Source organism: Paenibacillus sp. FSL L8-0641, from assembly GCF_038006265.1.
GTDB classification, from domain to species: Bacteria; Bacillota; Bacilli; order Paenibacillales; family Paenibacillaceae; genus Paenibacillus; species Paenibacillus polymyxa_D.
Genome location: NZ_JBBOUW010000001.1, coordinates 185,001 through 300,343, shown reverse-complemented (window position 1 = coordinate 300,343; position 115,343 = coordinate 185,001). Strand labels below are relative to the sequence as shown.

Below are 115,343 nucleotides of genomic sequence, written 5' to 3'. Positions count from 1 at the left end.
ATGTATGATCGTTCATATACCGTCTATTGGGATCTCTTTTCCCAGGAGGAATGGGCAGCAACCGAGGCAGAATATCGTACCGCGTTAGCGTATCAGCTAGAGCTGGAACGACTTACAGTGGACGTTGTGCAACCTGCCGAAATGCAGCCGGAACGGGATCATGCCTTTACTGGAGAGCATGTAGGTCTGGGGTCCATCTATAACCGCAAATATCGCGACACCTGGCCTAGGGGCTGGTTCTCTTTTGTCATGAAGGTGCTTCCGGATGAGCCTGTCCAATTGGCGGTTACTTATTTGAAGGACTTGAGCCGTCCTCATAGTGACTTTGACATCACTGCGGATGGTCAAATTTTAGGGGAAGGCAAGCTGGAGTCTGAGGAAATGAATAAATTCGAAACGTTCGTCTATGAGCTTCCTCTATCTGTGACGAACCACAAGAATGAAGTTACGATTCAATTCAAGGCCCATCCACAAGGCAAAGTGGCGAAAGTGGCCGGATTACGAGTGATTAGACACTCTATTGTATGATCAATTATCTATATAAATCTACTATTCCGCCTACTGCGTTTTGATGTTCGTTTTTTTAAAGGAAGTTTATAAAACAACAAGCAGACGCTTCTATAAGCTGTCTGCTTGTTCCACTTACTTCCTTATAACTTCGATTCCTCGTCATTGCTTCATGTTCACTTCACAGCATGTTCATTTCGCGGAAACTGTCTCTAATCTTGCGCAGCTCTTGCTGTGCCCTGCTGTATCGCGAGGCGTAGGTCCAAGCAAGCACTTGATGATAATGCGAAGGTGTTTCAATCGTGGTCACGTTATACATGGCCAAATTCCCATCTATTTTTCCTTTTAGGGTAAACTCAATGGCAGGATATCCGTTCACCACCATATCTGAAGCGGTCCCCAATTCAGGGTCCGTAATTCCTGACACCAAATGATCCTCAATGATTCCTTTATATTCTTGAAGAGTCATACTGCTGTCAAAATCGCTTTTCGGTTCAGACAATACAATCAGATATCTTTCGGTCAATTCATTTTTAATGGCGATGTCCGCATCCTCATTAATCCTATTATCTCGTGACCAATTCCAGGGAGCCGTAACCGCAAACTGGCTATCCTTACTGGTAAATACCTCAGGCTTCATGATTTGCGTAATGAGCATAGAAATTAAAGATACAGCAAAAACCATTGAAATGATCGTCGTCAGGATGATTGCTCCTGCAATAATCCCGGTTTTCTTTCTGCCCACCTTTCCCAAATCCCTTACCTTAACCACATATGTATTCGCAGCCATATCTCCAATCCGTTGTTTCCGAGGTGTCACCAGCACACATATACCGGCGGGCAGTCCCATGAAAAGCAGCGGATTCGTATCCACCAGATGTATGAGAGTGCGGATCAAGGATTTAACCATGCCTGGCGGCCTTCCTTCTCCATTCACAACCTGAATACGAAGTACAAACTTGCCCAGCGTATAGCCTGTAAGTCCTTCCAGTAACAGATAATAGCAGAAGGAACCGATCAGGAAGAGCATCACTACCATACCCATATTTGGGGTTTCCGCTTCAGCTACTTTTTCCGTTGTAAAATATACCAGCCCTCCGTACCCAAAGACGATAAGAATGAAGTCAATCATCCAAGCCGCCCATCTTCTGAAAAAAATAGAGGCACCGTATGTTTCTGATAATACTGCCATCTTATCCGGTTCTCGTCGCTGATAACCGCCATTCCTCACAAATTCTCCCGGAGCTACTGTAGATGGATTTTTCAATAAATTAGGTTCTTCCAAATGATACACCCCTGATGTCAATTTAATCCTAGTTAAGTATAGCATCCTTTTTCATCCAATGGAGCAAGCCTGACAGTGCACTGGAGTAAACCGAATCCCGCCGATGAACAAACCACACCTCTAATTTACGATATTCCTCAGGTAAACGATGAGAAGCAATACTTCCCGTCTCCTCTGCCTTTGCAATCGACGATTGTGGCAACATGGACACTCCCAAACCAGAGGCTACTCCACCCAAAATGACTTCCAAGGTTCCGAATTCCATAATCTGATACGCATCCACACCTGCATCGCTCAGAAAACTTTCCGCTCTTGCCCGATGTGTGCAGCCTACATCGAAGAACAGCATAGGCTTGGCAAGCAACTTGCTCATATCACTTTCTCCCGGTTCCGAAATAAGCACCAACTCCTCTTCAAACGCCGCAACATGCTCTATATGCGGATCATCGACGGGGCCATAGACGAACGCTCCATCTAATTCGTAATTTAATACCTTTTGTACGAGATCATGGGTGCTGCCTGTCATAAGCGATAGATGGACATCAGGATATTGAGCGTGATATTCCATCAATAAAGAGGTCAGATGCGTAACCGCCGCCGTCTCAATCGAGCCTAGTCGCAAAGGTCCCGCGGGCTGGTCTGAATATTGAGTGGACTTTACAGCCTCGTCCAGCAAGGTCAGTATGGTATCCGCATATTTCAGCAGATTCTCTCCTGCTGGCGTTAACGTCATTCCCCGGTTAGATCGGCGAAATAGCGGTACGTTCAATTGTGCCTCAAGCTGCTGAATCCGCGAAGTCACATTGGACTGTACATAATTCAAAACTTGCGCAGCCTTCGTGATACTGCCCTCGCGAGCGACGGCCCGAAAAATTTTCAAATCACTGCTTTCCATGTATACGTCACCTGCTTGGTATGATCATTTGTGATACTCACGTTCGATTTTGTTCATTTTACCGGATGCTTGCCGCTCTGTACAATTCAATATATATGCAATTGCATCTAAATTCGCACCACGGGAGGTTTTAAAATGAAAGCCGTGATACATGCCAGCAAAAACGGCCCTGAGGGTCTGATGTATACAGACGTTACGGACAGACAGCCAGGGAACGATGAGGTGAGGGTAAAACTCAAAGCCGCAGGCTTGAACCATCGGGACTTATTCCTCATGGCAGATCGAGCTGCCAACGATGCTCCACTCATTCTCGGATCCGATGGAGCAGGTGTGATCGAGGCTGTGGGTGCTGGCGTCCCAACCTCGCTGGTAGGCACCGATGTAATGATCAATCCATGTATCGGATGGGAGAATACGCATCATGTTCCCTTAGTTCCAGCCATTCTGGGCGGACCTTCGGACGGGACATTCGCTGAATCGGTTATCATCCCCGTCCAAAATGCCGTCAGCAAGCCAGCATACCTTTCATGGGAAGAAGCAGGGGTACTGCCTTTGTCTGCTTTGACCGCTTACCGCGCGCTCTTCACAAGAGGCCAATTGCAGGAGGGTGAGCACGTCCTCATTCCCGGTATTGGCGGTGGTGTAGCCACGTATGCCATGCTTATGGCTTTAGCGGCAGGTGCACGGGTCAGCGTCACATCACGCAGCGAAGCAAAGAGGCAGGCTGCCCTCGCCCATGGCGCTAATCATGCATTCGACAGCCATAGCGGATGGAAAGAAAATATGAACGGAGACACCGTAGATCTGGTCCTTGACAGTATCGGTCCTGCTACGTTCGATAAATATTTGGATGTCCTCAAGCCAAACGGTCGGATTGTTACATTTGGCGCAAGCTCAGGAGATCAAGTAGAGATTCCACTGCGGTCTATATTTTTTCCTCAAATCAGTATCATCGGCACCTCTATGGGCAGTGGCGAGGAATTCGCAGCTATGCTTCAGTTCATGGAGCGCCATGCACTCCATCCGATTATAGATAGCGTATTTCCTCTACAAGACACAGCAAAAGCCTTCCACCGTATGCAGCAGGGAGCGCAGTTAGGCAATATAGGAATCAGGATAGAGTAAGGAGTCTGAACGAAGTATAGGAATGGAAAAAAATCCACTACCGTAAAATGCCTTCATCCAGAAGTCAATTTTATGGTAGTGGACCTATTTAGTCGATCAAACGATGCTGGACCCATTTGTTGCCCCGGAAGCGCCAAAGGAAAACGAGTCCCCGCACGCCCCATTCAATATCCATAGCCAACCAGACACCAACAATCCCCAAGTTGAACACAATGCCCAAAATATACCCGAGCACCACCCGACACAACCACATGGACAGCATTGAGGTGAGGGACGTAAATTTTGAATCACCTGCTGCCCTTAGTGCAGAGGGTGTGATAAAGGCAATGGACCAGAGCGGAATCTGGGCCAACGTATTAATCAGTATGACAACAAATATGTCATCTACGATTTCGGCAGGCGGATGAAACAGCCCCACCATCGGCTCAAACAAAGGCATCAGGATTAATCCCATTACAATAAACGAACAAGACGACAGCCAAATAAACGATTTGGTAAACTTGCGGGCATCCTCGACATTTCGACGTCCCATGCATTGACCGACCACGGTTACAATCGTAAGAGCCAAAGCATTCGCAGGGATTTGGAACACGTTAGCTAGGGATGAGCAAATGGCATTCGTCGCCAACGCATTGGTTCCCAGACTCACAATGAAAATTTGGGTTAAAATTTTCCCCCCATTAAAAAACATCTGCTCCGCTGCAAAGGGAAGCCCGATAAACAAAATCTTTTTAAGCATGGCCAGATTAAAGTAAAGCATATCTCTAAGCTGAACACGCAAGTCATCATCTACCCTGACCAAATAGATCAGCGCGCACACTGCTCCTGCATATCTGGACACATTGACGGCAATCGTCATGCCCAGCACACCCATATCCAATACATTAATGAATACCACATTGAGGAGCACGTACGAGAGGTTCATGATGAGAGAAAGAGCCAGCGATGCCCTCGTCTTCCCGATCCCCCTCAGCGCTCCACACACCGCCTCAACGATTGCAATCCCCACAAAAGACATACAACTTCCCAGTAGATATACCTTACCGTTAGCTAATACATCAGGCGAGGCGGAACCAAACAGAACACTCAAAATCGGATTGTACAACACGATCATAAACAAACTGATACATAAGGCCAGCAAGGAAACGGAGGAAATGGTACCGGATGCGGCTTTAGAAACCATGAGGTCGTTACCGCTCCCCTTATACTGTGCCACGACAACCGTTCCCCCGGTAGACACTGCGACAAACACATTAATCAGAAAAATATTCAAAGAATCAATCATATTTACGGCACTGACTGCCGCCATCCCCGACGAGCTAATCATGGCCGTGTTCACCAAATTAAGACCCACGATAAAAGCCTGATCAATCAGCAGCGGGATAAACAGCGCAATCATCTGTCGATAATCAATAGACTCTCCTGAAAAATGCTTATTCAGAAAGCCATGTGTTCTCATCCTTACACTCAGTTGACTCATATCATCACATTCTTTTTCTCAAATTGAAAAAAACCCTTCAACAGAAGAGCCTTCATGGCAAAAAAATGTATAAAGTTGCAAGGCTAGATGTGTCTAGTTCTTGATTCTGTACACTTTTCTCTACATAGAAGTATTGCTCCAAAAGAAAATCCTGTCAATGGTCTTGCTCACATTTGAATAGAAAATAACAGAAAAACCTGCTCAGCTCAGTGAACAGGTTTTGCAGCAGTATTATAATGCCTTAATATGTCATTAAAACCTTGTTAAAAGAATGTCTATGATCTTCTCGCAATCAAATCTTGTTGAATAGAAGCTTCATTCTTTTCGAATTTTTTATAAAAAAACATAGGAATGATCCCGATCAAGAAGATGATAAATGGCAGCCAGATAAAGCTGAACTGAATGCCAGACAACGCCGTAGGGGTTTGAACTTGCCCAGCGATGTAACCGGTGCTGCCCATAATCCATGCTGGCAATAATCCGCCAATTCCGCTACCCGCTTTAATACAGAATGCGCTTCCAATAGAGGTCAGGAAGCCACTTGCCCGAATACCATTTTTCCATTCCCCATAATCGACTGTATCTGACAACATCGCAAACGGCATAGAACATGCAAAGCCTGATCCTAACGCACCAATAATCCAGCCGATAATAATGAGAGTTAAGTCTGTACTTCCCATTAAAATCACGACTTGACCCAGCGCAGCTAATATCAATCCGATAATCATAATCGCATTTTTACTTAATTTTCTGGCGAAAAACGGAATCAGAACCATCGAGATCAACTGTAAGGAGGTCAGTCCATTGATTAAAGGTACTAAATCCTTACTGTCCAGATTGTATTGCAGATAAAAGATTAGCGTAGCTGAACGAATATTCAAACCGATCCAGTAACACAAGTTGGCAGCTACAACGAGCATCCAGGGCCAGTTTCGTTTGATGGCTGTGAAGCTTTTGGCAATGGGAACGGATTTCGTTTTCACTGCTGCATTTTCTCGCAAATCGGCAAACGCTATGAAAAACATAATAATCGCCATGATTCCAAATAAAACGAGCGTTAAGGAAAATCCTTTTTGATCATTCCCTTGTCCAAAGAAAGCAACCAAAGGTAACGTAAACGTCGTGGCGATGAAGAAGCCCACATTCCCCCCGACCATGCGGAAGGAGTTCAAGACAACGCGTTCATTAGAATTGGTGCTCAGGTTAGGCAGAATAGACGTAATCGGCGTACTAATTCCTGTGTACAGGATGCCGGCTATGATATACGTAATGGCGGCATATGCAATTTTGCCCGACTCACTCCAATTGGGCGTCGTAAACGTAAGGACCATGAACACAGCGAACGGAATTGCTAACCATAGAAAATAGGGTCTGCTCTGGCCGTATTTTGACTTCGTTCGATCAATCAGGATGCCCCAAATCGGGGCATCAATAGCATCAATAAAACGGGTGATAAATAGTAATGTCCCGGCAATCCCGATAGAAAGACCGAATACATCTGTATAAAAATATAATAGATAACTGGAAATGACACAGTACAATAGATTGCCGGCCGTATCCGTTAATGAATAGCTGATTTTACGATGAAAAGGAACGGTACTGGTTGCCTTTTCCGGTGGTTCTGTACTCACAATTCTCGTACTCATGATCTTTCCTCTCCCCATGCGAATGAATTATGATTCATAAACCCATACACGCATTTCCCCTTTAGCCCGATTGCACCAGGCGTAGTAAGGAATGGCGGTAATTTGTTGAGGAACAAATTCAGGGGGCTCCGAGCTGTATAATGCATTCGAATTTTTTACCCGGTGTCCCTCTATGGTCAGCTTTACAATGCCACCCAGCAGGTTTCCGCTGAACTCTTCCGTAATAAGACTATCCTTCGTCAATCTTAATCCTGCCAAATTCGCTCCATTATCCACTTCTTCCAGGCAAAACACGACTGGTCCGCGTTGGAGAGCAATTTGCTGCTGGTTCATGGAGACCAGCGGATTGCTCCGAATGCGCTCAACTGGCATAGCCAAATGCAGAGTTACCACATCTCCGTCCTTCCAAGTACGCTGAATCTCGATATAGCCTTTTTCCAGACGATCTAATGATATGGTTTCCCCATTCACCTTTACCTCTGCCTGCTTGCACCACCCTGGAATTCGCAGTGCCCATTTAAAGGGAGTTGGCTCTGTTACATGGATCGAAAAGGTTAGATCCGCATCCCATGGATAATGATGAGTTTGTGTAATTTCAACCTCATGACCAGATAAAGTCATGTTCACCTTGCTGGCAATGTACAGATGCGTATACAACGTATCGTCCGTTTGGGTGTACATATTGTCCTCAACCGATGCAATCATTCGTGCCAAATTGGGCGGACAGCAGGCGCAGAAAAACCATTTTTGCCGTTCTGTTTTTACATGCTCTTGATCTTTTCTGGATTTTTGAAAGGGATTAACCTCCAACGGATTCACGTAGAAAAATCGTTTCCCGTCCAGGTCCATCCCACTAATCGTCCCGTTGTATAGCGCACGCTCCAGCACATCGGCATATTTCCGGTTCGGCGCTAAGCGCAACATACGATTGGCCCAAAAGGCCAGCCCTACAGAGGCGCAAGTCTCACAGTACATGCTGTCATTAGGAAGATCGTGATGGCAAGTGAACGCTTCCGCGTTTACAGTAGAACCGATCCCTGCGGTGATGTACATTTTGTGATTCGTGACATCATCCCACAGCGTTTCACAGGCTTGTAACAGGGAAGCATCCCCTGTTTTCGCGGCCAAGTCCGCCATCGCAATATACAGGTACACCGCTCTTACTGCATGGCCGACTGCCTCTTTTTGTTCCCGCACAGGTTGGTGTGCTTGCTGGTATTCGAAGCCTAAACCAAAATTAATGTTGTTCTCATCATTCCAGGTGGGCTCTGTTTGAATATGTTTTCTCTGTTCTTGTTCCTCTGCAAAGTAAATAGGATGCTGTCCCCGCTGTTCAATAAAATATTGCGCTAATTTGAGATATTGATCCTTTGCAGTTACGTCGTATAATTTGATCAAGGCCAACTCAATTTCTTCATGTCCCGGGTAGCCTTTCCGTTTCCCTTCTTCCGTACCAAAAACCTGCTGAATCAGGTCTACGTATTTCTCCATAATGTGAAGAAACTTCGTTTTGCCCGTCGTTTCATAATAAGCAACAGCCGCTTCTATAAAATGCCCTGCACAATACAGCTCATGATTGTCTCTTAGGTTCGTCCAGCGATTATTGGGTTCCTTAAGCAGATAGTACGTATTCAGATACCCATCCTCAGCTTGAGCTCTGCCCAACAATTCAATCACTTCATCAGCCCGCTCTTCAAGCGCAGGATTCGGATGATCCCTTAAGCTAAAGGCAACCGTCTCCAGCCACTTGGCAATATCACTGTCCTGAAAAACAGTTCCATAATACTCCCCACTGGATTCCCCGGCTGCAATCCTAAAGTTTTCAATCGCATGACTGGGTTCTGTATCTGGTAATTCATCATTTAATGCTTTCCACTGATAAGGAATAACCTCTTCCGCCACAACCTGCTTATACTTTTTCCAAAATAAATCGTCAACGATGACATGCTTAACTGGCTTTGCCGTTTTCATTGGATAAACATCCCTTCCTGTAAATAGAACGCTTTCATTTTTTGAAAAATAAGGATAAAGTATTGATAATATCGTACAAGCTAACCTGAGTTCCCCTTGCTACAGTCCTTATTTTATCAACCTGAATTTATAAAAAAAATCGCGATCTTTAACTAAAACTTATACGATTTCACACACAAAGGAGCTGGCTTCCATGAGCAAAACAGACTTTCTATCATTCCTTGTCCCTCCGCTGCCTTATTTCATTGAGGGGAATTTTACTACATATCAAAAAGGAGATTGGCATCCAAATAGGTATAATCTGGGTTATTTTGACGTAATAATCATTAAAGAAGGGTTGCTGCACATTGGCGAAGAGGACGAAGTGTGGAAGGTAACTGAAAATTACGCTCTCATTCTTGAACCGGATAAACATCATTTTCCCATTGAGGCATGTACAGAACAAACCTCCTTTTACTGGTTCCATTTTCAAACCAATAGCATGTGGTGCGCACAATCCTCGTCCAATCCTATTATACCCAGCACTCCCATTCCCGAGCTGCATTTTCATTCAGAACATACGACCATTCATTTGCCTAAAATTCAAAAAGTGGTGAATCCACATGAGCTATTTTCGAAATTAGACTATTTACTAGCCTCTACTTTAAAACCTAGAAAACTGGCACTATGGGAGGCCCAACAGACGTTTGTGAATGTTTTCCAGAGTTTGGAGTATGATCAGAATAATAAAGACAGCTCCTCTAAGTTGGCGGAACAGATCGAAATATACCTAAAACAGAATTACAAGAATACGATCACCAATAAGGATTTGGAAGCCCATTTTCACGTACATCAGAATTATCTTGCTAGATGTATGAAAGTCGCCTTCCAGCGCACACCGCTTGAGTATTTAATGGATTATCGCCTGGATCAAGGACGCAGTCTTTTGCTGCAAACTGACTGGTCTGTCCAACAAATTACGGAGGAAACGGGATTCTCCCAAGCAAGCTATTTCTCCAAATGCTTTAAAGAAAAATTCGGAATGTCTCCAAAGAATTATAGACAACAATACTGGAAACCAGTTCATTGAATGCTTACACCTCCTTTACACTCTCTTTACATTTTCATTGTATCCTTTTGATATTCTCGCTTTATACTGAGTCGGTTATATCATTTTCACTTCAGCAAAGGGGCATACATATGAAGTCAACTAAACTCGCATTATTAGCCATGTTAACAGGGGTTCTGGTATCACCAGAACTGACCCATGCGGCAGACATTCAGCCATCCGGGTATGCATCACTACGAACACAGGCAGATAAAATGGGGGCGACTATTACATGGGACAGTGATGACCAGTCTGTTTTGGTCAAGCTGAAAAATGGCATTGTCGGAACCTTTACAGTGGGTGAGAAGCAATATCGTCTAGCTGGACTAAGCGGAAAAGCGGACCGGGAAATTAAGATGATGAATGGAAATGTATATCTTCCTACAAAACTTCTTACAGCGCTTGAAGCAGAGAACAGCAAATATGCAGATCCTAAGGACGCAGTCCCCACCTATAAAGTGATCCCTTCTGCTGAAACAGAAGCTGTGGAGGATGGAGAAGACGCAGCCGACGACCCTGCAATCTGGCTCAACCCGGCCGATCCAGAGAAAAGTAGAATTTTAGCAACCAATAAAGGCGGCGGGATTTTAGTCTATGATCTGGAAGGCAAGCAACTGCAAAACATGAAGGTCGGAAAAATGAATAACGTGGATCTTCGTTACGGTTTCACCTTGGGCGGAAAAAAAATAGATATCGCAGGGGCGACCAATCGAACCAACAACACGATCGATATCTTTGCCATTGACGGTGCATCAGGAAAGCTGACCAACGTGGTTGGCAAACCTATTAAAGCATCTATGAAAGAAGTATACGGATTCAGCCTATACCATAGCCTCAAGACAGATAAATTTTACGCGCTCGTTTTGGGCAAAGAGGGTGAATTTGAACAATATGAGCTGACTGATGACGGAAGCGGCAAAATTGCAGGTAAGCTTGTCCGCCAGTTCAAGCTGAGTACGCAATCTGAAGGCATGGTTGCTGATGATGAATATGGCACGGTCTACATCGCTGAAGAGGATTACGCTATTTGGAAGTATAGTGCCGAGCCAGACGGTTCAACCGAGCCGCTGCGACGTGTGGATATTGCAGATGGGCGCAGACTTCACGATGACATAGAGGGACTTACATTGTATTACGGTAAAGATGGCAAAGGATATCTTATGGCCTCCAGCCAAGGAAACAGTAGCTATGCGATCTATGAACGACAAGGCGACAATGCATATATAAGCAACTTCACGATCAGCGCAAGCTCAATCGTTGACGGTACGTCTGTCACAGACGGTATTGATGTTCTTGGCTACGGGTTAGGTAGGAATTTCCCTCATGGTATCTTCGTTGCACAAGATGACGAAAATCTTCAAAATGGCAAAAAGTTAAATCAGAACTTTAAAATGGTGCCTTGGGAGCGAATCGCTACGGGAGCCCCTACCCCGCTAACGATAGACGATGGCATCAACCCGCGTGAATTGGTAAACAGAAGCACGCAGTAATGCCTGTCGGGGAAATCAACTCAACATTCCGACTCTATTCATAGAAAAAAAAAGAGGTGTTCCAAAAGCCATGAAAGGCTACTTGGGACACCCCTTTTTGTTTTTAAGCGGGAAAAGGTTTAAGATCCAGCACCAGCACATTTACCGAGTTGGCCGGTAAGTCTAAGAGAACAGAATCCCTATGAAGCGTGATCTGCTGTTCGGTAGGCACTACCTTCTCATCATTCTTTTTGTTCACGTTAGGTACATGAACAAGCGAGGAATCGCCAGTTAGTGTAATCAGCTTAGCGATGGACTCAACACTCAAATCTTGTAGATTCAGCTGTGTTGCCTTATCCACGTTGTCGGCATTCACCAGCTTCACGTATACATGCTCAGCATCTTGGGTTACCGAGTTGAACACGTCTCTGTTGTAAGCCTCCAGCTTGTAGTCCAGCACTTTGCTGGTTGTCTCGCCGTCGGTATATGAGCAAATCAGGTTGCTGCCTGTTTCACCGCCATAGTTCACTGTTATGGTGTAGTCCGTGTTGTCGGCCAACTCTTCATAGCTGGCCGCTCTCAAGTTACCTGCGGCTATACTGGAAGAGTAGTCACCCAATGTGTAGCCTTCTATGCCTTGCTTGTAAACCTTCACGCCGGTAGCCTTGCCGCCATAGCCGATCGCGTATTCGACAACGTCCTTTTTCTCCGCAGAAATATCCGTGAGACCCGCACCCACATAAAAACCGTCCGTGCCGGAAATGCGGGAGGCGATCACCTCTACCTTGTAATTGCTCCAGCTGTCGTTCAAGATGTACAGACCATTCAGACCGCTATCCTGAGCTTTGAGCACAAGCCCCTTGCCTTCCTCCACTGTGTAGCCCACGGAACCAGGAATGACCTGCCAGGCCGAATTTAATTCCTGGGCGAAATCTTGATCCAGCAGCACACTGCCGTCCTGGTTAGAGGTAACGGTGACACGCTTAATCATAACGTCGGCATTGCCTGTCGCGATTTCAATGCCACCCTGAGGAATGAGATCCGTTGGCTTGCCATGTTTGTAAGTAGAGAAAGAAGTGCGCAATACTTTATTTCCCAAATATTTAGCATACATTTGCTGTACATAGTAGTTCGGCGTAAACCACACCGTTTCGTCATCGAACCAGATGCAGTCTGGAGTCCATCTGTAGGTTCCATCTGTCAGCACCTTGTTAAACAGCGGTGCATAGGCAGCCAACCGAACGACATCGGCATTATTTTCGAAGCCCGTCATCACCGCTGCCTCTGCTACAGCGCCTGCCAATGTATTTTTATCGGTTGAGGCGTACTCCCCGACAAAAACCTTTGATGTCGCTTTCCAATTGATACTACCGTCCGCGTTATAAGCTCTGTAGTAGTAGTTATAGCGGTCCACGTTATTCAGCAGGTACTCGTTAGAACGATAGTAGTGCTCGTCTGCAATGGTGTCCATATAGTCCTTTTGCTTCTCATACCAGGTAACAGTCTCTTCCGTCACCTGGTTACCATCAGCAAAAGCAACCTTAGCCGAGCCCTTCATATTACCGCTCAGGAACTTCCAGCCCTGCTGATAGGCATCGTCGTCCGCTTGAGCGCCAACCGTAGAGATGATATGCAGCTCATAACCCGGATAGTTTTTCTCCATGTACTCATCAATCGATGTCTTGAACACTTCAAAGTTGGCAAAGAACTCTGTGCCCCAGTTCTCGTTACCCACACCCAAATAACGCAGATCGAACGGTGCTTCATGGCCCATTTTTTTACGCATAGCAGCCCATTCATTATGTTCAAAATCCACACTGATCGCAAAGTCGATCAGATCCGTAAAGTTCTTAATATAGTATTCTCTTAATGCGCCTCCAGCGGGATGAGCATAATCCGAGCGGGCTTGGCAGAGCACGCCGCAGGCCATAACCGGAAGCGGAGCTGCATTCAGGTCTTCTGCCAACTGGAAATATTCCATATAACCAAGTCCCATGGTCATCATATAGCCCCATACATTAAAGTTTTCCTTGCGTAGCTCGATATCCCCAATCGATTCCTTCCAATCGTATACGTTTTCCCATATAAACGAACCCTCGGAAATACAACCACCTGGAAAACGCAGAAACTTCGGATGCATGCCGACCAGTGCGTTCACCAAATCTTTTCTCAATCGGTAGTTAGGATTTCCCTGGAAGTTAGCATGTGCCGATGGGGATTGCTCTTCCTCTCCTGCGCCCCATACATCTTGTGGGAATAAAGAAACCATATCAACCGAAATGTCCCCTTCAAATGTAAGCGCCAGCTGCCCGAGAACCGTAGCTGAGCCTGTCAGCACAAGCTTGGAATCGATGCCGTACTTCTTCCACGTGTTACCGCCTTCCACCTGTATCGTAACCGAATCACTAATAGCCTTTTCATTCGAGTCTTGCAGTTGCAATGTGATTGTGCCCGCTGAATCGGCCTTCGCCCAGATGGTAAACTCATATTTATCACCCTCTTGGATGGACATGGCACAATTCTGATTAGAATCCGAAAAGCCCTTGTTCCGAATCGTTGCACCATCCGCTACCGTCACATAATAGGAGTTCACTTCTTTGTCTTTTGCACCTAAGAACTCATTTAATCCACCGCTATGTTGTGGAGTCATCTTGTCCGTATCACCAGACCAGGCGAACAACGGGTTGCGGTTCCGTCCTGTAGAGCAGCCGCATTCACCGGAAGCATGGGAATACGTATCAAACTCGAAAGATTCAAAAGAGCGATTCTGAACGAGTTCCGCATATATCCCGCCATCTGCTGCGTTATTGATATCTTCATAGAACAAGCCGTACATCACTTCGCTGACATCCAGCACTTCCTTATTTCCATGAATGGTCAGCGTGTACGGAGGCAGCTGTTCAGGAAGAATGGATACTTCAAAGCTTTCTTCAATCTGGCTTAGGCCCTTCGTCAATAAAGCTGTGACGGTAACCCCTTGTGCGGAGGTAATCGCCTGCACCTGACCATTGTCAGAGAGTATACCAGGTTGGCTGGATTTCCAGGTCACTTCTACTCTTCCACCCATCAGAACGGTTGGCAGAGATAAGTCCTTGGTCACAATCGTCGTCGGAAAGGACAAATATTTATCTCTGGCAAGCTTCACGATCTCTTCATCTGTCAACGAATCGCACATGACCTCAATGACTTCATCTGCCGACAAGCCTGCTTTATAAATTCGAAAGTCTGAAACGGAGCCGGCAAAGTCTACATCCGCCGCATGCTGAGAGCGACCAATAAAATTGTTGCTGTAGTTGGACGAGTCTGTAAACGTTTCGAACCATTTACGCAGCTTGGCATAGTTACCGCTGGAAGTTTGACTGATGGAACCGTCCGCTACCACCTCACCATTGACATATACCACCGGACCCGCACTGCTTAATGTGCCGCCTTCTGTACCGATTACGGACAAGGCTATGTGCATCCACTCATCCCTGACAAAACCTCTTCCCGGGTCTACGGACAAATCCGCCTCGGTGAAAAGGGTTCCGCGCAGATTCCGTGTCATGAACATATATGGCCCTGTATGGGCTTTACCAAAATCAAAAACACGTTCCCACATATCTGTGAATCTGCCGAAGTTGACCCAAGCAGTAACCGTCACACCGGTGTTATCGCTTACATCTTTGAATAGATCGGAAGGAAGCTGGATATACGAGGTACCGTTGGGGCCTCCCTCAAGCGTCAATGCCGCTCTACCGGTAGCATGGGAAATTGTGGGTGTTACTGTGCCTGAAGCAACCCCATCGTTACCTTGCCCTGAGCTATCTTTGCCGACGTTCTCTGCATCATCAAACTTGTAACGCGCAATGATTTGATCTTGGAATTTGGTCATCTTCGTTGCTCCTATACCTATAATTTATTAATGTAATAACTAATTAGTTAATATAAATACATACTATACAGCTATAGTACCTTATCCTGAGTACCTTTTTCAATCCAATAAATCAGATTTATAAAGAAAATACTTGAACGAACTACATAAAAAAGCAGCTATCACAGAAGATACTCTGCGATAACTGCCTTTTGACTTGTAAAGAAGCTTGGCCGTAGCTATGTTATCCGTTCAATTTTTGTCCACAATTCGGACAGAAGTTAGCTCCTTCGTTTTTTGTACCGCAATTCGGACAAAAATTGGGCTTATTCCCGTCTCCAGATGAAGGGGGATCAGCAGGTGTAGGCTGAGTCTCAGCCGAAGGCTTTGGGTTCGGGTTTAAATTTTTCATCATTTCATTTGCTATATTCATCCCCATCATCATACTCGCCATATCCGAAGCTGCACCGCCGCCTTTTACATTACCCGATGCAATCCCGTCCGTCATCGTCACTTGTTGGTACTTTTGCAGATTACCGATCATTTCATGTGAAGCGGTCTTCGTAATCATATCTTGGATTTCTTGAGGATAATTGAAGCTCATCACATGAAAGCCAGTAATCGTCATACCATTGTCCATCACTTGCATATCCAGATCTTCTTGAATACCTTTTGAAATGTCAGAAGCATTCGCCTGCAGATTGAACATGTCCTTTCCTTCTCTGCTGATCCACTTCATCAATAACTGATCCAACACCGAAGTAATCCGTATTTTCACATCCTCAACGAGATAACTGTCCTTCACTCCGGCAATCTTATCGATGAGCGTAACATAATCGTTCACTTTAAAATTAAATGTGCCATTGGCACGGATCGGCATACCGCCTGGCAGCTGGGGAGTCGGGATCAGCACCGGATTCTGCGTCCCCCATTTGACAGTAAACTCCTTCGTATTAACGAATAAGACCTCTACCCTCATACCACTGTTAAAACCAAATTTAAACCCTTTTAAGGTGGATAGAAATGGAATAATGTCAGAGTCCATGTTATATGACCCTTCATTCTCAAAAACACCCTCTATTTTGCCGTTATTTACAAAAATCGCGTCTTGACCGGAGCGGATAATTAACTTACTTCCTTTTTTAATTTCACAATTACTCCACTTCCAGAAAATCATATCATCTCTAAATTCTTCCCATTCTACAACATTTGCAAATTGATTTCTGAAGAATCCCATACTGTATCCATCCTTTCCGTTCAGGATTTTGCAAAATTCGATTCCAGTCGCTCCAAAGTGCAATATATAGACGAACTAGACCATTTCGATCTATATATTGTTCATTGAAAGTCGCTTATTGGATTTTTGCAAAATCCCCAGTTAAAATGATCCTCTGCTGCCGCTATGCGAATGACCGCCGCTGGTAGTTCCGCCACCACCGCCTGAGCTACTGCTACTGCTGCTCTTTTCAATCTTCCGTTTCGTTGTCGTTGTGTGAAGATACTGATCTCGATGCTCCAGAACTCCTGAAGCGTTCGCATCCTCGTAGGTCTGTCGATTTACCGTAACCCGACCGCCAGAATTGGAAACCATCTTGCCCACGATCATCGCCGCCAATCCCAGTGCAATCGCCAAATGAAGCCAGCCTTTAAAAAATATACTGTCTGGGTTCACCCCTGGACGGATCGCCAAATATTTGTGCGCGCCTAGAATATACTTTTGAAATGCCACCCCATAGTTGCCGTTCGTCAGATCCGGGCTAATCTCATGGCGTATTTTAGTAAGCCTGTCATCATCCAGATACCGTTCTGCCTTATAAAATCCAGCCAAGTATACCTCTCTATTTCTCATATCCATCGTTAAAATAACCGCGTTCCCATGAGCTCTGTCATACCCTGGGCCATGGTCATCATAAAAGTCCTGCGTCATTTTCATAACATCCATATTGTCGGGATTGGGGGTTGTATAAATAATAATGTCCGTTTCTCTTTCAGCCCCGTATTGATTAGCCATCGTGTTCAACACATCATACTCTTCCTGATTGAGCAAACCCGCTTCGTCATAAATCAATGGCTTCATTTCTGTCGTTGCTGGTTCGCCCTTCATTTCCATAGGAAGCGCCAGAAAAACAGCAAAGAACAACAAAACGGCTACAATGGCTCTATGTCTTTTCAATAGAATTCTCCTCCCATCATCAACCAAGTGATTAACCTTAATGAAAAGAGAGTAATTCCGAAAATGCCTGCAAACCAAGCCGTCACCTTGAACTTGCTAATCGGAGGCTTACCGACTACCTTGCCCGTCTGTCCGTTCATAGCAAACGTATGCTCCAATTGATTATAGTCATAGTGTATGACCCACACCGGGAGCAGGACATAATCCGCTTGTTTTAATGTAGTATCAACTTGCTTTTCCGTATAACTCACGGCCGTATACTCTGACACCGTAGAATGAATATAAGCATCAATATATTCCTTCACTTTTTCTTTAACTCGCGGGAAAAGCTCTTCTTCGTTATAACTGTACTTCTCCGCAATATAACCTGCTAGATATGGCGTTTTAAAGGGTTTTAGCTGATCGTATGGAAATGGCTCCAATTTATCCATCAACTCGTCGTTCATTTTCTCCGCAGCATCAATCGGAACCTTTACATAATTCAAACGGATTTTCCGATATACATCAAAATGCTTCGTTTCCGTATATTCGTAGTCTCCACTCGTATAGGTTCGCACTTGGGTACCTTCACCTTGAACCTCAATTTTATTATGTAATTCATATAACCAGAAAGGCACATACATCCCGGTTATTCCCTTGATTCGGTCTGCTATCATGAACCGATTCGGCGTCAGACGGCCATTCTTACACCATTTTTTGAAAGCAGCTATGGCTTCTTCCTTACTGATTGAAAAAGGAATAACCTGCGCTGGAGCCAGCTTCCCAGTCAGTCGATCCCCGAGAACCACGGCAGAACCACAAAAGCTGCACACCGTTGCACTCGTCTCCACTTCGGTCATAATCACCGCTCCGCAGTTATTACAATGATACTCATGAGCCTCATCTTCTGAAAAAATACGATTTATCAGAGGATCAGGAATAGATTCGATATTGTCCTCTCTTCCGCAACTATGACAGGATAACCTCCCTGTCTCACTGTCAAAGACCATACCGCTGCCGCAGTTGGGGCATTTGTATTCGATAACCGGCATCTGCTCACCTCTTCATGTAGATACTTGTTATTCATCTTCTGTATTCGTACTCTTCTTGTATTGTGCAAATAAAGCATCCAGGTCGTCCTTCGTTCCTGCCCGCAGCTCGGCTATAGCCATCGCCTCATCATACGCTCTGTTCACCTGCTCTTCCATAACCTCAAAAGCAGAATTCCCGTTGCCTATAGAATTCAAGGTTTGCTGTGCTTTGGCAACCGCCAGCTTCCCTTTAAGTTCAGCGCTACGCGCTTCTAGCTGCCCCATATCGGACACTAACTTCTCCTGCATTTGTTTCATATTCACGGCGTTTACTGAAGCTAAGTCATAGGACGTTTGTAATTGTTCCAATTTCTCCGTTTGCAAACCCTTCCTCTCCAGAAACTTTCGAGCTTCCTCTTCATTACCAGCTTCCACAGACTTACTGGCATAATACTGGAGCTTTTTGATCTCGGCTTTGCATTCATCCAGTGCTCTTTTCGCCCTTCTCTCATCAGCCAATACTGATACCGTCTCCGCTTTCACCTTGCCTAGATCACTGTTCAAATTTCGCATATAATCGTCAATGGTTTTCTCCGGATCTCCCACCTTATCCATTAAGGCGTTAACATTCATTTTCATAATATCCCTAAACCTCGACAAAATTCCCATGATGACCTCCTTCGAAAGGACTACATTCCACCATATCATACATCAAATCCGGTAAAAAATGTTCATTATAGCTCTATATACTGACCCACTGATCACTTTCGGATGTGTGTTCGTTTTATGATAAAAGCAAAGGGTCCAAAAACCCGCGACAGATTTTTGAACCCTTCTATTTTATTGTCTTGATTATAGTTCTTCATAGGACTTGGGGTCCTGCTCCCATATCCGTCCATCCTCACTGCTAAATGCCGAAATCATGTTCATTTCCTCTGGAGACAACTCAAAATCAAAAATATCCAAATTCTCCGTTTGGTGATTTAAAGAAGAGGCCTTCGGGATCGGGATTGCTCCAAGTTGGATATGCCAACGTAAAATCGCTTGTGTAGTCGTTTTACCATGAGCAGCAGCAATTTTCCCAATCTCTTCATTCTCCAGCATACTGTGACCACGACCCAAGGGGCTCCACGATTCCGTCACGATGCCCTGTTCAGCATCTTTTGCACGCTGATGTTCCTGATTAAATAATGGGTGCAATTCAACTTGATTTAAGCTCGGCGTGACACCTGTTTCCCGAATTAAACGTTCATTATGCTCGGGCAAGAAATTGCACACCCCAATGGAACGGATATAGCCCCTTTTCTTCGCCTCAATTAACGCCTGCCATGCTTCAACATATCGATCAATTTGGGGATTCGGCCAATGGATTAGGTACAGATCATAATAGTCCAGACCTCCTCTATATAATGACTCTTCGATCGTTACAATGGCTTCTTGGTAAGCATGTCGGCGACCTGGTAGTTTGGAGCAAATCAACAATTCTTCTCTGGGCACAGAGCTCTGCTGGACCGCTTTCCCGACAGCACCCTCATTTTCATAGTTGAACGCTGTGTCGATCAGACGGTAACCTGCATCAATCGCGCTGGTAATTGCCTTGACTCCATCTGCACCCTTCAATCCAGCAGTCCCAAATCCAATCACGGGCACCTTAGTGCCATCATTCAATACCTTCTCCGGAATTGGATCGTTCATATTAACAGCCTCCTTTACTATTCTCTTATACCGCAACACCTTTAATGCTCAGAAAAATACAGCAAATGACTCGGTTCCTCCTATACTTATTACCCACCAGTTCGTGACTTTCCTATTAAATTCTCTGTATGCTACATCAAAAAGTGCCTGATCCCCGTTGAAATCATACTTGAATTCAAGGAGTCAGGCACTCGTATACCGCTACCAAATCATATATTCCACTTCATGCTGAATTGCTTGGTTGTCCAACACAAAGTTGAAGCGTCTTAATTTTTATTTCAAGCCTTTCCATACCCAGTTCTCTACCTCTGGCAAGTCAATGCCCTCTTCGCGAATGAATTGATGATGTTTCTTAACCGTAGCATCCATTTCATCCACAATGTTGGTGTACTTCCCAGCGTCAGGTAAGTTGAGAACAGCTTCCTTCACTAAGTCAAAACGATCCATTTGATTCAATACACGCATATCAAATGGTGTCGTAATATCGCCGTTCTCACGGTAACCATGTACATGCAAGTTATGATTGTGACGATCAAAGAACAGATCTTTGATCAGACCTTCGTAACCATGGAAAGCGAAAACTACTGGTTTATCCTTTGTGAAAAAGTGATCAAACTCGGCGTCAGATAATCCACGCGGGTCTAGTTTTTGACTTCTCAGTTTCAGCAAATCTACCACGTTGATGTACCGAATCTTCAATTCAGGCAGTTTTTCATGCAAAATGGAAATCGCAGCTAAACTTTCAATCGTTGGCTCTGTACCAGCAGAAGCAATGACAAGATCAGGTTCTCCACCTTGATCTGTACTTGCCCAGTCAATGATCTTCAACCCTTTATCCACCAATTCCTTCGCTTCATCAGCAGTAAACCATTGTGGACGTGGGTGTTTGGACGAAACAATCAAATTGATCTTTTGACGGTCGTTTAAAATGGTGTCGAAAACAGCCAACAAGGAATTGGCATCCGCTGGCAGATACTCCCGAATAAATTCCGGTTTTTTATCAGCCAAATGACCCAACAAACCTGGATCTTGGTGTGTATACCCATTATGATCCTGTTGGAACACCGTTGAAGTTGCTACGACATTCAATGATGGGATATCTGCACGCCATCCTTGATCCGTTGCTTTACGCAGCCACTTAAAGTGTTGGGTGATCATTGAGTCAACCACACGCAGGAAAGCTTCGTAACTTGCAAAGAAACCATGACGACCAGTTAACACATAACCTTCCAGCAATCCTTCAGCCTGGTGTTCGGATAATTGGGAGTCAATTACGCGGCCATAGGACGACAAAAATTCATCATTAGGTTCAATAATTTGGTCCATCCATTGGCGTTTGGTTACTTCAAAAACAGGAGCCAAGCGATTAGACATTGTTTCATCCGGTCCGAAGATTCTGAAATTACGATTTTCTTCATTTAAGACAACCACATCTTTAACGTATTTCCCTAAAACCGACATATCTTGCGCAATCACTTTACCAGGTACGGAATTATCCAGCGCATAGTTACGGAAATCCGGTAACTTCAAGTCTTTAATGAGGTTACCCGCATTCGCAACAGGGTTCATTCCCATACGTTTATCGCCTGTAGGCAGAATTTCAGCAAGCTCAGAGTTTAAACGACCGTTTTCGTCGAACAATTCCTCTGGTCTGTAGCTATTCAACCATTCTAACAAAGCAGGTGCGTGCTGCATATTTTTTTGATCAACCGGAATTGGAACCTGATGGGCACGGAATGAATTTGTATTCGGCACGTTGTCCCATTCCTTTGGACCCGTCCAGCCTTTAGGTGAACGGAATACAATCATCGGCCACGCTGGACGAGTAAGATCATTATTTTCACGCGCATTCTTTTGAATAGCTTCAATTTTCTCGATGGCCGTATCCAATACTTTCGCCATTTCTGGATGCATGTGATCCGGATTTTCACCTTCAACAAAGAATGGCTCCCAGCCCAAACCTTTAAAGTATGAGGTCAATTCTTCTTTCGATTGACGAGACATAATCGTTGGGTTACTAATCTTAAAGCCATTCAAGTGCAAGATTGGCAGCACTGCACCATCCGTGATCGGGTTGATAAATCTGTTAGAGAACCACGAAGCGGCTAGTGGACCCGTTTCAGCTTCGCCATCACCAATAACAACAGCCGAAATCAGATCAGGATTATCCAGAATGGCACCTACACCATGAGAAAGGGAGTAGCCTAATTCTCCACCTTCATGGATAGATCCAGGTGTTTCAGGAGCAGCATGTGAAGCAATACCGCCAGGGAAAGAGAATTGTTTGAACAATTTCTTCATACCTGGGATATCTTGCGTAATTTGCGGATAGATTTCGGTGTAACTTCCATCCAGATATGAATTTGAAACCATAACCTGACCGCCGTGACCAGGGCCCTCAATGTAAAGCATGTTCAAATCATATTTATTAATAACACGATTTAGATGTGCATAAATAAAGTTTTGTCCTGGAATTGTGCCCCAGTGTCCAATAGGCTTAACCTTCACATCTGAATCTTTTAAAGGCTCTCTCAACAAAGGATTATCTTTTAAATAAAGCTGACCTACCGAAATGTAGTTCGTTGCACGCCAATATGCATCAAGTTTTTCTAAATATGTTTTAGATGAATAATCTGCTAACACGGGTGATAATGACATGGTGTCCACTCCCTAAGTAGTATTGTTTGTAATTTATTTCCGGAAATTTCATCTACATGTACATCATAACGCCGCGCCGATTAAATTCAACCTTTTTCACAAGTGATACGGTCCAATTTTGTGAAATTTTGAACATACTATGAAATATAAATTAAAAAGACAGTAAAAAAGCTCTTACATTAAAATATATAGAAGTATAAACCAATAAAATTTGTAATAAACGTTGCAATCGCAGGCTCCAATCCTTTTCTCAAAATTATAAAAAAAAGACCGGAGAATTCTCCAGTCTTATCATTAGTGAACCGATACAAAGGTATTAAATTTTAAATATTTGTAATGAAATCGCATATGAGAAAACTCAAATGGCGTACCGTTATCTAAAAAGAACACACCTTCCATAATACCTACAGGCTCATTTTCATTTAAATGTAGCAGCTTTTGATCATTCTCTTGGGACGGTTCTGCAAAAATGGATAAAAAAGATTTGGTGACGGCCAAGTTCCGCGAGTCTTCCAAATAATTAAAAATGGACCCCTCGATAATAGTCTGATTTAAATTCTGAACAATTTTAATAGGGATATAGCCTGTTTCAATCATAAAAGGATCATCATCAAACAAACGTAAGCGGACAATTTTGTATACAAAATCATGAGTCTCCAAGAACAAATCGCGCTGTAATTCTTCTGTTGGCGGAATGACCTCAAAACTCAGTACTTTGATTTTTGGCTTTTTACCATGCATTTGAAAATTATCAGTGACTCCTAGATTAGAGCCTTCGTAGTTAAAGATAGATTCATTTCTTATGTATAATGGATTAATAAATGTCCCGGAACCTTGTTTTTTAAAAATAATTCCGACATTCTCCATTTTAGTCAGAGCACGTTTAATTGAACTACGACTAACCTGGTAAGTCTCACTAAGACTACGTTCATCTGGCAATCTCATATCTGCAAACTTTCCAGCAAAGATTTTCATCTTGAGATCGTCAATAATTTGCTTATAGACAAATTGTGTCATATAGTACTCCTCTTTCAGGTCTTCTATAACTCCATATAGTTTACCATAACTTGCCCATTTCATCTCATGTTTGTTTCTGTATGCTGAGTGGGCTTTCAGCGGATAGGAAACGCCCGCGCTTTTACTTTACATCTCTATGCATAATACCATGATTATACATACATAACACCACTGAACGTACCTGCAAATTAGCAGAAAATACAGAACTCCCACCTTAACTTCCGCGATAAGACCAAGCCTGTTTCGAACCTTGAGGGATGTTTGACTAGACCAGGCTAAAATCCTTGAATACATTGTTATTATTTATCTTGTTCATACGTTCACTAATAAAAATGGTGGGGGGGAGATCATATTGGCTATCCGCTACAGCGTCATCATTCCAACCTATAATCGAGTCCAGCAATTGTTGCTTACACTCGCTTCATTTGAGACACAAACCTATCCAAAGCAACTATTCGAAGTCATTGTAGCTGATGACGGTTCTACAGACGGAACGAGAGAAATGGTCGAAGACTTCAAAGCATCCTATCCTCTTATCTATGTGTCACATCAGGAACAACGCGGTCGATCTGCCGTTCGAAATTTGGGACTGCGCCGTGCAAGAGGGCTATACATCATCTTCTGCGACGCTGACTTTGTAGTATTACCGGAATTTATTAGGATCGTGAGCCGTTATCACCGTAAATATCCCAAGTCCGTGCTTTCAGGCATTCCTCACTCGTGGGACGATGCTTTTACCCATTATTACCCTGACTTTTCTCCTGAAGAAAAAGAACAATGTCGCAACATACTTACGCAGTCCAACTTATGGAATGCTGACTATGAAGCAGCAAACGAAATTACTCCGATCATAACCCCAGAAGATATCCTTCACCAAACGGGTGCACTGTCTAAAGTAGTTAGTCCCACAAGGGTTCCTCCGAATACGCAGAAACAATTTGCCTCAACGGACGTAGCCCCCTGGATGCTGCTGGTTACTCGTTGTGTAGCCATCAGACGCAGTCACTTGATTCGTATTGGAGGTTTCAATGAACGGTTTGTGCTCTATGGACTCGAAGACTGGGACCTTGGCTATAGACTGCATCGCTTGAAGATCCCTTTTTATTGCATCAAAGAGGTGGTCGGGTATCATCAGGAACATCCAACCTATCTCAGAGGAAACGTCTTAAATACGGAAAATCTGAGGATCATGTATGAAACCTACGGTTTCAATGACTCCTCGTTAAATTTATTTGCCCTTATCCCTCCATCCGAGGATTTCGAGACCTACAAAAATACATTGCGGGTATTGCGCAGGGGATTCCGCTCTAGGTTAACACGCTCATCAGCACTGTTATTAAGAAGAACACTACACATTGCAGCCAAACAGTTCTACGATCAAAGCCATACTCATGCATACAAAAAGTCATTACACTTGATAAAAAAGAAAGCAGCGAACCGGAAAAGTCGAGTCGCTCACGTATTACGAGAAATGCTAGTGAAGTCTGAAAAGCTGGTGGAATAATTGCATCCTCCTTACGGGATAAAAAAACTCCTCCATAAAGGTGCGAGCCCAACTTGGCAAAGCAGCTTTATGGAGGAGTCAAGGCCCTATGCGGAGAAGACGACAAGAATTGTCGTTACTAGTTTTCTATTCCTCATGATAGTTCAGCATGCTTTCTGATTATTCATTACATATGAGTTTTTACCTACTGCTAAGAACTCAATATTTTAATGCTATCATCGCACCAACTAATTAAACTGCTAAACTGACTCTTACCATAGCTCATTGTGATCATCCAATATTTGTGGTTATGGTCTTTATGCTCTACGTTGATAAGCCAACGTTCAAGTTCTTCAAAAATATGCAAGCTTTCCACTAGCTTTTCTTTATACTCCTGTATGTGCTTTATAATCGTTTCAGGCGAAGAATTGCCGCCAAAAAACACCCTCAACAGCAGCTCATTTTTTTTAAGCATCACCACATGCTCCATTGGCTGAGAAAGCCAGTCTGACAGCGTGTGCCTTCCCTGATCGGTAATGCTGTAGAGTTTCTTGTCAGGCTTGCCTTTCTGTCGAATGACCTCGACTGCAATATCTTTTCGATCCAGTAGCTCTGCAAGGCTGGGATAGATCTGACCATAGTTCTCATTCCAAAAATAACTAGTGCTCTGCTCCATATGTTGCTTTATATCATAACCGGTATGAGGACCCAGACTCAGAATGCCTAATACCGCAAACATTGTATTGGTTTTTCCTGACTGTCTCGCCATTGTAAATTATGCCTCCTAGTACCTCTAGCAAATCTCTGTAGTATGTCATGCTTTCATTAGACTAGACATAATTATAGCCCATTTAAACTAGCTTCACATCTAATCAATATATTATATAAATATATATTATTATAATAATTAGTGTTGACAAGGGCTTATCACCATTTTATATTAACGATATCAACAAATATCAATGAGTTTGCCAAGATGAAGCCTTGGATACAGATATCATAAAGAATTCCAAGACATCGCTTAGTTAAACCTCAATAAGGAGATATCAGACCATGACCATGATCAATGTAAATTATCAAGCAGGCCGCATAACGCTTGAACAGCGTCGTCTTTTGGCAGAAGGTTTGACGGATGCAGTTCTCGTTCCAGAGGTAGGTCAATATTGTCCGCCAGCAAGAGAAGGGTTTCAGGTCCATTTCACTGAACGTCCAATAGATTACATGGCAATTGGCGGGCAATTGCTGTCGGATCAGCCAGAACCTGATGTAATTACTATCAATGTTCTGGTGATGGGTGGTGACTGGCCTAACGACGTTCGCAAAAAAGTGCTTGAAAATATTCTTGGCAGTTTGACTCAAGTACTTGGCGTACCGGAACCATCCCCGACTTGGTGGGTATCCTTCCAGGTCATTGAAGAAGGCAGCTGGGGTTCTCGCGGCGGCGTGCTCTCCATTCTGGACCTGCTGGATTCAGGAGTCTTTACTGAGGAGAAAATTAAGTCTATCAAGCAAAATATTACACGGGTAACACCGGGAAATCTAACGAAAAAACACCCATAAGGGTGTTCAGATTGTCGAGAAACCCCGTCATTTTGAGACGTGGGTTTCTTTTTCACATCATAATGCTCTGGTCTCTGGAGAAGCAGGGGGGGTTACCCCTGTTTCTCCAGGCGATCTAGGTGGATCGCCATCTTCTTCATGTTCTGCACGGCTGCCGTCATAAGGGCTTGTTCCCTGACGTTTGGAAGACCGCGCAAACGGCAATAGCGAAACCCATGGAGCTCTTTGGCATCCGCGAAGCTTCGCTCAATCGTCTCTTTTCGTTTGCGGTACAGCTTTTTACCAGATGGGCTCAGCCGGTTGCTCCGTACCCACTCTTTGCTGTCTTCCCAGACATGCCGAGTCACCACTTTGCGGTGGTTTCGAGACTGGGTACACTGACTTAGCAGTGGGCAATGCTGGCACTGAGCTGGGTCAGAGGCATACTGCCGGTATCCCTTACGGTCCGTCGTTCGGTAGGGCAGTTCCTGTTGGGCTGGGCATCTATACGCATTGCGTTTGGCATCGTATTCAAACTTCCATTTCGGAAACAGTCCTTGTCTGGGATGGAATCTTCGGTGAGCAATCACGGCAAAAATCTTTCGGTTCTGCAAACCTCGGCAAATCGGCGTTGTTAAATAACCTGAATCTAGTGCAACAGCTTCTACTTGAAAACCAAAACGTTCTCTTTGGCGATCCAAACGGGACAAATAGGGGACAGAATCATGTACATTCCCTGGTGTCACATGCACGTCCGTAATCAGATTGTACTTCATATCCACCGTGCGGTGGTCCAGATAGAAGAAGCCTTCGGGCTTGCCATCACGGATCATATAGCCGCTGTCCGGGTCTGTTTTGCTCACTTTAATTTCTTTTTCTTCGTTCACTTCCTCTCGGGATTTTAAGGCTTTTTTCCGTGGTTTCTCCGGTCATCCTTCACCGCTTCGTTCAGCTCGTCCATATAGTCTTTAGTATTCTGCAACACTTGTTCTTTGGTGTACTGGTGCCTGTTAGCATTGGCTTTGACGTGTGTGGAATCGGTGACGAGAACACGCCCACCCACCATTCGGTGAGAGATCGCCTGCAGCACAATTTCATCGAAGATATCTTGAAAGATCGTGGTGTCTTTAAAGCGAGTGCGACGATTCCAGCTAATCGTCGTATGGTCCGGAACTTTATCCGTTAAGCCCAACCCCAGAAACCAACGATAAGCTAGGTTCGTCTGAATTTCTCGCTCGAGTTGCCGTTCTGAGCGAATGCCATAGAAATAACCGAGAAAGATCATTTTAAACAATACGGTAGGATCAATGGCAGGACGCCCGTTGTCTGCACAATACAGTGGTCGAACTTTATCATCGATAAACGAAAAATCGATATACTTATCTACTTTGCGGAGCAAGTGATCTTGAGGAACCAGATCTTCGATGGAAACAAATTCGTAGGATTGTTGTTTTTCGCGGTTGGAGCGTAGCATATCAACACCATCCGTTCTACAATAGTTACCTATATTATACAACATTAACGCGGTGTCGTCTTAAACAAAATTAACATAAAATAGGCTGTCGAGACTTTCTCGACAGCCTGAACACCCATAAGGGTGTTCTTCATTTTTCCAAAGTAACACCCTTCAGTTTACATAATCTAATGGCTAGCCAAATCATGCTCCAAAGCTTGAAGAGAAAGGCTATCCCTCGTACTGCCCCCCTCTCCCGGTCTCATATCAAAAATACGATCGACAAATCGATTGACATCCAACAGCATTGCTTTTCGTTCCTCCAAGGTTACACGCGGCACCGAGTAAAGAAGCTTAATCTCAGCATCCGAAAACTTAGCGAACCCAAACAAATTATCGTTCGCCGCGTAGAGCATATCTTTCTGACGTGATATACGAATATAGTCTTCTGACGATCCTGTTGTAAAAATCGAGTAGGCCCTCTTGCCCTCAAGCCCATATACACCATCAGAAGAGCGTATGAGTCCTGTTGTGAACACTCTATCTATATATCCTTTAATAACAGCGGGAAATCCGCCCCACCATACCGGTGAAATAATAATCAAGGCATCTGCCCACAATAAATCCTCCTGTTCTTTTACTATCTCCTCTGGCAATACGTTTGTGACCTTAGCCTCTAAATCCTTTAAGCCTACCGTCGGATTAAATGACATTTGGATTAAGTCTTTTACCTTAACATTCGCCCCTCGTACGTTTAGATGAGCGATCACCTGCTCCAAAATCGCTTTGTTAAAGCTCTTAGGATAAGGGTGACCGTATAGAATATTAATGTTCATCTTCTTCGCCCCCAGAATATTTCCATATGGCTTGTCAAAGCCTTAATGCTAATGTAATGTTAAGCCAAAGGTATCGAAACAACAAGTAGGCATATTTATAGTAGATACTATCAAAAATCATACTAATTGATTTCATAGGGTTTTCTGGGATACAAACGAGGAGGAGATGGAATAAATGAGTGAGAATCTGAATCATTTTACAGATTGCCCCTTAACAAAGGTTCAGAAAATCATTGGAAGCAAATGGAAAATAGTGCTTTTATGGTTTCTGTCCCGTGGTACCAGAAGATTCGGTGAGATTAAACGCGCCTTTCCTGATATCACACAAGCGATGTTAACCAAGCAGCTAAGAGAATTAGAAGAAGACGGGTTTGTGCATCGGGAAGTATTCAAAGAAATCCCTCCCCGTGTTGAATACTCGCTAACAGCTCACGGAGCAAATTTCGTCCCCATATTGCGCAGTATGTATGATTGGGGGGAGGTTCATCTGGAGCACTCGAAAAAATGAAAACCCACTATGACCAATTTTGTCAAAGTAGGTTTAATCCTGTTTCCTCTGGGGGCGAAACAATAGCCGTTTCGTTTACTGTTGTTTTCCAGTTAATGTTCTCACTTTAATAGGATGCAGATTCGCCTCGATTTGAGCCTGTTGCGGTTCATACCACTCTGGTAGCATTAATTTCTGCCCCATAGATTCAGCAGGTTCATCGTTAGCAAATCCCGGTGGATCTGTAGCAATTTCAAATAGGATGCCGCCCGCTTCTCTGAAATATATAGCATTAAAATATTGGCGGTCTATGATTGGAGTCGGCTTATAGCCATAATGCTGGACTGCGCTTCTCCATTCTTCATGTTGTTCGAAGTCTTTTGCACGCCATGCAATGTGATGTACCGTGCCTGCTCCACCAAAGCCTAGACCTATTTTGGCGAGTGGGACATCCACGATGTTGCCGATTTCTCCTACAGACTGATAACGCGCATATTCGGCGTCTTCAGCGATTTTCGTAAATCCGAGTATGCTCTCCAATGCATCCATCGTTCTCTGTGGATTGACACTAAATAGCACGGCACCTCCAAACCCCTTAATTGCTTTATCGGCTGAAATGCCACCGTAAGACCAAGTACTATTCGCTCCCTCTTCACGTTCAACAAGCTCAAGACGTAAACCCTCATTATCCTCGAATTGAAGATATTGTTCAGAAAAACGGCTCGTTTTCGTAACTTGAATATCCAAGCTTTGCAAACGATGCTGCCAAAAATCAAGTGAACCTGGGGGTACTACATACGAGGTTATGCCCACCTGGCCTCCTCCGATTCGCCCTTTGGGAGTTCCTGGTGCAGGAAAAAAGGTAATGATCGTTCCAGGACTCCCTGCATCGTTGCCAAAGTACAAGTGGTAAACCTCAGGAGCATCGAAGTTGATCGTTTTCTTCACTAACCGAAGTCCCAGGACGCCGGCATAGAAGTCGACATTTTCCTGCGGATTACCGGCAAAAGCAGTAATATGATGGATACCTGTAGTTTGAAGTGACATATGAAACCCTCCTTTAATCGTAGGAACCTTTATTTTTTGTTGTTGATGACTTTTAATGACCTAAACATCATGTTTTATCTAAGTATTGCATCAATGGAATATGAACCTGCTCCTGTCAACGCAATACCGATTACAACTGCAATAAGAACTAGCGGATATTCATAGCCATTAGCCGTTGCCCAGATCCCGTTTTGGCCATGTACTTTGAAAATTGCTCCGAGCATAGTCGCCGTAATCAACAATGCAGCCAGTGGAGTGAGCAATCCTACAGCAAATAGAGCTCCTCCCAACAATTCCATCAACCCAGCAGCCACTGCCATGAATACTCCGGGCTTAATGCCAATCGATTCCATCCAACCGCCCGTACCCTTTGGACCATAGCCGCCAAACCACCCAAAAAGCTTCTGCGCTCCATGCCCCACCAATAATAATCCAACCACCAAACGTATCAATAACAATCCACTTGCCAACATAAGAATCACCCTCCATATTATATTATTTTAAGATTATTAAATTAGAGATATTAAATAAAATTAAATCTATTGCTTAGCGACTCGAGCCTGTTCTTTTCTAAGTTTTTCAGGAGTAACATCATCTCCATTCGGATCATAGATCGTAGCATTCAAGAGAATGCTTTGTACAGAGCCCCGAAAGATTTGAAGGTATTCTTTGCGAAGATCGGTTTGTTCCATTTTTTCAATTTCAGTCAACCCAACTTCTTTCGCTTTTTTTGCAAGCTGATTAATTCTTTCTAAAATGGTAATCATGTATATACCTCCCTATTCAAAATTTTATGATCACTTTTATCTTTAATTTATTTATCTTGATATAAAGATATAATACTTTTCTATCCGTGTCAATACTTTTTCGAAAAGAAAAGCAGCCAGAACACTTAGAGACACCTTTAAGCTACAAGTTGTGTAAAACCTTTCAACTCAATTACTAGAGCCATAATAAAAAGCCACCAACCAGAATCACGGGCTGATGGCTTTCTTGTCTTACTCAAATGGAGGCGAGGGGAGTCGAACCCCTGTCTCAGACTTTCTACCATACATTAAATAATATTGTTTAGTCTTATAAATCCTTATATAGCAAGGCTTTATAAGACTGAATTTATTATGCTGTATTATAGAGAGCCATCATAAATTACGATGTTTTACACCTCTTGTCTACAACTGGTCTACGGAATCGGACAGGATGTTTGATCAAAATATTGTACATTTTAGCCTATCCCAAGTAATACTTGATGTTATTCTACAACCACTATCTTTACTTAACAGGATTATAATACGCTGTTTCATACCTTGATAACGCATCAGTAAAATCCCTGTCGTTATTGCTAACCAAGGTCGCTTTCAAATGGATTGCTGTAGCCGCAATAAGCGCATCAGGCAGTTTAATCTTTTTCCCTAAATTTTGATGGAAGTATGCTCTAATCTCTCCAGCGGTATAAGCAATTTCCCGTGTAATTTCCTTCACCTCATCTGCGCTATTGATAAATGAGGATATTTCAGCCTTTAAAGAAGGATTATTATATACCTTTATGGATGAAAATAACTCTGCTTCAGTAATCACTGACAAAATCAGTTCATTATGAGGATTTCGGATGATATCACCCAAGTAGTTAATGATTTTTGGATTTCCGTCCAAACAATAAATACATACATTTGTATCAAGCAAAAACCTACTCAAAGTGACTACCGTCCCGATCATCCTCTTCATCACGTCTCGCAATCGCATGAAGCTCCTCAGAAGCACCCGGATAACGCTTTAATATTCCACCAGGCTGTTCAAGTGCCTTTAACAAACGTTCTCTTTTCTGCATTCTTTCTGACCCATCTTGTTTTCTCAAACGAATCACCATCTCATTTTCGTTTTCATTTATATCCATGAAATCAAATTTTTTCGATCCAATCAACCTTTGAAATTCAGGTAAAAACATTGATTGATCTCCAACTTGCTTCATTTGTATCACCTCACGGTTCATACTGCTACGTTCCTCCTAATTATAACAAATATGATATCCAAAATACATGAGAACTCTTGCCTCAGTTTGCTACTTTAACTCCCTCATGTAAATTCCCCTTTTAGAGCCTGACTCATTGCATTTATAGTATTTTTATGTGTCTTATCGAACCGATGCGTATAAATCTTATTTGTTGTTCCAATATCGGAATGCCCCAACGCCTCGGATATTGCCTTTAAATCCATTCCTTGGTTGTATAATACACTTGCAAACGAATGCCTTAGGTCGTGCAGTCTTATCTTCGGTAGCTGTTGCTTTTCAAGGAACGTTTTGAACTGTTCTGTAACAGAGTTAACTCTGTATGGTTTCCCGTTATCATGAGAATAGACATATCCGGCATTATCATAGGCAGAACCTAACATATTTCTGAGTTCCTCCTGTTTTACCTTATGCATCTTGAGCAGGCTATATAGTTCATCGTTGATGTGAAGGGATCGTCTGCTTTTTTCTGTTTTAGGCGCTTTGGTTATAATCGCTTTCCCTGCACTCGTTCTGACTTCATAAATGTGAAGAGTCTGACTTTCAAAATCCACATATTTCCATTTTAATCCAATGATCTCTTCACGTCTCAGTCCCAAATAAACAGCGAGATAAATAGGGACCTCCAATTTAGTACCTTTAACTTTTTTCAAAAGTTCAATTAACTGTTCTTTTGTGTATGATTTACCTTCATATCTTTTTCGTTTAGGAAGTGCTACCGCATCCGCTACATTTCTGTATACAAGTTGCTGTTTCAAACCGTAGTCCAACGCTTTACGTATAAGTGCATGGTGTTTATGAACAGTATTGGGCGATAGATTTTTCTCGTCCATAAGATGCTTATAATATTGCTGGATATGCCCCGATTGCAGTTTTTGAAGCTCTACCCCGCCGAAAAAATGAGAAATATGCTTGTTAAGGATATTTTTGTACCCGTATGTTGTAGTCTCTTCGCAATTGTACTTCACATAGTTGTCCATCCAAAGATTCAAAAATTCTATCAAGCTCATTGCATTTGACTGCACTAATAAATTCCGGTTTTGATTATATTCAAATTCGGCGAGCAACTTTTTGGCTTCCGCTTCGGAATTCACGGTAGCATAATCACGCTGTCGTTTACCGTTTAAATCTTTTCCCAGTTCAAAAGTTACTCTGTACTTAGTGCCTACCTTCTTAATGCTCCCTGCCATAAGTTCCACACCTCGTTGATAAAAGATATCATTGGCATAAACCATGCAAAATAGATTTCGATTCCATACAGGAGACGAGGGAGATATACTAACTATTTATCATTCGAAGTCTATAACCATTCCCCGACTTTGCATTATATTCATCCCCGAACCCCCACATAAAATCGCTCTATTAAGTAAGTAAATACCGCTTCTTTTCTATTGCAGTAAATCTCCCTGTTATTGAACTTGTTTTTCCAGCCACAGCTTAAGCCCTTTGGCAGGTATGATGATTTTCTTGCCTACCCTAATTTTGGGGAAGTCCTCCCTGTTCACCAACTTGTAAAGAGAATTCATCCCTAAAGGTAGAATGTCGTGCAATTCCGCAACTGTGTAGCAAAGCTTTTCAGTGTTAGACATTGTGTCCCTCCATCATGTGTATAATATATAAATGAAACTTTTAAAAAAACCTGAGTGTAGTTCTCTTGTAGCTATTCTGTAGCCGGACGCTTCTCCGATAATAAGTCTCCATAATTCCCATTACAACAAGGTTTATGGGTAGATCATTTCAGAATGTAGCCAATGTAGCCTGTTTTTATGACTGTTTATTCATGTATGTGTGTATTCATCTGGCGAAAGTAGACGTATGCCTCTATACCCCATTAATGGAGTAGATCCTTCTACTCTGATTTTTCCACTTCGCACTCTAAATTTCTCGATTTCACGCCAGAAATCCGTCTTCTTCACTGAAGTCAACCCATTTTCTTTGCAATAGATGATATAAGCGTCATACAACCTTGTTCTATGAACCCTTGATTTATCATTTTCTGGTTCCACAACACACATATCATTCACAAACTCTGTTACATTGTTTAGCTCAGCCATGTACTTCTTCTTGAACTGAATTGCTTCATCACATTCCGTAAATATAAAATTATTATCAATCAGTTGATACAAGCCCTCTAATGCCCACTTGATGATAATATGTCGTTCTTCTAAAAGTTTTTGCAGCAAAAAACGGTCACGTTGTTCCTCTGGTATCGAATTATTGAAGGTAATAAACAACAGTCTATCAATAAAGGCTGTGGTTCCATCGTGTTTGGCAAGCTTAGGCATATGGTTCCCTGCTGCCACCAGTTTGGTTCTGCCGTAAAAGTCGATTGCCGCTTCACCTTTACGGTCGCCTGTAATTAAATCTCCACCAGTAACAGCCTTAATGAACTCTACTCCCTTTAAATCACCATCATCACTCATCTCGGGTGATATATTAAGTTTAGAGTGAGCTAACCGCGTCTGCATAAACCTGTTAGCCCCTAGTTGCTTGAGCGTCATAGAAGTTGTATGCTCCTTACCAATCAATATCTGTAACAAACTCAACCACACACTTTTGCCTGTATGCGGTTCACCAATGAGTACAAACATCTTTTTGGCATTAAAATGATTCGATATGATGTAACCTACCATTTGCTGGAGGGAAGCCTGTTTAGCTTCATCCCCTTCAGTACAGTCTGTTAGAAAACGTTCAAAAACACTTGAGTATGAATAATTTCGATTGTTCGCCTTTTGTCTGGGTATAACTTTGCAATCTGCATCAATGAAACTGGTAAAGCAGTACTTTGGATCATGTGGAAGCACCCTCCGTTCTCTTAGGTCTAGCACTCCATCGCGAAAATTAATAAGATTTGTATCTGTATTTAAGTCATTGAATTTTCTCCACAAATCGGGATGAGTCTTCAAACGATAAGCAACTTCGTCCATTTTTCGTCTACTAACTTCACGATTTTGATCTTCTGTCAGGTTTTTTCGAATTAAGACTGCCAGTTCACTATCAGAGTGGTGCTTGTAATAACCCTGTTTAGTTTGGTAGATTGAAATCCCGTCAGCAGAACTGATCATTTCAAACGAATTAAGCATCAACCATTCAACCCGTGGGACAAAATTGCCCCGATCTGATGATGTTTTATAAAACCTTGTGTTGTTATCTTTCACCTTGAAATTTTCGACATTTTCTACTTCTACAGCCTTAGATATCTCTTCTACTTCATAAAAGATTGTCTCTTCTCTTAATGTAGAATGGTCATCATGCTCGTCGAATTGTTCTATCTCGTCCTCATAAGATAATTTTTCAGTACACAAGGTCAGGATATCAATATCTTCGCTGTACTGTAGTGTTTCTATATCTTCACAAGTTACTGAATCGCTATATTCCCCAAAAAACTCATAGTTAGTATCTGTTTGTTCTTCAGATAATTCCACTGATGCATTTGAACCCATCAGGTTTATACGAATCCTTTTATCGTTCGGCATTAGTTACGTTCCCCGTAAAAATAGCTGGTCTCCAATTCAGGGAATGTTCTTTTCAGAAAAGATAAAGCTACTGTTCGTATTGCCAGCTTTCCTTTCTCATCTTTAACATATAATTCAGTGACCTTATTCGGTAAAAATCCTTCATATAGGCAAAAATGAGCGTAATTTTTTGTTTCCACATATACCAGTAAACAGTTATCATTTTCCTCATCCTCATTACTGTATTCTGTGGTTTTTTCCTTAAAGTGAAGATATATCTTTTTGTTCGCCTTCCCTTTAGAATCAACAATCACTCTAACGAAATCCTTATTACTTATCTCTTCACCTATAGCAATAGGATTATTAGTGCCTAAGCTTGCAAAACAAGTCCGTTTATTTCCCATGATGGAGCATACCGCTGAAATGTACGGCTTAATATTAATACCAGCGACAGTAGAATGTGAGAATGAAGCACTTTGCACCAACAGACTAACACTGGTTTGTCCTTGAACTATTTCAGCTATTCCTTTGATTTCCTTTTTGCTCATATTTCTTAAAAAGTCATTAATTTGATAGTTATTATTATCATTACTCATGTTTCATCAAGCTCCTTTTGTTTTAGTAACATTCACAAGGGCAATCTTACCTTCAAACTAACAAAACAAAAATCACTTAAAATCAAGAAAAACAAATATTGCAATTCTGAAGAAATTGTGATACCAGAAAATAAAAAGACTATCCTTAAAGGACAGTCTAGAATTAGTACTTAATTTACTTTTCAGTGTTTAATAAGGCTTGCTCTATCTTCGCAATAAAATCATCCATATTACTATCAAGCTCATGAAACCTTTTAACCAGATCATAAGCTAGCTCAGAATCTATAACCCTTTTTTTAGATGGGTATTGTTTCACAAAATTCTTTAATAAATAGCTCTCATCTGAATCTATAGTACTTTTATATCCTTCTACAATCTTCATCGTTTCAAATATATTTTCTTGTTTGTCATACTCAGAACGTAAAGTCAGACTGAGACTTCTTTCGTAGCGATATATTAATTCATAATGATACAGCTCCATCAACGGAAGTGTGACTAAAGCAAACTGCAAGATAATTAGACGAACTTCATCAAACCAAATACTGGGATTATCTATCTTTTCATTATAACTATGCTCACCGTATTTTCCTGAACTGCTTTTGGTAAAAGAACCATTTAGTAGGGATTTGTTTATTACATCCAGATACTCAAGCCTAGAATCTACATTTGGCAGTACAGCAAAAAATCCAAATAGTTTTTTCAATTCTCTTATATCTTGGTCCCCATGTAACTCTACATTGTCATTTATCCTGTTTATTAAACGGACACTATACTCTCTTTCAAACAGATACCTGCTCACAATCTGTTGCTCTTCAGTGTAACTTTTAAGTATTTCCTCAAATAAGGCGCTTATTCCCCCAAATAATTCCCTGCTATATTCTTTTTTTTCTAATTTTTTATAGATACTATTAATGCAAGTTACAAAATAAATAAAAGGTTTAACCAAGTAAGGAACTTTAACATCGTCTTTGAATCCTCCTTTGGCCTTTGAACTTTCACGCTTATATGGCTCAAGATCAAAATATCTTTGTAATACACCTACAAGTTCTTCTTCCACGATATGCGCTACATAATTCCCGTTGTTCATATCAGGAAGCAATTCGTTACCTAAACGTTTAATTTCTTTTCCTATTCTAGCGATTCCCCTTGTATTTGAAGTGTCTTTTTCTTCTGGCCCTGTGAGTATATTTATATTAGAGACTATGTAGCTATTCATTATCAGATGTTCCTTTACACCCTTTTTAAAGCTTGCCAACTCATCTACATTTTCAAATAGTCTAATTAACCTATCAGGGATATACTTTTCACATTGTTTATATACAAACGCGAAAATATCATCTTCAGTAAGCTCATCAGCTTCTTCCTGAGAGTAACCCTGAAGTGGCTTACCAAGTGGTAACTTGAATTTCTTAAGAATCTTTAATCTTTGTGCTTCGTCCATTAAATGAATGTATTTCATTTTCTATTTCCCCTCTGCCGTTGTTTACTGGTATCTTTTTCATATCGGCAGAGGGGAATTGAATTTTTAGCTATAAATATCTAATTTTATGGTTTAATATCTCACCCTGTAATCTATAACCTGATAAGTATCCTTGCTTCCCACTTTAGCCTTTTTCACGATAGCTTCGGCAACTCCACGGGTGTCGAAGCCTACATCATTACCCCATGCCTGATCTTTGGGTTCATACAGAATGCTGTCTCCTTGACTTTCAAAGTCCGATGTGTAAATTTGGATTTTAGCTGTATATGTCCCATTCCCGTTATCGTAGAAATTCTCGACTTGGGAAAAGTCCATATACTGCTCTCCATCCGCTGTATCCCACTGATAACTGCTACCGACTAACGGATATGTTGATGTACTTTCCGGCTTTACATTAATATCAAAAAACCTTTTGATCGTTTGTACTACATACTTACTATTCAATTTATCTGTAAACTGCTGATTGTTTTCAACCGTGGTAATTCTTTTGCCGTAATTAATTTGATTGTGTTTAACAGCAAAATCAATTAAAATCTCTTTATCGTAATCGTTAATATTAAAATTCCCCATATACGCTTCGCTTAAATTACTAAAGAATAAATTGAGTTTCTTTTTTTGATCATAGTCAAATGTAGAGAATATGTCTTTACGAGACGTCGTCTTCTTATCCTCTGCTTTTGGTTGTTCTTTGCTCGGATCATTTTTATGGGCTGTTGATTTTTTCGGTGCTTGAGCTTTGTTTCCTTCAGTATTTCCGCCATCGTCGACCTCATTTTCTTCAAAAACGGTCTTCAAAACACTAGCCTTCATCAGTTCGTCTTGCGGAACATCATTGAATGACAAGGCAGAAGCTTCAAATTCGTCTTCTTTCCCGACAATAAATTGCAAGCGTGCTTTAACCTTCGTATCTCTGTACATCATATATCCAGTAAACTCGACTATGTCTTCTCCGGATTGCGCCTTGAAATACTTCCATGTATTATCACTGAAGAACTTTGAGAATGTTTCCCCAATAGGTTGATTCACGTAGGCTTTAAAATGGCCGTTCTTCACAGCCAATACATGCTCATTATCCTTATCACTCACATTGCTGACCTGATCTTCTACTTTGGATGTTACATCCTTCACCACCTGCTCCGATTCAGTGCTGCAAGCAGAAAGCAACAATAAAAGAATAAGTCCAACTGTATATTTAACTTTCATTATGATACCACCTTAAAAAGATTTATTTATATGAAACCTGTATAAAAAACAAGCCCAACGGGCTTGTAGAAAGCTTATAAACAGCTACATTAGCTTAGACTGAATGCAAGGGAAAATCCTCACCGTTTCACCTTTAAAGTAACCAATGCGTAACTAATTTTGTTCTGCACCTTCACCTTTTTGACTACAGCTTCAACTTCGCTCACCATCTCCGTCGAAGGACTGTCTGCATCATACAAAACTCCACTCACTCTCAATTTATTTTGTCCTAAATCAAATACATCATGAGCGCGAACGTAGTATACCGGCGCTCCATCCGCACCATCAAATAGGTAGCCTTTACCGTTAAATTTAAAGCCATTAACAGAACGGTGATTACGGAACTGGGTATTGAAATATTTCTGTATGGAAGCTTCCACGTGCGTCTTCGAAATAAATAGTTTACCGTTCGAAGTGCTAATTCTGGAATTAAAATTATTGATGTAATTATGCCATACACCAAAACGAATCAACTCTGCATTATTAACTCGCTTAGCATCAAATTCATCAAGATTCAATTCAGTGAAGTTACTAAGGAATGTCCCCAGCTTTTTCATTTCTGCAGCTCCGACATTTATTTTTTTGTACAGCTTAAAAGTACCTAGAGGAAACGAAAATTCAGAAACTTCTTTTCCTGTCCAAGTGATTTTGACACCGTCATTTTGCATTTGAATACTCATTTGACCGTTATTATACTCATCTTTATATTTGAAAGAAGCTTGTCCCTTGGAATTGAAAACTACGGTTCCATTGACCACACTGCTACGCATTCTTCCGACAGAACTTTTAAAGCTGCTCTCTCTGCTGTCTTCGAATGGAATAAAATAATCATTAGAAGCCTCAACAGTCACTTGGTTACCTTTGCTTTTCATGTCGAGCATCATCTGATCCATGCCGTATTGCCCAACACTGTTATGATCTTCCCAATGTCCGTTGTAGTTGCTTGCCGCTGTCACAACAGAAGTGAAATTGAATGACACTGCGAACACTATCAAACTGCACAACGAAAGTAGTGTCTTTTTCATTGCCATACGTCCCTTCAAATGAATTTATTATCCTACAGCAGACTCAGCTTCAAACGTATTGTTCAGCAGGTTCCCCCACTCTTTGGTAGCCTTATAATCTTCTGATGTCATATTTCGATTTAGTCTAATGCAAAAGACACCTACTTCGTCTTCTTTAAATATGACCAAATAGATATAAGAGTTCTCGCCGTCATTGATAAAGATATCATAGGCCTTATCAACAAAAGTACGCTTTTCTTTGATTTCTCCATCCAGAAAACCATGTCTGTCCAAATACTGCTCATAAGTTTCTTCCAACTTCAAACCTTCCTTTTCAGAATAAGAAGATAACATATGATCGGAGTAGGATGATATTTTTACAAATGGGCTTTCATAGAAAATCGTCTCAATAGTTTCATCATTTTTTTGAATGACTAACGGATCACCCCATGACAATGGATAATTTACTTTATAACCTATGGACTGATCCGTATACCTGCCATATTTATTCGAAACTTTGCTTGTATAATTGTCTTCGTACCAACGCTCTCCCATGCCCCCATGATACAATATCGCTCTTTGCTGGACTTTATCCCACTTCATTTTCACATCAAGATGGTCTGTTAACACACGCAAAGGAACAAGCAATGTACCTTGAATATTAACGGGAGCAATGCTTAGCATTCTAACCTGTCCATCAACAATCGCTTGCTTGCTGTCTGCACGCAATTGAACTGTTTTTCCGTCAAGTTGAATTTGGTATCTCTGAGCCAGTTTGCTGTATTCTAAAGAGCCTCCCAACAACCCAACCAAATTTTTAACTGGCAGAAATGTTGTACCCTTGTAGGAGATCGGCGCTGCACCTGTGGAAGGATCAAGCAGTTTTTCTTCTCCATTGACAAGAATGTTGGGATTAGCAACCTGCAAAATAATCTGCGTTCCAATTGCATCTATTTTCTCTTCGGCAAAAATAGTATCCGTATTCCAATTCATCAAACCTACAGCCAATAAAGCTGTAATAAGTAACTTTTTCAACTTTATGATTCCTCCCCATTTGATACACTCATACTAATCTCAATAGAGCCTCCACTAACCTGTGTTAGCAGAGACCCTTTATCGTTTTTTATCGGTATATATTATATTTTTTTGAAGTTTGGTACATTAATTATTTAGCGTTCCACAGTAAGTTCGCTCGCATTACTCCAACTGCTTGATTTATATTTGATCCCTGCCAGCATAGCCCAATAGTCCACATCAGCATTGGACACCCACATGTTGTCCTTACTATCCCAATAGACTAGAATCCGCCCACCGTCCACTTTTTTAACTTCGCCATAAAAGAAGCTGAACTTTACACGATCTCCTTTTTTAATGACAAGATTGTTTTTGGAAATGGGTTTATTGTTATTTTGATTAGGAGTTGGAGCAGGTGTTGTGTTGGACGCATCTTCGGTATTTGAGTCACCTGTCCCTGAATTAATAGGAATAAAATACTCGCTGTAATCTGTAGGAATTTCGCCAAACTGGCCTTGGTACAAGGCAATAGTCTGATTTTTTTGATCCCATATGAGCTGTAACCCTAAATGATCGCTCACAAACTTTAAAGGAACCATCGTCCGTCCTGATATTGTAGTTGGAGCAACATCAAGATTAGTCTGCGCTCCATTAACAAATGCCTTTTTATTATTTAAGTACAAGACAATTTTATTAGAATTTAGTGATAGCGTAAGCTTCTTTGGCGCTGCATCCCAACTTGTAGAACCCCCAAATTCCTTAATTATGTTGCCTATCGGAAGCAGTACACGATTATTTACCATTACCGGGGTAGCGTATGCTTCCGGGTCAATTAAAGTCGAATACTCCGCATCATCAACAAACATACCTGTTTCGTCTACTTTCAGTATAATCCTCTTCTGGCTGCTTTCAGCCGTTACTGTACTTGATGCTGTAACCGCAAATATAGCTAATGCTATTAAACTAACCCACTTGTATCTTTTCACTTTACTCTTTCCCTTCTCACTATGCTTAAGCAATTTCATATTCCCGTTTACGTATCCTTTTTGCCTGAACCTTTATCTGTATATTTGTCGTTTAGTTCTTTAGCGGTTTGAATAACATTGAACTTATTATCCAGAGTCATGGTAACCGCGTCCTTAGCCGCATTTTTCATTTGCTCCCATTTGTTATCCATCTGTTGTGCAACCTCCTTTTATCAACGATTTTTTTACCTAAGCCATTTCCAAGTAAAATTCCTGAACCAATACCGATTAAGTACCCGACTGCCGTTCCTACTCCAGGGAAAATCACTGTACCGATAGCCGCCCCTGCTCCCCCACTGCCAAGCGCCGTTCCTGCTGATAATGCAGTTTTTCCAATCCGCTCTAAATACTCATCCGACAATTTATTTCACCTCCTTCCTAAACGGATGAGATCGGACTACATTTTATCCAACAGTGCTTTCTTGGAAGTTTCAAATTCTTGGGGGCTTATCAACTCTTCATCAACCAGCTTTTTTAACGTCTTTAATTTCTCGCCTATTGCTTAATGACTTTCCTTGGTTATTGCTCCTCCATTCATATGCCGGAATACATGAGTTTCAAAGCTTTTATCAGGTAACAATCTGTAGAATGTATCGTAGTCCTCATATCCGAATTTTAAACTCCGCGTTTCCCCTGCATCGTTGTAAAATAACGTGGTTACCCTGGTATCATGTAGCACCATTTCGGATTTCACAGCATTGATCTTCTTCCTGCTCCCGATGACCGCTCCCGCTGCTCCCACGGTTTTACCGCCCATAGCGCTGCCAAGCACGCTACCCACAACTGCTCCTGTACCTGACACTCCTCCACTATCACCGCCGGATACTGTTGTTTCCGTATAGAAGTCTCCGTGAATAGTGTAGTATTCAATATCAACTAGCGGAACCCGCACCAGTTCCATTTTACTTACATCGCTCTTGTAGTAGCTTTTAGGGTATTCTCCCGGAAATATAAATAGAAATGCGTTATCACACCAAACATAGTGCTTCATGGAGCTGACCAGGGAACTGTGACCATCAACAAACGTAACCAGCTGCGCTTTTTGGGGGATTCGGGTTTGTACTACCATGTTGTGGTGTAAGACTCTGGCCTTTTCTTCTTTAGCAAATTTAAGAGTAGACCAAATTATAATAGGTATTAAAAAAGCTGTTATTAAAGGATGAATAAAGCCTGTTAGTAAAGCTAGCGTTATAAAGATAATGAAGACTACAAAGACACCAGCCCGATTATATTTTTCCTCATACATATTATAGAAAACCATTCCTCTCTTGAATTCATTGGACTCGTATAGCCTACTTATAAATTTTTCTTACCGTTTACTTCATTCAGGTTATTTCATATCCTCTCCTTTAGAAGCATGTCTTTTGTCCTAATAATATCCAGTATAGTTCAATTGAAACATACAGTAAATATTTTAATGCTTATAGTTAGTTAAATAATCCTCTTGAATTAACTACTGTTGAATGTGGAGGGGATTCAGGAATGAACTACGCCGATTTAGGTACACGTATTCGCCAAGAACGCCAGCGGCTAAATCTTACACAGGAAAAGCTTGCGGAGCGAGTTGATTTATCTCATGCCTATATTGGGCAAATAGAGCGAGGAGAACGTAGTCTTTCATTGGAGACACTTGTGAAGCTTGCAAATGAATTAGGGGCTACTGTGGATTACTTGCTTACAGAAGCAGTTGAGGTGAAAGATGAGGCTTTAATTAATAAAATCAAACAAACAATTATAAGCCGTCCTCTGGAAGAACAGCAAATGGCTTTGGAGATGATAGAACTAATGTTTTCGCATATTGATAGACTGCGACCTTTCAAAGATAAGGTTTAAGTATACTCATACACCGTTTAAAAATGTCCATGTTCTTTTATACTATAAAATGTACTCTCACCAATAATGACATGATCCAAAATATCTATCCCTATAATGTCCCCTGCCTTGGCCAATCGTTTGGTTGCCATAATATCTTCTTCAGAAGGCTTTGGGTCCCCACTAGGATGATTATGAACACATACAATGGACGCGCTACAATGTCGTATTGCCGCGCTGAAAACTTCTCTGGGATGAATCACTGTGCTGTTTAATGAACCGATTGAAACGATCTCTTTATAGATCACTCGATTTTTGGTATTTAACAGAAGGCATATGAAGTGCTCCTTGGTTGAAAATCTGAATTCCGGCCCCAACAGATTATATACATCCCTAGGGTGACTGATAAAATAGGGATTAGATTCCGGCAGTGTGAGAGTATTGGCTAGTTGGAGTAGGGCCATAATTTGTCTTGCTTTACTATGCTTGATGCCTTTTATGGATATTAGTTGCTGTTCCGTAGCATTCATTAGCTGTGTTAACGTCGGGAACTGAAATAATAACTCTTCTATTAAGTGGTCTTCCGCTCGATTACTCACAAAGGTTGAGATTAGAGTTCTGAGCTTTTCATTATACATTTTTAGAGCCTCCTAAAATATACATTATATAAATAAATAATATATATTCAAAAGATTGGGATTCCCTAATATAACAAATGCTGTTGTCAATCGTGCAAATCTTAGTCTTATTTGCTCATTGTAAGTGATGGTTATTCATCAACACAAAGTAGGTCATTGAGACAAGTTTCAAAACTTGTTCTCGAATCTCTGCTATTTTCCTGCTTTTAAACTGGATATATACTATTTTCTAAGAACAATAATTTTCCAAGAGCTTTCCTATTATAATGATCAGGTTATTTTGCTCTCCCAAAACTAATAGGTGCAAGTTTCCAGAATGGGAATGGTTTCATGGTCTCGGAACATACAAAAAAACACAACGTTTAGCTACAAATTAATGTTTTTCGCCAAACTTCCTACGTATTCATGGTACCTTCCATCCAAACATCAACACACTAAACAAAAAAATAATGGGTCTTTTGTGTGTAAGATATGGATATCACATATCTATCAACAAAATTCTCCATTATTTTTGTTTATGTTTAAACCGTCCAAAACTATTGTTACTTTCGAGTTTCATCATAGTTAAATCCTCAACCAAATAGAATAACAAGTAAAAATTTATATTAAGTTCATTTCCTACCTGCACGTTACTTCTCTTTTCCAATACCACCTTACAGAATCATAATCAGTTCAACACATATACTCTCACACTAAGCTAGTTTATTTTCTCGATGGGCGTTTTATGATATATGATCTAGGGGCAACTTACAGACTCTCGTTTTGACGGATACGTTGTTCTATAGTCGATACGATTTCCTTAAACGTTTTTTCAGTCACTGCCAACGGGATACCGTTAACCATCTCCATAATCATTGCTTGAGCAATATCTCCTCCTTCTACTCGTACCATAAACGAATAATAAATTTTTTCCCCCTTAATCGTACCACCATAAACTGTATATTCTCTGGTAACCTGCTTTAATGTAATTTCCATATGATTCATTTGCTCCTTCATGCGTTAAGTATTATTGGGAGTATACAGGTTAATAATATATAACTCTTTTATATGAATATACGAATACATAAAAAAGATCTAATACACATTTAAGTGTATTAGATCATCTTATTTCTATTTTTTTATTATAGTGGTATTTAAACTAATATGTACTACATATTGGTCCATTAGATTTAAAATCAATCCAAGGAATTCGTAATCATAATACCTTAACGTTCTCCATACTCTGAATAATGTATAATGCCTTTTTCCTTTTCTTCTTTATGTAATGAATGAAGTAATAAAATTATGGATTAAATATATGTATATTAATAGGCAATGTCTTATATATCTCTTTAATACAAGGTATTACGATGTTCCTAAATTCATAGATACTATCATAATCTCTTTTTGTCATTTCAATTACTTTAGATACACGAGTGGTTTCTGAATCTTTATAATAAGTCCTACCTTTCGCTGTTTTCTAAATAAGTTTCATTTCTATATGATTAACCTCCCATTAATATCAGACTATAATGTAGGGGGTCATCCCCCTACCGGGTTGGTCCCCTCTTCGGGGCCCTTCTCTTTCCCCTTGCTTTCTCTACTTCTCTTCTATCTGTCCTCTGGCGCTCCCTCTCTCGCTCCGATCAACCCCTTTTTTAGGTCCTTGTCTGGTGTTGCCGCCCCTCCGGGCGGGATACCCTTTATCTGGCCTCCCGGCAACCCTCTGTCGCTCTCGCTTCTCTATTTATTCCTCCGCCCGCCCAACCTTTATTCCCATGTTTGTTAGTTAATATTTTATAATACACTTATTTTATATATTTTAACGTCGGACATTCTATTAATAGAATGTAGAGAGGTGAATAAAATGTAATTAGTTATCAGTAAGAAAATTCTTAAATAATTGTAAGGGAAAAGTAGAGGAACATTGCTGAATTAAAGAAAAGGCCATGGAGATAGAATAGATATTCGACATGAAATTTCGAAAAGCGAAAGAGGTTAAAGTTAACACTCTAACTCAAAACTCCTTCTAACTCAACGAAAAATGGCCATATGATCTGGCATTCATTTTTCGTTGGGCTAGAGAGAACTATAAAATACCTTTTCTACACAAATTGCGTTCATATTTAATAGCTGCTAACACTCAAAAAAACATTTTTTAATTTAGTTCAAGTTTATCTTCACTACACTACTACTTAACCGCTCAAGTGCCGATCTTGCGCTCAAGACTTCGTCTTGCCAAGACCAATTTTGATCTCCTATCTGTCCAACCCCTTCTTTTTTAATATTGTCAATTATATGTACCTATTCAATATATATCAATATTGTTTAGCGACGATATCGACGAAAGCGTCAATATACACCAATGTTGGTACCGTCGCATTTTCTATAGAAATAAAGCAAACATAATCCTGATTACTTATTCAATATTACGCAGTGACTCTCCATTCTATAGTGAAAGGTCATACATCATACTCCCACTTTAGATGCCTGCTAATTGCTAAAGCTACATCTTCCCAAGTAGACCCTTCGCAAGATTGTAAAACTTTGTTTATTTCATCTTCTACTATTTTTAAGTTATCCTCCATTGTCGATTCATTGACTACAAACGTATATCTACCATTAACGATCCTATCTTCTTCTAACCATCTCATCAACCTTTTCGGAGTAACTATTCTAAAGTGAAAATAGTCAGCACCTTCAAAACCTTCCTCGCCAATATCGGCATCTGCCGCAATTACAAAATCATCGATATTATCAGGTTGATTACCCTTTAATACTATTCTTTTTAACTCTGGTTTCATATCCATTACTCCTTTATTAATTTACCTTAACGTGACATGATAGTTCGATATTATATTACCTTTTCCATCATTGATTTCAAAATTAGCTTCATATACTTTGCTGCCAGCTTGTTTACTTTTACCAGACTTTACTCCAGTTCTAACAGTTTTTGTACCATCAGCACTTTTATACAGAAGGATCGTGTTGATTAATAGCTTCATAATAATTCCCCGCAAGATTAGACGAGCTGCCGGATGTAAATCCACAGGACATATACTGGACAATTGGACAACTGGTGGAAAGAAGAAGTGGATACTTGATGAAAAATTAGATGACAGCGAATCATGATCAAGGCTGATTTATTAATTTCAGCAATATGAAACAGACCTATTCCAACTTATGGTTTAAGTTGGAATAGGTCTTTACAAGTTTACAAGCGAGTTTGCTAAGTTTTTAAGTGTTTGATTTGTTGGTTGTATTGTATGATCTTTCTGTTAGGGTTGTAAACAGGTTTATATTAAAAGTCTTCTTCCGACATTAATATTAAGTGAACCCCCTACTCCATCCGTATTTTTTTGTGTTGAGCATATATTCTTTGACAGGTATGAAATTAGAACTATTTAATTCAATATATACATTCGACCTTGTTGCTATAGACAAGTCACATCTACCATAAGGCCATCCCAGAGTTCCCTCTACTTCATAAATATTTCCTTCATCTTCCTGATATACTTCACCCCAAGTTTTGTTTATTTTCATTAAACTATTATCTGGCCAGCTTAGTTTGATGTAAGAGGTTTCCTTACTAAATAGTTCGACTTCTATGTTTCCACCAATAACATCATGAAATGTGAGCCTAGAGTAACCCGATACGTAAATATCATCATTGAATGGTTTGGTATTTTCAGTTAATCCATACGCTTCTAAACCAAATACACTAATAGGTAGAGTTACCCCCCATACATCTAGTACTAATTTAGTAGAAGAAATTGATGAATAGTCAATGTTTATTGTGGACTCACCCAAGTATATGAACTCAAATTTTTCATTAGTAATATTTAATATCATGTTTATTTTGACCTCCTTAAAATTACTTCTAGCTGATTTATTAATTTCAGCAATATGAAACAGACCTATTCCAACTTATGATTTAAGTTGGAATAGGTCTTTACAAGTTTATCAAGCGAGTATGCCAATACATCTTAGTTTGACAATTCTTTTTCAATGTAAGGACGGTCAAGTAGACTAAGTAGACTTGTGGTTAAATATTTCGTCTGATACTGGTCTAAAGTGTTATTGACAATCAGCTGACCATTCTCAATTCTAAGCAACTGAGCTGAACCATCTTCTAGAAATAATAGATTTCCATCAATATGTCTTATAAGCCTTCCCATAATTTTAAACAAAAGCTCTAGTCCTTGATGAAAAGTATTACCAAATAATTGAATTCTGATGCAGACATTTACATCTAAGTTATAATGATTTCTAACAAAAGCGATATCAGAAATATCTTCAATTTCAAGAGCCAATGAAAATAGCTCAGACCCAATAACTATTTCCTCATCGTTACAACTCAATGATGCCTTCTTGTTCGCATACTCAGTTGTAAATCTTTCCATCATCTCACCTAATGAATTAATACCTACATTAGATAGTAAAAACAATTCATAATCCATTCACTTCTATCCCCCAAATACTCGTGTAATTTCCCCATCTTTCACAATAGATAGTTCTTTTAAGTTCTTTAAATCACCGTTTGGATTTGCTTTTCTTAAAATCCCTTGAATAATTTCGGCGACTTTTTCAGAAGGGAACTGATCTACATTTAGAACTATTCTTTCTGCTTGTGTTTTAGTCTTTTTTGTTATGTTTCTAAGAATGTTATCTACATTTGTTTCTATTGTTGGCGCATAACAGTCAAATACCTTACCTTCAATTAAGAAATCTGGATTTGACGACTCTTTTATTCCGTATCCATTACCACCGTTTACTTCATCTAGCATCTCAATGTCATATCCTTGATCTGCCATTAGATCGGCTGTTTCACTCTCTTTCTTAATACCGTGTGAGTCACCCTTTGTATAGTTTCCTTTAGGTTTTCCACCTTTAGGTAAAGAAGGTTCTGTTAGATTAACATTACCCGTCCCCTTAGTCCCAGTCGGCTTTTCGTTTGGTTTACTTGGTTTCTGCGAAGAAGGTGTGCCTTCACTCTTGCCTGACTTCGAACTAGAAGGTTTAGACGGCGTTGATCTATTGGGACTTGGCCCCTCGCTTTCAAACATTCGATAAAGATCCTTAGTACTTTCAACACTATTAGATGCTCCGGTATACATTACCGTTGTTCCTTGTACTCCCATAAAGGCAGATTGTGCCATAGCAAGGACACCTACGGGTGCCCCTACTCCCGTAGTCGTTATCAAACCACCTAAGAATCCTTCCCCCACAGCACCAACCGTTTCTACAGCTCCGGCTACAGTTGTTAAGGCATGTCCGATCACTTCACCTGTTTTACGTGCCTTCGGATGATCTGAGGCGTATTCCTTATTCATTAATCCATACGAGTAATCTGTTACAACTGCTGATCCTGCTCCTAATACAACTTCTCCACTCACATCTGCGGCATACTCCAACTCGTTCGCCATCTGCTTCGCCATAATGGCTTCGTTTTCCGCATTCTGGAACTGGGCTTCCGCCATAAGATCCCACCATGACTGCTCTTTTTCTTCTTTTTTTGGCTCCAGCTGTTGGGCCATGTAATTTTCGGAATTCACCTTCCAGCGTTGTCTTAAATCCGCAGGAATCTGTTGGTATGCTTCCCCCACTTCATTTGCAAGCTTTCGTATATAGGGTACTATATCCTCCAATGAGGTGGGTAACCCTAACTCACGTGCACTCGTAAACACCTTCCCTAGTATCCACTTTTTATAATAGGCATCCCTGGCTTGCTCATGCTCGTATTGACTAATGAGTCCTTGCAACGCCAAATTGGCTAAATATTTCAGCGGGTGCAAACCACCTTTGGCACCTCCACCCCCAGCACGACTCGTTCCTGTGCTGCGAACAGGAATAGCTGCGGTTGCGAGCAGAATCGAACCCGCTGCTATTCCCATAGGTCCGATTAGCGATGCTGCTCCCATCGCAACTCCTGCCACTACTCCCACCACCGGAATGGAGCCTAACAGCTTGGACACCGTACCCAGCAACGCATCAGCTTTTTTTTGAGCTGTCGGGCTCGTGATCTTCGCGGTCGGGGGCTTTGCTGTGCTGTTGGATGAAGCCTTCGCGGCTGCGGATTGTGCTGCTTCATATGCCTTAATATTCATCAGCGGCGGTTCCGGCACGGGAGGAAGATCCATAACGAACACTGGAGCCTTCACCGTACCCTCCTGATCAATCACCGGGGCTTTGATATCCGTTTCACCATCCAGCACCATGCTGCTGGCTCCGCCTTTAAGATACAATGCACTTCCCGCCTCAAGTGACAGCTCCTGACCTGCATCCAGCTTCACATGACTGCCTTGAATCTGCACATTTCCCGGACTGCTGACGGTTATACCACTCCCTTCATGGAGTGTAATGGAAAATGCTCCTGAGGTGGACAGAGTTAGCTCTTGCTCCGACATGTCCACGCCACTTCCTTGCGCATGTCTCCATACTTTGACGTCTGGCTGCCCCGTTGCGTGTCGTTGCTGCCGTAGCGAATCCGTCACATACGCTTCATGTTCCCGGCTCGTCGGCAAGTAAAGCTCCACACGCTCCCCAATCTCCGGCATATCGTACCAGCCGCTGTGTTCTTCCGCTACATAGCGAGTCGCCACAGGGAACCAACATGCTTTAGCCAGGTCTTGTTTAGGGTCGATATCCAACTGGAGCTGTATAAAGTCTTGCTGTACCTTTAACACACTACCCGTAAGTGTAATCCCCGTAGCCTTATCGTTTTCATAACGGGCATAGCGGATATCCTGTTCGGCCTGGAGATCGTAACGAGTGAGCAACAAGCCATCCTCTAACCGTGTCACTGCCCGAACGACGACCAACTCTTTTCCTGATCCAATTGGTAACGTTATGAGATCCCCTAGCGCCACATAAAGCAGACTTTCGATCACATAAGTCACATACGAACCTGCGCGTTCTCCTGGCTTTCCCTCATCTAGCTCATGAAACGTTTTCCGTACCCGGTAAAATACATCCCGTTCCACCTTGTACGGTTTGCCTTCCGGCATCCCGAAAAAAACTTTGGGCGACGCAGCCGTTACCTCCGGCACCAGCACCGATCCAAAGCGGGAGGCGAGGCGCTTTAAAAATGCCCAATCCGTCTCCTCATATTGTAAAACAAAAGTGTCCAGTTTGGCATAGTTCGTGACGGTATCAATGGCATCTCCATACTGGTATTTTCGAACCATCGCTGTGACCAGGTCATCATAGGTGCGGTGAATATCTTGATAGGATCGCTTTTTCAGCTTGATATCCATCTGATACGAATGCGAGGCGGCTTCCAGTTCAAAGGTATACACGCCCCGAGTGCAATGCACCGATAGACGTGTAACGATGCCATGGAACAATCGTCTTAGCGATTGTTCCTGCTCATCCAATTGGCGGATGACGATCGGTTCATCCTCCATGTTCTGTCCAATACATGCGGCTCCCTGTTCTTCCGACAGCATGCCGCTCACCATCAAATATGCATGATCGTTGATGGCTCTTGTAATTTGAAGCTTCTCTATATGTTGAGGCTGAAAGGAACCGTAAAAACGCAGGCTTTCATACCCGATTCCGTTTTGTAATACACTCAAGTGAGTTCATGTCTCCTTTCGGGCGGCTTAAAGTCGCGAGGTCGCTTCCGAAACCTAGCGGCTTTGAAACAGACCCTTAATCCAGCTCCTGCCCATCATTTTCAATTTGGATATGACCACAATACAGACACTGATGGGTACAGTTCTGTGTCAAGGCGGGCTGCCCCTCGATCTTCACGTCACTTTTCCCGTTTAGCCACGGCATGGTCAAGACCGGAACATACGGGGCCTTCTTCACGCCATAGATGTCCACCATCTCACTGGCCTGCACGGCTGGATTTAGAGGACTAGAGCAATTCCCAAAAGGCTGGATGTTCACACCCGGTACATAATCTCCAATGTTCATTTGTGCTTTGTTTTTCACGTAGACCCCATGGCTAAAAGGCCGTTTCAAACGGGTAGGCTGCGTGTCATAACTACAGCTTAAAATTGCTCCTGCCACGACATAGCTCTTTTTTGCACCCGTTCCTGGTTTCACTTGGGCTTCTCCCACCTTACTCCATCCTCCTTAGTGCTCCATCTCGATTCGTTGTACTCGAATACCTGTAAAAGATCGACGCAGCAGGCTTTCCGCCACAGCCAAATGGATATAGATATGAGGTTCAATCACTCCCTTAATCCGAAAAACAGGCGACTCCATCTCCCCCTGTCTCAGTATCAAACGCTTCAACGTTTCATTAGGGTACCATTCCGTTTGTGCGGACAAACAGTCAACCATCGGCGGTCGAAGCACCCAGTACACCTCCTGCCTGGCCTGCTGAAAATCGGTAAGGATGGCCGCTCTCCACTCCAGTCCCGGCATATATTTCTCTAATAATGCTTTCATCCGATCCGACACTAGCGGCAGAGGATATTCCAAAAAGTCCGGGTACACCGTTCGTGGATCGGTATGTACAGCCAGAAAAAGAGGATCATCCTGCAGTCCCTGGGTCCCTGTCAGGATGTCTTCTACTTGCAAGGGAGAGAGCACAGCAGGTTCTGCCCGATGTTTTACCCGCTCGTCTACCATCAGTCGAAAATATCTCAATGCAGCCACTCCCTTTTACCAGCGGCATCCCTTGCCTGTACAGACGCAGACGCCTCTTTGTGTGAAAGGGAAGCCTCAAGAGTTGCCCACTCCAATCCAATGGCTCCTCTACGCTGTGCATCGGTAAACATGGCTCCTTGTACATTGGCGCCCGTAAAATCAGCTCCAATCAAACAAGCCCCTTTAAAGGAAGCACCTGACACATCCGCTCCAGCAAAGCAGGCATCCGTTAGATCCGCCCCGTTCAAGAACGCTCTTTGTAGTGACGCATCTTGAAATACGGCTTCTCGCAGCTGTGCGTCTTGAAAACGGGCCCCCTGCAAGCTCGCCCCTGTGAAATCTACGCCAGCAAAACCTAATGGCTCCCAATCTAAAGCAGCATCTGATCCATATCCGGCGTTCCCCATAACGGCATCTAATATCGCCCCTTTCATCGAGCATCCACTAAAATCGGCTCCATGAAGCAAGCTGTACGTTAAGTCGATTCCATCGAGTTGACTTTCCTCCCACATCGTTCCAACCAAGACACAGCCATGCAAGCGACTATGTTCCATCTCGATTTGGCGAAAAGCCGTATAGCGGAAATCCAACTGACTATAATCTCCGTCCGAAAGCTGGATTTTCTCCAACGCCTGATAGCTATAGGCATGCTCTTCTTGTTCCTCCAGCCACGACCGGATTTCGCTCGCCTCCAACGCTCTGCGATCTTCTTTATACACTGATATAGTGTGGTCCATATATTCCCCCACACGAATCTCAAATGTTTCTTCCCGATCCAGCTCCTGAAACTCCGGTAAGCACACCGTCTTTTTTATCGCCAAACGCATCATATTCACAACGAGCACATGAATATGTACCGCTGCCTCCAGCATGACCTGCTCCCATTCAAGCTCCGGTAGAGAAACATGCTGCTTCTCTACCTCCCTTCGCAATTTTTGTTGCAAATCGGTCCAATAGGAATATGTCCAGCTTGTATCCCATTCGAATCGGATCGGTTTAGAATCAAGTACCCATAAAGCGTTCGCTGCCTCCACCAGATAGATAGGCCGCTCCTCCAACCATGTGGTACGTAGCATGGAGTACGTGATATAACCGATCTTTCCTTTTCTTCCTTGAAGCTGCTCTTGCCGAATGTCCCGGCAATATCCCCGAAACTCCTCGACACAGGCTTGAATCTGTTGCTCTTGCTTCGCTTTGAACTTCAGCGCCCAGTCTCTGCGGATCAGGAACCACGCTTGATTTAAGATGACTTGCTGCTGCGGGTTTAGCTCATCTATAGGCTTCTCCATTTGCATTCCTCCACTAGTTGAAGCTTTTCATATGTCATATCATCATGCTGTCGCACTACAGCCTAATTCGACTTCACTTCACTGCCCTTCATATCCGCTGATCCGCTCAATTGAATATGACTGCCGTTGCAATCCATACGCAGCTCACTGCCTGCGGACAGACTCATCGTTTTCCCAGCAGATAGACTCAAATTGCCACCCGCTGAGATACTTACCTGCTTGCTGCTTACGATATGAATGCCTTCCTTGTCGTCCAGCTTGATAAAAATAGCGCCATCTTTACCCGTCACGACCAGCTCATCCAGCCCCAAACGAATCTCCTTGCCATGGGGTGTTCGCCATATTTTCATCTGCGGATTGGAAAACTTGTTGTGTCCGCCCCCTCTGCCTGCACGTCGGACCGCACTCCCCGCTATCCCATCTTCTTCACGACTGCCCGGAAAATAGAGTGAAACCGGATCACCTTTTTCCGGCATCACATACCAGCCTGTATGGCCCCCAGCACTATACACCGTCGAATAGTTGAACCAGTGTGCCTTATCTACATCCTGCTTCTCATCGCAATCCAGATGGATGCGCACCTGATCCTGACGGACGTCCACAACCATACCGCTTAAAGAAGCTCCCGCCAGCTTTTCCTGATAGTAGCTTTTTTGCCGTAAGCCTTTGTACGAGGCAAGCACATATTGATGCCGCAGCAGCCCTTGTCTCATTTCGGTATAGGCTTCCACTACATACAAGCTGTGTCCCTGAAAGGTCATCTGAGCGCCCAAATCAAGCACCTCGTCCGTCTCTACCTCATAGAAAATAAAGTCATTTTCTGTCACCTTCGCCTGCTCATTTTCCAGAAAATAACGGAAAGGCAGCATCTGCTTGCGCACGGTATAACGAGTATGATCCAGCACCACCTGTGCAGGACTATCCTCAATGCCAAAATAAAATTTAGGGCTGTCAAAACGAGCCACAGGCATCAGGCTCGTATGATACCGGGAGGCCATACGTCTCAAGAACGCCCAGTCCGTTTCCTGATACTGGATGGACAGCCTTCCGATTTGCTCTCCACCTGTCGCTCCATCAATCACATCCAGCCCTTCGTAGTCCTTGCCGATCTGCTCCAGCATCTGAGGAATGGTCATTTTCGTATATTGAAAAGAACGGGTACGCTGTTGGATGTCCATCCGGTAGGTATGGGATATCGCCTCCACCTCCAGATAGTACACGTCCCGCACGACCTTCACTTCGACCGATAGCGCAATTCCGCTGAATAGCGGCTTACTTTCACCAGACTCATTCCGCTGGTTCACCTGGATGACAGTGTTCTTTTCCGTCGTTTCCACATAGCTGTCCTGCATATCCTCGGGGATGATTCCTGTAAAATAGAGCCGGGTATGCTCGTTGATTTTTTTCGTGAGGGTAAGCTGTTCCAGCTCAACCAGCTCGAAGGGATAGATTTGAATTTGATCGTAACCGAGGCTCATAGGAAAGCCACTCCTTTCTCAAATGTGGAATCCGAAGGTGACGGAACAATATGGAGAGATTGCACTGTATTTTCTGCCACAGGCAACCACGTTTTCATGTCCGATTCCATACAGTTAAACGTACCCATCGTCACCTGTCCCTCATGGACAAACAACAACATTTCGTTGTACAAATTCGTATCCACACCTGAGGCTACAAAACGGATCATTCCGATGGACAACCCGTAAGGATTCATGATCATTTCCGTACCGATCCAGTTACGAACAGGTTGTACAGACCGCAGTACATCTGCCATTTGTTCTACAAACTCGGGAAGTTCGTCCACCTCCAAAGCCGATTCTGTCGAATTAAAGGCGATATTCACCGTCCCTTCCAGAGAGGTATAAATCACCTGGGGGCGATGTTCCGAAGGATATTTAAATTTAGCTTGCTCCAGCGGCATCAGGCTAAAAAGTTTGGGGATGCTAACCGCCACTTGTCCATCCAAAATCGTTTTCCATTCCAACGGGATCAGCTCATCACCCATCCTTAGCACCCTGTTTTGTTCAGCAACTGAGTTGTCCTGACCAGGTACATCAGCTTGAGATAGGTTCGTATTTACGTTATTAGATGCTGCATCATGATTAAGCTTATTTTTGAGACTTAGGATATGCTCGTCCATATAGTTCATAGAGGTGGTCCCTTCTTCTTAAAAAGATGAGAGTTTACTTCAAAATACGAAAGTAAGAGGGGATATTTAACAATAGCCCATCTTATGTATGTATCGGCCAGAATAGAGATTATGTTTACAGAAAGAACCATACGAAGCGTTATTTTCAATGTATATTTCTGAAATTAATATGGAAAAGAAGATAAATAAGAACGGACTACCGATCAAACTAAAACCGTCTTATCTAAAAAAAAAGAAATTATCATGTAGAGTACACACCAGATGTTCTTTTTCTTTTTAAGGGCAAATAATCACCCCCATTGAACCTAAAAAAATTGACGGTACCAACGAAAGCGTCATTCTACGCCAACGTCGGTACCGTCGCTATTTTTCTATAATTCCATCTCAAACTGCTTGCCAAGCATTCTTTCTACCTACTTTATTCCCCTTCAAATTCAACTTATACAAATGAAAAATCAATACTATTCAGTTATATGCAGTGCATAAAATTTATAAACCAAGTTGTAGACATGATGTCTACAACTTCTAGTACAATTTGATCCTTCATAATTTCATGTCTACATTTCGTCTACATTTCGTCTACATTTTAACACCATAAAAAGCAAAAACCCGCTCAACGAGCAGGTTTTTCAAATGGAGGCGAACCGTGGCACGGCAAATCCACAATTCGGCGCCGCGTGATGCATAGGATTTTTGGGGAGGTGACTTAGATCAGAAACTCCATAACTCTGCCTTCTCCAATCGTTGATCTATAACTGACTATCCAACGGATAATTACAAAATGTTCATCGAAATTTAAATTTATTTCCCAAATAACTTTTTACCGATACCAAAAATAACCCCCCCCGCAACGCCTACTGCAACAATTGGTGCAGCAGCAACTGCTGCAGCTACTACCGCTGTTCCGGCTGCTACTGCTGCTCCTCCTACTGCTGTACTAGCAACAGCTGTCCCTGCCGCTGCAACTGCACTCCCTACAGCCGTACTAGCAATTGCTGAAGTAACAGCAGTTCCTGCAGCAAGAGTTGTAGTTGCTGCAGCGGTTCCCAACCCACCAATGGTCCCGATAACAGCAGAACCTGCTGCAATTGCTGTTCCTCCTACAGCAGTACCAGCTAACGCGGAAGTTGCGGTTCCAACCGTTCCCGCAACTGCTGTGCCTACCGCAGTATTACCAACTACAGTAGCAACAGCCCCAGTTGCATATCCAATACCAGTGGACAAGGCTGTATCTACTACAACAGCTTTAGCTGCATCACCAACCTTCTTCTCCCCACTAAGTACATCTACCATATTTGAGCCAAGGCTAAATCCCCCACCGAATTGCCCCCCGGTTTTCGCTGATTGCAGACCTGCTCGATGAGATTCTTTGACAATATTAACTGTTGCATGGGCTTTAGGCACTACTACTGAATTTGATCGCCCGATAATTTTTGTTTCAAGCTGCATTTGTTTCGCCAATCTTGCTGCTTCTTTCGACGAAATATTCGATTCCATTACTTCTAACCTGGCTTTCTTTGCTTTTTCAATCAGAAATGCATTTCCTTTATCCACCACAATAGTCTGCCCCTTATATGTAGAAAAGTCGATATTAGTCGTACCATATCCGACCTTTGCTTGAGCATAAGTTACAGTTCCGTTGGTGTTTATTATCGCAAAATCAGCAATTCCATTATTATTTATAACATTCGTAACTTGTCCTTTTATCGTTGCATTAGTTGCATGCATTTCTTCAAATAAAAAACCTTTAAATCCTTTTGTACCTCCTCTCATTGTATTTAAGGTACTTAAATTGTTCGAAAGTTTTTCATATAGACCAGCATTTTTAATGCCAAGTTCTATCGATTCTTTTGAGTATAAAGAACCGATACCTCCAACATAACTTCGCATTCTTTCAACAGCTTTATTAATACTCCATCCTGTCTTAATAAGAAGTTGCTTACATTCATTTTCGTTAAATCCCGTTAATGAAATCAATTGATCCTTTTGTTCTTTTTGCTTGTCTTGATTCATTGCTTTTCCATTGTGCATATAAACACCATCTTTCAAATAATTTAACCATAATTAGCATATCAGGAACTAAAATTAGAACCACATAACCTTCTCGCTTTATAGAAGCAAGATCGGACAAATAAACCCCATCACTCTTTACACTGCCATTTAAGACAGCCCTATTTCCTCCGTCCCAATCCACTGATTTTCCAATCATATTAATATTACTAATCATTCGCATAGAGGATTTTCATTTTGTAATTCCAAAATGATTCATACATAATTACCATTCAACATTTAGGACTATTTTCCTGCTTACTTATTAAAAGTTTTCAACCTAAAAAAAACCACTTCTTAAAGTATCCTTAAACTAAGTCAAACGGAATATGCTATCTTTGTACTATAATACCTCGACCACGACGATGACCACCACACAACAAATATTGTTGGATTTTCTCCAACAAGAATTTGACCCAGATGGTTCGATTCACTTCCTAGCAATAGCTATGGCTGAGCAGCAAAGCGAGCCTGGCTCGGTATCAACTTCAAGGTTCGTGTAGCCGCCCTAACCTTTCAGGAGGAAACCGGATTGAAACTCTACTTCGACGGTACCGACCTGTTTGTCACCATTTCCCCGAAGGAAAACCAGTTTACACGAGAGAAGAATTGGGCAGACGGGCCACCGGTTCGGGAAGGAAGTCCACTGGAATTGGCCTCGTCTGGGTATCCGAGTTAGCGCTGCCCCTTTTTGTCTCTCCGAATGCCGAAGCTGCAGCTACAAACGGATCATCCCGATGGACAGACCGGAACGATTTACGATCATTTCAGTGCCCATCCAGTTGCAAATCGGTTGTACAGACCGCAAAACGTCCGCCATTTGCTCCACAAACTCAGAAAGCTCGTCGACAGCTAAAGCAGTTTCCGTCCGATTAAAGGTGATATTCACCTTCCCATCCAAAGAGGTATAAATCATCTCAGAGCGATGTTCCGAAGGACATTTAAATTTGGCTTGCTCCGCGGCATCAGGCTAAAGATTTCGGAACGCTAACCTCCATTTGTCTGTCCAGAATCGCTCTTCATTCCAACGGGATCAACTCATCACCCATCCGCAACACTGTGTTTTTTCAGTAACGGAGTTGGCCTGATTAGGTACAGCAGTTTAAGATAGGTTCATATTTACGTTATTAGATGTTGCATCATGATTAAGCTTATTTTTGAGACTTAGGATATGCTCGTCCATATAACATATAGTTCATAGAGGCAGACCCTTCTTCTTAAAAGATGAAAGTTTATTTCAAAATACGAAATTAAGAGAGGATATTTAACAACAGCCCATCTTATATAGTGTATCGGCCAGTTTAGAGATTATGATTACATAAAGAACCATTCAGTGCGTTATTTTAATGTATATTTCTGAAATTAATATGGAAAAGAAGATGAGCAGGAACTGACTACCTATCACCGTCTTAGCCAAAAAAGGAATTTATCATGTAGAGCACACACCAGATGTTCCTTTTCTTTTAAGGGCCAATAATCCCCCCCCTTTGAACCTAAAAAAAATTGATGGTACCGACGAAGGCTTCATTCTACGCCATCGTCGGTACCATCGCTATTTTTCTATAAAAATGGGTCGAATTTCCATATCAATCTGCTTGTTAAGCATTCTTTCTACCTGCTCTATTCCATTTAAATTCAACTGATGCAATGGAAAATCAATACCATTCAGTTAAATGCAGTGCATAAAATTTATATTCCTAGCTTGTAGACATGATGTCTACAAGTCCTAGTACAATTTGGCCCTTAATAATTTCATGACTACATTTGGTCAACATTTTAACTCAATAAAAAGCAAAAACCCGCTCAGTGAGCGGTTTTTTTAGATGGAGGCGAACTTGTGGCACGGTAAATCCAACAATTCGTCGCCGGGTGATGCTGCAGTTGTTTGAGGAGATCGCCTAGAGCATTACTTTTCACCGTAAGTTAAACAATTCTATTCAATAATCCTGTATTTTGGTCAAACTCCATGACAGAAACATCATCAAGCAAATGCCGATAAGTCCTGACATAGTATGAGGCCAGGGTTTCATTTCTGCCTGCGTGCTTATCCAAATTGATAACCAATAACTTATGAGTATTCTTTGGTGCATGTTGTAAGTAAAAAATTGCTTCATTTAGCACTGACATCTTTGCGCTAGGCACATTGTTTCCAATTGTCCACGTGTAGTTTTTGGTTTCAACAATAATTTCGCCATCACTGGAAATCAAGTCGAACTTGTGGTCTTTGGCTGGCTTTCCTATTGGATAGGCTATCTCTAGGTCAAAGGGCTTCCCAAAGTATAATGTCAAAGCTTGCTGGACTGAAAGTTGAAATGCCTTTCCCTTGCTTGGATTCATATTATTAATACTTGTTATCATTAAATTCCACCTCCGTCGTATGCGACTGAATTAGAATAAATCATCCATTTTAGGGCCTGAAAACCTCCAAACTATAGTAGACATACAATTAACTATGACCCTCGGGTGGTTAACAAAGTTGTCGGTCAGAGGGATTAGATTAACAAGTTCCCCTACTTCCGAAAGCACAACAATTTGGTATTCTCCCCAAGAAGCAATCTCATCCGCATAAACTGGGTCGGCCATTACAGCAATTCGGCGTGTTGTAATGTTGAAGATGTTTGCTGAAGTTGCTTGAACATTGAGTTATCGCATCATCATTTAGAGTATGTTATAAATTAAGGTGAAAACTGAATTAACTCTTTTAAAGGCCATGAATAGGTGAAACTCTTATATCTAATGCAAGGCAGATCATAGAAGATGCTCGTAATATCGTGCATCTAATGGGTATTTTGTAATTTTCTTGGAATAAATATCATATAAATAATATTCATTACGGAAACGAATAGACAATTTGCTATCTCTAATCCAATAACGAATTCTGTTAAGTTGAAATATATCGCCTCTAGCACGACGTATTTGCAAATGCTTCGTGATAACTAATATCAAAAACAGAATAACAAAAATGTCAAAAAAACCGTGGAAAAACATGTAGTGTGAACTTGAAAATACAGCCCATCCTTTGATAATTAACTTTTTCATTGGCAAAGAACTGTTTGCAAAAGCAGCATCCACGGCTAATTCCTCCATATCAAATAATGAAGTCATAAACCCTAGAGATAAGAATCCAAATACAAAAGTAACAACGCCGTTAATTACAATATATACAGGCGAACTCGATTTAACGATATCTATAACAGAAACAAAATCTGTTATAGATATCGAGTGTTGTGTAATTATACTAGAAAAGAATTGAGATAAAAAATTACTTCCTAAAGTAAATGCACTATAAGCAAGAGCTCCCCACCCAACAATTTTAGAGATAAATACAAATGTTTTAAAACGAGCAAAATAGTTTTGATATTTTTGGAGGGGACCTATCACGAAACGGTCAGTTACCGCTCTAGTTCCTACTACCAATCGCTGAGTAGGAGTGAGTAAAAAGTCCTCTCCTTCTATAGGAGTATTATTCTTGCTTTTTCGAAGTTTAATCTTATTGAGTTTCCCCTTCTTCTTCATTTCACTATCCCCCATATGAATCATTATTATATTTGCTTTCATTAATAGATGAGGTAACCTCCAAATTCCATATAAGTCTTACTTACTTCGATAATAAACATCAAAATCCTCCAATAATTAAAATCGTGTGTAAACAGGATTACTGTTATGTAGAATAATGGGATTCATTTACTTGTAGTTGGAAATATTTATTTGGTATGATACAAATAATAGCATACTAGTAGCTATGAGATTAGTTTAAGCAAACTTAGTCATTCAAAACTTTGATCTATTATTCAGGGGGGGACAATAAAACTATATGGCACAACAACCACCAATATATCCTAGCATGGCTGTAGCGCCGCACGGTGTTATTTCCATGCATTTGTCTACCTATTACCCTAATAACCTATTATGGCCAGTTATCTGGTATAAAGCAAACAGTTATCTACAAATCGATTCAATTACATTCGAGGTAAATGCAAAAAATACAACTAACATTTATGTTTCTACTGATAATCCAATAATTCAAGAAATAAATAGTCCGACTTTTAGACTTGACTATCAACCCGCTAATAACAGGCTCTCAATTTTAAATGAATTCCAACCACCAAATTATCTAAACTCAGCAATAGGTCCTAGTTTTGAGAAATCATTAGATTTTTCAACCTCAAGACTTCATAATACTTATGGAATCTCAACAGTAGATGTTGATTATTTGTGGGCAAATAATCATGGAGTTCAGGCTCTAGAGGTATCGACCTTTTTCTCTGAAATGTACAATCGGGACCGAGCTATTAAATTAGTGCAAGATTTCATTACCAAGAGAGCTTCAAGGCCAGGGGCTCATCAGTTTGCCTTATTAGCAAAAGCTGCTCAAAATGTTTTCAGTGCTAATATGAGAATGGTGTTTGTTAACACGGTAGGAAGGTCCACAACTATATTACCCAATAGTAATGTAATTTGGTTTGATTTAAACCAACTGCAAGCGCAACGTATGCATAATAATCAGCTTCCGCTTAATATGATATTCGAACCGCTTCAGACTTTCCTCACTCGACTTTAATTAGTATAATATGCATTATTATTTTCAGATCTACTCCTATTACTCAATAAATCGATAAAGGATTATTGTTCAAAAAGCTTGATGTAAGAACAGGTTACGTGAGTCAACCACAGGAAATATTCAACCTCAATTATGTATTTCTCAAACAAGTAAATCTTTAGATAACCTCTCTTCACTCATTGCCATTCCATCTTGTATGCAATAAATGAATGTGTGTTGGGTTATATCAGACAGATCTTCATGATAGAGATCTTCATGATAGACCTCAGATAGTAAATACTTTTACCATCTGTCAGGATAATGTACCGCGGGATATAGTGCTACATTATATCAAAACAGGGGATTTGATATCAATAAATTACAAATACAACTTCCCCTAGTCAACAGGTGGAAAGCAAAGTCCAGGCGAAGGAGCGGAAAGGGAGGTCCTTGATTCGGTTCAAAATGTGACATCCTGAAAGAGATAAAGTTGACGATGAAACAAGTCTTAGCCGATCGGGCCTATGTCACGAATGCAATTTAAGCCCTGTTGGAAGAGCAACAGGCTGTCCCTATGATTCCCGGGAAGAGAAATCGTAAAGTGCGTATCTCTTATGACCGGGAACTTTACAAGGAGCGCCACCTGAACAATTTTTTAAACATTACTGACGTCTTGCCACTCGCTATGATAAATTAGCGTGTACATTCAAGACTTTTTTGATTGTAGAATCATGCCTTAGAGTGCCCATAGAAAAGAAAAAGTACTGTAATACTACTATATTCCTGTGCTATACCTTTCTGTGGTTATTTTTACCGTTAAGCAGTTTAAATAATCCGATGTCCCGCTGCTCCAACATCAGCTCATAATATTGACTGTCTCCCAGCGATATCCGAGTCAAAAAAAATCCTTATCTACCAATTCTACACTGTTTACTTCGACAGTCTCAGGAAATTGGTGACCACGTACAATCTCCCCTTTGGTCAACATACCATTACCCACCTTGAGAAGACTCTACCGAGTTGTAGCCACAGAGTTTATCTAAGCCCAACCATTGATCGCCCAATACCTTGACGAGTAATTTCGAGCTCGTCACCTAGTAGTTCTGATTCCATTATACTCAAATCGAAAGGGAACACACATGGTTCTCCAGCGATACTGTTTATTTCAATTACTGTTTTATCCGTAACAATTAACAACACTTGAACTAGCCATTTTTTTATTTCTGCAGATAATATTTCTTTCTTCATCGCAACGGTATAAGTATTCCGTTTTCCTGATTCAAGAACTCCCCATGAACGAAGAGAACCTAATACTGCACCAATAGAAACCTCCACACGCCGTCGTTCGCCATATAGTCCTTTCATCTTCCGCCCTATATGTTCACTAGTTACTTCATTTTGCAATTGAAATAAATACCCCAGTTGTTCAACCACATCCTTAAAGAATGGATAAGCAAGGAGAATCATCCCCCAATGAAGAATTAATCTCTCTTCCAGAGAACCTTGTTGAAACAGGTTTAGGGCACGATCTCTAAGACTAGTTTGCTCACTGGGAACTAAGAACCATATCTTAAACAAAATCGTACGTGCATTGGCACGTGATTTTATACCTCCAATATCCGCCATTAACCGTTCATCTACTAACTGGTACAGAGCATCCCGTGAACCCATCCTAGGTATTTCTTGTGCCAAAAAGTCCAATTGATGAAGCTGAACTTTTTGATCAAACCCAACCACTTTCTTCATTGTACGTACACCTACACTATCTTTTTTGAATGTGAACAAATGGGACAATCACTTCTTCAATACTTGCGCCACCATGACTAACTACAATTTCTCCTTCGCGAACGAAAGCTTCCCCTGGCTGAGCCAAAAGTATATGGTAATCATCCGGCAGGCCCGTACCTAGCCACTGTTTACTCGGATATTGTACAGCAACTCTATCTCTAAGGACCACATCGCGATATATTCTCACGCGCTCTCCTCGGGTCTCAGGCAGAGTTCCATCACCGATTCGCCCCACTCCCTTACTTTCCTTATTCCCATGATCAGAGGTAAGGTATACATCATATCCTGCATCTAACAAATCTGAGAGCAGTGACTGCAGATATCCTTGTTTTAACCATATAGCAATAGTCGCATGCATCCCTAACTGACCTTGTATTGTATTATGCGTAAATTGATCAATCGTATCAATAACAAGCCCGGCAACTCTGGTGTTAGATTTCGTTAAAGCAGCAATATTCGGTTTCTCATACGCACCTTGCCCTAATCCTTTTTCGTAAGTTACAAATCCGGATGGAACACCGTTTTTGTCCCAGACCTTTTTCCATGCTTGCTCTTCTTTAGAGGTCGTATTAATAGAATTATAAAAGAATCGCGGAATTTCACCCGAGAAAATAGATTGTCTTGATACAGAGGTTAGCGTTGGTATCCAAGCATATGAACCATACACTTCACACTTATAATTTCGGGCTAATCCTAATTCTATTTGAGCCCATTGTACAAAACTCATACCATCACAGACAATTAACGCAAGTTTCTCTTTACCCTTCATTCGAAGCACTTCGGTGGTTTTATGCACCATTACAGGTGCATTGCGATCAGTTAGTGTCACTAATGATCCATAATGTTTAAATAACCACTTTTCAAATTTCGCTTCTAATTTCTTCTCTAATTCAAATGAGATACAATTGTCATCTTCATGCGCCTGTAGCTCCAATGAGGTGCACTTAGCCTTTCCGTAAATCTCTGCAATCTGTATCCAAGAACGACGATCTGTAGGAGCAGATAGTAATAATTCCAATTGTTTCTGGAGCTCCTTCAATAATTCTCTTCTCTGCGATATTTCGTCGTATGAAACTCCCCATGTGAAGACATCAGGGACAGTTTCTTCCTGCATTATCACTCTTACTAATTTACCTTCGTTGAACAGCAAGCTCATGAAGGATCTAACACTTGCATTCCAGAAAACATGTGATCTAGGAAAATTATCATCGACAAAAATTTCCCATTCCTGCTGTAGATACTGACAAAAGTCATAATAGGATATTATCCACTCTTTAACAGGTACATCGGCTATATTTTGCTGAATATTTTCAATTAAATACTTCTTAATTACATCTGGGATATCTAACTCAAGCTGATGCCATCGCATAATTAGCACTAAACAATCCGCTAATGAGTGCATCGAATCATAAGCTATTCCATAGGCATGTCTTAAAATAAAGTTAATCGTTGCTTTTTCTGAAGATACATTTGCTGTTATTTGTAGTCTGGAAAGCAAATCTAACGTACGTGCGTCAAGCTGATGCACAATATTAGGTGCCAAATCAGGAAAAAGTCTGCTTTTCCGCAACTCAATCTTCTGCGCATTTTTCCAAATATCATATGGAAGATCATTCGAGGTTTCTGAATTACTTACAATCATAAGATTAATTCGATGAGTTGCCACTGTCCTGAATTCACTTTCAAACTGAAAGCGAAAAGAAGCTTTATCTTCGAATCTTAAAATCTCGAATCCATATCCAACTAGCTCAGAGACTATCATTTCATCATCTAACAATCGGTCCGGGTCACTGACGAATGTTAGATGGGAAAAAGGTGTTTGAAAGTACTCAAGCACCTTTTTACGCCACTCAATCAAGTTTGTTCACTTCCTTTATATGCCGAGCTTCGTTTGCGCATTATCGAAGTACCTTAGAAGTTTATCATCCTCTTGTAGTACAGCATCCGGTAGTCGGTTTCCGATCTCGACGATGATATTATAGTTCTTTTCACTCCATGCTTTATAAAACCCGACGCGAATAGCCTCCGTACGAAATTGTTTCAACTTTTTTTTATTAGAAGCAAGCTCTTCGATATATTGATTAAATTCTCTCAAGAGTGACTTTTCACGTAATTTTTCTAAATCTGCTTGTTTGTTTGGATCAGGTACGTACCAACGATCTTGTGCTTTTTCAATCAGTTTAGGGTCCATTTTAGTCAAATTCCGCAAATCCTTATAATCTGTACTTAAATAAGTATGGATTTGACTTGGAACATCGCCATCGCCATCGAATCTCAAGAAATTTTGCTCTAAAAGAATATCCAACTCAGGCAATATCTCATGTTTGGCTATGTGCTGAATTTCCTTCATAAAATTGGGATGTAAATCCTGCCGTGTCTGAGGCTTCTTAAGTAACTGCTGACGAATCCATTCGATAGCACTATTCTCGTCAGAAACGAATAAGCTAAGCTGGGTAAACTCTTTAGTTAGAATTCGCTTTTTATCATACTCAGCCACTTGTTTTTCTAAAAATGCCATACCATCCCTCATAGGAAATCGCTGCTCAACACCAGTTTGAAACTCTCCTGATGATAAAGGAACATTCAATCCATTCTGCACATAATAAGAAATCATTCTGTCAAATAATACTCTTGGAGTCCTCTCAACAATTAACTCCGATGCACCTTTTTGTCCAATATGAACAGGTAACTGCTCAAGGTGATTTCTCACGAACATCCATGTAGATTCTTCTGTAAATTGATTAGCAGCTATTTCAGACGTCATTTCATTGGATGGTTTATACGCAGATATTACCAAATCCTGCTTTACAGCTGTGGTAGTCGTCACTGCTTTAAAACTCCCTTGCTGCTTATCTAAAGCTGATACATTCGCTACGATAAATCCAGCTTCTGTTAAAGCTGTTTGAATAGAGTTCCACACTGCCGCCTTCGTATTTGAAAATTCAACTGTCATCCATCGCCCAGGCTTAAGGGTACGGTAGGCTTCCTTAAAGCATTCTGTCATAAGCAGACGGTATTCAGTTAGACCTTTCCCTTGTGCATTATTTTCAATCGCTTCTAATTGATTATTAGTCGTAATCTTGAGCCAATTCTCCCATATTGTATTCAGCTCTGAATAATTTAAATTGGCTCCAAATGGAGGATCTAAAAAAATATAATCTGCGCAACAATTTAAGGAAGAAGTCATTGATTTAGTAGAAATGATGCTAGGACTATCAATCTTTTTAAAGGCCTCCGTTAACTTTTTAAGCTTATTTTTATACGCAATGAATACAGAAGCTTCCGACGTTTGCGAACCGATATACAAAGTCCCACTTAAAGGGTTATACGGAAATGAAACACCCGGCCTATATCGATTTAGTCTACTCATGTTGATTAGTTGAGAGTTAAATAACAATAATAATGGTCCATCACTGCAACGATTTCTAATAGCCGAAAGAATCCATAGATTCCGCTTCGTATAAAAATGATGAACATGAGTAATCCCGATAATATCGTTTCTACGCGTTTCCTTGCCCTCCATTAATCGATCTTTAGGAAACCAGTATGGAATTTCACTATTATTTATTTTCTCTAACACCATCAAATCATTTTCGTCCGGCTTTTTTTCAACACGTTTTCCATTAATAGTGTAGTTAATGAGGACCGGCGTCTGTTTTGCTTGACGTATAGTTTGACTAATTGCACTATCAAACGTAGTTGACCAAGCACGTTCCATTTTTCTCTTTGTTAACTTACAGGAACATGTTGGACATAAAAATTCATCTTTAACACTTCCGGCATCTTTATCCACAGCTGCTTCCCAGAATACCACCTCGGAAGTACATTCTGGACATATAAAAACATCAGACCAAACTGTATAGTTAATTGTTCCTATGCGTCCATCTGCATGTCTAGTTTCATACATCCATCCGCACTCAGATTCCACTTCTTCCAAAACCCTATTAGCCTCTTTTACGAAAGCAGGAACATCAACTGGCGTATTGTAATTATATGCAATAAATGTTGCAGCTGGAGATAGATCATTTAATACCGCATGCCGTACACCTAGCTTAGAAAAAGGAACCCAGCTTGCAGTGGCGTCATTAATCTCCTGCTTGAATATCGTGCCGTTTTGATCAATTTGATATCCTAGTTCCAATACTGCATCTCGATCCCCACACATTTGAGCTGCAACACCTGTCATACCTGTCCCACAAAAACCGTCAAATACAATGTCCCCTGGATTCGTATAGTGAAGAATATAACGCATAATAGCTTTATGTGGGACCTTAGTATGATAACTATGAGCATTATATATTGGATCGTTTTTCCCTTCGCTTACATCAGCAGTAAACGGTTCACGTTGATAATTTATAGTCGTATTAGATGGTTTTTGCCTCTCCCACTCATTGGTTAAATCAACAAACCATGGATTTGGACATGCAGTATAGTATGGCGGATCTGACAAGACTAGAATATCTTCATCACTTCCATAAGGGAAACCCTCTATTTTTTTCAGTTCCGGTAGTTTCTTTCTTAATTCTTCGGTGAAATAAGCACGACGTGTTTCATTATTTTCAAAAGTCATACCCAGGCAGGTCACAGGACCCGCCTGAGCAATGTTTTTATCTCTTAGAAATTCTAGTTGCTCAACTTTTTCAGACATGCTACATGTCACCCTTCTGCAATAAAATTCTTATTCTATTACCTTGATTAGGTCCAATACTATCTTTCACTAACGCTTCGAAGCGGTTTCGTAATTCATCTACTGTTAGAGGGTTTCCGTTTCCAGCCATCTGAACTAACTGCTCCACAGAAAGTTCAATTTTATGGATACCTTCAAACAATTCTTTCAGCGTCTGAATTAATTTTAGATTTACTGGCGAGGAAAACTTACCTTCTTGTACAAATTGATCAATCTGTTGACGCTGATCTAAACTAAGTAATAAGATACTCTCTTTTATCTCTGCATCATTCAAGGTATTAACTACTGTCTCCGTCCACGAGGTAATTAATTCATCAAGCTCTTCAGCTAAACTTGAAATCTTCATTTGTTGAACATAGGACTCATCCCTCGGACGATAGCGACAATGCGGACAAATTACCGAGTGCTCTAGATCATCCTTTTTTAGATTCCAGCAGAACTTAAGCTGACCTAGCTTCGATTTCCATTCTTCGAGCTGTCTTGAAGGTAATATAGAAATGCATGTAAGCTGACCCAATACCGAATAGCGTCCATCTTGCAACAGTTGATCCCTTTTATTCTCCTCAGTGATGCCCAGCCGTGCATTGCTGTGCATAGCATAATACAAATCAATGTACTGTTCCTTAAGCTTTTGCAGACAGTGAATTTCTTTCTGACAGTTTTCTCCTGCTCTTAATGCTTGAAGAATGTCTTTAAGAGCCCTTTCAGCAGATGAATGCCACTCATTGCTTGTTTGGACATGATTAAGTGCGTTTACAATATACTGAGCTTTTGTCCTAACCTCTAAAGCACGTTGTCCCAAACTTTTTAATTGTTTGGCCAGTTGAATAAGCTGTTGCATTTCTTCAATTTCAGCAATTGTGTACTTAAAATTTTTAAGACGAGGCGGGGAATTATAGACACTCAGACTTTGCAAGAAATTATTTAGTTTGCGTAAGTTCTGTTGATACTCACTCACTTCGGGCTCAGATAGGAGAGGGCCTTCCCAAATCGGAACTCCTGATCTTATTTCTTGTTCAACTTTTACAACTTCACTCAATAGCTTTTGAACTTCTGCCTGTAACTTAGTAACCCCGTGCGCTTGGGACTGTGGTTGAAGCAATCCATGACCAATATTGAATAGATCAAACAAAGCTCGTAATTCAGTTAAAGGTAAATCAGAAGGCTTCTTAATATAACTGAACTCCAGGATACCATCAGCTTTTAATCGAATTAACTCATCTAGCTTCATTGAGTCATACGTAATTCCGTTAATTGTAATGACAATGTCCCCATTACGTACAAGTGCCACTAACAGCACTGCCAAAAGCTCAGGCTCTAATTTATATTCAATTGTTCTCTTAACTTCCATTCCACTTGCAATACGATCAATATGCAATATTTCAGATGCATTAACAACCTGACTATGCTCCTTAGAACTAATCAAATCCAATATCCAAGACGCATACCCAGACTTTTGAACATTTAATCTATCGCCATCTAATAACACAAGACCATCAAGTATAGTTCTGGCTGTCTTCGTGATATTAAGCGTATTAAGTGCATTAAGCGCATCTGGAACGTATGTGGTCTTCATTACATTAATATTTATACAGGTCTTATCAGTTCGGAAAACAGGATAATCTGGATACTTTTCTTCAAACCATTCAGTTAAGCAATCATCCGCTGCAGTATCTACAATTTCGCGTACTGATGCTTGTGCTGGTGCAGTGAAACTCCAATCCGCTAATTTTTTTGTGATTCCCTTATAAGTCATTTTGTATGAAGTCGGCATATTTACTTTAAACCAAGAAGTCAACTCTTTAATATAATAATTTGCTTTCTCTTCATACAACTTTTTCGTAGCACTTGAGGATATTATTGCCATTTCCTTGGCCCCAGCATAAAGTTTTAAATTGTGAATCAATTCTTGGTCTTTTGTATCGAGCATAAAAAACACTTCATCTGGTTTCTTCTCGTCGTTATACTTAGGAAGATCAAAAGCTTGGAGAAAATAAATATAGTAATCACGCTCAGGCTGTGCAGTTGGCCGCTCATTAGGCGCTCCAAAGAATTGATAACCAGGTCTAGTAGCCTTGTGCTTATACCAATCAAGTTCATGCTGCCATATTCGATACCCTGTAACAAAGGTACTAGGGGTACACTCCAAAACCCGCTCTAAAACTTGAAAGTAGTATCGATTAAGCTGCTCACCACTTAAAGTCTCACTTTTACTTGCAATATGATCATCTACAGGAATATCCTTGTCTAAATCAAGATAGTACTGCCCATTTTCTTGGTTCGTAGAGATAAATTGATAACTAACAGACTTTAATATTTCTCTCAGTGTTGACTCTATAGTCGCATCTAAGAATTCTACATCCATATCACAATTCTTATCAAATAAGAATAACTGATCACGCATTTCCGATGGTGTCATCCCGATTCGTACGCGAAGATCATCTGTTGTAAGTCTAAATACGGATAACGCTTGAACGATACGTTTTGCCATTGGTTTGTAAGTAGGCTTTTGGAATGAATACTCTACGCGGTCTAACAAGACTTCTGATTTCTCTATCACTTCTCGTACATCAGGATCAGATCTTAGCGTGCTATCTCCTTGAATACGGGTCCAATAGTTATCATAGGAGATCAGCCCTGGACTATCCAAAGGGACTTCCTGGTCAAGGAGCTTTTCAATTTCATCGCTGACTGTTGTAAGAGCAACCCTCTTTTCTGCAATTTTAACTTTCTGAAAAGCTGATAAATAGGCAGGATGAATCGGAAACATCTCCACGTATTTTTCAAGTTGCTCACCTAATTTTCCATACAGCGGAGCGAATTGTTGTAGATGCTCGCGTATATTTGCCTTCTGTTTGTCATTTTTCTTAAGTAATCGCTGTGATACAACATATTCTATATCTTCTCTAGCAATAATGGCCTGTACAGTACGCTCTTTAACTCTCCTAAGTTGCTCTGCTACAAACGCAAAACGTGGATTATCAAACAACATTTCCTGGACACCTGTCATGAAGCGAAAACGTGTTGTCTGTGTAATCTCACCCATTGCGCGCAAGAAATTAAGATCCAACATAAGCTCTTGCTCTTTCCGACTTCTTAGATAATCTAATAACTCATCAATAATGAGTATAAAACCATGATTAGGATATTCTTCATGAAAAGCCGACATCAAATTAACTAGCTCATCTTTATTACTACGTACTTTTGAAAGTTCTGGCATTTCATATTTAATACCGATACTTTGTAAATAAGATGTCATTTCACTAAATAAGACTTCACGAAAAGGCATATCAATTCCATCGAACTCAATACGTAACACTTTAAATTTGCCTTCAACTTCTTTTGCCTTAGCAACTACTGCGTGGTTTGTCAAACGCTCGCTTGTACCTGGATGCTCAGCTATTGCAGCAACAACACTCATTAAATGGGATTTACCCGTTCCATAATTGCCGACTACCATAATGCCTTTATGATCAACCAGTCTTTCAAATTGTAAGTGTTCGAAAATAATGTTGTTCAATACTTCAGCCATTCGATCCGAAATTACATAATTATCGATTATACTATCATCTGCAGTTCTCAATTCAATAATAGAACGTATAGGCTCAAAATGTACTAAGTCCCGATACTTCATAGTAATTTATGCTCCTTTGAAGTTTTTATAGTTCGATAACATAATTTGCTGTTGAATTATCGCCTTTGTAATACTCGTTATGCTCTGGTATTGCGTATGATAACGTTCCGTTATAAAAAAACCCTGGCCACAGAATAATAAGCATCTTATTTCCGCTTAAGTTTTCAAATAACCGAATAGGATTCTGTTTCAGTTCTCGATCAAACAAATACTCGATACGATCTAGAACAATTGCATCCTCAATTCCTTGATTAACAATTGATCTAAGTACTCTCCCAACTTCATATGGTCGTTGCTTAGGAGAGAAATCTCTTAATTGTTCGGACAGTAACAAATTCACGTTTAGTCTAGGTATCTTCATATTCTGAAGGCAATCCTTTACCTGTTTAGGTGAATAACGATTAAAGGTAACTATAAGCAATTTATTTCTTTTACTCCGTGTAGTCTCAATTTCCGAGACAAGTTCCCTCTGTATTTCCGACATTACTTCACCCCGGTTGCAATATAGATCAAATGAATCTTAAGAACTATATTTCGACCTTTTAGGGCTCCACTCCTGCCGTACATACACGAATATAAAACACTTAAATATCTACAGTGCAATACTTTTAATATTTGACTATTTAAAAACCATCACTTAGTTTATAACGTATACTGATCAATAACAACACTTTTAGGTCAGCAAATATGCATTTGCATAATAGTTACTTGTGACAATTTTTCATGTAGACATTTCGTCTACACTTACAATACAAATATTACTCATACTATACTAATGTCTACATTTGGTCTGCAATTCTATCCGTAAATAGCAAAAGACCCGCTTGATTAGCGGGTCTTTTAGATGGAGGCGAGGGGAGTCGAACCCCTGTCCGAAGATAACGACACATAAGCTTCTACGGGTGTAGTCACAGTTTTGATGTCACCCGAGTATCGCCCCGTAACCGGCTATACGTTGGGTCAGCCTGATTATCTTCTTCAGCTCACCGCAGGCGGAGATGAGACAGCGTATCCCACTATTTGTTAGCCCCTATCCCTGTCACATGGGCGATGCAGAGTAGAAGCACGCACACAGTTTCTTAGGCTGCGAAAGCGTAGTTGTTTTGTTGTTTGCCGTTTAATAGGCTTTAGCGTTGATGAAGCGGACGCGTCCCCACTACCCGCTACCCATGCTCGAACTATCCCCGTCGAATCCATAAACGCCCCCTTATTATAAAAGGGCTCCACGGATAAATCCGGAAATACCGGAGCATAAGCATGCATAATACCAAAAGCTGAATTCTAAGATTCAACACTCGAACAAAGTTAAAAGCTTTAAAACTGACTACTTCGTTAGTATACCATATTACAGGTCATTACGAAACGAAATGAAGCCATTTAAGCCTTATAAAATAGCACCATTAGAGGAACAAGTAACTTTTCCACGTAATTTGTACCATAACTAATAATACAATAACTTATCTCGCAATTTTCTGCTTCTCGCGTAAAGCACGTTGGATATCACGTTGTGCATCGCGTTTAGCGGCAGCATCACGTTTATCATACTGCTTTTTACCTCTACCCAGTCCGAGCAAAAGCTTGGCATAACCATTGCGAACATAAATCTTTAACGGAACAATCGTATAACCTTCCTGTTTGGACAGACCGATAAGCTTGCGAATCTGCTCTTTATGCAACAGCAGCTTACGCGTACGCGTCGGATCGGTAGGATTATTACGATTACCTTGCTCAAAAGGACTGATATGCATATTGTGAATATGAATTTCGCCATTACGGATCGTAGCAAATGCATCACTTATATTGGAACGACCATTTCGCAGAGACTTAATTTCCGTTCCCGTTAATACCATGCCCGCCTCGTAGGTGTCCTCAATAAAATAGTCATGGGAAGCTTTTTTGTTCTGGGCGAGCACTTTCCCGTCTGCCTTCTTACCCATGAATACCACTCCTTATGAATAACGTAATTCACTCTTGAAATCCAGGCATCAAAATCTGGTTACAAAGAGCCACCTAGAAATATATTGTAACAAATTTCAGATGGTAAAAGCAAGAAGGGTCAAGCCTTCTACATTTCTAACTAACACTAACATCACACTTAAAACAAGGCGGCTTCTATCCGTTACTGCAGACAGAAACCGCCTTTATACCTAAGTCGCATGATTAGTTTCATCCCCTGCCACGAAAGAAGACTCCTGCCTTCTAGCAAGCAAGTATAGCCACCTACTTCTTCTTTTTCCGCACAAAGCCAGCGGTGCTATTGCCGCCACTTCCGCCCTTATTCTTCCGCTTGCGACGTGCTGCGCCTTCACCGTTTGGTCTGGCATCACTACCTGGTGTAGCTGCTCCCCCGATGAAAATACCGCTGGCAGACGTCTTCTTCCGTCGCTTGCTTGCCCCGGATGCTGGCGAGTTATACCCGCCCTTGCCACTGCCAAAGCCGAAGCTGCTAGCTGAACCAGCTCCTGCCCCGTTCCCACCGCCGCGCCCTGAACGGCCTGCGGTGCTAATCCCTCCGTTACCAGCGCCAGCTTCTTTTGGCTTCCCGGTAACATCACGACTGCCTTTGCGCTCTTTACCAGTCTTGTCCTTGCCGCCCTTGCGGTCACGCCCTTCGCGGCCTTTGCCTTTACCACGGCTCTCGCCACGCGCAAAGTCTCCGCCTTGTCCTGTACCGCCCGTCCGTTCACGGCGTTGCCGTTGCTTCATATCGACAAGTTCAAAGTCAATTGTGTAATCTTCCATGTTCACACGCGCGACGCGAACCTTAACCTCATCCCCAATGCGGAACACCTTGGAGGTGCGTTCGCCAATCAACGCCATATGCTGCTCGTCAAAGTGATAATAGTCGTCCGTAAGCGCACTCAGACGCGTCAGGCCTTCCACTGTATTGTCCAACTCAATGAACATCCCAAAGCTGGTTACACTGCTGATGATCCCCTCGAATTCCTCGCCGACCTTGTCCAGCATGTATTCAGCCTTTTTCATCTGCTCTGTATCACGTTCTGCATCCACAGCCACACGTTCACGCTCAGAAGATTGCTGCGCAATATCAGGCATACGTGCAGTCAAATATTCCTGACGCTCGGCTGTTAAAGCCCCGCCATTCTCCAATACCTCACGAATGACACGGTGAATCACCAAGTCAGGGTAACGACGAATCGGCGATGTAAAATGAGAGTAATACTCTGCTGCTAGCCCAAAATGTCCTGTCGTTTCCGCATCATACTTTGCCTGCTTCATCGAACGCAGCATCATCGTGCTAAGCACGGTTTGCTCCTTCGTACCCTGAATATCTTCCAGCAACGTTTGCAGTGCACGGGGATGAATGGAATTTCCTCTACCTTTGATCTGATGCCCAAAATTAGCCGCGAAAGCCATAAAGTTTTGCAGCTTCTCTGGATCTGGGTCCTCATGAATCCGGTACAAGAAAGGCACTTTAAGCCAATGGAAATGTTCAGCTACCGTTTCATTGGCCGCCAACATAAACTCTTCAATAATTTGTTCAGCTATCGTACGATCCCTCTTCACAATATCGACAGCTTTACCTTCATCATCAACAATCACTTTGGCTTCATCAAAATCAAAATCAACTGCACCTCGGCGCATTCGATTAGCACGCAGCTTCAATGCCAATTCCTTCATCGTGCCGAATACATCAACCAGATCCTTGTACCGTTCCATCAGTTCAGCATCTTCCTCTTCGAGGATTTTGCGAACGTTAGTGTACGTCATCCGTTCCTTCGTTTTAATCACACTGGTGAAAATATCATGCTTTACAACCTTCATATGCTCATTGAATTCCATCTCACAGGATAAAGTCAGTCGATCCACCTGTGGATTCAAAGAACATATTCCATTCGAAAGTCGATGTGGAAGCATAGGAATGACACGGTCAACCAAATACACGCTACAACCGCGGTTATATGCCTCCTGATCCAGCTTGGAGTTCTCATGCACATAATACCCTACGTCGGCAATATGAACGCCCAGACGGTAGTTTCCGTTCGGCAAGCGCTCTACATTGACAGCATCATCCAGGTCTTTGGCATCCTCACCATCAATGGTAACAATGATCTTATCACGCAGATCGCGCCGTCCCTGACGTACAATCTCTTCTTCCGTAATCGCGTCGGGAGCATTCTCGGCTTCCTCTGTCACTTCATCTGGAAAAGCTTCCGGAAGCTGATGCTTGCGAATAACGGACAAAATGTCAACGCCTGGATCATCCTTATGACCCAAAACCTCCAACACTTCGCCTTCCGCCGCAGCTCGTCCTTCTGGATAGCTCACAATGCGCACAACGACCTTTTGCCCGTTCACAGCTCCGTTGAAGCTATCCTTTGGAATGAAAATATCCCGGTTAATGCGCTTATCATCCGGCAAAACAAAACCGTATGCTTCGTGGCTCTGAAACACGCCTACTACTTGAAGCACTGCGCGCTTCACGATCCGCACAACTTCGCCTTCTAATCGGCCACCCGCAGGTCCCTTCGACGTCACTCTTACCAGTACCGTATCTCCATTCATCGCACTCTTCAAGTCGTTAGCATGAATATATACATCCGGGTGCTCCCGGTCCTCTGGAATCAAAAAAGCAAATCCCTTGGCATGAGCCTGCAAACGCCCACGCTGCAAATCCATCCGTTCCGGCACGCCATAGCGGTTTGTGCGGGTCAGCAGAATTTTCCCCTCTTCCTCCAAGGCATTCAAAAGCTTAAGAAATTCACGGAAATCTTCGGCATCCTTAATATCAAAATGCTGCTCCAGCTCCTGGTAAGTCATGGGTTTGTATGCGGTCTCGCGCATAAAATCGAGTAGTTGTTGCTCTGTTATCATAATATTGTCCACCTCGGGTGACCTTTAATTTTCAGTAATAAAATCCGCATGTCCTTGTTCCTTGCTCCTGATACAAGGCTCTTAATATACTCATACCCTAGTATACACGAATTTAATCGACGGCATCCCTGCCTGTCCAAAATCTAAAAAAAGCCCCCGTTTCCCGCGAAACGAAGGCTTAAGGTACATATTTATCTTATTTTGCAAAAAATGCAACTAAAACAGAAACGATCATGAAACCCGCACCCAAAACAGCAGTTGCGCGTTGTAAAATCAAATCCATACCGCGAGCTTTTGTCTTGCCGAACAGATGCTCAGCACCGCCAGAGATGGCACCGGACAAACCTGCGCTTTTCCCCTTTTGCAGTAAAACAACCGCAATAACAGCAATCGAGAACACAACGAGCAGCACTTTCAAAAAGATTTCCATGAAAAATCCCACCTCCTGAGCTTATACATCTGTTTTGCAAAACAACACAGCCTCTTTTATGAAAACATGTACATATCATGTTATAAATAGCCGGAAATTAACGCAAAACACTATTTTTATTCTACCACAGCTTCCAGTAGATAACAACAGCTATAGCAAGTCACTCAGCCATTAAGCCTTTGCAAAGTTATAAATTCTCATACACATCCATAATAACAAAAAACAGACCTGCTCGCGGTGGCGAGTAGGCCTGTTTTATTCATGCGTAAAAGCTTTGAGCGTTCAGACTTCGTGATCATAAACCATGAGTCAAGAGACGCCATCAGCATTTTTGCGCAATATTATTTTTTCAGGTTGTAGAAAGATTTCAGGCCGTGGTATTGAGCCAGTTCACCCAGTTGATCCTCAATGCGGAGCAATTGGTTGTACTTCGCAATACGGTCAGTACGGGAAGGAGCACCTGTTTTAATTTGGCCTGCATTTGTTGCAACAGCGATATCAGCGATTGTGCTGTCTTCGGATTCACCGGAACGGTGAGAGATAACAGCTGTGTATCCTGCACGTTTAGCCAATTCGATAGCATCGAATGTTTCAGTCAGCGTACCGATTTGGTTTACTTTGATCAGGATGGAGTTACCGATGTTTTCATCGATACCTTTAGCCAGACGCTCTGTGTTTGTTACGAACAGGTCGTCACCAACCAATTGGATTTTGTTGCCCAATTTTTCAGTGAGCAATTTCCAACCTTCCCAGTCATCTTCGGAGCAACCATCTTCAATAGTGATGATTGGGTATTTATCAACCCAAGAAGCAAGCAGGTCAACGAACTCAGCAGAAGTGAAGGATTTGCCTTCGCCTTCCAAAGTATATTTTCCATCTTTGAAGAACTCAGTGGAAGCAACGTCCATACCGAGGAATACGTCAACACCTGGTTTGTAACCAGCTTTTTCGATCGCTTCGATAATAGTGGACAGAGCTTCTTCGTTAGATTTGAAGTTAGGAGCAAAACCACCTTCATCACCAACAGCTGTGTTCAAACCTTTGGAGTTCAGTACGGATTTCAGGTTGTGGAAGATTTCTGCGCCTACACGCAGAGCTTCTTTAAATGTAGGAGCGCCTACAGGCAGAACCATGAACTCTTGTACGTCAACGTTATTGTCGGCATGAGCGCCACCGTTAACGATGTTCATCATTGGTACTGGCAATTGTTTAGCATTGAATCCGCCTAGGTAAGTGTACAGTGGCAAGCCCAGAGCTTCAGCAGCAGCGCGAGCTACAGCCATGGATACTGCCAGAATTGCGTTTGCACCCAATTTACCTTTGTTATGTGTACCATCCAATTTGATCATCAGCGTGTCGATTTCTACTTGGTTCACAGCATCCAAGCCGATTACTTCAGGAGCAATAATTTCGTTCACGTTTTTAACAGCTTGCAGAACGCCTTTACCCAGGTAACGGGATTTGTCGTTATCACGAAGTTCTACAGCTTCGTGAGCGCCTGTGGAGGCACCGGAAGGAACGATAGCACTACCGATAGCACCGGATTCCAGATATACTTCAACTTCAACCGTAGGGTTACCACGGGAGTCGAGGACTTCGCGAGCGTACACGTCAGAAATAATAGTCATTTGTACTTAATCTCCTTTGTGAATCATGATTTATTGGTCAAGCCTATACTTATTAAATCAAGCTTACTTGCGGGATGCAATCATAGATTTTCCTGTCATTTCCGCAGGTTGCGGAAGTTGCATCAAATCCAGAAGCGTTGGAGCTACGTCAGCCAATATTCCATGCTCACGCAAAACGATATTTTCGTCAGTCAAAATGAACGGAACCGGATTCGTTGTGTGAGCTGTGAACGGACGTCCCTGCTCATCAATTTCCATATCCGCGTTACCATGGTCGGCAATGATAATAACCACGCCACCTTTGGCTTTAACCGCATCTACAACACGTCCAACACATTCATCCGTCGTCTCTACCGCCTTAATCGTTGGCTCCAGCATACCGGAGTGTCCAACCATATCCGGATTGGCAAAGTTCAGGATAATCGCATCATGCTTGTCGGCTTCGATTTCCTTAACAGCAGCATCCGCTACTTCATACGCACTCATTTCCGGCTGCAAGTCATATGTAGCCACTTTAGGCGAGTTGATCAAAATACGAGTTTCGCCAGGAAGCTCCACATCACGTCCGCCACTGAAAAAGAAAGTAACGTGCGGATATTTTTCAGTCTCGGCAATACGCAATTGCTTCTTGTTGTTTTGAACCAACACTTCACCAAACGTGTTATCCAGATTTTTCGGTTCGTAAGCTACAAAGCCCTCAACCGTTTCGCTGAACAACGTCAGGCAAACAAAGTGCAAATCTTTAGGCCATTTCGGGCCACGGTCAAAACCACGGAAGTCCGCGTTTGTAAATACCTGAGACAGTTGAATCGCACGGTCAGGACGGAAGTTGAGGAAGATAACAGAGTCATTGCTTTCGACCAGCCCTACAGGACTTCCGTCAGCCTTCACAATAACAGTTGGCTCCACAAATTCGTCGAACACTGATTTTTCATACGATTCTTTCAATGCTTCCATTGGATCTGTGTATTGAGGTCCTTCTCCGTATACGATTGCACGGTAAGATTTCTCTACACGTTCCCAACGTTTGTCGCGGTCCATAGCATAATAGCGTCCTTGTACAGTCGCAATTTTACCTACGCCCACTTCTTGAATTTTAGCGATCAGCTGCTGCATGAAGCCTACGCCGCTGTCTGGCATAACGTCGCGTCCATCCATGAAAGCATGAATGTACACTTCTGTTAGGCCTTCTTTTTTCGCCAAGTCCAGCATAGCGAACAGATGGCTGATATGGCTATGCACGCCGCCGTCGGACAGAAGTCCGTACAGGTGAAGTTTCGTGTTGTTCTTCTTGGCATGTTGCACTGCTTTAACCAGTGTTTCATTGTCGTAGAATTCACCTTCACGGATGGACTTCGAAATACGAGTCAAGTCTTGATATACGATACGGCCTGCGCCGATGTTCAAGTGACCCACTTCAGAGTTACCCATTTGTCCTTCCGGCAAACCTACTGCTTCGCCAGAAGCCGTCAGCGTCGTATGAGGATACTGTTGTAAATACCGGTCGTAATTCGGTTTGTTGGCCTGTGCAACCGCATTGCCTTCCACGGTGTCACGCAGTCCGAACCCGTCCATAATAATTAAAGCTACCGGTTTTGGTGCTGTCATCTTACTTCGCCCCCTCAACAAGCGCGATGTACGACGCCGGTTGAAGACTGGCACCGCCCACGAGCGCGCCGTCGATATCGCTTTGACCCAGGTACTCAGTAACATTTTCAGGTTTTACACTACCACCATACTGAATACGTACAGCATTTGCTGTATTTTCATCATACAGCTCTTTAATCAGACTGCGGATATAGGAAATCACTTCATTCGCATCCTGCGAAGTGGAGGATTTGCCTGTTCCGATGGCCCAGATTGGCTCATAAGCAACAACTACTTGTGCAGCCTGATCCTTAGCCAAACCAGCAAAAGCTGCTACAGTTTGCACTTTTACAACTTCTTTGGTTTGTCCAGCTTCACGATCTTCCAGCTTTTCGCCTACACATACGATTGGAGTCAGGTCATGACGGAATGCCGCATGAACCTTTTTGTTCACCGTTTCGTCTGTTTCATTAAAATATTCACGACGTTCGGAGTGTCCGATCACAACGTAGTCTACGCCCAGATCTTTCAGCATTCCGCCGCTAATTTCACCTGTAAATGCACCATCTTCTGCAAAGTGCAGGTTTTGTGCGCCAATTTTAATAGACGTGCCTTTTACTGCTTCAACCAGAGCAGGAAGATTCGTAAATGGTGCGCAAATCACGCTTTCCACTCCTGCAACCTCTGCTTTGCCTTTGATCTCTTCGATGAAAGTTTTAGCTTCTGGTACGGTTTTAAACATCTTCCAGTTACCCGCGATAATCGGTGTTCTCAATGGTTTCAACTCCTAACTATTAGGTGCCCTAAAGCTTTATTCACGCATAGTGCGTTTGATTATTTATCGTTCAGTGCAACAACACCCGGAAGTGCTTTGCCTTCCATAAATTCCAGAGATGCGCCGCCGCCAGTGGAAATATGATCCATCTTGTCAGCCAAGTGGAATTTTTCAGCCGCAGCCGCAGAATCACCGCCACCAATGATGGTGTATGCTTCAGTTGTTGCGCAAGCTTCCGCTACTTCACGAGTACCACCAGCGAAAGGCTCGATTTCAAATACGCCCATTGGTCCGTTCCATACAACCAGTTTGGAGTTTTTGATTACATCTGCATAGATTTTACGTGTTTTCGGTCCAATGTCCACGCCTTCCCAAGCTGCAGGAATGCCGTCGATATCCACAATGTCTGTGTTCGCCGTAGCGCTGAAATCGTCAGACACAACAATATCTACCGGAAGATAGAAGTTTTTGCCGAGTTTCTTCGCTTTTTCGATAAATCCAAGAGCTACGTCCAGTTTGGATTCATCCAGCAAAGATTGACCCACTTCATAACCTTGAGCTTTGAAGAATGTATAAGTCAAACCGCCACCAATGATTACGTTATCTGCAATGTTCAGCAGGTTGTCGATCACGTCGATTTTGTCTTTTACTTTGGAACCGCCGATAATGGCTGTAAAAGGACGATCTGGATTCGACAGAGCTTTACCAATAACAGACAATTCTTTTTCCATCAGCAGGCCGGAAACAGCCGGAAGAATATGAGCGATACCTTCAGTGGAAGCATGAGCACGGTGTGCTGCGCCGAATGCGTCATTCACGAAAACGTCAGCCAATTCAGCAAATTGCTTCGCCAACTCAGGATCATTCTTTTCTTCTCCTGCATAGAAACGTACATTTTCAAGCAACAGCACGTCGCCGTTTTGCAGTTCAGCCACTTTCGCTTTAACAGCTTCGCCTACCGCTTCGTCCACTTTAACTACTGGCTTTTTCAGCAGTTCAGACAAACGTACGCCAACAGGAGTCAGACGCATGGATTCAACAACCTGACCTTTTGGACGTCCAAAGTGACTCGCCAAAATAACTTTTGCACCTTTTTCAATCAGGTAGTTAATGGTTGGCAAGGTTTCACGAATACGCTTGTCATCTGTAATTTTACCGTCTTCAACCGGAACGTTAAAATCTACACGAACAAACACCCGTTTTCCATTCAGTTCTATATCACGTACGCTCTTTTTGTTCATCTCCATATTCCTCCGCACCCTTATAATTTTACGAAACAGGAATTCAAGGCACATTTTGATATATAAAGAGCGGAAACAATAACCTGTTTCCGCTCTATGATGTTGCTAATAAGAAAGTTCTTATTATTTAGCCAGTTTAGCGAAGTATTCCAACGTGCGGATCAATTGTGCAGTGTAGGACATTTCGTTGTCATACCAAGCTACAGTTTTCACCAGTTGTTTGTCGCCGACAGTCAGAACTTTAGTTTGAGTTGCATCGAACAAAGAACCGAAAGTGAGGCCTTTGATGTCGGAAGAAACGATTTGATCTTCAGTGTATCCATAAGTTTCAGGATCGGAAGCTTCTTTCATCGCTGCGTTGATTTCTTCAGCAGTTACGTTTTTCTCCAGAACTGTTACCAACTCAGTCAGGGAACCTGTAGGTACTGGAACACGTTGAGCCGCGCCATCCAATTTACCTTTCAACTCAGGGATAACCAAACCGATTGCTTTAGCAGCACCAGTTGTGTTAGGAATGATGTTTTCAGCTGCTGCACGAGCACGACGGAAGTCACCTTTAGCATGTGGAGCATCCAAAGTGTTTTGGTCGCCAGTGTAAGCATGAATTGTAGTCATCAAACCTTCAACGATACCAAATTTATCTTGCAGTGTTTTAGCCATAGGAGCCAGGCAGTTCGTTGTGCAAGAAGCACCAGAGATTACAGTTTCAGTTCCATCCAGAATTTCATGGTTTACGTTGTAAACGACAGTTTTCATGTCGCCAGTAGCTGGAGCGGAGATAACAACTTTTTTAGCGCCGCCTTTCAAATGTTTCTCAGCAGCTTCTTTAGTTGTGAAGAAACCTGTGCATTCCAGAACGATGTCTACACCCAGGTCTCCCCAAGGGAGTTCTTCAGGGTTGCGGTTAGCCAAAACTTTAACTTCTTTACCGTTTACTTTGAAGAAGCCATCATGTACTTCTACTTGTCCTTGGAAATTACCTTGTGTTGTATCATATTTCAACAAATGTGCCAACATTTTGGAATCTGTCAAGTCATTGATTGCTACTACTTCAATACCTTCCACGTTTTGAATCCGACGGAAAGCAAGGCGTCCAATACGTCCGAAACCATTAATACCAACTTTAACTGTCATGAGTGAGTTCCTCCCAAAGTTCGTTTAGTTTAGTTTTATATATTCAAGACAGACCCGAAAGCCTGTCAAGACAACACGATTCATAAATCCTATATTAATCATTTAAATAACGACTTACAATCTCAACAGCAGCGCCTTCGTCGGTGACTAGAATGTCTTCTTGCCCGAAACGCAGTACCGCATGAATAGCGGCCGCCTTGTTCTTGCCTCCAGCTACACCTAGAACCGTATCGGTACGCCTAATGTCCTCCAATCGGAGTCCAAGCGTCAGCATTCTGTGAACAACGACGCCATCTTCGTTAAAATAATAACCAAACGATTCGGCTACCGCCCCTTCACTGCTGATCTGGGCAAAGGTTTCGGGATCAAGTTTACGTCTATGTGCCATCGCTATGGCGTTGCCTATCCCGTGAATGATGATACGACTCTCGCGAATCAGGCTCAATATATCCTGAATGTTCGTATCTTCAAGCAAGGAGTTGTAAGCATGATTGCTGAGCAAATCCGGTACATGGAGCAGACGGTATTGAGCGCCGACCTTGCGAGCCATTGTGGAAGCAATTGTGTTGGCCTGCATTTCCATGCTTTCTCCCAAACCCCCGCGTGCCGGTACAAACCACCCACCCTTAAGGGGGCCATTAGAAGGCAATGCCAGTTGTTCCGCCACGTCTGCAATCGTCGTGCCACCTGTTACAGCGACCACATCCTCGTCGTCCATAACACTTAGCAACGCTTTTGCTCCAGCGCGCCCCAGCTCCTGCTTTGTTAACGGAGAAACATCCGAATCCCCTGGAACGACAACCACCTTCCTCAAACCATAGGCTTGACGAATCTGGTCCTCCAATTGGGACAGGCCGAACAAGTTGTTCGCAATCGGCTCCAGCTGTTCCAGCAGATCCAGTCCTGCTTTGCTCACCTTCATGCCTACACTCTCAATCTCAATTAGCCCCTGAGCTTTAAGAAGATCGGTTTCGGCGCGCAACACGCGCTCGGTCATGTTCAGTGAAGCTGCCAGTGTTCTGCGTCCAACAACATCGGACAGCATAATCTGATGCAGGATCGTGTACCTTTTTTTCAAAACATCCATGAGGTCGGGCAGAAGCTGCTTCTGTATTTCTAATATCTTTCGCATGCTTTCCACTCCCGCACACTTCTAAGTTCTGTCTCTAATGCTCTATCTCTAACTGGTCTTAAAACGTCCCGGGATAACTTTTTAAGTCCCACGTATATCTTAACCAATATTTGCTCCATATGCAAGTCTATCTGAACCTATATTTCTCAACCATTTGTCTGAATATGCGCATTTAATAAAAGCTTGCAATTCACTGCTGTATATCATATAATCATCTTTGTTTCCAATTAGCTGTTTAATTAGTTAGTTGTTTGCATTGAATCAACTATGCGCCCGTGGTCCAACGGATATGACGTAGGCCTCCGGAGCCTGAGATCGAGGTTCGATTCCTCGCGGGCGCGCCATTTTAAATGAACGCTTAAATGCTTCTATATAATGTTTTAACCAATAAGAGCGCTGAGGGCTCTTTTTTTTAATCATTAGTTTGACTTTCTTTGACTTTTTGTTTGAAATTGTTTATCATGTGGTTAATACGCTAACAGTTTATAAATAAGGGACGTGTACTCGGCATGTCCACCAAATCCACTAACGATATTTAAGGGAGGTTTTTTGACGTGAGCTATGTTCCTATGGTAGTAGAACAAAGTAACCGCGGCGAACGCGCCTATGACATTTATTCCAGACTGTTAAAGGATCGCATTATTTTGTTAGGCTCGGACGTCAATGACGTTGTAGCCAACTCTATAATTGCGCAAATGCTGTTTTTGGCTGCCGAAGATCCTGAAAAAGATATTCACTTGTATATTAACAGTCCTGGCGGTTCCATTACAGCTGGTATGGCCATTTTCGATACGATGCAATACATTAAACCTGATGTATCTACGATTTGTGTAGGTATGGCGGCTTCCATGGGCGCGTTCTTGCTGAATGCAGGCGCCAAAGGTAAACGTTTCGCTTTGCCAAACAGTGAAATTATGATTCACCAACCTCTGGGTGGTGCACAAGGCCAGGCAACGGATATCGAAATCCGCGCACGCCGCATTCTGAAAATGCGTGATAAACTGAACCGCATTCTCGCAGATCGCACAGGCCAACCACTGGAACGTATTGAAAAAGATACAGACCGTGACTACTTCATGTCTGCTGATGATGCCAAAGAATACGGTATTATTGATAAAGTGCTAACTAGCTCCTCTCCAGAAGGTGTATAAGAGAAAAAATTTGCCTCTCAATAGCTGGTAAATGAAAAAGCTGCTCCGGATGTTATTATCCGGTAGGCAGCTTTTTTGCTTTATTGTTTTTTAGAGTATAGACAGTCCAACTTACTCATTTCTACTATTAAATCTGTCCCGCAAAAGGCTTTCCGCCTTGAGGCAGCAGTTGACCGAACGAGTAGGTAAACTCCGGAATTCCATACGCGTATGGCGCATAATCATACAAATCAAACACGATTGTTACTCCACTGTTCGTCACATAAAAATTCTGATCTGCCGCCAACTCTTTAAATTTACCGAATCCTTCACCAGCCTGAAGCGCATCGATTTTTTTCTTCAAATCAGCATTGAGGAACTTTTTGTAATTTGGATTCGCCTTCAATACGTCAGACAACTGCAGCAGTTTACCATCAGCGAGCGAGAACGTATATCCTTTACGTACCGTCATTCCATGTGCGCCACCCATATACGAGTAATCCTGCATAATCACACTTAGAATACCGTCCTTGTTATAGGCAATTGCAAAATCATTTTCGAAATCATATGGTCTTTCTGTTGTAGCCTCTCCCTCAGCCACCATCTTTTTGCCTGCTGCCAATATACCCTCTGCATGCTTTTTAAGCACATGGTTAATGGCCTGCTCTGCCTCAGGATTCAGCTGGCTGCCGCTGATTTGCGGATACTTAACTTTGTAAGATACCTTCGCATTACTCGAAGCTGGAAGTGTTTGAGACGCAATTGTGATCGGGTTTAGCTGACTTTTACTTAGCGTTACTGTCTTCTGAGCTGCGTTCCATTGAGCATCTATGCCTAGATAGTCTTTCAACAGACTCATAGGAATGTATAGCTTCCCAGCGATCTGTTTGGCATCCATACTACGTGTATTGATTCCATTGACGTTGACGTAGGCATCCGAGGAAGAAGCCATAATGTAAAGTTTATTGTACCCGCTACCTACGGTATAGGTCGTTGCTTTCGCATCATAGCTTACTGGAATCCCCAAGCTGTCACGCAGTGCGGCCACCGGAATCATTGTACTCCCGTTCACTTGAACACCTTTAGCGGGCAACGTTTTACCATTCCATTGGATAGTGATTCCTGGTTGCTGTGTTGCCGCTTGCTGCTGTTTAATCGATGCTGCCTGGATATATGAAACGGGAACAGCTGCGACTCCTGCTAAAATCCCTGCTGCCAGCAGTGCTGAACCCCATTTTTTCGTATGCTTATTCATATTAAGTATTCCTCCTGTTATTATTTCTGTATTGTCTATGTGTAAATAATCACTTTACTTATTATATCTATACCCCATTGTATGTAGTTTACAATCTGTACACTCCCCGATTTCAATCTGTACACCTAGTAACCCTTAGCTATGACAGACTCATTACAAAAAGGTTTCGGTATACAAAAAAAGCCAGCAAGCCAGCCTGCGCATGATGCAGGCCGCTTGTGGCTTCGTTTGATGATCTATATTAGTTCATTTCGTATTGAGCCGACACCTGAACTTTCACTGTTACTTGCCCCGATTGTATCTCTGTCCCGCTACCTGCTAAATCCATGAGCGATTTTGACATGGCATTTTCACGTTGTGTAAAGACTTGTGCTTCTCCGCCATCTACCGTCACATTCACAAGAGCACCTAATCCGCGTTTGGCCGCTTTAGCTACAGCACTAGCTTTAGATTGTGCGCTTCCCAATGCTTTAGTAATGGCTTCTTCCTCATAAGTCGAAGGATCTTCCACGGAAAAACGAATATTATCTACGTTATTGGCTCCGGACTTGGTCGCCTCATCCAACAACTGACCTATTTTATCCAAATCGCGGTATTTAACGGAAATTGTATGGTTGGCAGTGTAGCCTTTGAGCTTCTGCCCTTCTTTTTCGTTATAGGTGTAGTTAGGCTGTACATAAAACTGGCTGGTCTGAATGTCATCTCCGCTGATGCTCCACTTTTCTTTCAGCAGTTGTGTAACCTTGTTCAATTTTGTAGCATTAGCTTTTTGAGCAGCGGCTGCCGTATTCCCTTCCGATTGTACACCGATAGAGAGATAAGCAATATTGGGCTTTGCCAATACTTCCCCGCTTCCAGTCACATTAATTACACCGTTTACCGTCGAAGCTGTTGACGCAGCATAAGCACGATCTGCCCCTGTCCATAATCCTCCTGCTACTCCCCCTGCTATTAATGCACCTGTGAGAACTGCTGTGGCTACTGTTTTTGTCCAAAGTCTCATTGAATTCAACCTCTTTCTAGTAAATGTTTGTACCTTCCAGACGGAAAAGACGGAAAAAGGTTGCAGCCAAGCGTACAAATTTCCGAAACAGAGCATGACCACGAGGATTTTCATTATTTATAGTTTGAACTTAATACGGCCTCTATATCCAATAAATCCACAATAAAACAGTTAGCTGAGGAGTGTTCGAAGGATTTTTTTCTGGATATAAAAAAAGCCCCAAAGGGGCTTTTCACTAAGATCATACACTATATTACAAGCAATTCTTTGTTTATTGATTTTCCAGCTCTACCTTACTAACCAGACTTACTAAAGCGTTTACAGCCTGTTCGGCATCCGCACCTTCAGCACTAATATTGATTTCAGTACCTGTGCTGATGGCAAGACTCATAATACCCATGATGCTCTTGGCATTAACCTTTTTGTCATCTTTTTCCACAAAAATCTCAGATGAATATTTATTCGCTTCCTGTACGAACAACGCAGCAGGTCTGGCGTGCAGTCCTGTTTTCAAACGTACGACTACCGGATGTTTTGACATGTCAGCTTACCCCCTCATCAAATAAATCTGGACACTACTTACTCCATTTTATTTATCACATTATAACATTAACCCGGGACAGACACTAGAAAAAAAACTAAAAAAACTGGGGCTAAAAGCCCCACCAACATTCTTTTTACGGAATCAGGCCATTTTCGCCCCTGATTTTGTCAGCCATCTCATCAATTTTGCGAAGCCGATGATTTACACCCGATTTACTCACGACCCCTTTGAGCATTTCCCCGACTTCTTTCAAATTCAAATCGGGATGAGCGAGCCGAACTTCTGCCACTTCACGCAGTTTATCCGGCAAGGTCTCCAAGCCAACTTCTCTCTCCAGCAACTTAATATTCTCAATTTGCCGGACAGCAGCTCCAATTGTCTTGTTCAAATTAGCCGTTTCACAATTGACAATACGATTCACGGAATTGCGCATATCGCGCATAATGCGTACATCTTCAAATTTGAACAAGGCTTGATGCGCCCCAATGATGCTAAGCAGCTCAATGATCTTCTCGCCTTCCTTGATGTAGAGAATAAAACCCTTTTTTCGCTCAATACAGCGAGCATTTAGATGAAACTCATTCGCAAGATCAACGAGTGCCTGACAATGCTCCTCATACATCGAAGAAATTTCAAGGTGGTAAGATGATCCTTCAGGATTGTTGACAGAGCCACCTGCCATAAAGGCGCCCCGTAAATAAGCTCTCTTACAACAGTTTTTCCGAACAATATCCCGATTAATCCCGTCAGTGAACAAGAAACCTTCTGAGACGATATAAAGATCCTTTAGCAGTTGTTGCACATCATTAGGAATACGGACAATGTACACATTATTTTTTTTCAAGCGCATTTTTTTCCGTACAAGCAGTTCGATATGAAGTTGAAAATGCTTCTTGATCAAGGAGTAAATCCGCCTTGCAATCGCGGCATTTTCTGTGGACACGTCCAATATCACCCTTTTATTCGACAGTTGTACGGATCCGAGCATACGTATGAGCGCAGATAGTTCCGCTTTCTCACAGCAGGACTGGCTTTCAATCATCGTAAGCTCTTTTTTCGTTTGTGCCGCAAAGGACAAGGGACTCACCTCCTTCTTAATATCCAGTTTTGTACCAATTGGTAAATATGCTGGCTCAATTTGTCTGCATCATGCCGTAAATACGTGCGGAACAGAACTAATGTATCTGCCACCACTTTATATCCCCGGTCGGTCAGCTCGCCCATGTCTACTTGAACTGGCTTGGCTCCCTGCTCGGCATACATTTCCTGTACTTGGGGTGGAATTTCTCCGTTATTTACAATGACATAGTCGAAGAGATGATGCCCTACATGCTCAAAAATAGCTTGCAGATGGTCTCCTACTGTATAGCCATCGGTTTCACCAGGCTGGGTCATAACGTTACAGACAAATATTTTGATAGCGTCTGATTTCACTACAGCTTCAGCGAGTTTAGGTACAAGCAAATTCGGTAATATGCTGGTATATAGACTGCCGGGGCCAATCAAAATCGCATCAGCTTCATTAATGGCCTCTACAGCCTCAGGCAACGGCTCCACGTGAGTCGGTTCAAGAAAGACGCGTTTGATTCGTCCGCCCGCTTCTGGGATCTTGGACTCTCCGGTAATCACCGTGCCATCCTCCATTTCGGCGCTTAGCACAACGCCTTCCTCGGCTGCTGGCAGCACACGTCCCCGGACAGCAAATACACGGCTAAGCTCACGCACCGCCGTTACAAAATCTCCCGATATATCGGTCATCGCTGCTAAAATCAGATTGCCCAGACTATGGCCTGACAATCCTGATCCCGCACCGAAACGGTATTTCAGCATATCTGACATCACTGGTTCCACGTCAGCCAAGGCAGTCAGCACATTGCGAATATCCCCTGGGGGGGGCATCTGCAGCTCACTGCGCAAAATCCCGGAACTTCCGCCATCGTCAGCGACTGTAACAATAGCCGTAATATCTAGCGGCTTTTGCTTTAAGCCCCGCAGCATGACGGACAAGCCGGTTCCGCCGCCCATAACAACTATACGTGGGCGCTCCCGTTGTGATCCGGTCTCTTTCATGATTTCACCTCATTAATGCCGGTCCCGATCAGCATCCCGATGCGAAACAGAAACAGATTCTGTCTCGCTGGCACCCAGCATTTTTCCTAAATACTCCGATATTGCAACAGAACGATGCTTACCGCCAGTACAGCCAATGCCGATAATGACCTGGCTTTTGCCTTCTTTGCGATATTGCGGAATCAAAAAGTGTAACATATCCAGCAACTTGGTCAAGAATGCCTGAGTCTCGGGCCATTTCATGACATAATCATATACATCGCTATCCTGTCCAGTGTGGGGACGTAGTTGATCCACATAGTGGGGATTAGGCAGGAAGCGCACATCGAATATAAGATCGGCATCAATGGGAATACCATACTTGAAGCCAAAAGAAGTAATGTTCACGGAAAGCATACTGCTCTCCAGATGAGAAAATCGTGAAATAATCCTTGCCTTTAAAGTTGCAGGCTTCATCACACTTGTGTCAATAACCTGTGTAGCCGAGCTTTTTAGTTCTTCCAACATCTTGCGCTCCAACCGAATCCCATCCAAAGGCATACCGTCTGGAGCCAGCGGATGACGTCTACGACTTTCCTTATACCGCTGTACGAGAACGCCATCATTCGCATTTAAGAATAAAATTTCACAATGAATCGTAAAATGATCTTTAATATAATTCAACGATTCCGACAAGGCAGTGAAAAATTCTCGTCCGCGTAAATCAATGACGAGTGCAACCTTGCCTATTTTACCATTAGACTGCTCAATCAACTCTGCAAATTTGGGAATCAGTACAGGGGGCAAATTATCAACACAGAAGAAGCCCAAGTCTTCCAGGCTCTGAACCGCAATGGTCTTCCCTGCGCCTGACATCCCCGTAATAATAATGAGCGTTGCCCACGGCGCAGCATTTTTTAGGTTATCTGTCATATGGACTTCCCTCTCCTTTTGCTTCTTCGCTCTATGCCAGTACCCGTATTATCAGTAACCTGTGGTCAGGAGCGTAGCAGCAACCCTGCAGCCCCTACAACACCCGCGTCATTGCCTAACACCGCTGGTACGATATATACACCCTTTTGAAGCGGTTCAGGTGCCAGCTTCGCGTATACGCGACGCATCTCTTCAAACAAAAAGTCGCCTGCTTTAGAAACACCGCCGCCTATAATAAACAACTCTGGATTAAGCACAGCGGCAACCGCTGCCATGGATTTCCCCAAATAAAAGGCAGCCCGGTTCACGATACGCAGTGCGACTTCATCCCCGGCTTTAGCAGCATCAAATACTTCCTTGGCGGCAATGTGATCCTCCAGCGCCAGAGAGGTCCGGTCGCCACGTTCCACAGCATCCTTGGCCATACGAATGATGCCTGTTGCAGAAGATACAGTTTCCAAGCAACCCATTTTGCCGCATCCACACTGAATTGCCTCCAGATCAGGTACGACGCTGATATGACCAATTTCCCCGGCCATGCCTGAAGAACCTTGGTATATTCTACCGTTTATAATAATACCGCCACCTACTCCTGTTCCCAGGGTATAGCATACGCAGTTTTCGATGCCTTTGCCTGCACCAGCCCAAGCCTCACCTAGCGCAGCAACATTCGCATCATTGTCTATTTTCACAGGCTTGCCAATCCGGTTCTCTAGGAGCGCACGGATCGGTACGTCACGAAAGCCAATATTAGGAGCGAGGACAATAATACCATCACGAACATTCGTAAAACCTGCAACGCCTGCACCGACACCCTTGAGTTGATCCCACTCATAAGGAGATTCCTCAACAATGTGCCGCACATATTTTTCGATATTACCAATGACAACATCTACACCTTTATCGGTTTCGGTTGGTCCCTCGTATGTGTGCAAAAGCTGTCCGTTCTCATTACAAATGCCTACTTTAATCGCTGTACCGCCCAAATCGACACCCACATAGATACTTTCAGACATGTTCCAAGCCACCTTTATGTTTACTTAAAAACCTGGTATGAAATATATGCTTATAATTCCTACTTCATAATAGTAATCCTACGTTCCAACTATAATTGAAGCCCTCGTTACGGTCAAGGACACTTCCTTGTTGAAAAGTGTACGATTAGAGGAACTTTTAACCTTATGCACCCATAAAAAGGAGAAAGCCCGTGCAAACGCAGCAGGCTTTCTCTTCCTGAACAAAAGATGTGGCATAACAGAGATTTCCTTCGCTCTCCCGTTAGCCTTTTTGTGTACTATAGACACGCTTTTATTGATCCAGTGTTTCGCTCCAGTCGTGAACAGCACTGCCTTCGAGATATTTCTCGCAGTCCATAGCCGCCATACAGCCCGTTCCCGCAGCCGTAATCGCTTGACGGTAACGATTATCCTGTACGTCCCCACAGGCAAAAACTCCGGGGATGTTCGTTTCCGTTGTGCCTGGCTTCACTACAATATAGCCGTGTTCATCCGTATGGATTTGTCCGTTCAGGAAACCTGTATTCGGTGTATGCCCGATGGCTACGAACACGCCATCTACCTCAATCAGCTCATCCTGATTGGTCTCATTATTGTGTACCTTCAAACCCTTTAAACCAGATTCTCCCGTCACAACTTCCAGAGGAGTCCGGTTTAATGCCCAATGTACTTTTTCGTTCTCACGCGCGCGATCCTGCATAATTTTGGATGCCCGCAACTCATCGCGACGATGGACCAAGGTTACACTGGAAGCAAAACGGGTCAAGAAGCTCGCTTCCTCCATGGCTGAATCGCCACCGCCAACCACGACAATCTTTTTCCCGCGGAAAAAGAAGCCATCGCAAGTTGCGCAAGTGCTGACTCCGCGACCTACATTGTCCTGCTCACCCGGAATACCAAGATATTTGGCGGACGCACCTGTAGCAATAATGACCGACTCCGCCTCAATGATGCCTTTACCCTCTATCTTCACTTTAAAAGGACGTTTGCTAAAATCCACTTCCTCTACCCAACCGGAAGTAAATTCAGCGCCAAAACGTTCAGCCTGCTTGCGCATATTATCCATCAGTTCAGGCCCGAGGATACCTTGCTCAAAACCCGGAAAATTTTCAATTTCGGTCGTTGTAGTAAGCTGCCCACCGGGCTGCATCCCTTCAATGATCAGCGGATTCATGTTAGCACGTGCCAAATAAATAGCCGCTGTGTAGCCTGCAGGACCTGTACCAATAATTATGGATTTATACATACGTTTGTTGCCTCCTTTAAGTGATGTTTGGAGCAGGTCTCAGACCTGCTTTTTAAACGTGGAGAGCGGCTGCTTCAGCTTCTGTTTAATACCACACACGCTGTCAATCTGGCGTGCATAGCGGCTTACGGTCGATACGGAAATACCATAGCGATCGGCTACTTCCTGATAGGTGACTGAATGATGATGCATTTTGGCAGTCAAATATTCCAGCGCCGCTGCCCATCCCTCAGTATGCTGAACCATCGGAACTTCCGGGGCAAGCCGATCCAAATACTCCAGCCACAGCGATCTCAAGTCGTGCTGCATGACCGGATCGGATGGCTTGCTCATAACGGTCAGTACCTTATCCAGCACTGCCTGCCATTGTGGATCAACCGGGGAGGCAGATACATCACCTTCAATTGTATGAGGATCGTTCTCAACCTCCAACTGATCAGAACGTTCCGTTTCCGGGTACATTTTCTGCTCACCCTGCTCCGCCAGCTCTTGCAATACTTGCAAGGCACGGCGTTTCAGCTCATCCTCCTGGTCCGGGTCTTCTACGAAGGACTCCAGTGCCTGACGCACCTCATCATCACCGATCAAGCTTAACGCCTGAATGACCTGAAGCTGAGTCGCCCGGTCCCCGTGGCGCAAGGCCCAGAAGAAGGATGACCGGATTAGCGGGTCCTTCTTCATGCTGTCAGGCACCTGGTCAGCACCAAACTTCTCCCACATGCGGAATTGCTCCTCAAACGGGAGATGATAATGATAGCTGAGCACTTGCAGCGGTGTACCCTCCTGCTGGAGTTCCTCCAGTCGGGACAGGAAAAACCGCGGAACTTCCGAGGAAGCATCCTGCTTTTGCAAATGACTCCACAACCGCCGTGCTTCCGCATATCTTCCCGTATTGCTGGCAGCTACCGCCGTGTAATGGTACAAAGAAGCGTCCGCATTGTTCTCTCCATCGCCATGAAGCAACCTGCGGAAATGTCTGTAGGCCTCCTCATGGCGTCCGAGAATGCCCATAGTGGTCGCCAGCTTGAATACCTGCTCTTCCTGAAACGGTATAGTGACCGCCAAAGTCTGCACCAGACGATCCAATTCCGGGCCGCCACCCTCGTGCTGATAAAAGATCGCCAAGTTGCACAATGCGTGTAAATTCCCTGGCTCATCCTCCAACACTTGAATAATGGTAGCCTTAGCATTTTGGAACAATCCCATGTAGTAATACGCTAATGCCAGATTATTTCGCGCAGCGAACATATCCGGTTGTTCCTCTGAAATTTGCTTGAGCAACTGGGCTGCCTGAGCAAATTTCCCCTCCTCCAGCAGGACACGAGCTTGATCATGCTCTACTACTCCCTGCCGGGCCTTAATGCGGTTCAGCTTCGTTGGACGGTCCAGCTCATAATAGAGCAGCTCCATCATTTCCTCCGCTTCATCAAGAAACTGGCCTTCTTCGTCCTCCTCCAGGTACGTGACCAATGCTTTCTCCGCTTCTTCAAACTGCTCCATATTAGCGTAATTATTCGCCATATAGAAATAACACTCTGTCATCGACGAGTCTACGTCACTCAGAACAGAGGACAGGATCTCATTCGAACCTGCATAATCCCCCATCTCTGATAATATACCCGCCATATTGCAATGATTCACCGGATTATCCGGTTCATATTCAACGGCTTTGCGAAAATATTTCAATGCCTTGTCATAATGATTGCGATCAAGCGAGCGCACAGCTTTCTCAAAAAAGAAAGATGCGTCGAAACGCAAAGCAATAATCTTAGGGCTAGGTTCCGATACTCGCAGATGTTTCCCTTTCATAAATAACCAAGGCACCTCCTTTAAAAGTAACTGACATGTTCATACCCTTCAGTATACCACAACTTCAAAACGACTTGACAGTCGATCCTACCTCATTCCAAAAAACGGATATATGCTCGTATACGATAGATATATATACAAGAATACGCTAAATAGCCGAGCGCTTTTCCCTGTATAAATAAGGAGCGTTCGGCTAGCCACTGGATATGATACTTAGACCCAATAAACGTAATAATTAAAGCGTCAGCGGCACCGGCGAGCGCTCGCGATGCTGAAATACGGCAAGCTCGCGATAGCCGACTTCATATAGAAGCGCGCGTGCCTTCTCCAAGTGCTCGGACAGCTTCGCCGGATCATGGGCATCCGATCCTACGGTCAGCGGGATGCCTAGCGAAAAAGCTTCGTCCAGCATGCGGCGGCTCGGGAACATCTCAGCACAGGGCTTCGAAAGCCCTGATGCATTCAGTTCCATCGCCCGACCGCTGCGGGCAACGGCGGAGAGTACGGAGCGCTCCAGTTCACGCAGCTCCTCCATTTCCTCCGGCTTCGGATGATAGCCGAAGCGCTTGATGACATCCAAATGCCCCATGATGTCATACAAACCGGTAGCTGCTGCCCTGGAGACCGCATCATAATACGTGCGGTACACCTCAAGCACATTTTTGCCTTTCCAATGGTGTACCTGACGGAAGTCCGTGACATCCCATTCACCGAGAAAATGGACGGAACCAATCACATAATCCCAGGGATACGCGGTAATGATGTCTTCGATTTCTCGTTCCCAGCCCTCGATGTAGTCGCCTTCCAAGCCAACGCGAATATCAATTTGCCCTTTAAAACGTTCCTTCAGTTCCAAACATTCTTCCACGTATCGGGGCAGCTCCTCCATAGGCATCGCCATTTCCGGGTAATAGTCAGCCGGTTTTACATGCAGTAGTGGCATGTGATCGGACAAGCCGAGCTGATCCAGCCCTAGCCGAATTCCCTGCCGTACATACTCTTCCAGACTCCCTATGGCATGCCCGCAGCGGGCGTGATGCGTATGATAGTCAATTTTCATGCGACCCTCCCCCTTCCAACACTACAACAAATCGTACTAATCACGACGAGGTCGTTCATGACGGCGATTCAGCTCAGCCAGTACGTGATCAAGCGGTAGCTTGCGCTCCTGCAACAGCACCAGCAGGTGATAAATCAAATCGCTGACCTCCAGGCGCAGTTCGTCATTATCTTTATTTTTGGCGGCAATGATCGTCTCGGATGCTTCCTCGCCAACCTTTTTCAAGATTTTGTCTACACCTTTATCAAAAAGATAGGTCGTATAGGCTCCTTCAGGTCGTGTCTCCTCGCGCTCCTTAATAATCGCCTCCAGCTGGGCAAGTACCTCAAAGCGGTCTGCTGAAGCACTGGAAATATCATCGGTTTGATTTACCAACGTGTGGTCTCCTGCATTTCCTGCAACAGGTGCTACAGCCGTCCCTGGCGCGGAAATATCACGGAAAAAGCAGCTCGTTGCTCCTGTATGACAGGCAGGACCGTTCGGAATGACACGTACCAACAGAGCATCACCGTCACAATCCAACTGGATGGAAGTGATTTTTTGCGTATTCCCTGAAGTAGCCCCCTTGTGCCACAGCTCCTGTCTGGAACGAGACCAGAACCAGGTCTCTCCCGACTCCAAAGACAGTTTCAGCGACTCGCGGTTCATGTAGGCCAGCGTAAGCACCTGAAGGGTGGCATCATCCTGCACAATCGCCGAGACAAGACCCACCTCATTCCAGCGGACATTATCCAGTATCTGCTCCAGAGATAGCTGTTGGTTCAATTCGTTGCTCATCGTATCTCCACTCCTCTGCGCTTCAAATCCCGTTTTAGGTCAGGGATTCCTATTTCTTTATAGTGAAAAATCGTTGCTGCTAATCCAGCATCCGCTCTGCCCGCCGTAAACACGTCATAGAAATGATCCTGTTTGCCTGCTCCGCCAGAAGCAATAACTGGAATTCCGACGGTATCCGATACCGCAGAAGTCAGCGGCAGGTCAAAGCCGTCCTTGGTTCCGTCCGCATTCATGCTGGTTAGCAGAATCTCACCGGCTCCCAACTGTTCAGCTTCCTTGGCCCAGGCCAAGGCGCGAATACCAGATGGCGTGCGGCCTCCGTGGGTATATACTTCCCACTCGTCCCACGCCTCGTTGTACTTGGCATCAATGGCAACAACGATACATTGTGAGCCAAAGCTGCGCGCCCCCTCCGCAATCAGCTGAGGATTACGGACAGCCGCCGTATTTACGCCGATTTTATCAGCCCCGGCACGCAAAATGCGTTTCATATCATCGACATGAGATATCCCGCCACCTACGGTGAAAGGAATGGCAATTTCCCCGGCTGTCTGACGAACTACTTCTTCCATGGTGGCACGCCCTTCAACTGAAGCAGAAATATCCAGAAATACGATTTCATCTGCCCCTTCCCGGTCATAAAGCGCCGCCAATTCCACCGGATCACCTGCATCGCGTAAGTTCACAAAATTAACGCCCTTAACCACCCTGCCATCCTTTACATCCAAGCAGGGAATAATACGTTTAGCCAGCATGCCTACTCCCCCTATGCCTTTGCTACAGCTTGTATGGCAACCTGTAAATCAATGCTCCCTGTATACAATGCTTTACCCACAATAGCACCACCTACACCCTCCTTCGCATAGGTGCTCAGCGTGATTAGATCTTCCATCTTACTGACACCGCCGGAAGCGATCACGGTTCGTCCACTGCTTTTCGCAAGCGCTACGACCGCCTCGACATTCGGGCCTTGCATCATTCCGTCGCGGGAAATGTCTGTGAAAATGAACGTTTCCGCTCCCTTGGAGGCCAACTCAGCAGCCAATTCGTCCGCTCGAACCTCCGAGGTTTCAAGCCATCCGCGCGTGGCCACATAGCCATTCCGTGCATCCAGACCAATGGCGATCCGATCACCGTAGGTACCCAATACCGCTTCCGTAAAAGCACGGTCCTCAATCGCTGCCGTACCCAAGATCACACGGCTCACTCCCAACGACAACAGCCGCTCCACATGTTCACGCGTACGCAAGCCGCCACCCACTTGTACAGGCACTTGCACCGCAGAAGCGATGCGCCCAATGAGCTCATCGTTCACCGGTTGGCCTGCTTTAGCACCGTCCAAATCAACCAAGTGAATGTAGGAGCCGCCCATACGCTCCCATTCTTGGGCAACCTCCACTGGGTTTTCGTTGTATATCGTCTCCTGGCTATAATCTCCTTGTACCAGTCGTACACATTTGCCATCGCGAATATCAATCGCTGGGTATATCGTGAACAAAGTATGACCCCCTTGTGAGCTATTCAACATCTATATGCCTTTACATCCATCAACGACCAAAGTTGGCGTACCCTCAACTATAGACACATGAATCGTTACGCTCGCTTTTCCGCTTCCGCCAGTTCCAAAAACTGTCGAAGCAACCGCATCCCCATTTCCCCGCTTTTCTCCGGGTGGAACTGCATGCCATATACATGGCCTCTGCCCACGATAGCCGTTACGGGCCCACCGTAGTCAGTCACCGCCAGTAGGTCACTTTCGGCCTCCGGCTTCGCATGATAGGAATGTACGAAATACACATGTCCTTCCTCCAAGCCCTGTAACAACGGGTGGTTCGGCTGAGTCATACGCAGACGATTCCAGCCCATATGCGGCACTTTAACCCCCAGATCAGGAGCAAACCGAACGACCTCACCTGGTAAGATATTAAGCCCTTCGTGACTGCCGTATTCTTCACCACGAGTGAACAACAGTTGCATTCCTAGACAAACACCGAGCAGTGGTTGTCCAGCGCTTGCAACCTCCTGAATCACCCGATCCAATCCGCTGGAACGTAAATGCTCCATAGCATCCCCGAATGCCCCTACACCCGGCAAAATCACACCGCTGGAGGAACGAATCACTTGGGCATCTCCCGTTACTACAGCCTCATAGCCAAGACGCTCAACTGCCTTGCTCACACTATGCAGATTGCCTCTGCCGTAATCCACAATGGCAATGGACATGGGCTACAGCACTCCCTTCGTTGAAGGCACTCCCGTCACCCGTGGATCAATGGATGTCGCTTCATCCAATGCACGTCCCAGCGCTTTGAACACCGCCTCAATCATATGGTGGGTATTTTGCCCGTAGTGAACGATGACGTGTAGCGTCATGCGAGCCTCCAACGCAAATTTCCACAGAAATTCATGCACCAGCTCTGTCGAAAAGCTCCCTACCTGCTGTGATGGATACTCCGCACGATACTCAAAATGAGGTCGGTTACTCAGATCAATGACAACCTGTGCGAGCGCCTCATCCATTGGTACAAAGACGCTGGCATAGCGCTTAATTCCTTTTTTATCACCCAATGCTTCCAGCAAGGTCTGTCCCAGACAAATACCAATATCCTCTACGGTATGATGATCGTCGATATCCACATCCCCTCTGGCCTGCACATTCAGATCAAAGTGTCCGTGCTTGGTGAACAAGTCCAGCATGTGATTCAGAAAAGGAACATCCGTTTCAATCTCAGCTTGCCCTGTGCCGTCTACTGCAAAAGATAGCTGAATGTCCGTTTCGTTCGTCTTTCGGCTGACGCTGCCTGTACGTCCTGCTACGTTATTTTCGTTCCCCATCGCCATCCACCGCCTTCTTTTCATTGTCCAATCGAACTTGTATCGCCCGTGCGTGACCTTCCAGTCCTTCATGGCGGGCAAGCTGCATAATCGTCTCACCATTGCGCAGTAGCGCTTCTTTGCTGTAATAGATCATACTCGACTTCTTGATAAAATCATCAACATCCACTGGCGAGGAAAAACGTGCCGTTCCATTCGTCGGAATAATGTGGTTAGGTCCGGCAAAATAATCGCCTACTGGCTCCGAGCTGTACGCTCCCAGGAAAATAGCTCCCGCGTTTTCGATCAGACCTACATGCTCCATCGGCTGCTCTGTCATAATTTCCAAATGTTCTGGTGCCAGTCGGTTTACAATATGGATGCCCTCTTCCAAAGTGTCGACGACAATGATAGCCCCGTATGCCTCCACCGATGCAGCAGCAATATCTCTACGCGGTAGCTCTGCCAATTGGCGCTGTACTTCAGCTGATACTTCTTCGGCCAAGCGTTGCGAGGGCGTAACCAGTATGGCTGAGGCCATCTCGTCATGTTCCGCCTGTGAAAGCAGGTCAGCCGCTACATATGAGGCATTCGCCGTGTCGTCAGCCAACACGACAATTTCACTTGGTCCCGCTATACTGTCGATATCCACCGCGCCGTACACCTCGCGCTTCGCCAGCGCTACATAAATGTTACCGGGACCGCAAATTTTATCGACTGGTTCAATGCTATGTGTTCCGTAAGCGAGAGAAGCAATCGCCTGCGCTCCGCCAACCCTATATATTTCCGTTACACCAGCCTCTGCCGCAGCTACCAGTGTATATGGATCTATCCCTGCCTTGCCGCCTGTCGCCGGGGGGGTCACCATGACAATCTCCGGTACACCAGCCACCTGAGCGGGAATGACATTCATCAGCACCGAGGATGGATAGGCCGCTTTACCACCCGGAACATACACGCCTACACGTTTCAACGGTCGGATAATTTGGCCGAGCAAGCTACCGTCTGGCTGTAAATCCATCCACGAATTACGTTTTTGCTTCATGTGAAAAGCACGGATATTATCCGCCGCTTCTCGAATCGCCTGTAAAAAAGAAGGCTCTACCTTGTCATATGCCGCCTTCAATTCTTCCTCCGTCACACGAAGTTGCTCTGCGATCAGCGATACACCATCAAACGATTGCGTATACCGCAGGACAGCCTCATCCCCCTCTTGGCGTACCGACTGAATAATGGTACGCACAGCCTCATTTTGCTCAGGTGTGCCGTAATCCACCTCCCGTTGGAGACTGAAATCACGGGCTGATACAATCTTCATTTGTCCATTCCCCCTTACTTGCAGCTTGCAGAATGCTCCTTTAACCCTTGGCTTATTCCTTTAGTTGATTTACTCCCGGGGTGCCACCGCATTGGGAATCACCTGATGCAATCGATCACACAAAGCCTGAATCGAGCTGTTTTTCATCCGGTAGCTGACCCGATTGGCAATCAGACGACTGGTAATATCCAGTATGCTGATCTGCTCGACCAATCCATTCTCCCGCAAGGTCTGCCCCGTCTCTACCATATCAACAATGCGGTCTGCCAGGCCAATTAACGGCGCCAGCTCAATGGAGCCATTCAGCTTAATAACCTCCACCTGTTGGCCTTGCTCCCGAAAATACTGGGAAGCCACATTCGGATACTTTGTAGCGACCCGCTGACGAATACCTGGCTGCCAATCTGGTAAAGCAATCACTGACATCCGACAACGGGCAATCCCCAGATCCAGCAGTTCATACACATCCTTGTTTTCTTCCAGCAAAACATCCTTGCCCACAATGCCGATGTCCGCCGCCCCGTACTCCACATACGTAGGAACATCGACGGGCTTCGCCATAATAAATTCCATGCCTAGCTCAGGCAGTGGAATGACCAGCTTGCGCGTTTCGTCCACATCCAGCGGAATTGGAACCCCCGCCTGGCGAAACAGCTCGGAAGCCTGCTTATAAATCCTTCCCTTGGGCATGGCTACTTTCAATGTTTCTGTCATGGCAGTTCCCCCCTTGTACTGGCTCTCTTCCTTCGGCTGTATAGCTGTATACCTCTGCGTACAGCCCCTGCTGCTCACGACGTCGATCTTCCGGTCCGCCCGCGAGCCCTGTTACTACAGTAAGACCTGTTGCGCGTAGCTGTGCCGCTGCAGATAACGCCTCTTGGCGTCCCTGTTCGTCATAACGGATAAGTACAGGAAGCTTCGTCTCCATTTGGATACCATCCACACCATCGACGATCCGGTTTGTCTTCAATGCAAATCCCGTTGCAGGTACGGATCGACCAAACTGCTGAAGCAGATTGTCATAGCGACCCCCGTTGCATACCGGGAACCCAATCTCCGCCGCATAGCCCTCAAAAGTCATTCCTGTATAATATGAAAAATCCCCGATCATGGTAAGGTCGATTAACACATGCTCAGATACGCCGTATGCCTCCAGTACTTCCCACACCTCGCACAAATGTGCAATGGATTGAATCGTCTGCTGCTCCACACTAAGACGGGTAGCCTGGTCACAAATTTCTTTTCCACCGCGCAACCGAAGAATAGCTTCCAGCTTATCCCGATGTTCGGGAGCCAAGCCCAAAGCTTCAATCGCTGTTCGGTAGCCCACTACATCACGACTGAGCAACAGTTCCTTTAGCGCTTGTTGTTCAGCCTGACGGCCTGGAATGATTTCCTCAAATAAGCCGTTCAGAAATCCCACATGTCCCATGGCAATTTTAAAAGAGGCCACTCCTGCCGCCTGTAATGATGCAATAGCCAATGCTACAACTTCTGCATCAGCCTCAGGCGAATCATCACCTACCAGCTCCACACCTGTCTGAAAAAACTCCGCTTCTCTTCCTGCCTCTTCCTCAATCGCCCGAAATACATTTGCGTGGTAGGAAAGTCGGAGTGGTACTTCCTCTTCCTTTAGCAACGAAGATACCACCCGCGCAATGGGAGCGGTCATATCCGATCGCAGCACCAACGTGGTTCCCCGGTTATTGAGTAATTTAAACAGCTTTCGATCGGAAGTAGAACTAGCCACTCCTACCGTATCGTAGTATTCCATCGTAGGCGTCATGATCTGGCGGTAACCCCAGCGCTCCATGCATTCGAGTACATTCAGTTCGATGGCCCGCAGCTTCGACACTGCACGTGGAAGATAATCTCGAACCCCTACAGGGATCTCGAATCCTTTTGGCTTAGACATCTCTATCACCTCATGATTTCACAATATCTTTATCATGGTAAAGTGCTAACAAACTAAAGTATATTCGATATATTATCATGCCCTACTTGTGAACGTCAACCGAACGGAGCAGCCCTTTTTTACAGATTCGCCAAGCCGCTGCCCCTTTCTATATTTTATCCAATGCAAAATACACGAATCCTAAAAAAAGACTGCCAGCCTTAAGCCAACAGTCCAATCAATCAAAATATTTAGCTATTCATTTGTTCATCTTTACTCCGGGAAGAAAACTTCGGAACCGTGCCCAAACCGATCCATGCAAATGGTACATATCGAAAACACAACGTCACAATCAACCATGAGCCAAACAACGCCAACAACCATCCACCCGTAACAGAGAAGATATATTCTACTGGCGTTCCGTGCAAATCCAGCTTGCGATATACTCTCAATAACGCCGGGTGAAGTAAATAAATGCCGAATGAGCATGAGCCCAGCCAGCTGATTAACATTCGCAGCCTATCGTTAGCATGACGATATAATAAAACCGAGAACTGAAACAGCACCAGCGCTGAGACGAGGGCATATGCATTATGGAGCAGTTCATAGATCAGCGAGTCTGCATAGATGGCTTCGCGATATGCTACAAACCATATTTGTACATATGCTATACCCAGGAGTAGCCAAGCCACCCACAAGCCCCACCAACTGATCAACTGTCCGCGTCTAATTACTGTACCTGACACCGGAAAAAGCCACTTTTTAAACCCTTCATATCCAATCGCTACAGCTGCGCCCAAGGCAAAATAACTGATATACGTAATCGCGAGACTTCCTCTTTCCTCTTGCCAAACATATTTGTTCAGCAATACAAACCCCCATTGAATGACTAACCCTACTGCCAAAATGATACAGGCTGCTCTCCGTGGACTCGATATCCAATGACATAAGCGCTGCACTCCCCACAACAACAGTGGGAAGACCAAATAAAATTGGATGATGATGATGACATAATACAAATGCGTGTACGCCTTTCCCGTTAACAGCACGAGCGGAAGATCACTGAGCGGCATCAACCCGCGTGTTACCAAGGTCAAATAATACACAAGAGAAAACAAAACGTACGGCAACACAATAAACATCAGTCTTTTTCGGAAGAATATAAGCATATTCTTACCACGAAGCGGCCTATCGACATAATTGTAAAATAAAACAAACCCGCTCACAAAAATAAATACTGGCACCGCAAAGCTACTAAACATATTTAAAAATAGAAAAGGGTAAAACAATAGAGAATGGCGCGCATCAATTAAAGCCATTGAAGTCGCATGAATGGTAACAACGGCTGCAATTAATATTCCCCGGTAAACATCAAGCTCTGGTATACGTTCTTTTTTGACCAAATCAACACGCTCCCATATCGCTTTGCAAATATGTCTGTTATCAATTTTTAAACATAATTAACATGCATTACCCCACTTATTATACAGAAAAACAACAATAAGGAAGACCCCTTAATACATAAGGGGTCTTCCTTATTGTGCTATTTCCTACTCATCCACACCAGAGCGTCTTAAATCACGCAACGGATTGCCACCTACAAATGCACCTGCGGGCACGTCTTTATGCACGACCGCTCCGGCTGCTACGATAGCTCCGTCACCGATGGTGACACCCGGCAAAATGGTTGTGTTGGCGCCGATAAGCACATGATCACCAATCACCACTTTACCGATACGATACTCTTGTATGAGGTATTCGTGAGCCAGTATCGTTGTGTTATATCCAATGACCGAATTGTTCCCTATCGTAATATGCTCCGGAAAAAAAACATCCACCATCACCATCAGGCCGAAGGCCGCATGTTGCCCCACCTTCATCCCCAGCACTCTGCGGTAAATGACGTTTTTCAGAGAAAGCACAGGACAATACCGGGCAATCTGTATAAAAATAAAGTTCTTAATGCCTTTCCAGCGGCTCACCGTCCGATAAATCTGCCACAACGCATTGGGACCTTCTACAGGATAGCGGTTCACCCTTCTCACGATACATTGACACCTTGAAGCTCCAGCTTCAGCAAATCCCGCATATCATGCAACATGTAGTCAGGCCCATATCCGCGCAGAGTTTCCTCGCCCTTGAGCGACCAAGCTACACCAGCCGATTTCACACCTGCTGCCTGAGCTGACAAAATATCAAAAGAACTGTCTCCGACCATCAATGTATGCTTTGCTTCAGCATTCAAACCTGTCAAGGCCTTGAGCACTGGTTCAGCGTGTGGCTTTGGATGTTCCACATCGTCTACCGTTACAATATAGTCCATTGAGGAAGTCAGATTGAACAGATTAAGTACACGTATCGTGGATGGTCGTATTTTGGTTGTCACAACCCCCAGCTTAATCCCTCTCGCACGCAACTCCTGAATGACCTCAATGACATATGGAAATGGCTTCACCATTTGGTCATGATGAATCTGATTATAAGCACGGTAGTCCTTAACCAACCTAGATACATCCGTTAATCCCGAAAAAGTACGGAGTTGATCGTCTAGCGTTCCACCCATATGAGGAATAATATGCTCCCGCGTCAGCGGATCAGCATCCGGATGATTCAAAATGTGTAGAAATGTGCTGATGATCAGCTCATTCGTATCCATGATGGTGCCGTCTAAATCAAACAAAATTGTATTTATCATAGATGCTCCTTCTTGTCCTCGTCCGTGTCTTCCTTAGGTAGCTTATCCGCCGTAGCTGTTGGAGGAACCGCGTCCTGTCCTGGACGGGATACCTGCTCTGGCATCACGTCAGGTACCTGATCAATCCCCGCTTTGCTGGAGATAATCGGATCGCTATATCGAGCAACAGATGTACCCTTTCGGCGACGAACCAAAATGAAAATCACCGCAGCTACAACAATAAAGATAGGCAGCAATTGCGAGATCCGTACATTACCGTAACTCGGGTCCAGATGCCCTGGTTCAAACCCTAGCCATACCATAGGAGACCACAAAGCATTCACAAAGGAAGCCAGCCAATCCGGTCCCTGAAAAGCCAAACTGTCCGTCCGTACACGCTCGATGAAGAAACGGCCAATTGAGTACCAAATGAAGTAAAATGCAAACATTTCGCCTGCACGCACAAATTTCATACGACGAATGACGAGCAGCAAAATCACACCTACAATACTCCACAGTGATTCATATAAAAATGTAGGGTGATGGAACACCCCGTTAACGTTCATCTGATTCACAATGAAATCCGGCAGATGGAGCTGATTTCGCAAGAATGTCTCTTCCGTCGGTCCACCGTAGGCTTCCTGATTGACAAAATTACCCCAGCGTCCAATCGCTTGACCGATCAGTAGGCCTGGTGCACAAATATCAGTGATACGCCAGAAGTTATACCCTTTATACCGGAAATAAATGACCGCACATATAATGGCCCCGATCAAGGCACCGTATATCGCAATACCGCCATTCCAAATTTTAAAAACATCCCATAGATTATCTCGGTAGTCTTCCCATTTGAAGGCTACATAATAAATACGCGCTCCAATAATAGCTGAGGGAACACCCAGAAGCAGCATATCCATAAAAAAGTCCTGCGGAATACCGAATCTTTTTCCTTCACGGATGGCAAGATATAAACCCACAAGCGCCGCCAGCCCCAAAATAAGCCCATACCAGTGGACCTTGATTGCCCCGATTGAAAAAGCGATCGGATTCAGCAGTAATGTTGCCGTTGACATATGTTTCTCTCACTCCTCGTTCTTCCTTGCAAACGAACAAACCTTAATCCATCTCTTCCATATCTTCAGAAATTGTAGCAGTCAGCTTGTTTGTAAATTGCAGGGCTGCATTAACACCCATTTGTTTCAAACGATAGTTCATCGCCGCCACCTCGATAATAACAGCCAAGTTTCGGCCCGGACGAACTGGAATCGTAACCAGTGGAACATCTGTATCAATAATGCGTGTCGTTTCCTCATCAAGACCAAGACGGTCATACTGCTTGTCCTGCTGCCATGCCTCCAGACGAACAACCAATGTAATCCGTTTGTTATTACGAACTGCACCGGCCCCAAACAGCGTCATCACATTAATAATGCCCACGCCACGAATTTCCAACAGGTGACGGATCAGCTCAGGTGCTGTACCATGCAGCTGAAAATCGGACGTTTGCCGAATTTCTACCGCGTCATCTGCTACCAAGCGATGTCCACGTTTAACCAGTTCCAGTGCCGTTTCACTTTTACCAATTCCACTACTTCCTGTGATAAGCATTCCCACGCCATACACGTCACACAGTACACCATGAATAGTTGCTGTAGGAGCCAGCTTTCTTTCGAGAAAGCCTGTGATGCGGCTTGATAAAATCGTCGTCGCCATATTAGTGCGCAGTACAGGAATATCTCGCTCTGCGCTCGCCTCCACTAACTCAGCCGGTACCTCTAGACCACGTGTGACGATAATGCATGGAGTCAGCTCTGTACACAGACGCTCCATCCGATCCCGGCGTTCCTCAGGAGGAAGCATTCCCAGAAAAGCCAACTCAGACCTTCCCAGAAGCTGTACCCGCTCTTGTGTATGATATTCAAAATACCCGGCCATCTCCAGACCTGGGCGATTTAAATCGTCCACTGTGATCAGTCTTCGCAGACCTTTTTCACCGGAAATAACCTCCATTTGAAACTGCTGTACAAGCTCGGATACCTTTACCTGTTTAGCCATTGTATTCTCCCCTTCATCTGCAAAACCAGATTCTATACGTCACTTGATTTATGTAGCTTTACCCTATTAACCATACACCCCAACGCCAGTCTATCCTGCGCCAATGCACACTCCACTTGATTTAACATATGGTTCCAGGCTAGCTCCATTCCGCCAGCTGGGTTGATCCCATCTAGGACTCCTGCCAACGAACCTACATCTAGACCTGTCCATTGTACCCATCGTATCGGAATTTTCCAATGAATGCAATGCCGAAGCTAGTAGCCGTATGCGATATATAAAAAGAGTCGCAGTTCTCCGCTCGGGGAAAACTGCGACTCTCTTCCAGAGGCAAATTTTATTCGCCAACCAGAACACTCAATTCCGATTCCTTATCAAAAATATGAACCTTGTTCATATCAACAGCCAACTTCGCTTTGACACCATCACGAGTATTGGAGCGTCCGTCTACACGGGCAATAATCGTATCATTTCCAGCACCGCTCAGGTACAACAGCATTTCATGACCGAGGTTTTCCGTTACATCCACAGTGGATGTAAAGATCGTATTCGGAGAAGCCTCCAAGAATACAGGCTCTTCATGAATATCCTCAGGACGGATACCCAAGATCACTTCTTTCCCGATATAGCCCTTCGCTTTTAAAATCTGTCCTTTACCTTCTGGTACAAACAGATCCAGACCCGGCGCAGCAAAATGCAATGCACCTTCTTTTTCAACCAGCTTACCTGTGATAAAGTTCATCGTAGGAGAGCCGATAAAACCAGCTACGAACAGATTCACTGGACGGTTGTACAGTTCATCTGGGGATGCAGCTTGTTGGATAATACCATCCTTCATAACTACAATCCGGTCACCCATCGTCATGGCTTCGACCTGGTCATGGGTTACGTAGATAACAGTCGTTTCCAGACGCTTAGCCAGCTTCGTGATTTCCGCACGCATCTGACCACGCAGCTTGGCATCCAAGTTGGACAGTGGCTCATCCATCAAGAACACTTGCGGGTCACGCACAATCGCACGTCCCAAGGCAACACGCTGGCGTTGACCACCTGATAACGCTTTCGGCTTGCGGTCCAGCAGATGCTCAATATCAAGGATTTTAGCCGCTTCACGTACACGTTTGTCAATTTCTTCTTTCTTCACCTTACGGAGTTTCAGACCAAAAGCCATGTTTTGATATACATTCATATGCGGATACAAGGCATAGGATTGGAATACCATCGCGATATCGCGGTCCTTTGGAGCCACGTCGTTCACAACACGATCTCCAATGTACAATTTACCGTCTGAAATTTCCTCTAGACCAGCGATCATACGGAGCGTAGTAGATTTACCACAACCGGAAGGACCAACCAACACGAGAAACTCTTTATCTTGAATGTCCAAATTGACATCAACAACCGTAGCTTTATCTGCACCCGGATATTTTTTGAAAATATGCTCTAAACGTACACCAGCCATAGCTTTTGCCTCCCTAAGATCAAGTTATGAAATCGAATACATTTCTTACTTGTATCTTACCCTAGTCCCCGTAGCATGGCTATTCGCAAACTGCACAAAAATGCTATTTCCTTTTTGTCACTTTGTACAATAGAAGATAGAGCTTGACTAAAACCGCATCATTAAACGTCCGCACGTCCAATCCAGTCTCCTGTTTGATCTTGTCCAAACGGTAAATCAACGTATTTCGATGCACATATAGACGCTTAGCTGTCTCACTCACATTACAATCCAGTTGAAAAAAGATGTCTAATGTGGCCATCGTTTCTGAGTCTTCCAGTATGACAGATGACTTCATTACCTGCTCTAAAAATAATACGCGTTGTTCCTTGGAAATGCGGTTTAACAGCCTTTCCAAATGAAGCTCCCATGAAAAGTGGATGTGCTCTGTTACATGAAAAATCTTGCCCAAATGTATGGTCTCCCATAACAAATTCAGCTCTTGGGGAAGACTTTGCAAAGGGATTGAAGGCTTAGAAACCGCCAAATGGAATACACCCACCCACTCATTCGCAATAAGCTCATATAGACCCAAGCTAAAAGCCGTGAGAACCTCCTCCAACGATTCCGTAAAATCTGCATCCCTGGACTCAGTGTCTTTATCCCGTTCATCGTCCGCTCCTAATAAAAGCTCCTTTTTAGCCATAATCAGCCAAGACTGTTTGTCCAATGGAGTAAGCAGCACATCCCCTCCAAAATAGCTCGCGAACAATCGATGGAGCTGGGTATAAGTAATAGCCCCCTCCTGTGTTCCCTCGCCATTCAGTAAAATCGGAACCATACACGCTGATAGCGAATCACGAAGCTGCAATTCATCTGGAACCTCTTCTTCCTTGTTTAGATTGGCAGCCTGCTGTATAAGCCATTGTCCATAACGATTCATGCGCTCTTCCTCGCTATAAACCGGGTTATCCGACAATTGTGGACCGTTCTGCCAGACCTGCTCCATGTTCCCCAATAGCGCTTCTACCAGTTTCCGTTCTCGATCCGTCAAATATCTGGCCTCTACCACAAATGCAGCCAGTTCACCTGCCGACGCACGAAATGGAAAATATAACTTGTTGTCACGGACAAACGATCTATCCGGAATAACTGAATCGGCTGTCTCTCCCTCTGCCATCATTTCCGGGCACCAAGGCACTATGGTAAAAGGCGCTTGAATAATATTCTGAAGCTGTTGCTGAATCCATTCTGTATCCAGAGTCACGCGATCACCACTTCACTTTTTTTTAGAATATAGAATAAGCACTAAGCGAACATAATGAACTCATTATAACCTGTCGATACCGTAAAATAAAAAAGCTATATAAAAACATAACTTAAAACAATACAAAAAAAGCCATCAACCTATAGTTGATGACTTCTGATGAGCCATGAAGGACTCGAACCTTCGACACCCTGATTAAAAGTCAGGTGCTCTACCAACTGAGCTAATGGCTCGTAAAACTGGTGGAGGATGATGGATTCGAACCACCGAACCCGTAAGGGAGCAGATTTACAGTCTGATGCGTTTGGCCACTTCGCTAATCCTCCATATAAAGGTGGCTCGGGACGGAATCGAACCGCCGACACGAGGATTTTCAGTCCTCTGCTCTACCGACTGAGCTACCGAGCCATATCCATTAACAAAAAAATAAAGTGCGGAGGGATACCCCTTCCCACTTTAGTACGGTAAAACTATTGAATTGAAAAATGGCGGAACTGACGGGATTCGAACCCGCGATCTCCTGCGTGACAGGCAGGCATGTTAGGCCTCTACACCACAGTTCCCTGGATTTTTCAAAATTCAAAAATGGTGCCGGCGAGAGGACTTGAACCCCCAACCTACTGATTACAAGTCAGTTGCTCTACCAGTTGAGCTACACCGGCACAATGGTGGAGGCTGAGGGGATCGAACCCCCGACCCTCTGCTTGTAAGGCAGATGCTCTCCCAGCTGAGCTAAGCCTCCTGGGTATGTATGGTAGCGGCGGAGGGGATCGAACCCCCGACCTCACGGGTATGAACCGTACGCTCTAGCCAGCTGAGCTACACCGCCATAACATAATATTTCGCTAGCTTGTCCTAAATGGCGGAGAGAGAGGGATTCGAACCCTCGCACCACTTTCGCAGTCTAACCCCTTAGCAGAGGGTCCCCTTATAGCCACTTGGGTATCTCTCCATATAAATGGACTCACTTAGCAAAACTCCGCAAGTTATTCTGTATCTCAACAAAGTGATTTGGAATATCAAGCGCAATTTCAAGGTTACACCCTGAAAACTGGATCCGAAACTCATTTGCGTTTTATCTTAGGATAAGCCCTCGACCGATTAGTATTGGTCAGCTCCATGCATTACTGCACTTCCACCCCCAACCTATCTACCTCGTCGTCTTCAAGGGGTCTTACTAATTGGGAAATCTCATCTTGAGGGGGGCTTCACGCTTAGATGCTTTCAGCGCTTATCCCTTCCGTACATAGCTACCCAGCGGTGCTCCTGGCGGAACAACTGGTACACCAGCGGTACGTCCATCCCGGTCCTCTCGTACTAAGGACAGCTCCTCTCAAATTTCCTACGCCCACGACAGATAGGGACCGAACTGTCTCACGACGTTCTGAACCCAGCTCGCGTACCGCTTTAATGGGCGAACAGCCCAACCCTTGGGACCTACTTCAGCCCCAGGATGCGATGAGCCGACATCGAGGTGCCAAACCTCCCCGTCGATGTGGACTCTTGGGGGAGATAAGCCTGTTATCCCCAGGGTAGCTTTTATCCGTTGAGCGATGGCCCTTCCATGCGGTACCACCGGATCACTAAGCCCGACTTTCGTCCCTGCTCGACTTGTAGGTCTCGCAGTCAAGCTCCCTTCTGCCTTTGCACTCTTCGAATGATTTCCAACCATTCTGAGGGAACCTTGGGGCGCCTCCGTTACTCTTTAGGAGGCGACCGCCCCAGTCAAACTGCCCACCTGACACTGTCCTCGCACCGGTTCACGGTACCAAGTTAGAACCTAGATACGATCAGGGTGGTATCCCAAGGATGCCTCCCTTCAAGCTGGCGCTCAAAGTTCTACGGCTCCCACCTATCCTGTACAGATCGTACCCAAATTCAATATCAAGCTGCAGTAAAGCTCCATGGGGTCTTTCCGTCTTGTCGCGGGTAACCTGCATCTTCACAGGTATTAAAATTTCACCGGATCTCTCGTTGAGACAGCGCCCAAGTCGTTACGCCATTCGTGCGGGTCAGAATTTACCTGACAAGGAATTTCGCTACCTTAGGACCGTTATAGTTACGGCCGCCGTTTACTGGGGCTTCGGTTCATAGCTTCGCCCGAAGGCTTACCACTCCCCTTAACCTTCCAGCACCGGGCAGGCGTCAGCCCGTATACTTCGCCTTGCGGCTTCGCACAGACCTGTGTTTTTGCTAAACAGTCGCTTGGGCCTTTTCACTGCGGCCCCCTCGGGCTATTCACCCTACCGAGGCACCCCTTCTCCCGAAGTTACGGGGTCATTTTGCCGAGTTCCTTAACGAGAGTTCTTCCGCGCGCCTTAGAATTCTCTTCTCGCCTACCTGTGTCGGTTTGCGGTACGGGCACCTTCTCCTGGCTAGAGGCTTTTCTTGGCAGTCTGAGATCATGACCTTCGCTACTACAATTTTCGCTCCCCATCACAGCCCAGCCTTACGATGTGCGGATTTGCCTACACATCAGCCTCACTGCTTAGACGGACATCCATCAGTCCGCGTCACTACCCTACTGCGTCACCCCATCGCTCATAGCGGATTACGGTGGTACAGGAATTTCGACCTGTTGTCCTTCGA

At 43.4% G+C, this 115,343-nt stretch carries 99 protein-coding genes, 9 tRNA genes, 1 rRNA gene and 1 other RNA gene (2 of these 110 cut by a window edge); 12 read left to right on the top strand and 98 right to left on the bottom strand.

Features of this window, described 5'->3' with window-relative positions; all coding sequences use genetic code 11:
- Positions 1-528, top strand: partial view of a beta-L-arabinofuranosidase domain-containing protein gene (locus MKY16_RS01305; RefSeq protein ID WP_340953764.1) — the end only. The gene continues 1,731 nt to the left of window position 1, outside the view; 528 of the gene's 2,259 nt are visible here — the last part of the coding sequence; the start codon falls outside the window, past its left edge; the stop codon is at positions 526-528.
- A 160-nt stretch (positions 529-688) separates the two neighbouring features.
- On the opposite strand, the gene MKY16_RS01300 is transcribed toward MKY16_RS01305, so the two are convergent.
- Both MKY16_RS01300 and MKY16_RS01295 read right to left on the bottom strand, forming a co-directional pair.
- Positions 689-1,837: an RDD family protein gene (locus MKY16_RS01300; RefSeq protein WP_340953760.1), complete on the bottom strand. Its 1,149-nt coding sequence runs from the start codon at positions 1,835-1,837 to the stop codon at positions 689-691.
- Entirely contained in the window at positions 1,821-2,687 is an 867-nt protein-coding gene (locus MKY16_RS01295; protein WP_340953758.1) for a LysR family transcriptional regulator, read from the bottom strand. Before MKY16_RS01295 ends, MKY16_RS01300 begins: the two co-directional genes overlap by 17 nt.
- 135 nt (positions 2,688-2,822) lie before the next feature.
- Between MKY16_RS01295 and MKY16_RS01290 the strand changes: the two genes are divergently transcribed.
- Positions 2,823-3,812 (top strand): zinc-binding dehydrogenase, encoded by a 990-nt coding sequence (locus MKY16_RS01290; RefSeq protein ID WP_209949920.1) that lies wholly within the window; start codon positions 2,823-2,825, stop codon positions 3,810-3,812.
- A gap of 88 nt (positions 3,813-3,900) precedes the next feature.
- On the opposite strand, the gene MKY16_RS01285 is transcribed toward MKY16_RS01290, so the two are convergent.
- From MKY16_RS01285 to MKY16_RS01275, 3 genes are all read right to left on the bottom strand, one after another.
- On the bottom strand, positions 3,901-5,292 hold the full coding sequence (locus tag MKY16_RS01285) for an MATE family efflux transporter (RefSeq protein ID WP_069010166.1): 1,392 nt from the start codon (positions 5,290-5,292) through the stop codon (positions 3,901-3,903).
- A gap of 275 nt (positions 5,293-5,567) precedes the next feature.
- Complete coding sequence (locus MKY16_RS01280) at positions 5,568-6,938, bottom strand: MFS transporter (RefSeq protein WP_029516920.1); 1,371 nt, start codon at positions 6,936-6,938, stop codon at positions 5,568-5,570.
- A 27-nt stretch (positions 6,939-6,965) separates the two neighbouring features.
- Complete coding sequence (locus MKY16_RS01275; protein WP_340931172.1) at positions 6,966-8,909, bottom strand: glycoside hydrolase family 127 protein; 1,944 nt, start codon at positions 8,907-8,909, stop codon at positions 6,966-6,968.
- 193 nt (positions 8,910-9,102) lie between these two features.
- Between MKY16_RS01275 and MKY16_RS01270 the strand changes: the two genes are divergently transcribed.
- Positions 9,103-9,978, top strand: a complete 876-nt coding sequence (locus MKY16_RS01270) for a helix-turn-helix transcriptional regulator (protein ID WP_209949919.1) — start codon at positions 9,103-9,105, stop codon at positions 9,976-9,978.
- Positions 9,979-10,088: 110 nt separating this feature from the next.
- On the top strand, positions 10,089-11,486 hold the full coding sequence (locus MKY16_RS01265; RefSeq protein WP_340953753.1) for a phytase: 1,398 nt from the start codon (positions 10,089-10,091) through the stop codon (positions 11,484-11,486).
- Between the two features lie 103 nt (positions 11,487-11,589).
- Here MKY16_RS01265 and MKY16_RS01260 read toward each other — a convergent pair whose 3' ends face one another.
- From MKY16_RS01260 to MKY16_RS01225, 8 genes are all read right to left on the bottom strand, one after another.
- Positions 11,590-15,339: an alpha-L-arabinofuranosidase C-terminal domain-containing protein gene (locus tag MKY16_RS01260; RefSeq protein WP_340953751.1), complete on the bottom strand. Its 3,750-nt coding sequence runs from the start codon at positions 15,337-15,339 to the stop codon at positions 11,590-11,592.
- Between the two features lie 223 nt (positions 15,340-15,562).
- Positions 15,563-16,555, bottom strand: coding sequence for an SPFH domain-containing protein (locus MKY16_RS01255; RefSeq protein ID WP_340953749.1), 993 nt, complete (start codon positions 16,553-16,555; stop codon positions 15,563-15,565).
- 141 nt (positions 16,556-16,696) lie between these two features.
- On the bottom strand, positions 16,697-17,491 hold the full coding sequence (locus MKY16_RS01250) for a TPM domain-containing protein (RefSeq protein ID WP_340953743.1): 795 nt from the start codon (positions 17,489-17,491) through the stop codon (positions 16,697-16,699).
- Entirely contained in the window at positions 17,488-18,522 is a 1,035-nt protein-coding gene (locus tag MKY16_RS01245) for a TFIIB-type zinc ribbon-containing protein (protein ID WP_340953740.1), read from the bottom strand. Before MKY16_RS01245 ends, MKY16_RS01250 begins: the two co-directional genes overlap by 4 nt.
- Before the next feature lie 27 nt (positions 18,523-18,549).
- Positions 18,550-19,170: a PspA/IM30 family protein gene (locus tag MKY16_RS01240; RefSeq protein WP_340953738.1), complete on the bottom strand. Its 621-nt coding sequence runs from the start codon at positions 19,168-19,170 to the stop codon at positions 18,550-18,552.
- 183 nt (positions 19,171-19,353) lie between these two features.
- Positions 19,354-20,196, bottom strand: a complete 843-nt coding sequence (locus tag MKY16_RS01235; protein ID WP_165149340.1) for an aldo/keto reductase — start codon at positions 20,194-20,196, stop codon at positions 19,354-19,356.
- Between the two features lie 273 nt (positions 20,197-20,469).
- Complete coding sequence (locus MKY16_RS01230) at positions 20,470-22,854, bottom strand: phosphoketolase family protein (RefSeq protein ID WP_241113452.1); 2,385 nt, start codon at positions 22,852-22,854, stop codon at positions 20,470-20,472.
- A 294-nt stretch (positions 22,855-23,148) separates the two neighbouring features.
- A complete protein-coding gene (locus MKY16_RS01225) occupies positions 23,149-23,871 on the bottom strand; it encodes a GntR family transcriptional regulator (protein ID WP_023986502.1) in 723 nt (240 codons plus the stop codon).
- A 352-nt stretch (positions 23,872-24,223) separates the two neighbouring features.
- Here MKY16_RS01225 and MKY16_RS01220 point away from each other — a divergent pair, with 352 nt between their 5' ends.
- Complete coding sequence (locus MKY16_RS01220; protein WP_340931165.1) at positions 24,224-25,375, top strand: glycosyltransferase; 1,152 nt, start codon at positions 24,224-24,226, stop codon at positions 25,373-25,375.
- A 190-nt stretch (positions 25,376-25,565) separates the two neighbouring features.
- Here the strand turns inward: MKY16_RS01220 and MKY16_RS01215 are convergent, their stop codons facing one another.
- The gene (locus MKY16_RS01215; RefSeq protein WP_165149344.1) at positions 25,566-26,123 is read right to left on the bottom strand and encodes a PadR family transcriptional regulator; all 558 of its coding nucleotides are present in this window, start codon (positions 26,121-26,123) and stop codon (positions 25,566-25,568) included.
- Between the two features lie 284 nt (positions 26,124-26,407).
- Here MKY16_RS01215 and MKY16_RS01210 point away from each other — a divergent pair, with 284 nt between their 5' ends.
- Positions 26,408-26,914 (top strand): tautomerase family protein, encoded by a 507-nt coding sequence (locus MKY16_RS01210; RefSeq protein ID WP_340953735.1) that lies wholly within the window; start codon positions 26,408-26,410, stop codon positions 26,912-26,914.
- A gap of 92 nt (positions 26,915-27,006) precedes the next feature.
- Here the strand turns inward: MKY16_RS01210 and MKY16_RS01205 are convergent.
- Both MKY16_RS01205 and MKY16_RS01200 read right to left on the bottom strand, forming a co-directional pair.
- Positions 27,007-28,367 (bottom strand): IS1182 family transposase gene (locus MKY16_RS01205; protein WP_241113430.1). Its coding sequence is split into 2 segments (ribosomal slippage): positions 27,007-27,800 and positions 27,800-28,367, totalling 1,362 coding nucleotides; the frame shifts between segments, so codons are not numbered across the junction.
- 167 nt (positions 28,368-28,534) lie between these two features.
- On the bottom strand, positions 28,535-29,182 hold the full coding sequence (locus MKY16_RS01200) for an NAD(P)H-dependent oxidoreductase (RefSeq protein ID WP_165149348.1): 648 nt from the start codon (positions 29,180-29,182) through the stop codon (positions 28,535-28,537).
- 175 nt (positions 29,183-29,357) lie between these two features.
- On the opposite strand from MKY16_RS01200, the gene MKY16_RS01195 reads away from it, so the two are divergent.
- Positions 29,358-29,690, top strand: coding sequence for a winged helix-turn-helix transcriptional regulator (locus MKY16_RS01195; protein WP_340953732.1), 333 nt, complete (start codon positions 29,358-29,360; stop codon positions 29,688-29,690).
- Between the two features lie 75 nt (positions 29,691-29,765).
- Here MKY16_RS01195 and MKY16_RS01190 read toward each other — a convergent pair whose 3' ends face one another.
- The 18 genes from MKY16_RS01190 to MKY16_RS01110 form a co-directional block, all read right to left on the bottom strand.
- Positions 29,766-30,716 (bottom strand): ring-cleaving dioxygenase, encoded by a 951-nt coding sequence (locus MKY16_RS01190; RefSeq protein WP_340953730.1) that lies wholly within the window; start codon positions 30,714-30,716, stop codon positions 29,766-29,768.
- 74 nt (positions 30,717-30,790) lie between these two features.
- Complete coding sequence (locus MKY16_RS01185) at positions 30,791-31,189, bottom strand: DoxX family protein (protein WP_029516933.1); 399 nt, start codon at positions 31,187-31,189, stop codon at positions 30,791-30,793.
- A 66-nt stretch (positions 31,190-31,255) separates the two neighbouring features.
- Positions 31,256-31,483, bottom strand: coding sequence for a DUF896 domain-containing protein (locus tag MKY16_RS01180; RefSeq protein ID WP_029516934.1), 228 nt, complete (start codon positions 31,481-31,483; stop codon positions 31,256-31,258).
- A gap of 502 nt (positions 31,484-31,985) precedes the next feature.
- A complete protein-coding gene (locus MKY16_RS01175) occupies positions 31,986-32,408 on the bottom strand; it encodes a type II toxin-antitoxin system VapC family toxin (RefSeq protein WP_340953728.1) in 423 nt (140 codons plus the stop codon).
- Positions 32,401-32,703 (bottom strand): hypothetical protein, encoded by a 303-nt coding sequence (locus MKY16_RS01170; protein ID WP_340953725.1) that lies wholly within the window; start codon positions 32,701-32,703, stop codon positions 32,401-32,403. Before MKY16_RS01170 ends, MKY16_RS01175 begins: the two co-directional genes overlap by 8 nt.
- Before the next feature lie 83 nt (positions 32,704-32,786).
- A complete protein-coding gene (locus MKY16_RS01165) occupies positions 32,787-33,911 on the bottom strand; it encodes a site-specific integrase (protein ID WP_340953724.1) in 1,125 nt (374 codons plus the stop codon).
- A 219-nt stretch (positions 33,912-34,130) separates the two neighbouring features.
- Entirely contained in the window at positions 34,131-34,310 is a 180-nt protein-coding gene (locus MKY16_RS01160; protein WP_013368856.1) for a helix-turn-helix domain-containing protein, read from the bottom strand.
- A gap of 189 nt (positions 34,311-34,499) precedes the next feature.
- Positions 34,500-36,197 (bottom strand): DNA primase family protein, encoded by a 1,698-nt coding sequence (locus MKY16_RS01155; RefSeq protein ID WP_340953720.1) that lies wholly within the window; start codon positions 36,195-36,197, stop codon positions 34,500-34,502.
- Positions 36,197-36,772 carry a hypothetical protein gene (locus tag MKY16_RS01150; RefSeq protein ID WP_340953717.1) on the bottom strand — a complete coding sequence of 192 codons (576 nt, stop codon included), beginning with the start codon at positions 36,770-36,772 and terminating at the stop codon, positions 36,197-36,199. Before MKY16_RS01150 ends, MKY16_RS01155 begins: the two co-directional genes overlap by 1 nt.
- 175 nt (positions 36,773-36,947) lie before the next feature.
- The gene (locus MKY16_RS01145; RefSeq protein WP_340953713.1) at positions 36,948-38,231 is read right to left on the bottom strand and encodes a hypothetical protein; all 1,284 of its coding nucleotides are present in this window, start codon (positions 38,229-38,231) and stop codon (positions 36,948-36,950) included.
- Positions 38,232-38,324: 93 nt separating this feature from the next.
- On the bottom strand, positions 38,325-39,455 hold the full coding sequence (locus tag MKY16_RS01140; protein WP_340953711.1) for a hypothetical protein: 1,131 nt from the start codon (positions 39,453-39,455) through the stop codon (positions 38,325-38,327).
- A 119-nt stretch (positions 39,456-39,574) separates the two neighbouring features.
- Positions 39,575-40,519 carry a hypothetical protein gene (locus MKY16_RS01135; RefSeq protein WP_340953709.1) on the bottom strand — a complete coding sequence of 315 codons (945 nt, stop codon included), beginning with the start codon at positions 40,517-40,519 and terminating at the stop codon, positions 39,575-39,577.
- A 27-nt stretch (positions 40,520-40,546) separates the two neighbouring features.
- Entirely contained in the window at positions 40,547-41,533 is a 987-nt protein-coding gene (locus tag MKY16_RS01130; RefSeq protein WP_340953706.1) for a stalk domain-containing protein, read from the bottom strand.
- Positions 41,534-41,667: 134 nt separating this feature from the next.
- On the bottom strand, positions 41,668-42,537 hold the full coding sequence (locus MKY16_RS01125) for a stalk domain-containing protein (RefSeq protein ID WP_340953703.1): 870 nt from the start codon (positions 42,535-42,537) through the stop codon (positions 41,668-41,670).
- Positions 42,538-42,545: 8 nt separating this feature from the next.
- A complete protein-coding gene (locus tag MKY16_RS01120; RefSeq protein WP_338533083.1) occupies positions 42,546-42,689 on the bottom strand; it encodes a hypothetical protein in 144 nt (47 codons plus the stop codon).
- On the bottom strand, positions 42,665-42,898 hold the full coding sequence (locus tag MKY16_RS01115; RefSeq protein WP_137077592.1) for a hypothetical protein: 234 nt from the start codon (positions 42,896-42,898) through the stop codon (positions 42,665-42,667). The genes MKY16_RS01120 and MKY16_RS01115 overlap by 25 nt, the downstream gene beginning before the upstream one ends.
- Before the next feature lie 36 nt (positions 42,899-42,934).
- Positions 42,935-43,036, bottom strand: coding sequence for an SHOCT domain-containing protein (locus MKY16_RS26080; protein ID WP_445744871.1), 102 nt, complete (start codon positions 43,034-43,036; stop codon positions 42,935-42,937).
- A 3-nt stretch (positions 43,037-43,039) separates the two neighbouring features.
- Complete coding sequence (locus MKY16_RS01110) at positions 43,040-43,783, bottom strand: hypothetical protein (RefSeq protein WP_340953697.1); 744 nt, start codon at positions 43,781-43,783, stop codon at positions 43,040-43,042.
- A gap of 236 nt (positions 43,784-44,019) precedes the next feature.
- Between MKY16_RS01110 and MKY16_RS01105 the strand changes: the two genes are divergently transcribed.
- Positions 44,020-44,370 carry a helix-turn-helix domain-containing protein gene (locus MKY16_RS01105; protein ID WP_137077590.1) on the top strand — a complete coding sequence of 117 codons (351 nt, stop codon included), beginning with the start codon at positions 44,020-44,022 and terminating at the stop codon, positions 44,368-44,370.
- Positions 44,371-44,387: 17 nt separating this feature from the next.
- On the opposite strand, the gene radC is transcribed toward MKY16_RS01105, so the two are convergent.
- The 12 genes from radC to MKY16_RS01045 all read right to left on the bottom strand — a co-directional run bounded on the left by radC (position 44,388) and on the right by MKY16_RS01045 (position 59,039).
- Positions 44,388-44,987: a RadC family protein gene (gene radC, locus MKY16_RS01100; protein ID WP_340953693.1), complete on the bottom strand. Its 600-nt coding sequence runs from the start codon at positions 44,985-44,987 to the stop codon at positions 44,388-44,390.
- Positions 44,988-45,734: 747 nt separating this feature from the next.
- Positions 45,735-45,962, bottom strand: coding sequence for a hypothetical protein (locus MKY16_RS01095; RefSeq protein WP_340953690.1), 228 nt, complete (start codon positions 45,960-45,962; stop codon positions 45,735-45,737).
- Between the two features lie 1,466 nt (positions 45,963-47,428).
- On the bottom strand, positions 47,429-47,770 hold the full coding sequence (locus tag MKY16_RS01090; RefSeq protein WP_340953688.1) for an Imm8 family immunity protein: 342 nt from the start codon (positions 47,768-47,770) through the stop codon (positions 47,429-47,431).
- A gap of 523 nt (positions 47,771-48,293) precedes the next feature.
- The gene (locus tag MKY16_RS01085) at positions 48,294-48,818 is read right to left on the bottom strand and encodes a hypothetical protein (protein ID WP_340953685.1); all 525 of its coding nucleotides are present in this window, start codon (positions 48,816-48,818) and stop codon (positions 48,294-48,296) included.
- A gap of 134 nt (positions 48,819-48,952) precedes the next feature.
- Positions 48,953-49,426 carry a hypothetical protein gene (locus MKY16_RS01080; RefSeq protein ID WP_340953684.1) on the bottom strand — a complete coding sequence of 158 codons (474 nt, stop codon included), beginning with the start codon at positions 49,424-49,426 and terminating at the stop codon, positions 48,953-48,955.
- A 6-nt stretch (positions 49,427-49,432) separates the two neighbouring features.
- Entirely contained in the window at positions 49,433-52,543 is a 3,111-nt protein-coding gene (locus tag MKY16_RS01075; protein ID WP_340953681.1) for a CdiA C-terminal domain-containing protein, read from the bottom strand.
- 76 nt (positions 52,544-52,619) lie between these two features.
- Positions 52,620-53,036 carry a DUF4280 domain-containing protein gene (locus MKY16_RS01070; protein ID WP_340953680.1) on the bottom strand — a complete coding sequence of 139 codons (417 nt, stop codon included), beginning with the start codon at positions 53,034-53,036 and terminating at the stop codon, positions 52,620-52,622.
- 15 nt (positions 53,037-53,051) lie between these two features.
- Positions 53,052-53,552: a hypothetical protein gene (locus MKY16_RS01065; protein WP_340957535.1), complete on the bottom strand. Its 501-nt coding sequence runs from the start codon at positions 53,550-53,552 to the stop codon at positions 53,052-53,054.
- 14 nt (positions 53,553-53,566) lie between these two features.
- Entirely contained in the window at positions 53,567-54,859 is a 1,293-nt protein-coding gene (locus MKY16_RS01060; protein ID WP_340953678.1) for a pentapeptide repeat-containing protein, read from the bottom strand.
- Between the two features lie 62 nt (positions 54,860-54,921).
- Positions 54,922-56,337 carry a phage baseplate assembly protein V gene (locus tag MKY16_RS01055; RefSeq protein WP_340953676.1) on the bottom strand — a complete coding sequence of 472 codons (1,416 nt, stop codon included), beginning with the start codon at positions 56,335-56,337 and terminating at the stop codon, positions 54,922-54,924.
- Complete coding sequence (locus tag MKY16_RS01050) at positions 56,334-57,008, bottom strand: hypothetical protein (protein ID WP_340953675.1); 675 nt, start codon at positions 57,006-57,008, stop codon at positions 56,334-56,336. The genes MKY16_RS01055 and MKY16_RS01050 overlap by 4 nt, the downstream gene beginning before the upstream one ends.
- A gap of 801 nt (positions 57,009-57,809) precedes the next feature.
- Positions 57,810-59,039: a hypothetical protein gene (locus tag MKY16_RS01045; RefSeq protein ID WP_340953674.1), complete on the bottom strand. Its 1,230-nt coding sequence runs from the start codon at positions 59,037-59,039 to the stop codon at positions 57,810-57,812.
- Between the two features lie 550 nt (positions 59,040-59,589).
- On the opposite strand from MKY16_RS01045, the gene MKY16_RS01040 reads away from it, so the two are divergent.
- A complete protein-coding gene (locus tag MKY16_RS01040) occupies positions 59,590-59,736 on the top strand; it encodes a hypothetical protein (protein WP_340953673.1) in 147 nt (48 codons plus the stop codon).
- Between the two features lie 39 nt (positions 59,737-59,775).
- Here the strand turns inward: MKY16_RS01040 and MKY16_RS01035 are convergent, their stop codons facing one another.
- The 3 genes from MKY16_RS01035 to MKY16_RS01025 all read right to left on the bottom strand — a co-directional run bounded on the left by MKY16_RS01035 (position 59,776) and on the right by MKY16_RS01025 (position 62,573).
- Positions 59,776-59,946: a hypothetical protein gene (locus MKY16_RS01035; RefSeq protein ID WP_340953671.1), complete on the bottom strand. Its 171-nt coding sequence runs from the start codon at positions 59,944-59,946 to the stop codon at positions 59,776-59,778.
- A 1,034-nt stretch (positions 59,947-60,980) separates the two neighbouring features.
- A complete protein-coding gene (locus tag MKY16_RS01030; RefSeq protein ID WP_340953668.1) occupies positions 60,981-61,415 on the bottom strand; it encodes a hypothetical protein in 435 nt (144 codons plus the stop codon).
- Positions 61,416-61,805: 390 nt separating this feature from the next.
- The gene (locus MKY16_RS01025; protein WP_340953667.1) at positions 61,806-62,573 is read right to left on the bottom strand and encodes a hypothetical protein; all 768 of its coding nucleotides are present in this window, start codon (positions 62,571-62,573) and stop codon (positions 61,806-61,808) included.
- A 298-nt stretch (positions 62,574-62,871) separates the two neighbouring features.
- Here MKY16_RS01025 and MKY16_RS01020 point away from each other — a divergent pair, with 298 nt between their 5' ends.
- Positions 62,872-63,618, top strand: coding sequence for a hypothetical protein (locus tag MKY16_RS01020; RefSeq protein WP_340953666.1), 747 nt, complete (start codon positions 62,872-62,874; stop codon positions 63,616-63,618).
- Positions 63,619-64,632: 1,014 nt separating this feature from the next.
- On the opposite strand, the gene MKY16_RS01015 is transcribed toward MKY16_RS01020, so the two are convergent.
- The 15 genes from MKY16_RS01015 to MKY16_RS00950 form a co-directional block, all read right to left on the bottom strand.
- Entirely contained in the window at positions 64,633-65,343 is a 711-nt protein-coding gene (locus MKY16_RS01015; protein ID WP_340953663.1) for a hypothetical protein, read from the bottom strand.
- A 16-nt stretch (positions 65,344-65,359) separates the two neighbouring features.
- Complete coding sequence (pglZ, locus tag MKY16_RS01010; protein ID WP_340953660.1) at positions 65,360-67,243, bottom strand: BREX-3 system phosphatase PglZ; 1,884 nt, start codon at positions 67,241-67,243, stop codon at positions 65,360-65,362.
- 15 nt (positions 67,244-67,258) lie between these two features.
- Positions 67,259-70,033: a DNA methyltransferase gene (locus tag MKY16_RS01005; protein WP_340953657.1), complete on the bottom strand. Its 2,775-nt coding sequence runs from the start codon at positions 70,031-70,033 to the stop codon at positions 67,259-67,261.
- Between the two features lies 1 nt (position 70,034).
- Positions 70,035-73,706 (bottom strand): DUF6079 family protein, encoded by a 3,672-nt coding sequence (locus tag MKY16_RS01000; protein WP_340953656.1) that lies wholly within the window; start codon positions 73,704-73,706, stop codon positions 70,035-70,037.
- A gap of 25 nt (positions 73,707-73,731) precedes the next feature.
- A complete protein-coding gene (brxF, locus tag MKY16_RS26075; protein WP_445744858.1) occupies positions 73,732-74,190 on the bottom strand; it encodes a BREX-3 system P-loop-containing protein BrxF in 459 nt (152 codons plus the stop codon).
- Positions 74,191-74,548: 358 nt separating this feature from the next.
- Positions 74,549-74,913: a transfer-messenger RNA gene (gene ssrA, locus MKY16_RS00995) on the bottom strand.
- A 250-nt stretch (positions 74,914-75,163) separates the two neighbouring features.
- The gene (gene smpB, locus MKY16_RS00990) at positions 75,164-75,643 is read right to left on the bottom strand and encodes an SsrA-binding protein SmpB (protein ID WP_013308270.1); all 480 of its coding nucleotides are present in this window, start codon (positions 75,641-75,643) and stop codon (positions 75,164-75,166) included.
- Positions 75,644-75,926: 283 nt separating this feature from the next.
- Positions 75,927-78,542, bottom strand: a complete 2,616-nt coding sequence (rnr, locus tag MKY16_RS00985; RefSeq protein WP_340953653.1) for a ribonuclease R — start codon at positions 78,540-78,542, stop codon at positions 75,927-75,929.
- 196 nt (positions 78,543-78,738) lie between these two features.
- Entirely contained in the window at positions 78,739-78,972 is a 234-nt protein-coding gene (gene secG / locus MKY16_RS00980) for a preprotein translocase subunit SecG (RefSeq protein ID WP_013308268.1), read from the bottom strand.
- Between the two features lie 341 nt (positions 78,973-79,313).
- Complete coding sequence (gene eno / locus MKY16_RS00975) at positions 79,314-80,600, bottom strand: phosphopyruvate hydratase (protein WP_013308266.1); 1,287 nt, start codon at positions 80,598-80,600, stop codon at positions 79,314-79,316.
- A gap of 63 nt (positions 80,601-80,663) precedes the next feature.
- Complete coding sequence (gpmI, locus tag MKY16_RS00970; protein ID WP_013308265.1) at positions 80,664-82,208, bottom strand: 2,3-bisphosphoglycerate-independent phosphoglycerate mutase; 1,545 nt, start codon at positions 82,206-82,208, stop codon at positions 80,664-80,666.
- A 1-nt stretch (position 82,209) separates the two neighbouring features.
- Positions 82,210-82,962: a triose-phosphate isomerase gene (gene tpiA / locus MKY16_RS00965; protein WP_023986490.1), complete on the bottom strand. Its 753-nt coding sequence runs from the start codon at positions 82,960-82,962 to the stop codon at positions 82,210-82,212.
- Positions 82,963-83,021: 59 nt separating this feature from the next.
- Positions 83,022-84,203 carry a phosphoglycerate kinase gene (locus tag MKY16_RS00960; RefSeq protein ID WP_029518988.1) on the bottom strand — a complete coding sequence of 394 codons (1,182 nt, stop codon included), beginning with the start codon at positions 84,201-84,203 and terminating at the stop codon, positions 83,022-83,024.
- Positions 84,204-84,326: 123 nt separating this feature from the next.
- Positions 84,327-85,337: a type I glyceraldehyde-3-phosphate dehydrogenase gene (gene gap, locus MKY16_RS00955; protein ID WP_023986488.1), complete on the bottom strand. Its 1,011-nt coding sequence runs from the start codon at positions 85,335-85,337 to the stop codon at positions 84,327-84,329.
- Between the two features lie 94 nt (positions 85,338-85,431).
- Complete coding sequence (locus MKY16_RS00950; RefSeq protein WP_029518990.1) at positions 85,432-86,469, bottom strand: sugar-binding transcriptional regulator; 1,038 nt, start codon at positions 86,467-86,469, stop codon at positions 85,432-85,434.
- A gap of 269 nt (positions 86,470-86,738) precedes the next feature.
- Between MKY16_RS00950 and MKY16_RS00945 the strand changes: the two genes are divergently transcribed.
- Together MKY16_RS00945 and clpP are read left to right on the top strand one after the other, a co-directional pair.
- A tRNA-Arg gene (locus MKY16_RS00945) sits at positions 86,739-86,813 on the top strand.
- A 210-nt stretch (positions 86,814-87,023) separates the two neighbouring features.
- Positions 87,024-87,620: an ATP-dependent Clp endopeptidase proteolytic subunit ClpP gene (gene clpP / locus MKY16_RS00940; protein WP_013368815.1), complete on the top strand. Its 597-nt coding sequence runs from the start codon at positions 87,024-87,026 to the stop codon at positions 87,618-87,620.
- A 127-nt stretch (positions 87,621-87,747) separates the two neighbouring features.
- Here clpP and MKY16_RS00935 read toward each other — a convergent pair whose 3' ends face one another.
- The 34 genes from MKY16_RS00935 to MKY16_RS00770 form a co-directional block, all read right to left on the bottom strand.
- Positions 87,748-88,854: a PdaC/SigV domain-containing protein gene (locus tag MKY16_RS00935; RefSeq protein WP_069012119.1), complete on the bottom strand. Its 1,107-nt coding sequence runs from the start codon at positions 88,852-88,854 to the stop codon at positions 87,748-87,750.
- Between the two features lie 241 nt (positions 88,855-89,095).
- Positions 89,096-89,857, bottom strand: coding sequence for an SIMPL domain-containing protein (locus MKY16_RS00930; protein ID WP_029518994.1), 762 nt, complete (start codon positions 89,855-89,857; stop codon positions 89,096-89,098).
- Positions 89,858-90,128: 271 nt separating this feature from the next.
- Positions 90,129-90,398, bottom strand: a complete 270-nt coding sequence (locus MKY16_RS00925; RefSeq protein WP_013308257.1) for an HPr family phosphocarrier protein — start codon at positions 90,396-90,398, stop codon at positions 90,129-90,131.
- A 136-nt stretch (positions 90,399-90,534) separates the two neighbouring features.
- Positions 90,535-91,479, bottom strand: a complete 945-nt coding sequence (gene whiA, locus MKY16_RS00920) for a DNA-binding protein WhiA (RefSeq protein WP_029518996.1) — start codon at positions 91,477-91,479, stop codon at positions 90,535-90,537.
- 5 nt (positions 91,480-91,484) lie between these two features.
- A complete protein-coding gene (locus MKY16_RS00915) occupies positions 91,485-92,471 on the bottom strand; it encodes a gluconeogenesis factor YvcK family protein (RefSeq protein WP_023986485.1) in 987 nt (328 codons plus the stop codon).
- Between the two features lie 12 nt (positions 92,472-92,483).
- A complete protein-coding gene (gene rapZ / locus MKY16_RS00910) occupies positions 92,484-93,383 on the bottom strand; it encodes an RNase adapter RapZ (protein WP_013308254.1) in 900 nt (299 codons plus the stop codon).
- Positions 93,384-93,448: 65 nt separating this feature from the next.
- Positions 93,449-94,399: an ROK family glucokinase gene (locus tag MKY16_RS00905; protein WP_039274188.1), complete on the bottom strand. Its 951-nt coding sequence runs from the start codon at positions 94,397-94,399 to the stop codon at positions 93,449-93,451.
- A 292-nt stretch (positions 94,400-94,691) separates the two neighbouring features.
- Positions 94,692-95,645 carry a thioredoxin-disulfide reductase gene (gene trxB / locus MKY16_RS00900; protein WP_340953649.1) on the bottom strand — a complete coding sequence of 318 codons (954 nt, stop codon included), beginning with the start codon at positions 95,643-95,645 and terminating at the stop codon, positions 94,692-94,694.
- Positions 95,646-95,684: 39 nt separating this feature from the next.
- Positions 95,685-97,454, bottom strand: a complete 1,770-nt coding sequence (locus MKY16_RS00895; protein ID WP_165149358.1) for a tetratricopeptide repeat protein — start codon at positions 97,452-97,454, stop codon at positions 95,685-95,687.
- Positions 97,455-97,689: 235 nt separating this feature from the next.
- Positions 97,690-98,514 carry a histidinol-phosphatase HisJ gene (hisJ, locus tag MKY16_RS00890; RefSeq protein ID WP_029519001.1) on the bottom strand — a complete coding sequence of 275 codons (825 nt, stop codon included), beginning with the start codon at positions 98,512-98,514 and terminating at the stop codon, positions 97,690-97,692.
- A 36-nt stretch (positions 98,515-98,550) separates the two neighbouring features.
- Positions 98,551-99,291, bottom strand: coding sequence for a bifunctional phosphoribosyl-AMP cyclohydrolase/phosphoribosyl-ATP diphosphatase HisIE (hisIE, locus tag MKY16_RS00885; RefSeq protein WP_029519003.1), 741 nt, complete (start codon positions 99,289-99,291; stop codon positions 98,551-98,553).
- Positions 99,288-100,046, bottom strand: a complete 759-nt coding sequence (gene hisF, locus MKY16_RS00880; protein WP_241113450.1) for an imidazole glycerol phosphate synthase subunit HisF — start codon at positions 100,044-100,046, stop codon at positions 99,288-99,290. The genes hisIE and hisF overlap by 4 nt, the downstream gene beginning before the upstream one ends.
- A gap of 11 nt (positions 100,047-100,057) precedes the next feature.
- Positions 100,058-100,789: a 1-(5-phosphoribosyl)-5-[(5-phosphoribosylamino)methylideneamino]imidazole-4-carboxamide isomerase gene (gene hisA, locus MKY16_RS00875; RefSeq protein WP_029519006.1), complete on the bottom strand. Its 732-nt coding sequence runs from the start codon at positions 100,787-100,789 to the stop codon at positions 100,058-100,060.
- 95 nt (positions 100,790-100,884) lie between these two features.
- A complete protein-coding gene (gene hisH, locus MKY16_RS00870; RefSeq protein ID WP_029519007.1) occupies positions 100,885-101,514 on the bottom strand; it encodes an imidazole glycerol phosphate synthase subunit HisH in 630 nt (209 codons plus the stop codon).
- A gap of 3 nt (positions 101,515-101,517) precedes the next feature.
- Positions 101,518-102,126, bottom strand: a complete 609-nt coding sequence (hisB, locus tag MKY16_RS00865; protein WP_029519009.1) for an imidazoleglycerol-phosphate dehydratase HisB — start codon at positions 102,124-102,126, stop codon at positions 101,518-101,520.
- The gene (hisD, locus tag MKY16_RS00860; RefSeq protein WP_069012128.1) at positions 102,110-103,423 is read right to left on the bottom strand and encodes a histidinol dehydrogenase; all 1,314 of its coding nucleotides are present in this window, start codon (positions 103,421-103,423) and stop codon (positions 102,110-102,112) included. The genes hisB and hisD overlap by 17 nt, the downstream gene beginning before the upstream one ends.
- Positions 103,424-103,492: 69 nt before the next feature.
- The gene (gene hisG / locus MKY16_RS00855) at positions 103,493-104,137 is read right to left on the bottom strand and encodes an ATP phosphoribosyltransferase (RefSeq protein ID WP_029519011.1); all 645 of its coding nucleotides are present in this window, start codon (positions 104,135-104,137) and stop codon (positions 103,493-103,495) included.
- Positions 104,091-105,338 (bottom strand): ATP phosphoribosyltransferase regulatory subunit, encoded by a 1,248-nt coding sequence (locus MKY16_RS00850; protein ID WP_340953644.1) that lies wholly within the window; start codon positions 105,336-105,338, stop codon positions 104,091-104,093. The genes hisG and MKY16_RS00850 overlap by 47 nt, the downstream gene beginning before the upstream one ends.
- A gap of 230 nt (positions 105,339-105,568) precedes the next feature.
- A complete protein-coding gene (locus MKY16_RS00845; RefSeq protein ID WP_029519014.1) occupies positions 105,569-106,720 on the bottom strand; it encodes an acyltransferase in 1,152 nt (383 codons plus the stop codon).
- Positions 106,721-106,867: 147 nt separating this feature from the next.
- Complete coding sequence (locus MKY16_RS00840; protein ID WP_029519016.1) at positions 106,868-107,362, bottom strand: acyltransferase; 495 nt, start codon at positions 107,360-107,362, stop codon at positions 106,868-106,870.
- Positions 107,359-108,012 carry a pyrophosphatase PpaX gene (ppaX, locus tag MKY16_RS00835; protein ID WP_029519017.1) on the bottom strand — a complete coding sequence of 218 codons (654 nt, stop codon included), beginning with the start codon at positions 108,010-108,012 and terminating at the stop codon, positions 107,359-107,361. The genes MKY16_RS00840 and ppaX overlap by 4 nt, the downstream gene beginning before the upstream one ends.
- Positions 108,009-109,064, bottom strand: coding sequence for a prolipoprotein diacylglyceryl transferase (gene lgt / locus MKY16_RS00830; protein WP_340953641.1), 1,056 nt, complete (start codon positions 109,062-109,064; stop codon positions 108,009-108,011). Before lgt ends, ppaX begins: the two co-directional genes overlap by 4 nt.
- Before the next feature lie 43 nt (positions 109,065-109,107).
- Entirely contained in the window at positions 109,108-110,046 is a 939-nt protein-coding gene (gene hprK, locus MKY16_RS00825) for an HPr(Ser) kinase/phosphatase (protein ID WP_029519020.1), read from the bottom strand.
- 337 nt (positions 110,047-110,383) lie between these two features.
- On the bottom strand, positions 110,384-111,508 hold the full coding sequence (locus MKY16_RS00820) for an ABC transporter ATP-binding protein (RefSeq protein WP_029519022.1): 1,125 nt from the start codon (positions 111,506-111,508) through the stop codon (positions 110,384-110,386).
- A 103-nt stretch (positions 111,509-111,611) separates the two neighbouring features.
- The gene (locus tag MKY16_RS00815; protein WP_165149384.1) at positions 111,612-112,754 is read right to left on the bottom strand and encodes a PucR family transcriptional regulator; all 1,143 of its coding nucleotides are present in this window, start codon (positions 112,752-112,754) and stop codon (positions 111,612-111,614) included.
- A 160-nt stretch (positions 112,755-112,914) separates the two neighbouring features.
- Positions 112,915-112,987 (bottom strand) — tRNA-Lys (locus tag MKY16_RS00810).
- Positions 112,988-112,994: 7 nt separating this feature from the next.
- Positions 112,995-113,080, bottom strand: a tRNA-Tyr gene (locus MKY16_RS00805).
- A 9-nt stretch (positions 113,081-113,089) separates the two neighbouring features.
- A tRNA-Phe gene (locus MKY16_RS00800) sits at positions 113,090-113,162 on the bottom strand.
- Between the two features lie 78 nt (positions 113,163-113,240).
- Positions 113,241-113,317: transfer RNA gene (locus MKY16_RS00795), tRNA-Asp, on the bottom strand.
- Positions 113,318-113,340: 23 nt separating this feature from the next.
- Positions 113,341-113,416: transfer RNA gene (locus MKY16_RS00790), tRNA-Thr, on the bottom strand.
- A 4-nt stretch (positions 113,417-113,420) separates the two neighbouring features.
- A tRNA-Val gene (locus tag MKY16_RS00785) sits at positions 113,421-113,496 on the bottom strand.
- A 10-nt stretch (positions 113,497-113,506) separates the two neighbouring features.
- Positions 113,507-113,583 (bottom strand) — tRNA-Met (locus tag MKY16_RS00780).
- Positions 113,584-113,614: 31 nt separating this feature from the next.
- A tRNA-Ser gene (locus MKY16_RS00775) sits at positions 113,615-113,706 on the bottom strand.
- Between the two features lie 129 nt (positions 113,707-113,835).
- Positions 113,836-115,343: ribosomal RNA gene (locus MKY16_RS00770) — 23S ribosomal RNA — on the bottom strand; it runs 1,418 nt beyond the window's last position.

Coding starts and splice junctions, on each gene's coding strand:
- MKY16_RS01300 (WP_340953760.1), bottom strand. CDS start 1,837: ATGCTATACTTAACTAGGATTAAATTGACATCAGGGGTGTATCATTTG.
- MKY16_RS01295 (WP_340953758.1), bottom strand. CDS start 2,687: ATGGAAAGCAGTGATTTGAAAATTTTTCGGGCCGTCGCTCGCGAGGGC.
- MKY16_RS01290 (WP_209949920.1), top strand. CDS start 2,823: ATGAAAGCCGTGATACATGCCAGCAAAAACGGCCCTGAGGGTCTGATG.
- MKY16_RS01285 (WP_069010166.1), bottom strand. CDS start 5,292: ATGAGTCAACTGAGTGTAAGGATGAGAACACATGGCTTTCTGAATAAG.
- MKY16_RS01280 (WP_029516920.1), bottom strand. CDS start 6,938: ATGAGTACGAGAATTGTGAGTACAGAACCACCGGAAAAGGCAACCAGT.
- MKY16_RS01275 (WP_340931172.1), bottom strand. CDS start 8,909: ATGAAAACGGCAAAGCCAGTTAAGCATGTCATCGTTGACGATTTATTT.
- MKY16_RS01270 (WP_209949919.1), top strand. CDS start 9,103: ATGAGCAAAACAGACTTTCTATCATTCCTTGTCCCTCCGCTGCCTTAT.
- MKY16_RS01265 (WP_340953753.1), top strand. CDS start 10,089: ATGAAGTCAACTAAACTCGCATTATTAGCCATGTTAACAGGGGTTCTG.
- MKY16_RS01260 (WP_340953751.1), bottom strand. CDS start 15,339: ATGACCAAATTCCAAGATCAAATCATTGCGCGTTACAAGTTTGATGAT.
- MKY16_RS01255 (WP_340953749.1), bottom strand. CDS start 16,555: ATGGGATTCTTCAGAAATCAATTTGCAAATGTTGTAGAATGGGAAGAA.
- MKY16_RS01245 (WP_340953740.1), bottom strand. CDS start 18,522: ATGCCGGTTATCGAATACAAATGCCCCAACTGCGGCAGCGGTATGGTC.
- MKY16_RS01240 (WP_340953738.1), bottom strand. CDS start 19,170: ATGGGAATTTTGTCGAGGTTTAGGGATATTATGAAAATGAATGTTAAC.
- MKY16_RS01235 (WP_165149340.1), bottom strand. CDS start 20,196: ATGAACGATCCAATTCCGGAGAAGGTATTGAATGATGGCACTAAGGTG.
- MKY16_RS01230 (WP_241113452.1), bottom strand. CDS start 22,854: ATGTCATTATCACCCGTGTTAGCAGATTATTCATCTAAAACATATTTA.
- MKY16_RS01225 (WP_023986502.1), bottom strand. CDS start 23,871: ATGACACAATTTGTCTATAAGCAAATTATTGACGATCTCAAGATGAAA.
- MKY16_RS01215 (WP_165149344.1), bottom strand. CDS start 26,123: ATGGCGAGACAGTCAGGAAAAACCAATACAATGTTTGCGGTATTAGGC.
- MKY16_RS01210 (WP_340953735.1), top strand. CDS start 26,408: ATGACCATGATCAATGTAAATTATCAAGCAGGCCGCATAACGCTTGAA.
- MKY16_RS01200 (WP_165149348.1), bottom strand. CDS start 29,182: ATGAACATTAATATTCTATACGGTCACCCTTATCCTAAGAGCTTTAAC.
- MKY16_RS01195 (WP_340953732.1), top strand. CDS start 29,358: ATGAGTGAGAATCTGAATCATTTTACAGATTGCCCCTTAACAAAGGTT.
- MKY16_RS01190 (WP_340953730.1), bottom strand. CDS start 30,716: ATGTCACTTCAAACTACAGGTATCCATCATATTACTGCTTTTGCCGGT.
- MKY16_RS01185 (WP_029516933.1), bottom strand. CDS start 31,189: ATGTTGGCAAGTGGATTGTTATTGATACGTTTGGTGGTTGGATTATTA.
- MKY16_RS01180 (WP_029516934.1), bottom strand. CDS start 31,483: ATGATTACCATTTTAGAAAGAATTAATCAGCTTGCAAAAAAAGCGAAA.
- MKY16_RS01170 (WP_340953725.1), bottom strand. CDS start 32,703: ATGAACCGTGAGGTGATACAAATGAAGCAAGTTGGAGATCAATCAATG.
- MKY16_RS01165 (WP_340953724.1), bottom strand. CDS start 33,911: ATGGCAGGGAGCATTAAGAAGGTAGGCACTAAGTACAGAGTAACTTTT.
- MKY16_RS01160 (WP_013368856.1), bottom strand. CDS start 34,310: ATGTCTAACACTGAAAAGCTTTGCTACACAGTTGCGGAATTGCACGAC.
- MKY16_RS01155 (WP_340953720.1), bottom strand. CDS start 36,197: ATGCCGAACGATAAAAGGATTCGTATAAACCTGATGGGTTCAAATGCA.
- MKY16_RS01150 (WP_340953717.1), bottom strand. CDS start 36,772: ATGAGTAATGATAATAATAACTATCAAATTAATGACTTTTTAAGAAAT.
- MKY16_RS01145 (WP_340953713.1), bottom strand. CDS start 38,231: ATGAAATACATTCATTTAATGGACGAAGCACAAAGATTAAAGATTCTT.
- MKY16_RS01140 (WP_340953711.1), bottom strand. CDS start 39,455: ATGAAAGTTAAATATACAGTTGGACTTATTCTTTTATTGTTGCTTTCT.
- MKY16_RS01135 (WP_340953709.1), bottom strand. CDS start 40,519: ATGAAAAAGACACTACTTTCGTTGTGCAGTTTGATAGTGTTCGCAGTG.
- MKY16_RS01125 (WP_340953703.1), bottom strand. CDS start 42,537: ATGAAATTGCTTAAGCATAGTGAGAAGGGAAAGAGTAAAGTGAAAAGA.
- MKY16_RS01120 (WP_338533083.1), bottom strand. CDS start 42,689: ATGGATAACAAATGGGAGCAAATGAAAAATGCGGCTAAGGACGCGGTT.
- MKY16_RS01110 (WP_340953697.1), bottom strand. CDS start 43,783: ATGTATGAGGAAAAATATAATCGGGCTGGTGTCTTTGTAGTCTTCATT.
- MKY16_RS01105 (WP_137077590.1), top strand. CDS start 44,020: ATGAACTACGCCGATTTAGGTACACGTATTCGCCAAGAACGCCAGCGG.
- radC (WP_340953693.1), bottom strand. CDS start 44,987: ATGTATAATGAAAAGCTCAGAACTCTAATCTCAACCTTTGTGAGTAAT.
- MKY16_RS01095 (WP_340953690.1), bottom strand. CDS start 45,962: ATGGAAATTACATTAAAGCAGGTTACCAGAGAATATACAGTTTATGGT.
- MKY16_RS01090 (WP_340953688.1), bottom strand. CDS start 47,770: ATGAAACCAGAGTTAAAAAGAATAGTATTAAAGGGTAATCAACCTGAT.
- MKY16_RS01085 (WP_340953685.1), bottom strand. CDS start 48,818: ATGATATTAAATATTACTAATGAAAAATTTGAGTTCATATACTTGGGT.
- MKY16_RS01080 (WP_340953684.1), bottom strand. CDS start 49,426: ATGGATTATGAATTGTTTTTACTATCTAATGTAGGTATTAATTCATTA.
- MKY16_RS01065 (WP_340957535.1), bottom strand. CDS start 53,552: ATGGTAGACGAGCGGGTAAAACATCGGGCAGAACCTGCTGTGCTCTCT.
- MKY16_RS01060 (WP_340953678.1), bottom strand. CDS start 54,859: ATGGAGAAGCCTATAGATGAGCTAAACCCGCAGCAGCAAGTCATCTTA.
- MKY16_RS01055 (WP_340953676.1), bottom strand. CDS start 56,337: ATGAGCCTCGGTTACGATCAAATTCAAATCTATCCCTTCGAGCTGGTT.
- MKY16_RS01050 (WP_340953675.1), bottom strand. CDS start 57,008: ATGAACTATATGGACGAGCATATCCTAAGTCTCAAAAATAAGCTTAAT.
- MKY16_RS01045 (WP_340953674.1), bottom strand. CDS start 59,039: ATGCACAATGGAAAAGCAATGAATCAAGACAAGCAAAAAGAACAAAAG.
- MKY16_RS01030 (WP_340953668.1), bottom strand. CDS start 61,415: ATGATAACAAGTATTAATAATATGAATCCAAGCAAGGGAAAGGCATTT.
- MKY16_RS01025 (WP_340953667.1), bottom strand. CDS start 62,573: ATGAAGAAGAAGGGGAAACTCAATAAGATTAAACTTCGAAAAAGCAAG.
- MKY16_RS01020 (WP_340953666.1), top strand. CDS start 62,872: ATGGCACAACAACCACCAATATATCCTAGCATGGCTGTAGCGCCGCAC.
- MKY16_RS01015 (WP_340953663.1), bottom strand. CDS start 65,343: ATGAAGAAAGTGGTTGGGTTTGATCAAAAAGTTCAGCTTCATCAATTG.
- MKY16_RS01005 (WP_340953657.1), bottom strand. CDS start 70,033: ATGTCTGAAAAAGTTGAGCAACTAGAATTTCTAAGAGATAAAAACATT.
- MKY16_RS01000 (WP_340953656.1), bottom strand. CDS start 73,706: ATGAAGTATCGGGACTTAGTACATTTTGAGCCTATACGTTCTATTATT.
- brxF (WP_445744858.1), bottom strand. CDS start 74,190: ATGTCGGAAATACAGAGGGAACTTGTCTCGGAAATTGAGACTACACGG.
- smpB (WP_013308270.1), bottom strand. CDS start 75,643: ATGGGTAAGAAGGCAGACGGGAAAGTGCTCGCCCAGAACAAAAAAGCT.
- rnr (WP_340953653.1), bottom strand. CDS start 78,542: ATGATAACAGAGCAACAACTACTCGATTTTATGCGCGAGACCGCATAC.
- secG (WP_013308268.1), bottom strand. CDS start 78,972: ATGGAAATCTTTTTGAAAGTGCTGCTCGTTGTGTTCTCGATTGCTGTT.
- eno (WP_013308266.1), bottom strand. CDS start 80,600: ATGACTATTATTTCTGACGTGTACGCTCGCGAAGTCCTCGACTCCCGT.
- gpmI (WP_013308265.1), bottom strand. CDS start 82,208: ATGACAGCACCAAAACCGGTAGCTTTAATTATTATGGACGGGTTCGGA.
- MKY16_RS00960 (WP_029518988.1), bottom strand. CDS start 84,203: ATGAACAAAAAGAGCGTACGTGATATAGAACTGAATGGAAAACGGGTG.
- gap (WP_023986488.1), bottom strand. CDS start 85,337: ATGACAGTTAAAGTTGGTATTAATGGTTTCGGACGTATTGGACGCCTT.
- MKY16_RS00950 (WP_029518990.1), bottom strand. CDS start 86,469: ATGCGAAAGATATTAGAAATACAGAAGCAGCTTCTGCCCGACCTCATG.
- MKY16_RS00935 (WP_069012119.1), bottom strand. CDS start 88,854: ATGAATAAGCATACGAAAAAATGGGGTTCAGCACTGCTGGCAGCAGGG.
- MKY16_RS00930 (WP_029518994.1), bottom strand. CDS start 89,857: ATGAGACTTTGGACAAAAACAGTAGCCACAGCAGTTCTCACAGGTGCA.
- MKY16_RS00925 (WP_013308257.1), bottom strand. CDS start 90,398: ATGTCAAAACATCCGGTAGTCGTACGTTTGAAAACAGGACTGCACGCC.
- MKY16_RS00915 (WP_023986485.1), bottom strand. CDS start 92,471: ATGAAAGAGACCGGATCACAACGGGAGCGCCCACGTATAGTTGTTATG.
- rapZ (WP_013308254.1), bottom strand. CDS start 93,383: ATGACAGATAACCTAAAAAATGCTGCGCCGTGGGCAACGCTCATTATT.
- MKY16_RS00905 (WP_039274188.1), bottom strand. CDS start 94,399: ATGTCTGAAAGTATCTATGTGGGTGTCGATTTGGGCGGTACAGCGATT.
- trxB (WP_340953649.1), bottom strand. CDS start 95,645: ATGTATAAATCCATAATTATTGGTACAGGTCCTGCAGGCTACACAGCG.
- MKY16_RS00895 (WP_165149358.1), bottom strand. CDS start 97,454: ATGAAAGGGAAACATCTGCGAGTATCGGAACCTAGCCCTAAGATTATT.
- hisJ (WP_029519001.1), bottom strand. CDS start 98,514: ATGAAAATTGACTATCATACGCATCACGCCCGCTGCGGGCATGCCATA.
- hisIE (WP_029519003.1), bottom strand. CDS start 99,291: ATGAGCAACGAATTGAACCAACAGCTATCTCTGGAGCAGATACTGGAT.
- hisF (WP_241113450.1), bottom strand. CDS start 100,046: ATGCTGGCTAAACGTATTATTCCCTGCTTGGATGTAAAGGATGGCAGG.
- hisH (WP_029519007.1), bottom strand. CDS start 101,514: ATGTCCATTGCCATTGTGGATTACGGCAGAGGCAATCTGCATAGTGTG.
- hisB (WP_029519009.1), bottom strand. CDS start 102,126: ATGGGGAACGAAAATAACGTAGCAGGACGTACAGGCAGCGTCAGCCGA.
- hisD (WP_069012128.1), bottom strand. CDS start 103,423: ATGAAGATTGTATCAGCCCGTGATTTCAGTCTCCAACGGGAGGTGGAT.
- hisG (WP_029519011.1), bottom strand. CDS start 104,137: ATGACAGAAACATTGAAAGTAGCCATGCCCAAGGGAAGGATTTATAAG.
- MKY16_RS00850 (WP_340953644.1), bottom strand. CDS start 105,338: ATGTCTAAGCCAAAAGGATTCGAGATCCCTGTAGGGGTTCGAGATTAT.
- ppaX (WP_029519017.1), bottom strand. CDS start 108,012: ATGATAAATACAATTTTGTTTGATTTAGACGGCACCATCATGGATACG.
- lgt (WP_340953641.1), bottom strand. CDS start 109,064: ATGTCAACGGCAACATTACTGCTGAATCCGATCGCTTTTTCAATCGGG.
- hprK (WP_029519020.1), bottom strand. CDS start 110,046: ATGGCTAAACAGGTAAAGGTATCCGAGCTTGTACAGCAGTTTCAAATG.
- MKY16_RS00820 (WP_029519022.1), bottom strand. CDS start 111,508: ATGGCTGGTGTACGTTTAGAGCATATTTTCAAAAAATATCCGGGTGCA.